Annotated in this window: 115 protein-coding genes, 5 pseudogenes and 1 riboswitch (2 of these 121 running past the window's edge); of the genes and pseudogenes, 49 read left to right on the top strand and 71 right to left on the bottom strand. The window is 66.8% G+C overall.

What is annotated here, in order from left to right; genetic code table 11:
- Positions 1–445, bottom strand: partial view of an asparagine synthase-related protein gene (locus WDM86_20675; protein MEI9992435.1) — the 5' portion only. The gene continues 1,502 nt to the left of window position 1, outside the view; only the first 445 of its 1,947 coding nucleotides appear in the window; its start codon is at positions 443–445; its stop codon lies off the left edge, out of view.
- 400 nt (positions 446–845) lie between these two features.
- On the opposite strand from WDM86_20675, the gene WDM86_20670 reads away from it, so the two are divergent.
- From WDM86_20670 to WDM86_20655, 4 genes are read left to right on the top strand one after another with little or no spacing between them, the layout of a single operon-like run.
- The gene (locus tag WDM86_20670; GenBank protein ID MEI9992434.1) at positions 846–1,379 is read left to right on the top strand and encodes a tail fiber protein; all 534 of its coding nucleotides are present in this window, start codon (positions 846–848) and stop codon (positions 1,377–1,379) included.
- Between the two features lie 37 nt (positions 1,380–1,416).
- Positions 1,417–1,968 (top strand): tail fiber protein, encoded by a 552-nt coding sequence (locus WDM86_20665; protein MEI9992433.1) that lies wholly within the window; start codon positions 1,417–1,419, stop codon positions 1,966–1,968.
- Complete coding sequence (locus tag WDM86_20660; GenBank protein MEI9992432.1) at positions 1,937–2,527, top strand: tail fiber protein; 591 nt, start codon at positions 1,937–1,939, stop codon at positions 2,525–2,527. Before WDM86_20665 ends, WDM86_20660 begins: the two co-directional genes overlap by 32 nt.
- 11 nt (positions 2,528–2,538) lie before the next feature.
- Entirely contained in the window at positions 2,539–3,081 is a 543-nt protein-coding gene (locus WDM86_20655) for a GNAT family N-acetyltransferase (GenBank protein ID MEI9992431.1), read from the top strand.
- On the opposite strand, the gene WDM86_20650 is transcribed toward WDM86_20655, so the two are convergent.
- Both WDM86_20650 and WDM86_20645 read right to left on the bottom strand, forming a co-directional pair.
- Positions 3,063–3,365 (bottom strand): hypothetical protein, encoded by a 303-nt coding sequence (locus tag WDM86_20650; GenBank protein ID MEI9992430.1) that lies wholly within the window; start codon positions 3,363–3,365, stop codon positions 3,063–3,065. The two genes, WDM86_20655 and WDM86_20650, sit on opposite strands and share 19 nt — an antisense overlap.
- A gap of 70 nt (positions 3,366–3,435) precedes the next feature.
- Complete coding sequence (locus WDM86_20645; GenBank protein ID MEI9992429.1) at positions 3,436–4,035, bottom strand: aspartyl/asparaginyl beta-hydroxylase domain-containing protein; 600 nt, start codon at positions 4,033–4,035, stop codon at positions 3,436–3,438.
- A gap of 47 nt (positions 4,036–4,082) precedes the next feature.
- On the opposite strand from WDM86_20645, the gene WDM86_20640 reads away from it, so the two are divergent.
- The gene (locus WDM86_20640) at positions 4,083–5,249 is read left to right on the top strand and encodes a hypothetical protein (protein ID MEI9992428.1); all 1,167 of its coding nucleotides are present in this window, start codon (positions 4,083–4,085) and stop codon (positions 5,247–5,249) included.
- A gap of 76 nt (positions 5,250–5,325) precedes the next feature.
- Here WDM86_20640 and WDM86_20635 read toward each other — a convergent pair whose 3' ends face one another.
- On the bottom strand, positions 5,326–6,696 hold the full coding sequence (locus WDM86_20635; GenBank protein MEI9992427.1) for an outer membrane protein transport protein: 1,371 nt from the start codon (positions 6,694–6,696) through the stop codon (positions 5,326–5,328).
- Between the two features lie 133 nt (positions 6,697–6,829).
- Here WDM86_20635 and WDM86_20630 point away from each other — a divergent pair, with 133 nt between their 5' ends.
- Entirely contained in the window at positions 6,830–8,263 is a 1,434-nt protein-coding gene (locus WDM86_20630) for an ATP-binding protein (GenBank protein ID MEI9992426.1), read from the top strand.
- A 7-nt stretch (positions 8,264–8,270) separates the two neighbouring features.
- Here the strand turns inward: WDM86_20630 and WDM86_20625 are convergent, their stop codons facing one another.
- Positions 8,271–9,716, bottom strand: a complete 1,446-nt coding sequence (locus WDM86_20625) for a class I SAM-dependent methyltransferase (GenBank protein ID MEI9992425.1) — start codon at positions 9,714–9,716, stop codon at positions 8,271–8,273.
- Between the two features lie 419 nt (positions 9,717–10,135).
- On the opposite strand from WDM86_20625, the gene WDM86_20620 reads away from it, so the two are divergent.
- Positions 10,136–10,420, top strand: a complete 285-nt coding sequence (locus WDM86_20620; protein ID MEI9992424.1) for a hypothetical protein — start codon at positions 10,136–10,138, stop codon at positions 10,418–10,420.
- Positions 10,421–10,617: 197 nt separating this feature from the next.
- Here WDM86_20620 and WDM86_20615 read toward each other — a convergent pair whose 3' ends face one another.
- The gene (locus tag WDM86_20615) at positions 10,618–10,884 is read right to left on the bottom strand and encodes a hypothetical protein (GenBank protein ID MEI9992423.1); all 267 of its coding nucleotides are present in this window, start codon (positions 10,882–10,884) and stop codon (positions 10,618–10,620) included.
- A 152-nt stretch (positions 10,885–11,036) separates the two neighbouring features.
- Between WDM86_20615 and WDM86_20610 the strand changes: the two genes are divergently transcribed.
- The 5 genes from WDM86_20610 to egtD all read left to right on the top strand — a co-directional run bounded on the left by WDM86_20610 (position 11,037) and on the right by egtD (position 15,202).
- Complete coding sequence (locus tag WDM86_20610) at positions 11,037–11,567, top strand: sigma-70 family RNA polymerase sigma factor (protein MEI9992422.1); 531 nt, start codon at positions 11,037–11,039, stop codon at positions 11,565–11,567.
- The gene (locus WDM86_20605; protein ID MEI9992421.1) at positions 11,564–12,208 is read left to right on the top strand and encodes a DUF1109 domain-containing protein; all 645 of its coding nucleotides are present in this window, start codon (positions 11,564–11,566) and stop codon (positions 12,206–12,208) included. Before WDM86_20610 ends, WDM86_20605 begins: the two co-directional genes overlap by 4 nt.
- 92 nt (positions 12,209–12,300) lie before the next feature.
- The gene (msrA, locus tag WDM86_20600) at positions 12,301–12,996 is read left to right on the top strand and encodes a peptide-methionine (S)-S-oxide reductase MsrA (protein MEI9992420.1); all 696 of its coding nucleotides are present in this window, start codon (positions 12,301–12,303) and stop codon (positions 12,994–12,996) included.
- 71 nt (positions 12,997–13,067) lie between these two features.
- A complete protein-coding gene (egtB, locus tag WDM86_20595) occupies positions 13,068–14,258 on the top strand; it encodes an ergothioneine biosynthesis protein EgtB (GenBank protein MEI9992419.1) in 1,191 nt (396 codons plus the stop codon).
- Entirely contained in the window at positions 14,255–15,202 is a 948-nt protein-coding gene (egtD, locus tag WDM86_20590; protein MEI9992418.1) for an L-histidine N(alpha)-methyltransferase, read from the top strand. Before egtB ends, egtD begins: the two co-directional genes overlap by 4 nt.
- 19 nt (positions 15,203–15,221) lie before the next feature.
- Here the strand turns inward: egtD and WDM86_20585 are convergent, their stop codons facing one another.
- On the bottom strand, positions 15,222–15,986 hold the full coding sequence (locus WDM86_20585) for an alpha/beta fold hydrolase (GenBank protein MEI9992417.1): 765 nt from the start codon (positions 15,984–15,986) through the stop codon (positions 15,222–15,224).
- 31 nt (positions 15,987–16,017) lie between these two features.
- Positions 16,018–16,491, bottom strand: coding sequence for a peptide-methionine (R)-S-oxide reductase MsrB (msrB, locus tag WDM86_20580; GenBank protein MEI9992416.1), 474 nt, complete (start codon positions 16,489–16,491; stop codon positions 16,018–16,020).
- Between the two features lie 162 nt (positions 16,492–16,653).
- Here msrB and WDM86_20575 point away from each other — a divergent pair, with 162 nt between their 5' ends.
- A complete protein-coding gene (locus WDM86_20575; GenBank protein ID MEI9992415.1) occupies positions 16,654–16,833 on the top strand; it encodes a CsbD family protein in 180 nt (59 codons plus the stop codon).
- Between the two features lie 51 nt (positions 16,834–16,884).
- Here the strand turns inward: WDM86_20575 and WDM86_20570 are convergent, their stop codons facing one another.
- Positions 16,885–18,762, bottom strand: a complete 1,878-nt coding sequence (locus WDM86_20570; protein ID MEI9992414.1) for an ABC transporter ATP-binding protein — start codon at positions 18,760–18,762, stop codon at positions 16,885–16,887.
- Positions 18,759–20,600: an ABC transporter ATP-binding protein gene (locus WDM86_20565; protein MEI9992413.1), complete on the bottom strand. Its 1,842-nt coding sequence runs from the start codon at positions 20,598–20,600 to the stop codon at positions 18,759–18,761. The genes WDM86_20570 and WDM86_20565 overlap by 4 nt, the downstream gene beginning before the upstream one ends.
- Before the next feature lie 172 nt (positions 20,601–20,772).
- Between WDM86_20565 and WDM86_20560 the strand changes: the two genes are divergently transcribed.
- Positions 20,773–22,704 (top strand): serine hydrolase domain-containing protein, encoded by a 1,932-nt coding sequence (locus WDM86_20560; protein ID MEI9992412.1) that lies wholly within the window; start codon positions 20,773–20,775, stop codon positions 22,702–22,704.
- Between the two features lie 131 nt (positions 22,705–22,835).
- Positions 22,836–24,599, top strand: coding sequence for a signal peptide peptidase SppA (gene sppA / locus WDM86_20555; GenBank protein ID MEI9992411.1), 1,764 nt, complete (start codon positions 22,836–22,838; stop codon positions 24,597–24,599).
- A gap of 12 nt (positions 24,600–24,611) precedes the next feature.
- Here the strand turns inward: sppA and WDM86_20550 are convergent, their stop codons facing one another.
- A complete protein-coding gene (locus tag WDM86_20550; protein ID MEI9992410.1) occupies positions 24,612–25,790 on the bottom strand; it encodes an aspartyl/asparaginyl beta-hydroxylase domain-containing protein in 1,179 nt (392 codons plus the stop codon).
- Positions 25,791–25,913: 123 nt separating this feature from the next.
- On the opposite strand from WDM86_20550, the gene WDM86_20545 reads away from it, so the two are divergent.
- Positions 25,914–27,179, top strand: a complete 1,266-nt coding sequence (locus WDM86_20545) for an aspartyl/asparaginyl beta-hydroxylase domain-containing protein (protein ID MEI9992409.1) — start codon at positions 25,914–25,916, stop codon at positions 27,177–27,179.
- A 7-nt stretch (positions 27,180–27,186) separates the two neighbouring features.
- On the opposite strand, the gene WDM86_20540 is transcribed toward WDM86_20545, so the two are convergent.
- Both WDM86_20540 and WDM86_20535 read right to left on the bottom strand, forming a co-directional pair.
- Positions 27,187–28,662: a sulfotransferase gene (locus tag WDM86_20540; GenBank protein MEI9992408.1), complete on the bottom strand. Its 1,476-nt coding sequence runs from the start codon at positions 28,660–28,662 to the stop codon at positions 27,187–27,189.
- A gap of 191 nt (positions 28,663–28,853) precedes the next feature.
- The gene (locus tag WDM86_20535) at positions 28,854–31,703 is read right to left on the bottom strand and encodes a TonB-dependent receptor (protein ID MEI9992407.1); all 2,850 of its coding nucleotides are present in this window, start codon (positions 31,701–31,703) and stop codon (positions 28,854–28,856) included.
- Positions 31,704–32,815: 1,112 nt separating this feature from the next.
- Between WDM86_20535 and WDM86_20530 the strand changes: the two genes are divergently transcribed.
- From WDM86_20530 to WDM86_20485, 10 genes and pseudogenes are all read left to right on the top strand, one after another.
- Entirely contained in the window at positions 32,816–33,085 is a 270-nt protein-coding gene (locus tag WDM86_20530; GenBank protein ID MEI9992406.1) for a hypothetical protein, read from the top strand.
- A gap of 27 nt (positions 33,086–33,112) precedes the next feature.
- Positions 33,113–33,277: pseudogene (locus tag WDM86_20525) on the top strand (hypothetical protein).
- A gap of 67 nt (positions 33,278–33,344) precedes the next feature.
- Positions 33,345–33,785: pseudogene (locus WDM86_20520) on the top strand (1-deoxy-D-xylulose-5-phosphate synthase N-terminal domain-containing protein).
- Between the two features lie 61 nt (positions 33,786–33,846).
- On the top strand, positions 33,847–34,278 hold the full coding sequence (locus tag WDM86_20515; protein MEI9992405.1) for a 1-deoxy-D-xylulose-5-phosphate synthase N-terminal domain-containing protein: 432 nt from the start codon (positions 33,847–33,849) through the stop codon (positions 34,276–34,278).
- Positions 34,191–34,535: pseudogene (locus WDM86_20510) on the top strand (1-deoxy-D-xylulose-5-phosphate synthase). Before WDM86_20515 ends, WDM86_20510 begins: the two are co-directional and overlap by 88 nt.
- Positions 34,536–34,629: 94 nt before the next feature.
- On the top strand, positions 34,630–34,803 hold the full coding sequence (locus WDM86_20505) for a transketolase C-terminal domain-containing protein (GenBank protein ID MEI9992404.1): 174 nt from the start codon (positions 34,630–34,632) through the stop codon (positions 34,801–34,803).
- 26 nt (positions 34,804–34,829) lie between these two features.
- A complete protein-coding gene (locus tag WDM86_20500; protein MEI9992403.1) occupies positions 34,830–35,081 on the top strand; it encodes a transketolase C-terminal domain-containing protein in 252 nt (83 codons plus the stop codon).
- Between the two features lie 410 nt (positions 35,082–35,491).
- On the top strand, positions 35,492–36,001 hold the full coding sequence (locus WDM86_20495) for a TlyA family RNA methyltransferase (protein ID MEI9992402.1): 510 nt from the start codon (positions 35,492–35,494) through the stop codon (positions 35,999–36,001).
- On the top strand, positions 35,998–37,068 hold the full coding sequence (locus WDM86_20490; protein MEI9992401.1) for a hypothetical protein: 1,071 nt from the start codon (positions 35,998–36,000) through the stop codon (positions 37,066–37,068). The genes WDM86_20495 and WDM86_20490 overlap by 4 nt, the downstream gene beginning before the upstream one ends.
- A gap of 14 nt (positions 37,069–37,082) precedes the next feature.
- The gene (locus WDM86_20485; protein ID MEI9992400.1) at positions 37,083–37,814 is read left to right on the top strand and encodes a C13 family peptidase; all 732 of its coding nucleotides are present in this window, start codon (positions 37,083–37,085) and stop codon (positions 37,812–37,814) included.
- On the opposite strand, the gene aroC is transcribed toward WDM86_20485, so the two are convergent.
- The 6 genes and pseudogenes from aroC to WDM86_20455 form a co-directional block, all read right to left on the bottom strand.
- Positions 37,811–38,911 (bottom strand): chorismate synthase, encoded by a 1,101-nt coding sequence (gene aroC / locus WDM86_20480; GenBank protein ID MEI9992399.1) that lies wholly within the window; start codon positions 38,909–38,911, stop codon positions 37,811–37,813. The genes WDM86_20485 and aroC overlap by 4 nt on opposite strands.
- A 1-nt stretch (position 38,912) precedes the next feature.
- Positions 38,913–39,482 (bottom strand): histidine phosphatase family protein, encoded by a 570-nt coding sequence (locus tag WDM86_20475; protein ID MEI9992398.1) that lies wholly within the window; start codon positions 39,480–39,482, stop codon positions 38,913–38,915.
- A 36-nt stretch (positions 39,483–39,518) separates the two neighbouring features.
- Positions 39,519–39,914, bottom strand: a pseudogene (locus WDM86_20470) (histidine phosphatase family protein).
- A 201-nt stretch (positions 39,915–40,115) separates the two neighbouring features.
- Positions 40,116–40,307, bottom strand: a complete 192-nt coding sequence (locus WDM86_20465) for a hypothetical protein (GenBank protein ID MEI9992397.1) — start codon at positions 40,305–40,307, stop codon at positions 40,116–40,118.
- 466 nt (positions 40,308–40,773) lie between these two features.
- On the bottom strand, positions 40,774–41,067 hold the full coding sequence (locus WDM86_20460) for an SDR family oxidoreductase (GenBank protein ID MEI9992396.1): 294 nt from the start codon (positions 41,065–41,067) through the stop codon (positions 40,774–40,776).
- Positions 41,068–41,146: 79 nt separating this feature from the next.
- Positions 41,147–41,413, bottom strand: a pseudogene (locus tag WDM86_20455) (SDR family oxidoreductase).
- 371 nt (positions 41,414–41,784) lie between these two features.
- Between WDM86_20455 and WDM86_20450 the strand changes: the two are divergent.
- From WDM86_20450 to WDM86_20435, 4 genes are all read left to right on the top strand, one after another.
- Entirely contained in the window at positions 41,785–43,038 is a 1,254-nt protein-coding gene (locus WDM86_20450) for a serine hydrolase domain-containing protein (GenBank protein MEI9992395.1), read from the top strand.
- An 85-nt stretch (positions 43,039–43,123) separates the two neighbouring features.
- Positions 43,124–43,723, top strand: a complete 600-nt coding sequence (locus WDM86_20445; GenBank protein ID MEI9992394.1) for a DUF2975 domain-containing protein — start codon at positions 43,124–43,126, stop codon at positions 43,721–43,723.
- A complete protein-coding gene (locus WDM86_20440) occupies positions 43,723–43,953 on the top strand; it encodes a helix-turn-helix transcriptional regulator (GenBank protein MEI9992393.1) in 231 nt (76 codons plus the stop codon). The genes WDM86_20445 and WDM86_20440 overlap by 1 nt, the downstream gene beginning before the upstream one ends.
- Before the next feature lie 10 nt (positions 43,954–43,963).
- Positions 43,964–45,268: a hypothetical protein gene (locus WDM86_20435; protein ID MEI9992392.1), complete on the top strand. Its 1,305-nt coding sequence runs from the start codon at positions 43,964–43,966 to the stop codon at positions 45,266–45,268.
- A 69-nt stretch (positions 45,269–45,337) separates the two neighbouring features.
- Here WDM86_20435 and WDM86_20430 read toward each other — a convergent pair whose 3' ends face one another.
- Positions 45,338–46,513 (bottom strand): acetyl-CoA C-acyltransferase, encoded by a 1,176-nt coding sequence (locus tag WDM86_20430; protein ID MEI9992391.1) that lies wholly within the window; start codon positions 46,511–46,513, stop codon positions 45,338–45,340.
- Positions 46,514–46,689: 176 nt separating this feature from the next.
- Between WDM86_20430 and WDM86_20425 the strand changes: the two genes are divergently transcribed.
- A complete protein-coding gene (locus tag WDM86_20425; protein MEI9992390.1) occupies positions 46,690–47,502 on the top strand; it encodes an SDR family oxidoreductase in 813 nt (270 codons plus the stop codon).
- A gap of 109 nt (positions 47,503–47,611) precedes the next feature.
- Here the strand turns inward: WDM86_20425 and glyA are convergent, their stop codons facing one another.
- Positions 47,612–48,868, bottom strand: a complete 1,257-nt coding sequence (gene glyA / locus WDM86_20420; GenBank protein ID MEI9992389.1) for a serine hydroxymethyltransferase — start codon at positions 48,866–48,868, stop codon at positions 47,612–47,614.
- A gap of 38 nt (positions 48,869–48,906) precedes the next feature.
- Positions 48,907–48,988: riboswitch (ZMP/ZTP riboswitch) on the bottom strand.
- A gap of 238 nt (positions 48,989–49,226) precedes the next feature.
- Here glyA and WDM86_20415 point away from each other — a divergent pair.
- Entirely contained in the window at positions 49,227–50,000 is a 774-nt protein-coding gene (locus WDM86_20415) for a GNAT family N-acetyltransferase (GenBank protein ID MEI9992388.1), read from the top strand.
- Positions 50,001–50,080: 80 nt separating this feature from the next.
- Here the strand turns inward: WDM86_20415 and WDM86_20410 are convergent, their stop codons facing one another.
- Positions 50,081–50,287, bottom strand: coding sequence for a hypothetical protein (locus tag WDM86_20410; GenBank protein MEI9992387.1), 207 nt, complete (start codon positions 50,285–50,287; stop codon positions 50,081–50,083).
- Between WDM86_20410 and WDM86_20405 the strand changes: the two genes are divergently transcribed.
- A complete protein-coding gene (locus tag WDM86_20405) occupies positions 50,267–50,905 on the top strand; it encodes an alpha/beta fold hydrolase (GenBank protein ID MEI9992386.1) in 639 nt (212 codons plus the stop codon). The two genes, WDM86_20410 and WDM86_20405, sit on opposite strands and share 21 nt — an antisense overlap.
- A 53-nt stretch (positions 50,906–50,958) precedes the next feature.
- On the opposite strand, the gene WDM86_20400 is transcribed toward WDM86_20405, so the two are convergent.
- The 3 genes from WDM86_20400 to WDM86_20390 form a co-directional block, all read right to left on the bottom strand.
- Entirely contained in the window at positions 50,959–51,411 is a 453-nt protein-coding gene (locus WDM86_20400) for a dual specificity protein phosphatase family protein (GenBank protein MEI9992385.1), read from the bottom strand.
- 38 nt (positions 51,412–51,449) lie between these two features.
- On the bottom strand, positions 51,450–52,406 hold the full coding sequence (locus tag WDM86_20395; GenBank protein MEI9992384.1) for a DnaJ C-terminal domain-containing protein: 957 nt from the start codon (positions 52,404–52,406) through the stop codon (positions 51,450–51,452).
- Positions 52,407–52,475: 69 nt separating this feature from the next.
- A complete protein-coding gene (locus WDM86_20390; GenBank protein MEI9992383.1) occupies positions 52,476–53,051 on the bottom strand; it encodes a tetratricopeptide repeat protein in 576 nt (191 codons plus the stop codon).
- 57 nt (positions 53,052–53,108) lie between these two features.
- Between WDM86_20390 and pdxH the strand changes: the two genes are divergently transcribed.
- The gene (gene pdxH, locus WDM86_20385; GenBank protein MEI9992382.1) at positions 53,109–53,732 is read left to right on the top strand and encodes a pyridoxamine 5'-phosphate oxidase; all 624 of its coding nucleotides are present in this window, start codon (positions 53,109–53,111) and stop codon (positions 53,730–53,732) included.
- On the top strand, positions 53,729–54,637 hold the full coding sequence (locus WDM86_20380; protein MEI9992381.1) for a cation diffusion facilitator family transporter: 909 nt from the start codon (positions 53,729–53,731) through the stop codon (positions 54,635–54,637). Before pdxH ends, WDM86_20380 begins: the two co-directional genes overlap by 4 nt.
- Before the next feature lie 147 nt (positions 54,638–54,784).
- Here WDM86_20380 and WDM86_20375 read toward each other — a convergent pair whose 3' ends face one another.
- Both WDM86_20375 and WDM86_20370 read right to left on the bottom strand, forming a co-directional pair.
- On the bottom strand, positions 54,785–55,252 hold the full coding sequence (locus WDM86_20375; GenBank protein MEI9992380.1) for a DUF2214 family protein: 468 nt from the start codon (positions 55,250–55,252) through the stop codon (positions 54,785–54,787).
- Positions 55,253–55,483: 231 nt separating this feature from the next.
- Positions 55,484–56,890, bottom strand: coding sequence for a cation:proton antiporter (locus tag WDM86_20370; protein ID MEI9992379.1), 1,407 nt, complete (start codon positions 56,888–56,890; stop codon positions 55,484–55,486).
- Positions 56,891–57,138: 248 nt separating this feature from the next.
- On the opposite strand from WDM86_20370, the gene WDM86_20365 reads away from it, so the two are divergent.
- Together WDM86_20365 and WDM86_20360 are read left to right on the top strand one after the other, a co-directional pair.
- Positions 57,139–57,894, top strand: a complete 756-nt coding sequence (locus WDM86_20365) for an SDR family oxidoreductase (protein ID MEI9992378.1) — start codon at positions 57,139–57,141, stop codon at positions 57,892–57,894.
- Positions 57,895–58,019: 125 nt separating this feature from the next.
- Positions 58,020–59,012 carry a CorA family divalent cation transporter gene (locus tag WDM86_20360; protein ID MEI9992377.1) on the top strand — a complete coding sequence of 331 codons (993 nt, stop codon included), beginning with the start codon at positions 58,020–58,022 and terminating at the stop codon, positions 59,010–59,012.
- On the opposite strand, the gene WDM86_20355 is transcribed toward WDM86_20360, so the two are convergent.
- The 5 genes from WDM86_20355 to WDM86_20335 form a co-directional block, all read right to left on the bottom strand.
- Positions 59,007–60,221, bottom strand: coding sequence for an MFS transporter (locus WDM86_20355; protein MEI9992376.1), 1,215 nt, complete (start codon positions 60,219–60,221; stop codon positions 59,007–59,009). The two genes, WDM86_20360 and WDM86_20355, sit on opposite strands and share 6 nt — an antisense overlap.
- A gap of 89 nt (positions 60,222–60,310) precedes the next feature.
- Positions 60,311–60,541 carry a hypothetical protein gene (locus WDM86_20350; protein MEI9992375.1) on the bottom strand — a complete coding sequence of 77 codons (231 nt, stop codon included), beginning with the start codon at positions 60,539–60,541 and terminating at the stop codon, positions 60,311–60,313.
- Positions 60,542–60,634: 93 nt separating this feature from the next.
- The gene (locus WDM86_20345; protein MEI9992374.1) at positions 60,635–62,134 is read right to left on the bottom strand and encodes an NAD(P)/FAD-dependent oxidoreductase; all 1,500 of its coding nucleotides are present in this window, start codon (positions 62,132–62,134) and stop codon (positions 60,635–60,637) included.
- Between the two features lie 234 nt (positions 62,135–62,368).
- Entirely contained in the window at positions 62,369–62,896 is a 528-nt protein-coding gene (locus tag WDM86_20340) for a hemerythrin domain-containing protein (protein MEI9992373.1), read from the bottom strand.
- Between the two features lie 143 nt (positions 62,897–63,039).
- A complete protein-coding gene (locus WDM86_20335; protein MEI9992372.1) occupies positions 63,040–63,849 on the bottom strand; it encodes a pseudouridine synthase in 810 nt (269 codons plus the stop codon).
- A 14-nt stretch (positions 63,850–63,863) separates the two neighbouring features.
- On the opposite strand from WDM86_20335, the gene WDM86_20330 reads away from it, so the two are divergent.
- Positions 63,864–64,316: a nucleoside deaminase gene (locus WDM86_20330; protein MEI9992371.1), complete on the top strand. Its 453-nt coding sequence runs from the start codon at positions 63,864–63,866 to the stop codon at positions 64,314–64,316.
- Positions 64,317–64,471: 155 nt separating this feature from the next.
- On the opposite strand, the gene WDM86_20325 is transcribed toward WDM86_20330, so the two are convergent.
- Together WDM86_20325 and WDM86_20320 are read right to left on the bottom strand one after the other, a co-directional pair.
- Positions 64,472–65,551, bottom strand: coding sequence for an MBL fold metallo-hydrolase (locus WDM86_20325; GenBank protein MEI9992370.1), 1,080 nt, complete (start codon positions 65,549–65,551; stop codon positions 64,472–64,474).
- A complete protein-coding gene (locus tag WDM86_20320; GenBank protein MEI9992369.1) occupies positions 65,548–66,198 on the bottom strand; it encodes a 2-hydroxychromene-2-carboxylate isomerase in 651 nt (216 codons plus the stop codon). Before WDM86_20320 ends, WDM86_20325 begins: the two co-directional genes overlap by 4 nt.
- An 87-nt stretch (positions 66,199–66,285) precedes the next feature.
- Between WDM86_20320 and WDM86_20315 the strand changes: the two genes are divergently transcribed.
- The gene (locus WDM86_20315) at positions 66,286–67,869 is read left to right on the top strand and encodes a sulfatase-like hydrolase/transferase (protein ID MEI9992368.1); all 1,584 of its coding nucleotides are present in this window, start codon (positions 66,286–66,288) and stop codon (positions 67,867–67,869) included.
- 21 nt (positions 67,870–67,890) lie between these two features.
- Here WDM86_20315 and WDM86_20310 read toward each other — a convergent pair whose 3' ends face one another.
- Genes WDM86_20310 through WDM86_20300 form a run of 3 tightly spaced genes read right to left on the bottom strand, consistent with a single transcriptional unit; the run spans position 67,891 to position 70,111 of the window.
- Positions 67,891–68,757: an FkbM family methyltransferase gene (locus WDM86_20310; GenBank protein ID MEI9992367.1), complete on the bottom strand. Its 867-nt coding sequence runs from the start codon at positions 68,755–68,757 to the stop codon at positions 67,891–67,893.
- Complete coding sequence (locus WDM86_20305; GenBank protein MEI9992366.1) at positions 68,747–69,487, bottom strand: TerC family protein; 741 nt, start codon at positions 69,485–69,487, stop codon at positions 68,747–68,749. Before WDM86_20305 ends, WDM86_20310 begins: the two co-directional genes overlap by 11 nt.
- A gap of 3 nt (positions 69,488–69,490) precedes the next feature.
- Positions 69,491–70,111 (bottom strand): phosphatase PAP2 family protein, encoded by a 621-nt coding sequence (locus WDM86_20300; GenBank protein ID MEI9992365.1) that lies wholly within the window; start codon positions 70,109–70,111, stop codon positions 69,491–69,493.
- 119 nt (positions 70,112–70,230) lie between these two features.
- Here WDM86_20300 and WDM86_20295 point away from each other — a divergent pair, with 119 nt between their 5' ends.
- Entirely contained in the window at positions 70,231–71,472 is a 1,242-nt protein-coding gene (locus WDM86_20295; protein MEI9992364.1) for an acyl-CoA dehydrogenase family protein, read from the top strand.
- A gap of 186 nt (positions 71,473–71,658) precedes the next feature.
- On the opposite strand, the gene WDM86_20290 is transcribed toward WDM86_20295, so the two are convergent.
- The 7 genes from WDM86_20290 to purD form a co-directional block, all read right to left on the bottom strand.
- A complete protein-coding gene (locus tag WDM86_20290) occupies positions 71,659–72,663 on the bottom strand; it encodes an IS5 family transposase (protein ID MEI9992363.1) in 1,005 nt (334 codons plus the stop codon).
- A gap of 97 nt (positions 72,664–72,760) precedes the next feature.
- Positions 72,761–74,674, bottom strand: coding sequence for a PAS domain S-box protein (locus tag WDM86_20285; protein ID MEI9992362.1), 1,914 nt, complete (start codon positions 74,672–74,674; stop codon positions 72,761–72,763).
- Positions 74,675–74,775: 101 nt separating this feature from the next.
- Positions 74,776–75,864, bottom strand: a complete 1,089-nt coding sequence (locus tag WDM86_20280) for a phosphotransferase family protein (GenBank protein MEI9992361.1) — start codon at positions 75,862–75,864, stop codon at positions 74,776–74,778.
- Positions 75,865–75,932: 68 nt separating this feature from the next.
- On the bottom strand, positions 75,933–76,277 hold the full coding sequence (locus WDM86_20275; protein ID MEI9992360.1) for a type II toxin-antitoxin system PemK/MazF family toxin: 345 nt from the start codon (positions 76,275–76,277) through the stop codon (positions 75,933–75,935).
- A complete protein-coding gene (locus WDM86_20270; GenBank protein MEI9992359.1) occupies positions 76,267–76,467 on the bottom strand; it encodes a hypothetical protein in 201 nt (66 codons plus the stop codon). Before WDM86_20270 ends, WDM86_20275 begins: the two co-directional genes overlap by 11 nt.
- 107 nt (positions 76,468–76,574) lie before the next feature.
- Complete coding sequence (locus WDM86_20265; protein MEI9992358.1) at positions 76,575–77,192, bottom strand: HAD family phosphatase; 618 nt, start codon at positions 77,190–77,192, stop codon at positions 76,575–76,577.
- Entirely contained in the window at positions 77,189–78,460 is a 1,272-nt protein-coding gene (gene purD, locus WDM86_20260) for a phosphoribosylamine--glycine ligase (GenBank protein ID MEI9992357.1), read from the bottom strand. Before purD ends, WDM86_20265 begins: the two co-directional genes overlap by 4 nt.
- A 245-nt stretch (positions 78,461–78,705) precedes the next feature.
- Here purD and xseA point away from each other — a divergent pair, with 245 nt between their 5' ends.
- The 3 genes from xseA to WDM86_20245 all read left to right on the top strand — a co-directional run bounded on the left by xseA (position 78,706) and on the right by WDM86_20245 (position 81,375).
- Entirely contained in the window at positions 78,706–80,121 is a 1,416-nt protein-coding gene (xseA, locus tag WDM86_20255; protein MEI9992356.1) for an exodeoxyribonuclease VII large subunit, read from the top strand.
- A gap of 193 nt (positions 80,122–80,314) precedes the next feature.
- A complete protein-coding gene (locus WDM86_20250) occupies positions 80,315–80,542 on the top strand; it encodes a DUF2093 domain-containing protein (GenBank protein ID MEI9992355.1) in 228 nt (75 codons plus the stop codon).
- Positions 80,539–81,375, top strand: coding sequence for a M23 family metallopeptidase (locus WDM86_20245; protein ID MEI9992354.1), 837 nt, complete (start codon positions 80,539–80,541; stop codon positions 81,373–81,375). Before WDM86_20250 ends, WDM86_20245 begins: the two co-directional genes overlap by 4 nt.
- Before the next feature lie 135 nt (positions 81,376–81,510).
- Here the strand turns inward: WDM86_20245 and WDM86_20240 are convergent, their stop codons facing one another.
- The 9 genes from WDM86_20240 to WDM86_20200 all read right to left on the bottom strand — a co-directional run bounded on the left by WDM86_20240 (position 81,511) and on the right by WDM86_20200 (position 90,253).
- The gene (locus tag WDM86_20240) at positions 81,511–82,479 is read right to left on the bottom strand and encodes a lysophospholipid acyltransferase family protein (protein ID MEI9992353.1); all 969 of its coding nucleotides are present in this window, start codon (positions 82,477–82,479) and stop codon (positions 81,511–81,513) included.
- Positions 82,479–83,465 (bottom strand): tetraacyldisaccharide 4'-kinase, encoded by a 987-nt coding sequence (gene lpxK / locus WDM86_20235; GenBank protein ID MEI9992352.1) that lies wholly within the window; start codon positions 83,463–83,465, stop codon positions 82,479–82,481. Before lpxK ends, WDM86_20240 begins: the two co-directional genes overlap by 1 nt.
- Positions 83,452–84,723 (bottom strand): glycosyltransferase N-terminal domain-containing protein, encoded by a 1,272-nt coding sequence (locus WDM86_20230; GenBank protein ID MEI9992351.1) that lies wholly within the window; start codon positions 84,721–84,723, stop codon positions 83,452–83,454. Before WDM86_20230 ends, lpxK begins: the two co-directional genes overlap by 14 nt.
- Before the next feature lie 2 nt (positions 84,724–84,725).
- Positions 84,726–86,531, bottom strand: coding sequence for an ABC transporter ATP-binding protein (locus tag WDM86_20225; GenBank protein MEI9992350.1), 1,806 nt, complete (start codon positions 86,529–86,531; stop codon positions 84,726–84,728).
- Between the two features lie 44 nt (positions 86,532–86,575).
- The gene (locus WDM86_20220) at positions 86,576–87,394 is read right to left on the bottom strand and encodes a methyltransferase domain-containing protein (GenBank protein ID MEI9992349.1); all 819 of its coding nucleotides are present in this window, start codon (positions 87,392–87,394) and stop codon (positions 86,576–86,578) included.
- Positions 87,395–87,455: 61 nt separating this feature from the next.
- Complete coding sequence (locus tag WDM86_20215; protein MEI9992348.1) at positions 87,456–87,689, bottom strand: DUF4170 domain-containing protein; 234 nt, start codon at positions 87,687–87,689, stop codon at positions 87,456–87,458.
- Between the two features lie 9 nt (positions 87,690–87,698).
- Entirely contained in the window at positions 87,699–88,508 is an 810-nt protein-coding gene (locus WDM86_20210; protein MEI9992347.1) for a 3'(2'),5'-bisphosphate nucleotidase CysQ, read from the bottom strand.
- Positions 88,495–89,835, bottom strand: coding sequence for a TldD/PmbA family protein (locus WDM86_20205; protein MEI9992346.1), 1,341 nt, complete (start codon positions 89,833–89,835; stop codon positions 88,495–88,497). Before WDM86_20205 ends, WDM86_20210 begins: the two co-directional genes overlap by 14 nt.
- Positions 89,836–89,839: 4 nt before the next feature.
- Entirely contained in the window at positions 89,840–90,253 is a 414-nt protein-coding gene (locus WDM86_20200) for an MAPEG family protein (GenBank protein MEI9992345.1), read from the bottom strand.
- Between the two features lie 35 nt (positions 90,254–90,288).
- Here WDM86_20200 and WDM86_20195 point away from each other — a divergent pair, with 35 nt between their 5' ends.
- Positions 90,289–90,483, top strand: coding sequence for a hypothetical protein (locus WDM86_20195; GenBank protein MEI9992344.1), 195 nt, complete (start codon positions 90,289–90,291; stop codon positions 90,481–90,483).
- Here the strand turns inward: WDM86_20195 and WDM86_20190 are convergent.
- Both WDM86_20190 and WDM86_20185 read right to left on the bottom strand, forming a co-directional pair.
- Positions 90,480–91,448 (bottom strand): hypothetical protein, encoded by a 969-nt coding sequence (locus WDM86_20190; GenBank protein ID MEI9992343.1) that lies wholly within the window; start codon positions 91,446–91,448, stop codon positions 90,480–90,482. The two genes, WDM86_20195 and WDM86_20190, sit on opposite strands and share 4 nt — an antisense overlap.
- 180 nt (positions 91,449–91,628) lie before the next feature.
- Positions 91,629–93,155 (bottom strand): UbiD family decarboxylase, encoded by a 1,527-nt coding sequence (locus WDM86_20185; protein MEI9992342.1) that lies wholly within the window; start codon positions 93,153–93,155, stop codon positions 91,629–91,631.
- A gap of 264 nt (positions 93,156–93,419) precedes the next feature.
- Between WDM86_20185 and WDM86_20180 the strand changes: the two genes are divergently transcribed.
- Positions 93,420–95,081: an amino acid permease gene (locus WDM86_20180; GenBank protein ID MEI9992341.1), complete on the top strand. Its 1,662-nt coding sequence runs from the start codon at positions 93,420–93,422 to the stop codon at positions 95,079–95,081.
- 308 nt (positions 95,082–95,389) lie between these two features.
- Here the strand turns inward: WDM86_20180 and WDM86_20175 are convergent, their stop codons facing one another.
- The 3 genes from WDM86_20175 to WDM86_20165 all read right to left on the bottom strand — a co-directional run bounded on the left by WDM86_20175 (position 95,390) and on the right by WDM86_20165 (position 98,585).
- Positions 95,390–96,511 carry an FUSC family protein gene (locus tag WDM86_20175; GenBank protein MEI9992340.1) on the bottom strand — a complete coding sequence of 374 codons (1,122 nt, stop codon included), beginning with the start codon at positions 96,509–96,511 and terminating at the stop codon, positions 95,390–95,392.
- Positions 96,512–96,722: 211 nt separating this feature from the next.
- On the bottom strand, positions 96,723–97,070 hold the full coding sequence (locus tag WDM86_20170; GenBank protein MEI9992339.1) for a GFA family protein: 348 nt from the start codon (positions 97,068–97,070) through the stop codon (positions 96,723–96,725).
- Positions 97,071–97,493: 423 nt separating this feature from the next.
- Entirely contained in the window at positions 97,494–98,585 is a 1,092-nt protein-coding gene (locus WDM86_20165; GenBank protein ID MEI9992338.1) for a citrate synthase/methylcitrate synthase, read from the bottom strand.
- A 78-nt stretch (positions 98,586–98,663) separates the two neighbouring features.
- On the opposite strand from WDM86_20165, the gene WDM86_20160 reads away from it, so the two are divergent.
- Positions 98,664–99,887: a citrate synthase family protein gene (locus WDM86_20160; GenBank protein ID MEI9992337.1), complete on the top strand. Its 1,224-nt coding sequence runs from the start codon at positions 98,664–98,666 to the stop codon at positions 99,885–99,887.
- Here WDM86_20160 and WDM86_20155 read toward each other — a convergent pair whose 3' ends face one another.
- The 5 genes from WDM86_20155 to ubiA all read right to left on the bottom strand — a co-directional run bounded on the left by WDM86_20155 (position 99,888) and on the right by ubiA (position 103,748).
- Positions 99,888–100,364 carry a hypothetical protein gene (locus WDM86_20155; GenBank protein ID MEI9992336.1) on the bottom strand — a complete coding sequence of 159 codons (477 nt, stop codon included), beginning with the start codon at positions 100,362–100,364 and terminating at the stop codon, positions 99,888–99,890.
- Positions 100,365–100,510: 146 nt separating this feature from the next.
- Positions 100,511–101,155: a methyltransferase gene (locus WDM86_20150; protein MEI9992335.1), complete on the bottom strand. Its 645-nt coding sequence runs from the start codon at positions 101,153–101,155 to the stop codon at positions 100,511–100,513.
- A 29-nt stretch (positions 101,156–101,184) separates the two neighbouring features.
- On the bottom strand, positions 101,185–101,802 hold the full coding sequence (locus tag WDM86_20145; GenBank protein ID MEI9992334.1) for a 2OG-Fe(II) oxygenase: 618 nt from the start codon (positions 101,800–101,802) through the stop codon (positions 101,185–101,187).
- Between the two features lie 13 nt (positions 101,803–101,815).
- Positions 101,816–102,772 (bottom strand): fatty acid desaturase family protein, encoded by a 957-nt coding sequence (locus WDM86_20140; GenBank protein MEI9992333.1) that lies wholly within the window; start codon positions 102,770–102,772, stop codon positions 101,816–101,818.
- Between the two features lie 16 nt (positions 102,773–102,788).
- Positions 102,789–103,748: a 4-hydroxybenzoate octaprenyltransferase gene (gene ubiA / locus WDM86_20135; GenBank protein ID MEI9992332.1), complete on the bottom strand. Its 960-nt coding sequence runs from the start codon at positions 103,746–103,748 to the stop codon at positions 102,789–102,791.
- Positions 103,749–103,811: 63 nt separating this feature from the next.
- Between ubiA and WDM86_20130 the strand changes: the two genes are divergently transcribed.
- Positions 103,812–104,558 (top strand): 16S rRNA (uracil(1498)-N(3))-methyltransferase, encoded by a 747-nt coding sequence (locus WDM86_20130; GenBank protein ID MEI9992331.1) that lies wholly within the window; start codon positions 103,812–103,814, stop codon positions 104,556–104,558.
- A gap of 210 nt (positions 104,559–104,768) precedes the next feature.
- Here WDM86_20130 and WDM86_20125 read toward each other — a convergent pair whose 3' ends face one another.
- On the bottom strand, positions 104,769–105,350 hold the full coding sequence (locus tag WDM86_20125) for a hypothetical protein (protein MEI9992330.1): 582 nt from the start codon (positions 105,348–105,350) through the stop codon (positions 104,769–104,771).
- A 197-nt stretch (positions 105,351–105,547) separates the two neighbouring features.
- Between WDM86_20125 and WDM86_20120 the strand changes: the two genes are divergently transcribed.
- Both WDM86_20120 and WDM86_20115 read left to right on the top strand, forming a co-directional pair.
- Positions 105,548–106,912 carry a glutamate--cysteine ligase gene (locus tag WDM86_20120; protein ID MEI9992329.1) on the top strand — a complete coding sequence of 455 codons (1,365 nt, stop codon included), beginning with the start codon at positions 105,548–105,550 and terminating at the stop codon, positions 106,910–106,912.
- Positions 106,913–106,946: 34 nt separating this feature from the next.
- Positions 106,947–107,381 carry a DUF1330 domain-containing protein gene (locus WDM86_20115; GenBank protein ID MEI9992328.1) on the top strand — a complete coding sequence of 145 codons (435 nt, stop codon included), beginning with the start codon at positions 106,947–106,949 and terminating at the stop codon, positions 107,379–107,381.
- A 4-nt stretch (positions 107,382–107,385) separates the two neighbouring features.
- Here the strand turns inward: WDM86_20115 and WDM86_20110 are convergent, their stop codons facing one another.
- From WDM86_20110 to WDM86_20080, 7 genes are all read right to left on the bottom strand, one after another.
- The gene (locus WDM86_20110; protein ID MEI9992327.1) at positions 107,386–107,577 is read right to left on the bottom strand and encodes a hypothetical protein; all 192 of its coding nucleotides are present in this window, start codon (positions 107,575–107,577) and stop codon (positions 107,386–107,388) included.
- Positions 107,578–107,598: 21 nt separating this feature from the next.
- Complete coding sequence (locus tag WDM86_20105) at positions 107,599–108,639, bottom strand: aldo/keto reductase (protein ID MEI9992326.1); 1,041 nt, start codon at positions 108,637–108,639, stop codon at positions 107,599–107,601.
- Positions 108,640–108,644: 5 nt separating this feature from the next.
- Positions 108,645–109,511 (bottom strand): pirin family protein, encoded by an 867-nt coding sequence (locus WDM86_20100; GenBank protein MEI9992325.1) that lies wholly within the window; start codon positions 109,509–109,511, stop codon positions 108,645–108,647.
- A 14-nt stretch (positions 109,512–109,525) separates the two neighbouring features.
- A complete protein-coding gene (locus WDM86_20095) occupies positions 109,526–110,089 on the bottom strand; it encodes a nucleotidyltransferase family protein (GenBank protein ID MEI9992324.1) in 564 nt (187 codons plus the stop codon).
- A 6-nt stretch (positions 110,090–110,095) separates the two neighbouring features.
- Positions 110,096–110,410, bottom strand: a complete 315-nt coding sequence (locus WDM86_20090) for a CcdB family protein (GenBank protein ID MEI9992323.1) — start codon at positions 110,408–110,410, stop codon at positions 110,096–110,098.
- Complete coding sequence (locus WDM86_20085; GenBank protein MEI9992322.1) at positions 110,394–110,618, bottom strand: type II toxin-antitoxin system CcdA family antitoxin; 225 nt, start codon at positions 110,616–110,618, stop codon at positions 110,394–110,396. Before WDM86_20085 ends, WDM86_20090 begins: the two co-directional genes overlap by 17 nt.
- A 142-nt stretch (positions 110,619–110,760) precedes the next feature.
- Positions 110,761–110,857 carry the final stretch of a DUF952 domain-containing protein gene (locus WDM86_20080; protein MEI9992321.1) on the bottom strand. 242 nt of this gene lie beyond the right edge of the window, so only the last 97 of its 339 coding nucleotides appear in the window; its start codon lies beyond the right edge, outside the window — the gene reads right to left on this strand; the stop codon is at positions 110,761–110,763.

The following is a 110,857-nucleotide window of genomic DNA, read 5'->3' as shown; positions in this document are numbered from 1 at the left end:
GGAAGAAGAGCGGGCGCCATCCGTAGCAATCGCGCCCCAATGTCAGGCGCTGGTTTTTCCCGTCCCATGCCGCGAATGCGAATGCCCCCACGGGGTGGGCCACGCCAGCCGCGCCAAATCGGCGGAAAAGACCATGTAACAGAGCAGCATCCGTGAACCCTCCCAACGCCGCCGGCGCGATCGAGAGGATGCCGCTCAGCTCCGCGCGGTTCTCCAGCCGAGCGTTGGCGGCGAAGAGCAATCCTGCATCGTCTCGGCTGTTCTCTGCGTTCGGGTCCGACAGGCTACCGGCGCCGCCGGAAACGAACATGGCGTTCCTGGCCCGCGCCACTTCGGTATTGGACCAGCCAATACCGCGCTCCACCGCCTTCTCAAATGAACCGGCGCACGCCGAAAAAGCCGGACCGACCAGTCCGGCAATGAGCGGCGTATCCTGACGCGGCATTCAACGCAGCGTTAGCTGGTGTGTTGGCTAGGGCTGGATCCAGGTCCGCCGTCCGCCGGAAGGAGAGCGCCATTCGCCGTCTCGCGATTGACCGAAGACATCATAAATACTGGCGCATGCCACGACTTGCGTTCGACAGGGAAATCCCCGCGTTCCGCGCCATCAACAGCATCGGCCTTGCCAGATTGCATGCCCCCACTCCGATCACTCTACACCGGTTAGATTGTGTACCCAAGATTGCCGGCAGGTGCAAGTGAACACCAAAGACTGGGGCCGTTTTTGCCGGCAACATCCCTTGCGGAAGGCAAAGTATTTGCCGGCCAGCATTGAAGACTAGCCTTTGCGCAATTGCCGACTTCCCTGTTTTGGAGTAAATCATTGCAAACTTGGGGAGGGCACAATGACACAACCCTTTGTGGGACAAATACAGGCTTTTACCTTCAATTGGCCGCCAAAGAATTGGGTGCAGTGCGACGGCCAGCTTCTGGCAATTCAGCAGAATCAGGCCCTTTTCGCGCTTCTCGGCACTTATTACGGTGGCAATGGCGTGACGACCTTCGCTTTGCCGGATTTGCGCGGCCGCGTGCCTGTCCATTGGGGCAGCCTCGCCGGCGCCGTCTATACGATCGGCGAACCGGGCGGCACGGAGACCGTGCAGCTTACGATCGGCCAACTGCCGCAGCACACGCACATGTTGACGGGCGCGAACGTTCCGGCGACCGCGTCTCAGGCGAGCGCCGGCGCGGCTTTGGCAAATGCAGCAATCGGCAGCGGGACCCCGGACAATTATTATGGTCCGCTGACCACGCCGCAGCCACTCAACGCGGGCTCCGTATCATTCTTCGGTAGCGGCCAGCCGCATGACAACATGCAACCCTATCTCGCCATCAACTGGTGCATCTGCCAGTACGGCATCTTCCCGTCGCGCAACTGACCGCCGAATTCCAACTCAAAGCTAGGGAGGCTCAGCGATGAGCAACGCCTTTATCGGCCAAATCTCGATGTTTGGCGGCAATTTCGCGCCACGCAGTTTCATGTTTTGCAACGGCCAGCTTCTGCCGATCGGCCAATATCAAGCGCTGTTTTCGCTGATCGGCACGACCTATGGCGGCAATGGCACGACGAACTTCGCCCTGCCGAACCTGCAATCGCGCTTGCCTCTGCATTACGGCGCCGGCCCCGGCCTGTCGTCCTATGTGCTCGGTCAAGCCGCGGGTGTGGAATATGTGACCATCACCACATCGACCACGCCGGCGCACTCGCACGTGCTCGTTGCCTCGAAAGGCAATGCCAATACCGGCACCGTGGGCTCGGGCGTGCTGCCGGCGGTCGCCAATGGGAACATTACGCCAACGTATTTCTACGCCGCTCAGATGCAGGGCCAGCCGGCGCTTCAGATCGTTACGCTCGATCCTCATTCGGCGTCGTTGGTCGGCGGCAACGGACCGCACGCCAATCTGATGCCGTCGCTGGCGATCAGTTTCATTATTTGTGTTCAGGGCATCTTCCCGTCGCGGAATTAAGGAGGGCATCATGTCGGATCCATATATCGGCGAAATTCGCGCCTTCGGCTTCAATTTCGCGCCGCGCGGCTGGTTCCTGTGCAACGGCCAGATTCTTCCCATCAACCAGTACGCGACGCTGTTCACCATTATCGGCACCACCTATGGCGGCAATGGCGTCAGCACCTTCGCCCTGCCGAACTTGCAGGGCGAAGTACCCATGCATTGGGGCACGGGGCCGGGTGGTTTCAATACGGTGTTGGGCGAAGTGCAGGGCACCCCGTCGGTTACGTTGCTGACCAGCGAAATCCCGGCGCACACGCACACGATTTCGGCGGCTCACCTTCCCGCCGGCAGCCTCAGCGAACGCTCCGCCGGACCAAACACAACCGGGACCAGCTATCTCTCGCAGACGGCCGGCGGGTTCAGCTATAAAGCGGCCCCGGCGAGCCCGAACACCGCATTCTCGATTTCGGCCATCCAGACCGCGGGCAGCTCGCTGCCGCATGAGAATCGCCAGCCTTTCCTGGTGGTGAATTTCTGCATCGCCTACGAAGGAATTTTCCCCGCGCGCAATTGACGCGAGGTCGCGTGACCATCTCCCATCCGCCGCCGGCATTCGACCTGCCGGCGGCGCTTCTTTCCCAAGGCTATCGCCTGCGGCCGGAAACGGATGCCGACATTCCGTTTCTGTTGGCGCTCTACGCCTCCACGCGCGAGGAGGAGCTGAGAGCCGTCCCCTGGCCCGACGAGATGAAGGCTGCGTTCTGCGCCCAGCAATTCCAGGCCCAGCGCGGCCATTACCACGCGACCATCGCGCATTGCCGGTTCGACGTCATCGAGCACCATGGCGAACCCGTCGGACGGCTCTATCTTCAGGATCGGCCGACGCGGCTGCACATCGTCGATATCGCCTTGATGCCCGCCATGCGCGGGCAGGGGATCGGCACCGCGGTGCTCGAAGCGCTGCACGCGCTCGGCCGGCAAACCGGGCGTGGCGTGGGCATCATGGTTGAGATCCATAACCCCGCGCGCAACCTCTATCGCCGCCTCGGCTATCGCGAGGTCGAAAAGCATGGGCTCCATCTGGAGATGGAGTGGCTGCCCTCAAACGATCAGTTGAACAGCGCTTGATGCAGAAAGCCGCGCTCGTCCCGCCCGATCGGGACGAGAAACAGCGTGATCGTGCCGAGCTTGTCGTTCGCAAGCCGATAGAGCCGCTGCGGCGGCATCCGCGGCGTCTGGGCCGTGAAGATCAGGGAAAATGGCGGCCTGGTTCCGGCCGGCGCATGCCGCGCCGACAACAATTCCGCTTCGACCAGCTTGAACGCGATCGGCGGCAGCCCCTCCTCGGCGATCACGAATTCATCGCCGACTTTGTCCGAGAAATCCTCGAACACGAATTCCCGTTCCGTCATCCCATTCGCCTCTGGCGGTCGCATCCCAAGCCCGAATAGATAAACGATCCGTTGCGCGTGCCAACCGGAATCATGCCTGGGCGGCGGCGGCCGACAGCGTCGCGGCGAGCCACTCGTTCACCACCGCATCGATAACCAGGTGCACGCGGTCTTCGCTCCCGCGATTGTGCACGCTGTGAATTTCGCTCAGGCGCAGATACCAGCACTCGCCGGGCGCCATCGCCACCGCGCGTCCCGCCAGCAGGAACTCCACCCGCGGGCCGGTCGCAATCGGGATGTGCAGGCGTGCCGTTCCCGAAGCCGCATCCAGATCGGGATCGCAATGCGGTTTGATCACCGAACCGGGCCCCAGGCGCATCAATCGCACCGAAAGCAGGGGACAGGAGAATGTCCGCAATATCTCGCGAAGATACGGCGTATCGGCGAGCGCCGGCTGGTCGGCATAGTCTTTCGCGCCTGGGTCGGAAAAAATCATCCGGATCGGATGGGTTTCTCCCTCCGGCGCGCGCAATGGAATTGCGCCCCATTGCCCCTCGTAATTGTGCTTCACGAAATGATCCGTCCAGCCGGATCGTTCGAGCATCCGCACTTCACGCTGCAACGGCGCCGGCTCGAATCGAAAAGGCAGCCGGATGCGATCGGGAAGAGAAATCTCGTTCGGCGCGCGCATGACGGCATGCTATGGGAACCGGGTGGTAGCCTCAAGCAGGGACCGCGATGAGTCACGCCTTGAAGGAGTTTCGCGCGCTGGTGATGGCGAGCCCGGCGTTGCAGGCCGGCCTGATGGCGGAGCGCGACCTCGATGTCTTTTGCGCGCGCGCGCTGGACTTCGCGGCGCGGGCGGGGATCGACCTTCGGCGCCGCGATATCGAGACCCCGTCCGATCCCGCGGGCGTCATGCGCTTCTCGCCCAAACCAGCCGATGGCGAGGCGTGGCCGCCGGCCGGCTGGCTTCCGGTCGGCATGGCAATGGACGCCGCCGGACCGATCGTCGCCTGGCACTGTTTCGATGGCATCGCGCTGGGCACGCCGTTTTTCGAGGACGCGGCGACCGTGTCGCGGTCGCTGCCGTTCAATCGCGCGCTCGGCTATCGCATGCCCTTGTCCGCCATGATGAAAAACGCGCCGCCGCGCCCGCATCCCCTGGGGCTGATCTTTCATCTCTCGCGCTGCGGCTCCACGCTGGTCCATCGCATGCTTGGCGCCGGCGCCATGGTGGCATCGCTCTCCGAAGTGCCGATCTTCGATGAAGCAATTCAATTCTGCCTCAATTGGCCGGGCCCGCAGGAGAGCAAGGTCAAGCTGCTGCAGACCATCGCCGCCGGACTGGGCAATGCATCGGGAGAGCTGCCGCTCGTGCTCAAGCTGGATGCCTGGCACATCCTGTCCTGGCCGTTGCTCCGCGCCGCGTTCCCCGGCACGTCCGCGATTTTTCTCTGTCGCGAACCGGCGGAGATTCTCGTCTCGCAGCAGCGCATGCGCGGCATTCAGGCGGTGCCGCAACCGTTGATCGCGGCGCTTTGCGGCATGGGCGATTACGGCGCCTTCGGCATCGACGAATATTGCGCCCATTTTCTGGCCGCGTCCTGCCGCGCCGCGGCCGAGGCGGCGCGAGCCGGCGCGCTTCGCGTGATCGGCTACAAGGGCCTTCCCCGCGCCGTCTTCACGCGCCTTCTGCCGTATTTCGGGCTCGATGCCGACGACGCGGCGCTCGAGCGCATGCGTGAAGCCGCCCGCGTTGACTCCAAGGCACCGGATAAAATCTACGCGCCGGATAGCGAGGAGAAGATGCGCGCCGCGGGCGAAACATTGCTTGCGCTTTCCGAACGGATCGTGGGGCCGGCCTATCGCGAGCTCGAAGCCTTCGCGGCGTGGACACGATAGCCGCGCGGTAACGACGTCGCGGCGGAAACCATCGCTTGCGCACGCGCAAGGCCGACTGTCCGGCGAGGGAAAGCCTTTATCGCGGCCGCCAGGTCAGTTCGAGCCCCACCACATTGACATACGACTCCGTCGTCCCGGCAAGCGTGCCGCGCAACGCCGCGCCCGGCGCCGCCGGGTTCAGCGCCACCGGCGTCGACAGATTGAACAGCCGCGACGCCGTGACGTTCAAATCCAGATCGTCGTTCAGCTTCACCCGCGCCCCCGCCGACAGCCAGATGCGGTCGGCATCGGGAATGCGCGGCTCGCGCGTCGCGTCGGTTGTCGGACTTTCGTCATAGGCCACGCCGGCGCGCAGCGCCCAGCCGGGGCTCACGCGATATTCGACCCCGAGCGATCCGAACAGCGTGTCCTTCCATTTCAGCGCGGTAACGTCTGTCGGCTGCGCCGGATTGGCCGCGATGACCACGAGCTGGCGGACCCGGCTCCAATGCGTCCAGTCGAGCTCCACCATCCCCGACCATTGGTCGGAGAAATCCTCGCGCGCGCCCGAGGTGATCATGTCGGGCATGGTGATCGGCGTCGTCTGCCGCGTATTCGCGAAGAGCCCGGTCAGGCTCTTGATCGTCGCGCCGACGCTGGCGCCGTCGAGCGTGAACGTCAAAGGTCCCTTGAGATCCTGCTGCAGCGAGGAGCGGTAGGCGATGCCGAGAGTCAGTCCCGGAACGGGACGCAGCATCGCGCCCAGCGTGTAGCCGAACGTCCAATTGCTGCCGCTGACCCGCGCCAGGCTGTCCTGTCCGCCGGGCACGGCGCCGGGAATGCCGTTCAGCGCGCCCAGCGTGCCGGTGTCGATCGTGCTGGTCAGCGTGCCCTTGGCGTATTCGATCTGCAGGCCGGCGCCCAGCGTCACTTCGGGGCTGAGCTGATAGGCGATCACCGGCGTCGCGTTGATCGTCAGAAGCGCGGTCTTTCCGGCGTAATAGCGTCCGGCCCAGCCGGCCGGATAGTCGGTGCGAAGCCCCCAGGGCGCCGAAATCGAGAGCCCCACGGTCAGCCGGTCGCTCAGCCTGTGGCGCAGGCCGAGCGCCGGCACCAGCGCGTCGCTGATGAAACCGCGCGGCGTCCTGCCACCGCCCGCGGGATTGCCGGCCGAGGTCGCCGCCGTCGGGTAGCCGGCGCTCGATCCGGGAAGGATGGCGACGAGGCTCGCCGACAGGTCCGTATCGGCCACGCCGGCCGCGGCGGCCGGGTTGTAGACCATCGTGCTGGCGTCACGGTCGCTGGCGGCGGCGCCGGCATAGGCGGCCGCCATGGCGTCGGCGCTGTGTTCCTTGAGGCCGTAGCCGGCGGCGGCGGCCGGCGCCGCGCCCGCCGCGATCCAGAAGACGGCAAGGCCGCCGAGACGGCACAGGCGCGGGAGTCCAAGCCGGAAACTGCGATGGGACATGACGGTGACGGTCCAATCCTTTCAATTGCATGAACGGCGGAGCCGCTCCGTTAACCCTGAACGCTATGCAAATCTTTACTCGCGGCGGTGAACATAGAACGGGATATCGTATTCAGGGCCGCTGGTTATCCGGATGCAGGCGCCAATCCAACACGGCACGGAAGCGGCCGCGAACGGTTATGAAGTCGACAAGCTTCGTCTCCGCTTCCGCGATGCCGCGGTCGAGGCGCGCTATCACGTCGAAAGCATCAACGAATCCCGCTCGCTGATCCGCACCTATCTCGTCGCGGCCGCGCTGCTCTATCTGACCTTCGGCGTGCTCGACTTCGAAGTGGGCGGATCGATGGTCGGCGCCCTGTGGTTCATCCGCTACGGCATCGTGTGCCCGATCCTGGTGGGCGCGGCGCTTCTGACCTATGTGCCGGCCTTCCCGAAATTCGCCCAGACCGCGGTTTCGATCGCGATGATCACGCCGGGCCTCGGCATCGTGGCGATGACCGCGATCATGCCGCCGCCGTTCAACAGCTTCTACTATGCCGGCCTCATCATGGTGGTGATCTATGGCTCCTCGCTGGTGCGCCTCCGGTTCCTGCACTCGCTCCTGATCTCGCTGTCGCTGGTCGCGCTCTACCAGATCGTCTCGACGCAGATAAATCCGATCCCCTTCAAGCAGTGGCTCAACAACAATTTCTTCCTGGTGATGGCGACCGCCGTGGGGCTGTTCTCCGGCTACATCCAGGAGCTCTATATCCGGCGCAGCTACCGCGCGCAGAAGGAGATCGAGGCCAAGAACGCGGCGGCGAACCTGTTGCTGCTGGAGGCCGACAAGGCCAACCGCGCCAAGAGCGAATTCCTCGCCAATATGAGCCACGAGCTGCGCACGCCGCTGAACGCGATCATCGGCTTCTCCGACATCCTGAAGAAGGAGCTGTTCGGCTCGATCGGCAACGAGCGCTATGCCGAATATGTCGGCGACATCAACGACAGCGGCCTGCACCTGCTCGCCATCATCAACGACATCCTGGACCTCGCCAAGGCCGAGGCCGGCAAGCTGACGCTGCAGGAAGACAATATCGATATCGTGCGCTGCCTCGACGACGCGGTGCGCATGTGCCGCGGCCGCGCCGCGACCGGGGGGGTGGAGCTCGCCTTCGCGGACGTGGACCAGACGATCTATGCCTGCGTCGACGAGCGCATCCTGCGCCAGATCGTGCTCAACCTTCTCACCAACGGGATCAAGTTCACCCGCGACGGCGGCCGCGTCGCGCTCGCCGTCGCGGCCGATCCCGAGCACGGCATCGTCATCCGTGTCACCGACACCGGTATCGGCATCTCGCCGGGCGACATCGCGCGCGTCATCCGCCCGTTCGAGCAGGTCGAGAACGTGCTTTCCCGCAGCCATGGCGGCACCGGCCTCGGCCTGCCGCTCACCGCCAAGCTGACGGAGCTGCATGGCGGCCGGCTCGACATCGAGAGCCAGGTGGGGCGCGGCACCGCCGTGACCATCACGCTGCCGGCCGAGCGCCTGCGCGCCGCGCCCCTGAAGCGGCTCCTGAAGGCCGTCTGACACGGCTTCAGCCCTTGCGTATGAACAGCATCCGCACCCGCCCGGTCCGCTCGGTCTCCGTCCAGGCGCGCGCGGCGTTGAGCCCCGCCGCCCAGTCGAGCATGTCGGCGTCATTGCGATAGTGCAGCGTCCAGTCGGTGATGTACTCCATCGGCCAGTAATTGCTCAGCGGGCATTCGTTCATGTTGCCGATGATGAGCAGGCCGCCGGGCTGCAGGAGGTCGAAGAGCTGCTTGACCAGCGCCTTGGCGCGGGTGTGAGTCAGATAGTCCAGGAGCCCCACCGAATAGACCAGATCCTGTGGCGGCAGGCCGGTGAGCGCGTCGGTGCCGCGCAGGATGTCGGTGAAGGAGAGGTTCAGCCCCTGCACCTTGATGCGGCCCTCGGAGTTCAGCACGAAGGGATAGGTCGATTCATGCGCGTAGAGCAGGGCGACCTCTTCCTGGTCGATCAGCGAGAACTCGACGCGATTGCCGCCGGCCGCGTGGCTCGACAGGAACGAGCCGACTTCGCGCGCCGGGCCGCTGCCCAGGCTGGTGATCCGCGCCGGCCGATCGGCGCCGCGCTCGCGCACCACGTCGGCGATATGCGTGCGCACCACTTCCATGCGGGTGCGAATGCACTCGGCGACTTCCAGGCCGATGCGATGCATCAGCATCTCATAGGCGTCGGCGCCCTTGCGTTCCCAGTCATAGACTTGGTTCATGATCTCGAAGTCGCCGGGATAGCCGAGCGGCTTGGCGTAGGAACGGTCCCAGATCGCGCCCTTGCGCAATTCGGGCGTCAGCACCAGTTCGGTGTATTCCTTCGTCGCCTCTCGCATGTCGCGGTCGTTGATCATCGCGTGCGTCAAATCGTTGCCGGTGCGCCACAGCGAGCGCCATTGCTGGATCAGCCGCGGCTCGCAGGTCTCGAAGGCTTCCACCTGGTCGAGCCCATGCTTGAACTCGGTCGCCACCGCCGAATTGGATTCGAGCAAGGAGCGATAGGAGCGCAGCAGGCGCAGCACGTCGGCGCAGAAGGCGCGGTAATCGTGCGGCACGAGGTTGGCGGATTCGGCGCCGAAGGCCGGCGAGCGCGCCGCGATCTGGGCCTGGGTGTTGCGCGTCAACAGCTTGTCGAACTCGACATAGCGGTCGACGAAGGTGAAGGCGAGCTTGGAGCCGAACACCGTGCTTTCCGAGCGGCAGACCCGGGCGGAGCTTTCGAAGATCGGCAGGCCCGATTGCTGGATGCTCAGCGAGACCGTCTCGCCGACTTCCGGCAGGTCGTCATGGCTCTGCTTCGACAGCGCGGAGAGGCCGCCCAGGCTGATGTCGTGCAGGCGGTAGGCGGCGGTGCGCACGCGCACGCGCGGCGCCAGCGCGGGAAACATCCGGCGCGCATCGTAGCGCGGCGGGCGAAAGCGGATTTGACGGCCCGAAGACCCTTTAAGCTCTTCATACGCAAGCATCGCGGCACCCCTGTGAGAACAACCTTGTCCCCTCCTGAAGGCACCCCATTGCGTCCGTCTTCGCGGACGCCATTCCCAGAACCCAGCGCCGGTCGTTGAGTCGCCCGGTCGACAGCAAGATCGTTAACAATGTCTTAATAGCCGAAAGAGTCAGCCAAATCAATCGGATGCCGTCCCCCCATTTGAGGGGTGCATCATGGTTAATCGTTAACCTGGGTAAATAACCTGCCAAGTGATTCAAATCCTTCTGCAATTTGAATCGGTTAGCGGTGCAACCCAGGCGCCGTTCGAAGGTGTTACCGAGACGTTAACCATGGCGCCGCCGCCGTGCCTATTCGTTAAAATGCGTAGCAACCGTCTAGCGCGGCGTTAGCGGGTTCCCGCGCAGACTTGACCGCGTCGAAGCAAGGGCGGCGGGCATGTTCCTCTATCGGGTGAAGGTCGAAGAACTCGACGCATCGCGTCTTCTGTCGCTGAGGGACGGATTGGCGCGCGGCGAGCCAGTCCTGCGCGCGCAATGTCCGATCCGCGAGATGAGCGTCGTCAGCGAAGACGGCGAAGCGGCGCTCGACATCTATCTGGCGCTCGACGATTTCATCGGCGTCGCGCAATTGAAGAAGCTGGTGTCGCAGTTGAACGCGATGCTCGACATGTGGCCGAACCGCACGAAGCCGCGCGTGAGTTCGGAACTGATCCATATCTGAATCGCCTTCCCGTTGCGGGAAGGTCGAAATTCATGAGCGAAGCGAAATGAATTTCTGGGCGAGGGCCGGCGTCGGACGCCAGGCGCCGTCCCGCTCACACTCTGTCGCGGCGCGGGCGAGCGCGTCGCGCAAAGGATGGGCGGGACGCCGGAGGGCAGGGCGTCCCGCCCACTTACGAGCGGTTATCGCGGGGGGACTTAGTGCGAGCCGCTCATGGCGTTCGACGGCGCCATCGTGTTCGTCGGGGCCATCATGCCGCCCGTCACGGGCGCGGGGTGCTTCTTGGGCTTCGGCTTGTGGTCGGCCATCATGCCGCCGCTTGCCGGCGCCATGGCATTGGCGGACGCCGGCGCCATGGTGTTGGATGGTGCCACGGTGTTGTTGGCCGACATGCCGTCGGCAAGAGCGGCGGTGGCGAAAAGCGCGGTGCCCAGGGCGAACGCCGTCATCGTGATTTTGTCCATGATTGATATCCTCTCGATTTGACCGTGTGGGTTACGAAGGCCAGTTCGGACGCGATCGCCGTCCGGTTACGCGCGACTCCGGACTTTTTGCGTGAGGCCTATCGGCGATGTAACCTTTCTCGGGGCTCGCACGAATGTGATGGAGTGAGGCGCTGGTCGAAGCGGAAGCGGAGCTGAAGGCGCTGATGGTCCGGTCGCTCGCGGGCGACGGCGCGGCCTATGCGGAGCTGTTGCGCAAGCTGCAGGGCTATCTGCGCGCCTATTACGCGCGCCGCGTCGGGCGCGCCGCCGAGGCGGAGGACCTGCTCCAGGAAACGCTGATCGCCATGCACACCCGCCGCCAGACCTACGATCCCACAAGGCCGTTCACCGCCTGGGTCCACGCCATCGCGCGCTACAAGCTGATCGATTATTACCGTCGCACCAAGCGCCGCGCCGAGGACCCGCTGGACGATGCCGACATGCTGTTCTCGTCGTCGGACGCCCAAGCCGCGGAGGCGCAGCTCGACGTCGAGCGTCTCCTGCATCGGCTGCCCGAGAAGACGCGGCGGCTGATCCGCGACGTGAAGATCGAAGGCCTGTCGACCGCCGAGGCCGCGGCGCGCCACAACATCTCGGAATCGGCGGTGAAGGTCGGCGTGCATCGCGGCCTCAAATCGCTCGGTCTCGGAGACAAGAAATGAAGACCGACGATCTGATCGCCGCCTTGTCGTCGGATCTGGAGCCGGCGCGGCCGCGCGCGGTGGGAAGCCGGCTGGCGCTCGGCCTGGGCATCGGCGTGGTGGTCTCGGCGGCCGTGATGGTGCTGTGGCTCGGCGTCCGCGCCGATCTGATGCACGCGATGATGACCGGTCCGTTCTGGATGAAATTCGTCTATGCGCTGAGCGTCGCGGTGCTGGGCTTCGGCCTGATCGACCGGCTGGCGCGGCCCGACGGCGAGGGCGGGATATTCGGCCCCCTCATCCTCGCGCCGCTGGGCGTGATGATCGCGCTGGCGATCTATCAACTGGTCCTGGCGCCCGACGACCAGCGCATGGCGATGATGATGGGCGTCTCCTACGAAGTCTGCGCCTTCAACATCGTGGTCCTGTCGATCCCGGTCTTCGCCGGCCTGTTCTGGAGCCTCAAGGCATTGGCGCCGACAAGGCTGACGCTGGCGGGCGGGGTGGCCGGCATTCTGGCGGGCGCCGCCGGAACCGTCATCTATGGTTTCCACTGCACCGAGAGCGCGGCGCCCTTCGTGGCGATCTGGTACACGATGGGCATCGCGGCGGTCGCCCTTCTGGGCGCCGTTTTCGGCCGGGTCCTGCTGCGCTGGCAATGATCCGAAGGCGCCGTGTAACCGTGGACTGTCAGCAGCGAACTACCGTCGACGCCCCTTCGGGGGAGGGTCGAAGGACGATACGGGAGAGACCTATGCTTCGCATGCTTCGCAACACGGTTCTGGCCGCCGGCATCGCCACGATCTGCGGCCTCTCCACGGCCTGCGCCGACGCCGTCGATAAGCCGATTCCGGCCGCCAAGCTCGACGAAGCGAAGACCGGCGCGCCCGCGAGCGAGACCGCGGTGCTCGCCGGCGGATGTTTCTGGGGCATGCAGGGCGTGTTCGAGCATGTCAAAGGCGTGACGAAAGTGGTGGCCGGCTATTCCGGCGGTGCCAGGGAGACGGCGATCTACGAGCTGGTCGGCACCGAGACCACCGGCCATGCCGAATCGGTCGAGGTTACCTTCGATCCGCGCGTCGTGTCCTATGGCGACCTGCTGCGCGTCTATTTCTCCGTGGCGCACGATCCGACCGAACTCAACTTCCAGGGGCCGGACAGCGGCCTCAGCTACCGCTCGGAAGTCTTCTTCGCCTCGCCGCTGCAGGAGAAGATCGCCCGCGCCTATGTCGCGCAGCTCTCGGCGGCCCAGGTCTTCGGCGCGCCGATCGTCACCAAGATCGAGTCGCTGAAAGGGTTTTACGCGGCCGAGGGCTATCATCAGGATTTCCTGATCCACAACCCGACCTATCCTTACATCGCCGTCAACGATATGCCCAAGATCGAGGCACTGAAGCGGGTCTGGCCGGCGCTCTATCGCGACAAGCCGGTGACGCTGGCGCAGCGGTGAACTGCTGACACAATCGGGGGAACTTTCCTGCTATTGTCGCCGTTGACGAGACGCAGCGAGGGCTATCCGTCATGGCGAGAGAGGCGACGATCCCCGCCGAAAGCGATTCGGCATCGTCTCTGCTGGCGGACTATGCGGCGGTGCGCCGCCATAGCGAGGCCCTTGCCGCGCCGCTGACGCCCGAGGATCAGATCGTCCAATCCATGCCGGATGCCAGTCCGGTAAAGTGGCATCTCGCGCATACGACATGGTTTTACGAGGCTGTCATCTTGGGAAGGTTCGCGCCGGACTATCGACCGTTCGATCCTGCCTACGGCTACCTGTTCAATTCCTATTACGAGGGCTTGGGTCCGCGCCATCCACGTCCGCAGCGCGGCCTTTTGAGCCGGCCGCCGCTGGACGAGATCCTCGAATATCGCATGCACGTCGATGAGGCGATGGCGCAATTGATCGAGCAGCGTCCGTCCGAGAGTTTGGATCTCGTCACGCTCGGCCTCCATCACGAGCAGCAGCATCAGGAGCTGATCCTCACCGACATCCTGCACGCCTTCTCCTGCAATCCGCTGCTCCCCGCCTATGCGGAGCGGCCGGCGGAGCCGGCGCCGCCCGCCGCGCCGCTGTTCTGGATCGGCCATCCCGGCGGCATCGTCGAGATCGGCCATGCCGGCGCGGGCTTTGCCTTCGACAACGAGACGCCGCGTCATCCGGTGCTGCTGCGGCCCTTTCGCATCGCCGCGCGCCCGGTCACGAACGGCGAATATCTCGACTTCATCGAAGACGGCGGCTATCGCCGTCCCGAATTCTGGCTGAGCGACGGCTGGACCTTCGTCCAGCGCGAGGCGCTCAACGCGCCGCTCTATTGGATGGGCGAGGGCGACGGCTGGCGCGCCTTTTCGCTGCATGGCCCCCATGCGCTTGAAGAGCACGCACCGGTCGCCCATGTCAGCTTCTACGAGGCGGCGGCTTATGCCGCCTGGGCGGGAGCGCGCTTGCCGACGGAATTCGAATGGGAAGCGGCGTTGCCGCCGGGTCGTGGCGCGGTGTGGGAATGGACGCGTTCCTCCTACGACCCCTATCCCGGCTATCGCCCGTTCGAAGGCGAGGTCGCCGAATACAACGGCAAATTTATGAGCGGGCAGGTGGTGCTGCGCGGCGGGTCGGCCGCGACCCCGCGCGGCCACATCCGCCCGACCTATCGCAATTTCTTTCCGCCGTCCGCGCGCTGGCAGCTCAGCGGCATACGCCTGGCAGGTGACGCATGAGCATGGCCGCGATCAACCCGAAGACGCGCGACAGCGCCTTCCGCGATGCGCTGCTCGAAGGGCTGTTCAAGACACCCAAGCGCATCCCGGCGAAATTCTTCTACGACGAAGCCGGCTCGGCGCTGTTCGAGCGCATCACCGCGCTCCCTGAATATTATCCGACGCGCACCGAGCTTTCGATCCTGACCGGCAATGTGCGCGAGATCGCGGCGCTGATCGGCGCCGATGCCGAGCTGGTCGAGTTCGGCGCCGGTTCGCTGCGCAAGGTGCGCATCCTGCTCGACGCCCTGAAAAGCCCGCGCGCCTATTTGCCGATCGATATCTCCGGCGATTATCTGATGGACGTCGCGGCCACGCTGCGCGACGACTATCCGGGCCTGCGCGTGCGGCCGGTGATCGCCGATTTCACCCGCGCCGTCGCGCTGGGGCCGCTGACGGCCGGCGCGCGCCATCGCGCCGGGTTTTTTCCCGGCTCGACGATCGGCAATCTCGGCCGCGCCGATGCCGTCGCCTTCCTGCGCCAGGCGCGGCAGACGCTGAACGGCGGCGGCCTCCTGATCGGCGTCGACCTGGTGAAGGACCCGGCGATCCTGCACGCCGCCTACAACGACGCCGAGGGCGTGACCGAAGCGTTCAACAAGAACCTGCTGGTGCGTGCCAATCGCGAAGCCGACGCGGATTTCGACCTTAGCCGCTTCGCGCACTACGCCTGCTACAACCCGCTCAAGCAGCGCATCGAGATGTACCTGGTCAGCCTGGCGGCCCAGCGCGTGCGCGTCGCCGGCGAGATCGCGACCTTCGCGGAGGGCGAGGCGATCCACACCGAGGATTCGCACAAATACACGGTCGACGGATTCCGCGCGCTCGCCGCCGAGGCCGGCTTCGTGCAGCGCCGCGTCTGGACCGATCCCGCGCGGCTCTTCAGCGTGCAGTGGCTGGCCTAGTTCTGAAGGACGGCGTGGATCAGATCCCGCCGTCCAGGAACTCGAACACCGTCGCCTTGAACAGCGCGTGGCCGATGATCGAGAAGTGATCCATCCCCGGGATGACCACGGCCCGGCCATCCGGAAACGCCTTGGCGAGCGGCTCGGGATCGCCGGCGAGTTCGTCGCGCGCGCCGGCCACGACCAGAACCGGCACGGGCAGCTTCTCGACATCGGCGCGGCTGAACGGCTGGTCCTTGGCGCGGGTGAGCGCGGCCAGCGCGAAGCGGTCTTCCTTCTGGTCGTCGGCGAATTGGCGGAAGCTTTTCAGCATCGGGTCCGCGATGCTTTCGACATCCTCGGCCTCCATCGCCTCGGCCATCGGGTTGCCGGCGATTTCGCGCCGCTCGAACAGTTTCTCGCCGGTGCCGCCCAGCGTCAGCGTCGCGAAGCGCTCCGGCGCCCGCAGCGCCGCCGCCAGCGCCAGCCGTGATCCCATCGAGAAGCCGAGAATGTGGGCGCGAGGCACCGCCAGATGATCCATCAGCGCCAGGATATCGCCGGCCATGGCCTCGCGGCCGTACAGCACGGGATCGTGCGGCTTGGCGCTCTCGCCATGGCCCCGGCAATCGAGCGCGATCACGCGCATGCGCCGCCGCTCGAAGGCGCCGTACCAGCCGAGCCTGCGCCAGTTCTCCGCGCGGTTGGAGGCGAAGCCGTGGACGAGGATCATCGGCCTTCCCTCGCCGGGGCCGCCGATGTCGTCATAGGCCAGCGTCAGCCCGCCGGATTCGAAAGTCGCCATGCCGCTATTGTCCGGCGAAGGCGCGCCTGACTCAAGCCGGCTTGAAGCCCAGCGCCACGCCGTCCATGCAATAGCGCAGGCCGGTCGGCTTGGGGCCATCGTCGAACACATGGCCGAGATGGCCGCCGCAGCGGCTGCAATGCACCTCGGTGCGGCTCTCGATCCAGCTGTCGTCGCTCGTGGTCTCGACGGCATGCGGCAGCGGCGCCCAGAAGCTCGGCCAGCCCGTGCCGCTGTCGAATTTGGTCGACGAGGCGAACACCGGCAGCGCGCAGCCGGCGCAGGTGAACGTGCCCTTGCGGTGCTCGTTCAGCAGCGGGCTCGAATAGGGCTGCTCGGTGCCTTGCTCGCGCAGCACGTGATAGGCTTCCTGCGACAGCAACCTGCGCCACTCCGCTTCGGTGTGCTGCACCGCATAGGTCTTGGCCAGGGCCGGCCACGCGCCCAGCGACGCGCCAGCGCTGCCGAGCAGCAGAACTTGCAAGATGTTGCGTCTCGATGTCATGGCGGTCTCCGTTCGGTCCGGTATACGACAATTCGGCCAGATTGGATTTCGGTTACGCCGCTCCGTTCCCGCGGGCGCGAAATATATAAGGGGCCGGTTCCCGGAACGACGCCGACGGGGGAACGTTTCCTCCCTGCATTTCCCCAAAAACGGAGAACGAAAATGGACAAGGATCGCATCGAGGGTTCCGCCAACCAGGCCAAGGGCGCCATCAAGGAAGCCGCTGGCAAGATCACCGGCGACTCCAAGCTCCAGGCCGAGGGCACAGCCGACAAGCTGAAGGGCAAGGTCCAGAGCGCCGTCGGCGGGGCCAAGGACGCCATTCGCGACGCTACGAAGTAGTCGTCGCCTTCGCACGAACGGAAAAGCCCGGCGCAAGCCGGGCTTTTTTCGTTACAGCGCCGCTTCCTGGAACTGCAATTCATAAAGCGTGCGATAGAGCCCGCCCTTGGCGATCAGTTCCTCATGCGTGCCGATCTCGCGCACCCGCCCCTCGGTCAGCACCACGATGCGGTGCGCGTCCTTGATCGTCTGCAGCCGGTGCGCGATGATCACCGAGGTGCGCCCCTCGGTCAGCTTCAGCAGCGCGTCCTGGATCACCAGTTCCGTCTCGGTATCGATGCTGGCGGTCGCCTCGTCGAGCACCAGAACTTCCGGATTCATCGCCAGCACGCGCGCGAAGGCGAGCAGTTGGCGCTGGCCATGGGAGAGATTCCGCCCGCGCTCGTTCAGCGGCGTGTCGTAGCCCTGGGGCAGGGCGCGGATGAACGGATCGGCGTGGACCAGCTTGGCGGCGTACTCCGCCACCTCGCGGGTGATGCGCGGGTCGTTGAGCGCGATATTGTCGTAGACCGTCCCCGAGAAGATGTGGAAATCCTGCAGCACCACGCCGATCCGCGCGCGGATATCCGACGGCCTGATCTGCATGATGTCGATATCGTCGAGGAAGATGCTGCCGTCCGGCACGTCGTAGAACCGACAGAGCAGGCGGATCAGCGAGGTCTTGCCCGAACCCGTCGGCCCGACGATGGCGATGCGCTCGCCGGGCCGGATGTCGAAGCTGACGTCCTTCAGGATCGGATGCTCGGGCATATAGCCGAAGGTCAAATGGCGGAATTCGACCTTGCCGTGCAGGTCGGGGGGCAGGGGCGTCGGATGTTCGGGCTGCTTCAGCGCCTCGTTCCAGTCGAGCGCCTGGAAGATGCGCTCGCCGCTCGCCATGGCGCGGAACACGATGTTCCACTGCTCGCCCATCGCGACGATGGGGCGGAACAGCATGTCGAGGAACTGCGTGAACAGCAGCAGCGTGCCGACCGTCATCTCCTGGTGCAGCACAAGATGCCCGCCGAACCACACGATGACCGCGATGCCGATATAGTTCATGCCGTCGATGAACGGGCCGTAGAAACTCTCGATGGTCAGCGCCCTGGTCTCGCTGCCGCGGTTCTCGTTGTTGATCGCCGAATAGCGCTGGAAGTTGATCTTCTCCCGGCCATAGAGCTGCACCACCTCGATGCCGGAGAGGTTCTCCTGCAGATTCTCGTTCAGCCGCGACACCGTCATGCGGATGATGCGGTAGAGCGGGCGCGACATGCGCCGGAACATCCAGGTGAAGAACGCGGCGACCGGCAGGACCGGCAGCAATTCGAGCGTCAGCACCGGCGACAGCGTGACCATGATGGTGATGGCGACGAAGAACGGCACGAACTGCCCGGCGAGCTGGCCGAAGCCGGCGAACAGCTCGAACAGCGTCTCCACGTCGTTGGCCACGCGCGTCATCACCCGGCCCACCGCGACGCGGTCGTAAAAGCTCGACGGCAGGTGCTCCAGATGCTCGAACAGATCGCAGCGCAGATCGCGCAGCGTGTTCAGCGTCGCGCGGCCGAACAGGATGCCGAAGCCGCGTCCCAGCGCGGCGGCGAGCAGGATCCACAGCATGTACTGGATGCAGGCCGCGATAAGCGGCGTCGTGCCCACCGTCGCCGCGATCCAGCGGTTGAACGCCTCCTGGCCGAGATCGGCCAGCTCCGGCCCCTGGTGCTTCAGCACGATGCCGTCGACCAGCACGCGGCTCATCACCGTCGGCGCCATGATCGAGGCGATAGCCGCGAGCAGCACCAGCACCAGCGATCCGGCCGCCTGGGCGCGATAGGGCTTCATCCAGTGCAGCAGGCGGCGCACCTGTCCGACGTCCAGGCTCTTGCCGTAGACGTCGTCGTCGAAGGCACCCTTCGGCCGGCGCGGCGCGGCGGAAACGGTCGCGTCCGTCATTTCGCCGCCTTCTCGCGTTCGAGTTCGTGCACCAATTCCTCGCGCCGCCCCTGGACTTGCGCGAAATGCGCGTAGATGCCGCCCTGAGCGATCAACTCGGCATGCGTTCCGGCTTCCACGACGCGCCCCGCGTCGAGCACGAAAATGCGGTCGGCATGCCGCGCGGTGGAGACGCGGTGCGATACAAGCATCGTCGTGCGCCCGGCCCGCAGCGTCTTCAGCCGCGACAGAATGTGTTCCTCGGTCTCGGTATCCACGCTGGAGAAACAGTCGTCGAGCAACAGCACCGGCGTATCGCGGATCAATCCGCGCGCCAGGCTGGTGCGCTGCTTCTGCCCGCCCGACAGCGTCACGCCGCGCTCGCCGACCAGCGTCTTCAGGTGATCGGGGAAGCGTTCGATGGTGTCTTCCAAATCGGCGGCTTCCGCCGCGCCCCAGATCTCGTCCGCCGGACGGTTCGGGTTGTCGTAGGCGATGTTGCGGCCGAGCTCGTCGGCGAACAGGAACGGGTCCTGCGGCACCAGCGCGATCTGGCCGCGCACCTGCGCAATGGGCAGCAGGCGGATGTCGCGCCCGTCGAGATAGATCGTGCCCGGCGGCGGATCGAGCAGCCGCACGATGGACCGCAGCAAGGTCGACTTGCCCGAACCGACGCGGCCCAGGATCGCGATGGTCTCGCCCGCCTTCACATGCAGCGACACATCGTTCAGCGCCGCCGTCCCGGTCGCCGCCGCCTTGGCATCCGTCGCGCGCGCGTCCTTGGCCGAGGCGCGCCGCGGATAGGTATAGGACAGATGCTGCAGCCTTATGTCGCCGCCGATCTTGTCAAGCGGCTCGGCGTCCGGCGCGTCGCGGATCTCGGGCTCATAGTCCAGGATCTCGAACAGCCGCGCGGCGCCGGACGAACCGCGCTGGAACATCGACACGATCTGGCCCGATTGCTGGATCGGCGCCACCGCCATAGCGAGATAGAGCGTGAAGGCGGTGAAGGTGCCGACGCTCATCTCGCCGTGCAGCACCTGCCAGCCGCCGAAGCCCATGATGATCATCACCGCGAGGCCGGTGAACACCACCATCCAGGCGTTCAGCGCCGCGTTCAGCACCATCAGCCGGAAGTAATTGTCGGCATAGGCGCCCGACACCGTCTTGAAGCGCGCGACCTCGCGGTCCTCCTGCGCATGCGTCTGGATGGTGCGGATGCCGTTGAGGTTCTCCTGCACCGACTCCGACAGCGAGGAAAAGCCCTCCTGCACCAGCGTCGACTGCTCGTAGATCCGCCGCGACAGGAAATAGCCCATGACGGCGATGAACGGCATGATCGGCAAAAGCCATAGCGTCAGCTTGAGCGACAGCACCATCATGAAGGCGAAGGCGATAAGGCCGGAGAAGCCGAGCACGATCAGCGTGCGGCTGCCGACGCCGATCAACTGCCGCACGAGGTTCAGATCGTTGATGGCGCGCGCCATCAGGTCGCCGGTCGGAAAGCGCGCGAAGAAGCGCGGCCCCTGCAATTCGAAATGCCAATAGAGCCGCTCGCGCATGTCATAGGTCACGGTGACGCCGACCAGCCGCACGAGCTGGCGCCCATAGGCGACCGTCGCATAGCGCGCCACCGCGAGCCCCAGGATGCCCAGCACCGGCGCCAGCAGGCGCGTGTCGCCGACCGTCACCCGGTTGACGCCCAGCCGGACGAACAACGGCATGCCGGCCTCGAACACGCGGCCCAGGCAGATGAAGAACATCCCGCTCCAGAACGCCCAGCCGTGCCGGTTGACCAGCGGAATCAGCCGCCAAAGCGGCCCCCTTCGCGGCTGCGTCTGTGTTTCGGCGGCGGTCAAATGCGCATCCGGCGCCTGGCGGCACCGTTTCCCTGGAGCCGCGGGGCGGCTCGTTTTTCGTCTGAGTCGATGGATTTTAGGGAAGCTGTTGCCCGCGTGCCACTGGTTTCGCCGCTTTGAAGGCCCATCTCGACTGTTGCGACAACGGGGCCGCGCGGCGAGGGGACAGGCGATGAGATCGATACCGTGGGTGGCGCTGGCGTTCGGCCTCGCCGTGGCGCCGGCTTTCGCGCAAGACGACACCGCCCCGGCCGGCGCGGCGCTGACCCGGACCGATGTCGAAGCCTTCTCGGACGGCCTCGTCCCGCTCGGCATCGCCCAGGGCAATATCGCCGGCGCGGTCGTGGTGGTGGTCAAGGACGGCCAGGTGCTGTTCGAGAAGGGCTATGGCGTCGCCGACACCGCGACGCGTGCGCCGGTCGATCCGGAGCGCACGCTGTTCCGCCCCGGCTCGATCTCAAAGCTCTTCATCTGGACGGCGGTGATGCAGCTCGCCGATGCCGGCAAGCTCGACCTCGACGCGGACGTCAACACCTATCTCGATTTCAAGATCCCGCCCGCTTTCGGCAAGCCCGTCACGATGCGCGAACTGATGACGCACACGGCGGGCTTCGAGGAAACCTTCCGCCCGCTGCTGATCGGCAATCCCAAATCCGTCGAGGCGCTCGACCGCGTGGTGAAGGAGGCGCTGCCGCGGCGCATCTTCGCGCCCGGCGAGGTGCCGGCCTATTCCAATTACGGCGCCACGCTCGCCGGCTATATCGTCCAGCGCGTCTCGGGCGAAAAGTTCGAGGACTATGTCCAGCGCCACATCTTCGCGCCGCTCGGCATGACGCATGCGAGCTTCGTGCAGCCGCTGCCGCCGGTGCTCGCGGCCGACATGTCCAAGGGCTACACGCTGGCCTCGGGGCCCGCGACGCCGTTCGAGATGATCTCCATGACGCCGGCCGGCGGCCTGTCCGCCAGCGGCGGCGATATCGCGCGCTTTATGATCGCGCATCTGCATGACGGCGCCTATGGCGCCGGTCGCATCCTGTCGCCGCGGATGGCGGTCAAGATGCACGGCATCGCCTTCCGCCCGTTCCCGGCGCTGTCGCCGATGGCCTATGGCTTCTATCACGACGACATCAACGGCCACCGCATCGTCGCGCATGGCGGCGACACCGGCGTCTTCCACTCCGACCTGGAACTGATCCTCGACGCCGACACCGGCGTGTTCATCTCGCTGAACAGCGCGGGCGAGGGCCGCGCCGTGTCGATCATCCGCCGCGGCTTCATGCGCGAATTCATGAACCGCTATTTCCCGGCGCCGAAAACCAAGCCGGCCGCGACGCTCGCCACCGCCAGGGCCGACGGCGCCAGGCTCGTCGGCGACTATATCGTCAGCCGCCGCGGCGACGCGACCTTCGGGCGCGTCCTCAACATCTTCCAGCCGATGACGATTTCGCTCAACGCCGACAACACGCTGACGGTTCCCCTCCTGGTGAATCCCGCGGGCACGCCCAAGCGCTGGCGCGAGGTGCGGCCCTTCGTCTGGCAGGAGGTGAACGGCAAGAGCCTGATCCAGGCGAAGCTGAAGGACGGCGCGGTCGACCAGATCGGCATGGAGGATACCGGCCCGATCATGGTGCTGCAGCCCGCCGGGCTTACCGCCGCGGCGTGGAATTTCTATCTGCTGGTCTTCACGGTCGTCATGCTGGCGCTGACCGTCGTCTTCTGGCCGGTGAAGGCGGTGCTGCGCTGGCGCTATGACCGTCCGCTGGCGCTGGCCGGCCGGGCGCGGCTGCTCTACCGCCTCACCCGCGTCGTGGCGCTGATCGATCTGATATTCCTGGCGGGCTTTCCGGTCGCCTTCACGGTGCTGTCCGGCAGTCTCGCGAGCTGGCCCCCCGCCATCGACTGGCTGTTCCGCGGGCTTCAGGTCCTGGGCGTGGCCGGCGTCGTCGGCACGGTGGTTCCGCTGGCCGAGTTCGCGACCGCCATCGGCGACCGCGCCCGGCCCTGGTGGACCAAGGCCACGGACCTCCTGATCGCGCTGGCGGCGCTCGCCGCCGTCTGGTTCGCCTTCAGCCAGAACCTGCTGACGATCGGCCTGCGGTACTAGGCAAACCCCGTTTCCGGAGGGATTCCAGGCAATTAATCGCGTCGCGGCCGTATTTTCCGCACCGTCATTGGCCTTCCTTAATCCCGCGCCCATATATAGTGCCCTAAAGCAGGACACGGGAAGGTTTGCTCATGGTCGCATTCTTGCGCTGGATCGGGTCCATCGGGCTCGGCGTGCTCAACGGCGTCGCGAAATTCGCGGTGTTCGTCGTGCTCCTGTTCGTCGTGCTCATCGTCGTCGGGCTGGTCCGGGGCGACGGCTTGCCGGGAAACATGGTGCTGGCGCTCGACCTGCGCGCGCCGCTGGCTGATTCGGTGAACTCCACTTTCGATTTCGAGACCCATCCGGTGACGGTGATGGACACCGTCCTGGCGCTCGACGCCGCCGAGCGGGATCCGCGCGTCAAGGGCGTCGTGCTGCGCATCGGCACCGCCAATCTTCCCATCGCCCAGGCCGAGGAGATCGGCACGGCGCTGAAGAAGTTCCGCGCCAGCGGCAAGTTCGTGATCGCCCATGCCCAGGGCTTCGACGCCGCCGGCCTCGGCGACTACCTGACCGCCGCCAATGCCGACCAGATCTGGATGCAGCCGCGCGCGCCGTTCACCGCCGCGGGCGAGGGCGGCACCCAGCTCTTCCTGCGCGGCCTGCTCGACAAGATCAACGCCGAGCCGCAGATCGTCAAACGCTCCGACTACAAGAGCGCCGCCGACGAGTTCATGGAAAAGAACATGACGCCGGCCGACCGCGTGCAGACCACGCGGCTGATGCAATCCTGGTACGACACCGCCGTCGCCGGCGCCGCGCAGGCGCGCCGCCTGACACCGGTCAGGATGGTCGCCGCGCTCGAAGCCAGCCCGCAATTCAGCGAGGACGCGCGCGCCCGCGGCCTGATCGACCAGATCGGCTTCGACGACGACGCGCAGAACGCGGCGCTGGCGCGTGCCGGCGACGGCGCCAAGGTCGTGCCGCTCGCCAAATTCGTCCGTGCCCAGCACGACGATGCCGGTTTCGGCTCGGGCCCGCGCATCGCCCTGATCGAAGCCTCGGGCGAGATCCTCGACGGCGGCGCCGGCGGCAACAGCGACGTCATCGCCGGCGACGACATGGCCAAGGCGATCCGCGCCGCGGCCCAGGACAAGGACGTGCGCGCCATCATCCTGCGCGTCGACTCGCCCGGCGGCTCGGTCACGGCGTCGGACCAGATCCTCGACGCGGTCAAGAAGGCGCAGAAGGCCGGCAAGCCGGTCGTCGTCAGCATGGGCGGCGTCGCGGCCTCGGGCGGCTATTACATCTCGGCCTCGGCCAACCGCATCGTGGCGGAGCCGGGCACGATCACCGGCTCGATCGGCGTGCTGACGGGCAAGATCTCGTTCCAGCGCAGCCTGGCGCTGGCCGGCGTCGGCGCCGACACGATCGGCATCGGCCACAACGCGCTGTACAATTCGATGTTCCAGCCCTACACCGACGACCAGCTCGCCGCGCTCAACCGCGAGGCCGACGCGATCTATGCCGACTTCACGCAGAAGGTCGCCGCCGGGCGCAAGCTGCCGCTGGCCAAGGTGCAGGACATCGCCAAGGGCCGCGTCTGGTCGGGCGCCGACGCGCGCGGCAACGGGCTGGTCGACGATCTCGGCGGCTTCTGGACCGCGACCGACAGCGCCAAGAAGCTGGCCGGCATCGCGCCGGGCGACCGGGTCGCGTTCCGCCTCTATCCGCGCAAGAAGGGCCTGTTCGAGGCGATCGATGCGCTCCTCGGCGGCACGCCCACGGCGGTCCGGGCGGTGGAGAATTTCGTCTCGCTGATGGACGCGGCGCCGGTGCGCGCGGTGGTCGGCACGGTCAACGAATTGCCGCGCGGCGGGGTGGAACTGCGCGCGACCAACCTGCCGCGCTGACCGCCGGCGCGGTCAGTCGCGCCAGGGCCGCTTGGTGCCATAGCTGTCGACGGCTTCGATCGCGGCCACCACCAAAGCGCGTTCTTCCTCGGTCAGTTCCGGCTTCCACACGTCGAATAGCAGGACGACGCGGAGCTTGTCGCTGTTGTTCCAGGCCTCGTGCTCGATCGTGTCGTCGAGCAGGAGCGCCTTTCCCTCGGTCCAGGTCCGGGTTTCGTTGCCGACCCGGATGCCGCAATTTTCCGGCACGATCAGCGGGATATGGCAGATCAGCCTGGTGTTGATCATGCCCAGATGGGGCGGAATCCGCGCGCCGGGCCGCAGCAGCGAAAACAGCACCGAGGGCGACCGCCCCGCGATGCGGCAGAACGGCAGGTCCTGGAGCGCCCGCACGGTCTTGGGACAGCGCGCCGCGTTTTCCGGAACGATCTCGCCCGCCTTCCACAGAAAGAACGCGGACCAGTTGGGATTGCCCATGGTGCCCGTCGTGTCGGCCTTCGGCCGGTTGCGATAGCTTTCGACATAGGGCGCGAACGCCTCCGGCCCGCCCAGCACCTCCAGCAACTCCGAACGTATGTCGGGCACCGCCGCCTCGACGGCCGGCAGCCACGGAAATTGGCTCGGATCGCCGAACTGAATCTGCGGCAGTTCGGGGAAGTAATAGTGATGCGGCTGCTGGTAGTAGATCCGCCGCTTTCCCGTCATCAGATCGACGGACCGGGCGAACCGGCCGCTGGAGCGCTCCGGGTCGAAGCCGTGTTCGGCCAATCGGTGCTGCAGATAGGCCTCGTATTTTCGCGCATGCTCCTCGCAGGCCTGCTGGGCGCGGCGCAGTTCGCCCTGCAGCGCGGCCGGAAGCCGCGCCGCCGGCGGCGCCGAACGCAGCGCCATCCGGTAGAACGCGATGCCGGCCTGGCTGTCGCCCTCTTCGAGGAAATGATCCCCCTTCATCAGCAGCGCCTGAAGACTGGCCGGTTCGAGCGCCAGGACCTTGTCGAGGGCCGCCAGCGTCTCGTCCCGCGCCTTGAGCTGGCGGCAGGCGAGGGCGAGCCCGAGCAGGACGGAGGCATCCGGCTGCCCGGTGGCGACGGCGCGCTGGAACAGCTCCCGCGCCGCCGCGGCATCGCCGCGCTGCAGGGCCTGCGTCGCGGACATCGCCAGCGCGCGCGGATCGGTCGAAGAAGACAGCATGGGAATGTCGCTTTGCTTGGACGGCACCATCAACCATCGAACCTATGCTAAAACTATTTGTCGCCTGGATACATGTTTTGTCCCATATTTCGCGCGGGGTCGCGCGGGAGCGGAAATCACGGCATGGCGGACGGACGGATTACCGGGCTGGCCGGCGCGGCCTATGACGCGATGGCGCGCGGCGCGTTCGACAATGCCGAGCGGCTGTGGCGCCAGGTTCTCGATCTGGCGCCGGACGATCCGCGGGCGCTGCTTTTTCTCGGTCAGCGGCGGCTGCAATTGCGCGATCCGCGCGGCGCCGCGGAGCTGCTGAAGCGCGCCGCGGCGGCGGCGGCGCCGAAAGATCCGATCCCATGGCTGAACCTGTCCTTCGCCTATCGCGCGCTCGGCGATGCGCCGGCGGAGATGGCGGCGCTCCAGCGCTCGCTGGCGGCCGATCCCTATTGCTTCCTGGCCCTTTTGGCGCAGGGCGACCTGCAGGAACGGTCCGGAAATCCGCGCCAGGCGGCGCGCATCTATGCCAACGTCCTGAAGATCGCGCCGCCCGAGGACAAGCTGGTCGCCGACGTGCGGGCGCGGCTGGATCACGCGCGGACGGTGGTGGCGCAGACCTCGAAAGCCCTGGACGAATTTTTGGAAGCAAGGCTCAAGGACGTCGGCGCCGTCGCCGCGTCGCGGCGCATGGACGAAGCCCGGGCCGCGCTGGTCGGCGCTGGCAAGATCTACAAATCCGAAGCCAGCCTGTTCCACATCCCGCGCCTGCCGGCGATCCCCTATTTCGACCGCGCGCTTTTTCCCTGGCTCGCGACGGTCGAGGCGGCGACCGACGCCATCCGGGAGGAATTGCTGGGGCTTTTGCGCGCCAAGCGGGAAGGCTTCGCTCCTTATGTGCAATACGGCGCCGGCGCGCCGCTGCACCAGTGGGCCGAACTCAACAATTCGCCGCGCTGGAGCGCGCTGTTCCTGTGGAAGGACGGAGCGCGGGTGGAAGAGAACTGCGCCCTGTGCCCGCGCACCGTGGCGGCGATGGAGGCGGTGCCGCTGGCGCGGATCCCGGGCGGCGAACCCTGCGTGCTGTTCTCCGCGCTCGATCCGCATACGCGCATTCCGCCCCATGCCGGAATCTCCAATGCGCGGGCGGTGGTGCATCTGCCGCTGATCATCCCGCCCGGCTGCCACTTCCGGGTCGGCGGCGAGACGCGCGCGTGGAAGGAGGGCGAAGCCTGGGTGTTCGACGACACCATCGAGCACGAGGCCTGGAACGACAGCGACCAGCTGCGGGTCATCATGATCTTCAATGTGTGGAATCCGTTCCTCGACGAGGCCGAGCATGCCGCCGCGGCCGCCCTGGTCTCGGGCTTCTATCGATTCTACGACGGCGCGGCCTGACGTCTTTTCAGATATTCCGGGCCGCCAGATAGTCCCGCAGCGGCGCAAGCTGCCTCTCGTAGTTGCGCCAGCGCCCCGACGAGCGGGCATAGAGCGGCTCGCGCACCTGCCAGACGCTCGCGGTCTTCACCGCGTTGCGCAGGCGATGGAAGGACAGGCAGTTCTCGTCCCAGTCCAGGCCGCAGAATGCCAGCAGGCTTTCGACCGACGGCCTGGGATCGCGCACCAGGGCGTCGTAATCGAAATCCAGGATGTCCGCGCCGAACAGCGAGCGCCAATGCGCCATCAGGCGCCGGTATTGGGCGTAGTAATGCCCGATATCCATCAGGTCGAGCGCGTAGCTCATGCCGTGATCGAGATGGAGGAAGAAGACCGACAGGCAATTGTCCAGCGGCTCGCGCACCGTGTGGACGATCCTGGCGCCGGGGAACAGGCACTTGATGAGGCCGATATAGAGGAAATTGTCCGGCCGCTTGTCGGTGACGCGGTCCGCGCCCGGGAAAAGGGCCGCAAGATGCGCGCGGTAGCGCTCCGCCAGCGCCGCGATCGCCGCCGCGTCGGTCGCCTTCAGCGCCGCCGGAAACGGCGCCAGTTCGGTGCGCGCCAGTGCCGGCAGCAGGTTGAGCTCGCCGCCGGCGGTGACGCCGCGATGGGCTGCCAGCACCTGCTCGGTCAGGGTCGAGCCCGAGCGGAACATGCCGCAGATGAAGATCGGCGCTGCGCCGGCGCTGTCGCGCGCCAGCCGGCGCACCCGCTCGGCGCTGAAGGTCGCGATGATGTCGCCGATGAACTCCTCGTGCCGGCGCCGGTCGTAGACGGGCGCGCCGCCGGCGGCGCCGGCGCGGCTGTCGCGGTTGGCCGCGGCATAGGCTTCGAACGCTGCGTCATACGCGCCGCAATCGTCCAGCACCTTGCCGAGCGCGAAGCCGAGGCTGGCCCGGTCGGCCGGCGCGATCCCCGGCTGCTCCAGCGTCCGCTTCAGGGTCGCGATCAGGGGATCGCCGGCGTCCGTGACCGTTTTGAGGCCGGCATAACGCGCCAGCGCGGTCGCATGGCCGGGCTCGCGCGCCAGGATCCGCGTGTAGAGCGCCTGCGCGGCCTCCCGCTCGCCGCGATCCTCGTGGAGATTGGCGAGATTGAGCAGCGCGGGAACGTAGCCGGGATTGAGCGCGAGGGCGGTGTTCAACTCGCGCATCGCGGCGTCCTCGCGCCGCAGATGGTCCGAATAGATCACGCCGCGATTGAGATGGACCTCCTCGGGCCGCGCGACGCGATGGTCGAGGGCGCGCTGATAGGAGGCCAGGGCCGCGTCGAAGCGGCCCGCCCGGCGCTGCAGGACGGCGAGGTTGAACCAGCTATCCGGCAAGGCTGGCCATTGGGCCAGCAGCCTTTCATAGGCGGCAAGGGCTTCACCGGCGCGGCCGGCCTTCTGCAGCGCTTGCGCTTCGTGCAGCAGGCGCCGCACCGCGGCGGGCGGCGTCACGGCCAGGGCGCCGCGCCGGGAAGAGGCGGCCGTCCTCCGCGCGGACGAAAACTGCTTCGAGACACGGTGTTGCGGGACATGCCCGAGTTTCGCACAAATCGCCCGCCCGCCCAACGCCGGGAGTTTCGCCGCCGGGCAAAAAAAAGGCGGCGGACCGAAGTCCGCCGCCGATTTTTTCAACCCTGCGTCTACTACAGGTCGACCGTCAGGTCCGCGAAGAGATAACGACCGAACGAGTCGTAGCTCTGCGGGAACGTGTTGCCGTTGCCGGTCGTGCCGATGGCATTGGTCAGCGGCGGATCGGTGTCGAACAGATTGTTGACACCGAGCCGGATGGTCGCGCCGGTCATCACCGGAGCCGCGACCTGGAGGTCGAAGTAGTTCTGTGCCCCCAGGCGCGTTCCGAGCACCGACAGATCCGCCACGCCGAACTCCTTCACGCCGCCGAAGAAACGCCACGTGCCGGTGAGCACGATGTCGTCCCAAGGCGTCGTCCAGCCCACGCGGAAGATGTGACGCCATGCCGGGTTCGGCGTGCCGCAATTGCTGGAGAAGCGGGCGACGCAGCTATAGATCGCCGAGGAACCTCCCAAGCCGGTGTCGGTCGTCAGCGTGTTCAGGTAGGTCCCGTTCAGGCTGAACGACAGCGAGCCGACCTTGTCCCAGCCCACATCGGTGAGGTCGAGGGCATAGGCGGCCGAGAAGTCGATGCCCGACGTCCTCACGCCACCGATATTGGTGTTGCGAGAGTCGACGAAGCCGCTGCCGATCCACAGCGATCCGTTACCCGGATTGCGGTGAATCAACGCGCAGCTCGCCGCGACGTTGTCGGTGTAGCAGGAATCCTCGATCGCGGTCGGATCGAGAGCGGAGATCGCGTTACGCAGCTTGATGTCGAAATAGTCGATCGAGGCCGTGAACCCGGGGAGGAAGGTCGGGGTGGCGACGAAGCCGACGGTGAACGTGTCGGCCTTTTCGGCGCCGAGGTTCAGATTGCCGCCCTGCTGGAAGTTGTACTGATTGGCCGGGCTGTTCAGCAGCGCGGTGTTGTACCACGGCGCGGAGCCCGCACCCGGCGTCCTCTGACAGGCTGCCAGCGACGCCGTCGGCGCGTTGAAGCCGCCATGACCATTCGGCGTCGGACCGCAGGGATCGGAGCCTTGATCGAACAGGTTGAAACCCTGCCCGAGGAACAGATCGATGACGTTCGGCGCGCGAACGGCACGGTCGAAGCTGCCGCGGAACCGGATGTCGTCCGTCGGGGCCCAGTCGGCGCCGATCTTGTAGGTCGTGGCGTCGATCGAGTCATAGGACGAATAACGCATGGCGAGCTCGAGAGAGATCGACTGCGCCAGGAACGCATCCTGCACGAGCGGGATGCTGGCTTCGCCGTAACCTTCCGCCACATGCGTCGCGCCGGAGATGCCGATCGCCGCGCCGCCCGAACCGGCGATGTCGCCGGTCTGGTTTTCAAGGTCGGTGATGAAGGACAGGCGGTCGATGCGGTATTCGGCACCGAACGCGACCTGGATGCCGTCCTTCGCCCAGGGGCTCTGCAAGCCGTAATGGCCGAGATCGCCGTTGAACTGGGCGGTCAAGGACTGCTGCAGCGTCGAACCGAAGCGAAGCGCCGGGATCTGGAGGTAATTCAAGGCAGCCGGCGTCACGCCCCCGATCGAGAAGACATTGTAGGGAACGCAGGACGGGTCGCTTCCGTTCACCACCGATTCGCAGGTGGGAACGCCGCCGACATCGACGACGTTGAGCGCATTCTGCAGCCGCGCGGACGAGAATTCGTTCAGCGAGGACTGCGTGTAATTGACCAGCGAATAGCTGGCCGTGAGGTCGTAGGACCACACATCGTCGATCTCGCCCTTGACGCCGGCGACGGCGCGGAAGGACGTATCGCGGATGTCTTCCTGACGACCACCGCCTTCGACGTTGCGGCGCAGGACATAGAGGTCGGCGGGGTTGTTCGCCGCGATGTCGGCCGGCGAGCAGCCGAGCGTGGTGGCTTCCTGACCGGAGAGCAGCGGATTGCCGCAATTCACCGAAGCGGTGTTGCCGAAGTCGCCGCCCGGGGCGATCTGCGAAACCGTGTGGTAGTCGGAATACGAGATCTGCGTATAGGCGTCGGCATGCGGGGACAGCTCATAATGTCCCATGACGCCGGCCGAATAGCGCTCGTCGGGACGCTCGTAGTAGTTCAGCGGGCCGTAATTGTACGCGTCCGTGGCGCTGCTGTAGGGACGGAACGTATTGCCGGTCGTCTTGTCGACCGTGTAGACTCCGCTGTCCGCGATGAACTCGCCCGGATAGCTGGTGCCCGATCCGCCGCAGGTGTAGCTCGCCCCGACCGGCGCGCCGAAGGTGCAAGCCGAATAGTCGCGATTGGCTTCCGTGATCTGGCTGTCCTGGCGCCACGTGAAGAAGGCCGTCAGGTTGCCTTTGCCGTTGTCGCTGTTGACGCCAAGCAGGGCGGAAATCTGCTTGCCGCCGCCGTCCCAGACCGAATCCGGGGGAAGGGCGAACTGCGTCGGGTTCGTCGCGGCCTTGGCCGCGATGACCGAGCGCACATTGCCCGGGCCGTCATAGTCGTTGTCGTGCTGGAAGGTCCCGTATTGGACGTCGACTTGGACGCCCTCGAAGTCCTTCTTCATGATGAAGTTCACGACGCCCGAGACGGCATCCGAACCGTAAACGGCCGACGCGCCGCCGGTGAGCACTTCAACGCGGTCGACAAGAATGGTCGGAACCTGATTCAAGTCGGCGCAGCTGTCGAGCGGCGAACCGTAGGGCAGGCGGCGACCGTCGACCAGCACCAGGGTGCGATCGCAACCGAGGCCGCGCAAATCGACTTCCGACGTTCCCGTCGCGCCGTTCGACACCGTGGCGTTCTGGCCGGCGAAAACCTGCGGCATCTGGTTGAGCAGGTCTTCGATCTTCGTGACGCCTTGGATCTTGATGTCGTTGGCGGTCGCTTCGATGATCGGGCTGGTCGATTGAAGATTGGGCGACGCGATGTGCGAGCCCGTCACCACCACCGTCTCCACTTCCTCCGCGTTCGCGGGTGACCAGAGACATAGTGCAGATGCGGTCGCCGCGCCGATCATCAACGCTGCGCGCAAGTTCGAGTTTGATATTTGAAACACTGGTGGAACCCCCTTGGTTCTGTCGTAACGACGTTGCCTGAAGCTAAAATGCTCGGCTGAAGGCCAGCCCCGCGCCCGCGTTCCGTACGTATCGGATGACGCGGTTTTGCCTCAATTGAAGAAAAGCTACGTCCCAACCGCTTGACGGTCAAAACGGAATTGCGGAATCGCGTAATTCGCGCGCCGGATGTTGCATTTAGGTGTCAATTCATAGAGCTATTCTTGAAGCTGTTTGGACGCTTCGAAGGCACCTTGGAATAAAAGTACAGCAGGCTGGTTTCACGCGGGTTTTTGTTGCCCTGCAATAAACCATAACCCCGGCAAGATTACGGTGGCATCTTGGCCGCTTCGACTCGAACGTCCGTCTGGCGCCCATTTCTGCGCTCCGGGCGTCTTGGTCCGGAATGGCTTTCGATGCATCCGATCGACCGGGCGTTGGCGTGCCGCCTCCGGACGAGGCAGTCGCAACATCGGCTCAAATCGATCGGAAGCGGCAGGCAGAACGGCTTGCCGTTGTGGAAATGCCCAGCCGCAATCAGGTCAGGATGAAGTGAAATTCTTATATTGTAATCAATATGTTACAATAAAATCCTGCCAAACGTGACCAGATCTGGATCGCAGCGCCGGTGCCGAATGAGCGTCGCGCGAACCGGCCCCGTGCAGCGATCCCGGAACTGTGCAACTCGGCCCTGCGATCTCGCCGGCATCGAGAAGCTCTCCGGCAAAGCCATTGATCCAAAGGCGGACGATCCGATGCTTGATAGAATCCAGGCCCCGGCCGTCGCGAGCGGAGCCGCGCGGACGATGTTTTGGCAGCCCGGGTCGCGCGACCTTGCTGCATCGCACCCATATATAAACGTCGGTGTATCGGGCGTGCTGCCACGTTAAACGCATGCTGCTCATCGAAGCCGCCGACGCACGGTCCGCACGCGTCACGCGCCCTGTTGAAGCGGTTCGGGTTTTCGGGCAAAGCCGGGCGCCCGCTGGGAGCAAAACAAAACATGGTCGGCAAAGCCAAGACAGAAGCCGTCGCGGTCGACGAATTGAGTTTCGAGACCGCGCTCAAGGAACTCGAACAGATCGTCGCCCGGCTGGAGCAGGGGCGAAGTCGATCTGGAGGATTCCATCGCGCTTTACGAGCGCGGCCAGGTGCTGAAAGCGCATTGCGAGAAAAAGCTGAAGGCCGCCGAAAGCCGCCTGGAGAAGATCGTCCATGGTGGCGGAACTGCAACGGGCGCGGAACCATTAGACCTCGGATCGGCTTGATTTGAGTTCCAAAAAGGCCGACCTTTTTCGCAATGCAAAACAGCGCGCTTTCGCGCGGAGAACAGTTTGCCATGGCTTTGCCTACCAAAACGCCGCTTCTTGACCGTGTTGGCGACCCGGCCGCGTTGCGCGCCCTCGACAAGACCGAGCTGCGCCAGTTCGCCGACGAGCTGCGCAAGGAGACCATCGACGTCGTCTCGGTGACCGGCGGTCATCTCGGCGCCGGCCTCGGCGTGGTGGAGCTGACGACGGCCGCTGCACTATGTGTTCGACACGCCCAAGGACAAGATCATCTGGGACGTCGGCCACCAGGCCTATCCGCACAAGATCGTCACCGGCCGCCGCGACCGCATGCGCACGCTGCGCCAGGGCGGCGGGCTTTCCGGATTCACCAAGCGCAGCGAGAGCGAATACGATCCGTTCGGCGCGGCGCATTCCTCGACCTCGATCTCCGCCGGCCTCGGCTTCGCGGTGGCGCGCGACCTCAAGGGCGAGCGCAACAATGTCGTGGCGGTGATCGGCGACGGCGCGATGAGCGCCGGCATGGCCTATGAGGCGATGAACAATGCCGGCGCGATGGACGCGCGGCTGATCGTGATCCTCAACGACAACGACATGTCGATCGCCCCGCCGGTCGGCGCGATGAGCGCCTATCTCGCGCGCCTGGTGTCGAGCCGGCCCTATCGGGGCCTGCGCAATCTCGGCAAGAAGATCGCGAGCGTGCTGCCGCGGCCGATGAAGGTCGCCGCCGGCCGCGCCGAGGAATATGCCCCGCGGCATGGTCACCGGCGGCACGCTGTTCGAGGAACTCGGCTTCTACTATGTCGGCCCGATCGACGGGCACAATCTGGATCACCTGATCCCGGTGCTCGAAAACGTCCGCGACATGAAGAATGGGCCGGTGCTCGTCCATGTCGTGACCAAGAAGGGCAAGGGCTACGCGCCCGCCGAGGCCAGCGCCGACAAATATCATGGCGTGACCAAGTTCGACGTCATCACCGGCGAGCAGAAGAAGTCCAACTCCAAGGCGCCGGCCTATCAGAAGGTGTTCGGCGAGAGCCTCATCATGGAGGCCAAGAGGACAGCCGCATCGTCGCCATCACCGCCGCGATGCCGTCCGGCACGGGCATCGATCTGTTCCAGCAGGTCTTTCCGACACGCACCTTCGATGTCGGCATCGCCGAGCAACACGCCGTGACCTTCGCCGCCGGCCTCGCCGCCGACGGCATGAAGCCCTATTGCGCGATCTATTCGACCTTCCTGCAGCGCGCCTATGACCAGGTGGTGCACGACGTGGCGATCCAGTCGCTGCCGGTGCGTTTCGCGATGGACCGCGCCGGCCTGGTCGGCGCCGACGGCGCCACCCATGCCGGCTCGTTCGACATCGCCTATCTCGGCACCTTGCCGAACTTCGTGCTGATGGCCGCCGCCAACGAAGCGGAACTCGTCCACATGGTCGCGACCACGGCCCAGATCGACGACCGGCCGTCGGCGCTGCGCTACCCGCGCGGCGAGGGCTGGGGCACCATCGAGCGGCCCGCTCGAAGGCGTGCCGCTCCAAATCGGCAAGGGCAAGATCTGGAAGGAAGGCACTTCCATCGCGATTCTGTCCTACGGCACACGCCTCGCCGAGGCGCTGCTGGCGGCCGAGAAATTGTCCGGCTACGGATTATCGGCGACGGTGGCGGATGCCGCTTCGCCAAGCCGCTCGACACCGACCTGATCCGCCGCCTGGCGCGCGAGCACGAAGTGCTGATCACGGTGGAGGAGGGCGCCATCGGTGGCTTCGGCTCGCACGTCATGCAGTTCCTCGCCTGGGAAGGCCTGCTCGACCGCGGCCTCAAGGTGCGCCCGATGGTGCTGCCCGACCGGTTCCAGGACCACGACACGCCGGACCGGATGTACGAAGCCGCCGGCCTCGACGCCAAGGCGATCGTCGCGACGGCCCTGAACGCGCTCGGCCGCGAACGCGAAGCCGAAGCCGCGGGCAAGATCGCCTGACAACCTCTCCCACGAGCGGGAGAGGTCATCGGCGCGAATAATCTGGACGTCCGACGTCGTTATGTTGCATTGTCCCGCTCGCGCGACGTGGCCTTTGCGCCGGCGCAAATCGACAACAGAATCGGACGCGGCCGTGGGGATGGCGGCTTCTTCCGTTTAACCGAGTGAGCCCATGAGCACGCCATCCACAGACGATCTCCGCGCCGACATGTTCCTGGTGAAGAACGGCTACGCCAAGAGCCGTACCGAAGCGCAATCCGCGATCCGCTCCGGCCGCTTGAAGGTCAATGGCGAGATCGTGAGCAAGCCGTCGCGCACCCTCGATCCCGACGCGCAGATCGAATACGTCAAGCCGCATCCTTACGTCTCGCGCGGCGCGCTGAAGCTCGTCGCCGCCTGGACCAGTTCGAATTGTCGCCCAAGGATCTGTCTGCCTCGATGTCGGCGCCTCGACCGGCGGCTTCACCGAGGTGCTGCTCGAACGCGGCGCCAGGAAGGTCTACGCCGTCGATGTCGGCCACGCCCAGATGCATCCCAAGGTGCGCCGCGATGAGCGCGTCGTCGCCTGCGACGGCGTCAACGCGCGTGCGCTGACGCGCGAGCAGGTGAAGGAAACGCCGATGGCGGTCGTGATCGATGTGAGTTTCATCGGCCTCAAGCTCGCTTTGCCGCCGGCGCTGTCGCTGGCCGGCTCCGGCGCCTGGCTGGTGGCGCTGGTCAAGCCGCAATTCGAGGTCGGCCGCTTTGCCGTCGGCAAGGGCGGCATCGTCAAGGACGCCGAGGCGCGGGACGCCGCGGTCAAGGACGTCGCCGACTGGATCGCCGACCAAGCCGGCTGGACCATCTGCGGCCACATGGAAAGCCCGATCGAAGGCGGCGACGGCAACCGCGAATACCTGATCGCCGCGAAGAAAATGTGAGCGCACTCTGCCGCCATTTCGGGGTTTGCGGCGGCTGCACGCTCCAGGATGTGCCGCAGGCGGAATACCGCGCCGCCAAGCGCGACGCGGTCGTCCGCGCCCTGGCGAAGCAGGGCGTCGAAGCCGAGGTCGGCGAGATCGTCGAAGTCCCGCCGCAAAGCCGCCGCCGCGCCGTGCTCAACGTCGCGCGGCGGGGCGGCAGGGTCGAGATCGGCTTTCATCCGCTGCGCTCCCACGACATCGTCGACATGCGCGAATGCCTGGTGCTGACGCCGGCGCTGTTCGCCCTCGCGGCGGCGCTGCGGACGGCCATGCCGACCTTGCTCGCCGACGGCCAGGACGCCGAAGCGCGGGTTACCGAGGCCGACAACGGCCTCGACATCGCCTTCCGCGCCCAGCCCAAGCTCACGCCGGACCGCATCGCAGCCCTGGCCAGGGCGGCGCCGGGGCTCAAGGCCGTCCGCATCACCTGGAACGCCGTGATGGCCTTCGAAAGCGCCGCGCCCGTCGTGACGCTCGGCAAGGCGTCAGTGAAGCTGCCGCCCGACACCTTCCTCCAGCCGACGCATGAAGGCGAAGCGGCGCTCGTCGTCCGCGTGCGCGAGGCGGTGAGGGGCGCCAAGACGATCGCCGATTTCTTCTCCGGCTGCGGCACCTTTTCGCTGCCGCTGGCCGAGGGCGCGCGGGTGCATGCGGTGGAGCGCGAGCAGGGGATGCTGGACGCGCTGGCCGCCGCCGCCCGGGCGACGCCGGGCCTCAAGCCCGTGACGACGGCGCGCCGCGATCTGTTCAAGATTCCGCTGGGCCCGGCGGAGCTGGCGCCCTTCGACGCTGTGGTGCTCGATCCGCCGCGTGCCGGCGCCGAGGCCCAGGCGCGCCAGCTTGCCGCCGCCAGGGTGCCGCGCCTCGCCTATGTCTCCTGCGATGCCGCGAGCTTCGCGCGCGACGCCCGCATCCTGGTTGACGGCGGCTACCGGATCGGCGCCGTCACCCCCGTGGACCAATTCCTGTGGTCGTCGCATATTGAGCTGGTGGCTGCTTTCGCGCGAGAACGCGCGAGGCGGTGAGCGTGGGGACGCTGATGAAGATATTCGCGTTTGTCCTGGGGGTTCTGGGCGCGGCCCTGGCGGTGTCGGCCGCCTCGGCCGCCGGGTTTTCGGACTGGGCGGCGATCGTCGTCGCCGGCGACTGGCACTCCCATTCCGGCGCGCCGTCCGAGGTGTTCGACAACGGCCGGCGCGACATCGCCGCCGACCTCGCCCGGCTCGGCTTTTCGCCGGGCAACACGATCCAGTTCTCCGTCCGCCCGGACATCCATCCGGGCACCGAGCCTTCCGACAAGCAGGATATCGCGAACCAACTTTGGGACCTGTCGAACCGCACCACGGGCGGCTGCTTCGTCTATTTCACCAGCCATGGTTCGCCCGACGGCATCGTGCTGGGCGATACGACCTTCGCGCCGGAGCCGATGGCGACCATGATCGACAATGCCTGCGGCAGCCGCCCGACCGTGGTGTTCGTCGCCGCCTGTTTTTCCGGCGTGTTCGTTCCCGCGCTCGCGGCGCCCAACCGCTTCGTGATGACGGCGGCGCGCCCCGACCGGCCGTCCTTCGGCTGCGGCGACAACGACCACTACACCTTCTTCGACAATTGCTGGCTCGATTCCGTCGGCGGGGTCGGCGATTTCGGCGGCCTGGCCGACGCGATCCGCGCCTGCGTCAGCCGCAAGGAGGCCGAGATCAAGGCCTATCCGTCCGAGCCGCAACTTTCCATCGGCACACAAATCGCCGCCGCGATGCCGCGCTGGCGTTAGCCGACCTGCGCCCGCTGGCGCAGCGCATGGTCCGCCAGCACGCAGGCCATCATCGCCTCGCCCACCGGCACGGCGCGGATGCCGACGCAGGGGTCGTGGCGGCCCTTGGTCTGGATGTCGGTCTCGGCATTGTGCACGTCCACCGTCAGGCGCGGCGACAGGATCGACGAGGTCGGCTTGACCGCGAAGCGGCAGACGATGGGCTGGCCGGTCGAGATGCCGCCGAGGATGCCGCCGGCATGGTTCGCCAGGAACCGCGGCTTGCCGTCATTGCCGGCGCGCATCTCGTCGGCATTCTCCTCGCCGGTCAGCGCGGCGGCGCCGAAGCCGTCGCCGATCTCCACGCCCTTGACCGCGTTGATGCTCATCATCGCGGCGGCGAGATCGCCGTCGAGCTTGGCATAGACCGGCGCGCCGAGACCGGCGGGAATGCCCGCCGCCACCACCTCGATCACCGCGCCGACGGAAGAGCCCGCCTTGCGCACGCCTTCGAGATACTCCGTCCACGGAGCGACCGCGCCCGCGTCGGGGCAGAAGAACGGGTTGTTCGCCACTTCCGTCCAATCCCATTTCGCGCAGTCGATGGTCTTCGTACCCATCTGCACCAGCGCGCCGCGCACCCGCGCCTCGGGATAGAGCGATGCCAGCACCTTGCGCGCCACCGCGCCGGCCGCGACCCGGCTGGCGGTCTCGCGCGCGCTTTGCCGACCGCCGCCGCGATAGTCGCGCACGCCGTATTTGGCGAAATAGGTGTAGTCGGCATGGCCGGGCCGGAACTTGTCGCGGATCTCGCCATAGTCTTTCGACCGCTGATCGACATTCTCAATCAGAAGCGCGATGGGCGTCCCCGTCGTCACCTGCGCCGCCATCCGCTCGTCCTGGAACACGCCGGACAGGATCTTCACCGTGTCCGGCTCCTGCCGCTGCGTGACGAATTTCGATTGCCCCGGCCGGCGCCGGTCGAGATCGGCCTGGATGTCGGCTTCGCTGAGCGCGATACCCGGCGGGCAGCCGTCGATCACGCAGCCGATCGCCGGCCCGTGGCTCTCGCCGAAGGTCGTGACGCGGAACAGATGGCCGAAGGTGTTGAACGACATCCTAATCGCCGAAGATGGCTTCCGTACCCTGCGACAATCGCATGATTCCGGCGTGCGGTGGTTTGTAGCGTTTCGTCTCTTCCGGCGTAAGGCCGAGATAATGCGCGCGGATCGCCCGCGCCGGGCCGTAATGGGTCACGATCACCGCGTCGCGCGTGAGCGTCGGCAGGAAGCGGGCGACGCGCTCGTGCAGTCCCGCCCAGCTTTCGCCGCGCGGGCGCACATAGTCCCAGTCGTCCTTGTCGTCGAGGCCGGGCAGCAGCGGATCGACGTTCGCGATCTCTTCGCGCGTCATCCAGGTGTGATCGCCGAAATGGATCTCCATGAGGCGGTGGTCGGCGCGATAGCCCGTGGGCGGCAGGCCGGCCGCCTCGCGCACCAGCTCCATCGTCGTGCAGGTCCGGTGCAGCGGGCTCGCGAAGAAATCGAAACCGGAGAGATCGCCGGCGATCTCGCCGAGCAGGGCGCCGTTGCCGCGCGCCTGGCCGCGTCCCCGGGCCGTGAGCGGCGAGTCGTCCCACGACGCCGCGCGGCCGGCGACGTTGTGCTCGCACTCGCCATGGCGGATCACATAGAGGGTGAGGTCGCGGAAATCGGCCCATGGGGGTCACCGCGCCGGAAGTTGCGCGATCAGTTTATCACGCACGCGGAACACCACGCCCTGCGTTTCCGGCAAGGCGATAATGCGCGCCGGGTCCATGCCCACCGGCAATCCCCGCAGCATCTGCGATGTCGCGCCGTGCGAGACCGTCACCATGTCGGATTGGACCTCGGCGAGGAAGCTGCGCACCCGCGCCGCCAGATCGCCATAGCTCTCGCCGCCCTGCATCGCGACGTCCCACATGCCGCCGGTGTGCTCGGCGAAATTCTCCGGAAACCGCGCGCGCACTTCTTCGGGCGTCAGGCCCGTCCAATCGCCGTGATCGATATCGATGAGCCTGGCATCGGTCGCGAAGCCGTCCGGCGCCAGGCCCAGTTCGCCGCGGATCAGCCGCATCGTCGCCTGCGCCCGGCCCGAGCGGGCTGGCGGCGAATTTGAGCGTCGGGCGCGGGTCCAGCTCGGCCAGCAGGGCGCGGCCCATGGCGCGCGCCTGCTCCTGCCCGAACGCGGTCAGCGGCGTCTCGCGATGGCCGGGGTATCGCCCGGCGACGTTCGCGTCGGTCTGGCCGTGGCGCGCGACATAGAGCGTGAGGCGCGCGCGCATCACGCGGGCTTGTCCAGCCGCACGACATCGCTCGCCGCCGCGCGGAAGACGCAGCCCTGCGGCTCGTCCAGCGCCGACATCTGCCGCCAGTCCATGCCGGCGAACAGGCCGCGCAGGATGCGCGTCGCGGCGCCATGGCTGACCGCGAAGGTGTCGCGCTCCAGCCCGCCGACGAAGGCGGCGATGCGCACCGCAACCGCGGCATAGTTCTCGCCGCCCCCCCGGCACCTTCACGTTCCATTTGTCGGCGGCCCGGGCGGCGTATTCCTCGGGGTAGCGATGCTCGGCCTCCTGCGCCGTCAGCCCGTCCCACGCCCCGAGATTGATCTCGATGAGCCGTTCGTCGATGCGGAAGCCGTCGAGCGGAAGCCCCAATTCGCAGCGGATGAGCTCCATCGTCGCCTGGGCGCGTTCGAGCGGGCTGGACACGTAATCGAGCGCCGTGAAATCCGTCACGTCGGCCCGCACGATCTCGGCGATGTCGCGCGCCTGCCGCAGGCCGGTCTCGGTCAGCGGCGTATCGATCGTGTGGCCCTGGAAGCGCTTGTCGACATTCGCCTCGGTCTGGCCGTGGCGGCAGAAATAGAGCGTGACCCCTTGCGGAACCTCAAGCGCCATCGGACTTCGCGACGGCGATGTCGGGCGCGTCCTCCGCCTTCATGCCGACGACGTGATAGCCGCATCGACATGCAGGCACTCGCCGGTGACCGCCTGGCCGAGATCCGACAGAAGGAACAGCGCCGTGTTGCCGACCTCGTCGATCGTCACCGTGCGGCGCAAGGGCGAGTTCAGCTCGTTCCATTTCAGGATATAGCGCGAATCGGCGATGCCGGCGAAGGCCAGCGTCTTGATCGGCCCGGCCGAGATCGCGTTGACGCGGATGTTCTTCTTGCCGAGGTCCTCGGCCATGTAGCGCACGCTCGCCTCCAGCGCCGCTTTCGCCACGCCCATCCACGTTGTAATGCGGCATGACCTTCTCGGCGCCGTAATAGGTCAGCGTCACCATCGCGCCGCCCTTGGTCATCATCTTCTCGGCGCGCTGCGCCACGGCGGTGAAGGAATAACAGGAGATGTCCATCGTCATGCGGAAATTCTCCGGCGTCGTGTCGACATAGCGGCCCTTGAGCTGCTCCTTGTCGGAGAAGGCGATGGCATGCACCACGAAATCGAGGCTGTCCCACTTCGTCGCGAGTTCGGCGAAGGCGGCGTCGATCGAGCCCTGGTTGCTCACGTCGCAGTCGATCAGCGCGGCGGGCTGGAGCGGCGCGACCAGCGGAACCACCCGCTTGCGGAACAGATCGCCCTGGTAGGAGAACGCCAGTTCCGCGCCCGCGTCGTGCAGCGCCTGGGCAATGCCCAGGCGATGGAATGGCTATTGGCGACGCCCATGATGAGGCCACGCTTGCCTTTCATGAGTCCTTCAAAGGCCATGTCTGTTCCGCTCCTCGCACACCCCCTTCTGTGGCGGGAAATACCAGAGAATTCAAGGATAATTGCTGACCCGGAGTCAGCCAATCCCGCGTCCCCCGCCGCCGCTCGCATCATGTGCGAACCAAAGCCGCGAGCGACGGAAACTTTCGGACGCGGGACCGGCCCGGGCGGGTTGGATGACTCGGGCGGCATTCTTTGCCAGCATGCGCGCCGCGCAACTGAAGGGAAGCCGATGCCATGGACAAAGTCGTGACCGATCCGAAGGGCTTTTCGGCCGAGGGCCTCGCCAAGATCGCGCCGACGCTTCAGCCGGTGGTGGACGCCGGCGATCTGTCGGGCTTCGTCACGCTGCTTTGGCGTCACGGCGAGATCGCGCAGCTCAACACCATCGGCCATCGCGACATCGAAAAGAAGCTGCCGATGGCGCGCGACACGCTGTTCCGCATCGCCTCGATGACCAAGCCAGTCACCTCCCTCGCGGCGCTGATGCTGATGGAGGAGGGCAAATTCGCGCTGTCCGACCCGATCACCAAATGGGTGCCGGAATTCAAGACCATGCGCGTGCTCGAAGACGCGCAGGGCCCGCTCGACAAGACCGTGCCGGCGGCGCGCGAGATCACCTTCGACGATCTCTTCACCCACCGCGGCGGGCCTGGCCTACGGATTTTCTTCGCTCGGTCCATCGCGCACGAATATCAGCGCGTGCTGGGCGACGTGCTGAACCATGACGGTGCGCCCGACAAATGGATGCAGGCGCTGTCGACCCTGCCGCTGCTCTATCAGCCGGGCGAGCGCTTCCACTACAGCCATTCGACGGACGTGCTCGGCTTTCTGGTCGGGCGCATCGCCGGCATGCCGTTCCGCGATTTCCTGTTTCAGCGCATCTTCAAGCCGCTCGGCATGAACGACACGGATTTCTACGTGCCGCCGCAAAAGCGCGACCGCGCCGCGGTGGTCTATCGCATGAACAACGAGAAGAACGTGCTCGAGCCGCTGCCGTTCAAGCAATATGACACGCCGCCCGCCTTCTGCGGCGGCGGCGGCGGACTGATCTCCACGGCCGACGACTATCTGCAATTCGCGCGGCTGATGCTGAACAAGGGCGAGTTGAACGGCACGCGCCTCGTGCAATCCGCGACCATCGAGCTGATGTGCACCAACCGGCTGACGCCGGCGCAGCGCGCCATTCCCTTCCTCGGCATGATCCCGATGTGGGACGGCATGGGCTTCGGCCTCGGCGTCAGCGTGATCGACGCGCCGGAGAAGCTCGGCTTCCTCGGCATGGGCGGCGTCGGCTCGTTCGGCTGGCCGGGCGCCTTCGGCACCTGGTGGCAGGCCGATCCGGCCAGCGACCTGATCATGATCTACCTGATCCAGAATTCGATGCCGCTGGAGCCCGGCGCGATGGCCAACCTCGCCGCCGGCCAGCGCATGGGCGGCCGCCTCGCTTTGCCGATGTTCCAGCGCCTGACCTACGACGCGTTGGCGTAGCCGTCCTCCGGAAACCGCAAATAATTTCTGTTTGACAGAAATTATTTGCCGTAATACTGAATCCGTGTCTCGCGGAGGATGCGCCATGTCCAACGTCGTCGAGCTGCCTGTCGCCGGGCCGGACGCGCCCGTCCTCACCTATCGCAGCCTGCGCCCGCTGAGCAGCGTGCTGTCGCTGCTGTTCGCGGCGCTGGCGGGATTGTCGGTCCTCTCGGTGGTCGCCGCCTGCGTCGTGACGCTCTTCTATGCCGATCACCTGCTGGTCGGCGCGAGCGGCGCCGATCTGGTTTTCGGCCATCCACCTCTGCCCAGGCCCGGTTGGGTTGTCTTGGCGTCGCAGCCGCCGCTGACGCGCCTCGCCGGCGTGGTCGATGTCGCGGTGGCGAGCGTGCCGCTGATCCTGATCTTTTGGAATCTGCGCGGCCTGTTCCGTCTCTACCGACAAGGCATCGTCTTCGCGCGCGCGAATGCGGGCCATTTGCGCCGCGTCGGTATTTGGCTTGTCGCCTATCCCTTTGCGAAGTTCGCCGCGAACCTCTTGTTCCGCGCCGCCGGCGGCACCGACAAGGCTTGGTTCTCGATGACGCTGGTGGATTCGCTGGTGCTCGGCCTCACCGTCTTCGTCATCGCGCAGGTGATGGCCTATGGCCGCGAGATCGAGGAAGAAAAGGACTCGTTCGTCTGATGCCCATCCTCGTCCGCCTCGACGTCATGCTCGCCAGGCGCCAGGTGCGCTCCAACGAGCTTGCCCGCGCCATCGGCATCACCGAGTCCAATTTGTCCCTGCTGAAGTCGGGAAAGGTCCGGGGCTTTCGCTTCTCGACGCTGGAGGCGATCTGCCGCCATCTCGATTGCCAGCCGGGCGACCTGCTCGAATACGTGCCCGACGAGCGACGGCTGAAGAAGAGCGCCTAGGAGTTTCGACATGCGACGCCTGAAAAACGCGCTGGGCGCGATGCTGCTCTGCGCCCTGACGGGATGCATCCACCTGCCGCCGGTGGCGGACATGTCGGCGGGCGTGTCGCTGGACGAGGCGTTGCCCCGCGCGGCGACCGTGCCGTTCACCTTCGACGACAACCGCGTCTTCGTCGAAGTCTCGTTCGTCCGGCCCGACGGCAGCGAACGCAAGGTGCTCGCCTTCGTGAACCAGGGGCAGGGCGGCCTGACGCTGTCCAACGCGCTGTTCCGCGAGATGGGTCCGCGTCCCGGCCGGCTGTTGCATATGAAATTCGGCGCGATGGATATCGCGATCGACGGCGCCGCGGTGATGCCGGAATCGCTGTCGAACAACACGACGATCGGCCTCGATCCGTTCGGCCACGCGCCGACACCGGACGAGGCGGCGCAAGGTCCCGGCGGCGAGATGGCGGATTTCGCCGCGCCGCTGCCGGTCGAGGCAGTGATCCCGCCCGGCCTGCTCCAGCATTTCGAGGTCGTGTTCGATTACGGCGCCAGGACGATGACGCTCGCGGCGCCCGGCACGCTGACGCCCGACGGCATCGCCGTGCCCATACGCGTCAATCCCAAGACCGGCTTTGCCGTGCTGGACGCGACCGTCGACGGCGCCGCGCATGTCTTCGTCCTCGACAATGGCGGCAGCTATAGCGGGCTGCGCGATGCCGCGCCGCTGATCGCGGCGCATCCGGGCTGGCTGCGCGCCACGGGTGGCGTCGGCGAGGCCAATCTCACCATGCAGGGCCTGGAGACCGGCATGGCGGTGGTGAAGGCGCGCAATGTCGCGTTCGGCTCCCTCAAACTGGACGAGCTCGGCGTCCTCCAGATGGGCGGCGGCGGCCCGCTGGGCGCGCTCGTCGCGCATCTGTTCTGGGACGGCATCTATTCCGCCAAGGCGGGCGAAGAGGTCGACGGCATGCTCGGCGGCAATGTGCTCAAGAGCTTCCGCCTGACGATCGATTATCCGGGCCGCAGGAGCTACTGGCTGCAACAGGCGCCGCTCGACACCCACGACCTCGACCAGGTCGGCCTGACGCTCGCGCGCGCGAGGGGCGTGACGACGATCGCCGGCATCGTTCAGAAGAACGGCGCCGACACCGTTTCGGGCGCTGTGCCCGGCGACAAGCTCATGAAGATCGACGGCCGCGACACCGGCCCGATGACCCGCGGCGAGCTCCTCGCCGCGCTGCATGGCGGGCCGGGTGAAACCAAACATCTCATCATGGAACGCGAAGGAAGACAGTTCGCAGTCGACGCGACAGTGACGGCGTTCTGACGTGGGCAAGCAAAAAGGCCGGAAGCTTTCGCTCCCGGCCTTTCGCGTTTCACGCGGTCGGAACCGTCCTCAGCTATACACCTCGAACAGGCCCGCGCCGCCCTGGCCGCCGCCGATGCACATCGTCACGACCGCGTATTTCGCGCCGCGGCGCTTGCCTTCCATCAGCACGTGGCCCGTCAGCCGCGCGCCCGTCATGCCGAAGGGATGGCCGATGGCGATCGAGCCGCCGTTCACGTTGTACTTCGCCGGATCGATGCCGAGCTTGTCGCGGCTGTAGAGGCACTGCGACGCGAACGCCTCGTTCAGCTCCCACAGGTCGATGTCGTCAACCTTCAGGCCGAACCGCTCCAGAAGGCGCGGCACGGCGAAGACCGGGCCGATGCCCATCTCGTCGGGCTCGCAGCCGGCGGCGGTCCAGCCCATGAAGCGGCCCATCGCCTGAAGCCCGCGTTTCTCGGCTTCCTTGGCTTCCATCAGCACGACCGCGGCGGCGCCGTCGGAGAGCTGGCTGGCATTGCCGGCGGTGACGAAATTGCCCGCGCCGCGCACCGGCTCGAGCTTGGCGAGGCCGGCGAGCGTCGTGTCGGGACGGTTGCACTCGTCCTTCTCCACGACATAGTCGACGATCTTCTCCTCCTTCGTCGCCTTGTCGACCGTCTTCATCTTGGTCTTCATCGGGACGATCTCGTCCTTGTACTTGCCGGATTGCTGCGCCGCAGCCATGCGGCGCTGGCTCTCCAGCGAGTATTCGTCCTGGTAATCGCGCGAAAGATTGTAGCGCTTGGCGACGATGTCGGCGGTGTCGATCATCGGCATGTAGATCGCCGGATAGGCGTCGGTCAGCGAGGGGTCGGAATTGTTCGGGCCCATGCCGGGATTGGGAATGGAGATCGACTCGACGCCGCCCGCCACCATGCATTGCGCGTTGTCGCCCCGGATCGAATTCGCGGCCAGCGCGATCGCGTTCAGGCCCGAGGAGCAGAAGCGGTTGATCGTGGCGCCCGCCGTGGTGATCGGCAGGCCGGCCAGGAGCGCCGCCAGGCGCCCGAGATTGCCCGCGCCATGGGAGACGTTGCCGATGTAGCAGTCCTCGACGAGATCCTTGTCCACGCCGGCGCGCTCGACGGCGTGCTTCACGGCATGGGCGGCCATCGACATGGTGGGCGTGATGTTGAACCCGCCGCGGCCCGATTTGGCGAGGCCCGTGCGGGCGTAGGAAACGATGACGGCTTCTCTGCTCATGAGGTACTTCCTTCCCGGTGGATATTGTGGCGGCGGACATTAGAAGGCACGGTACGGCGGGTCTAGGGGTAGTGTCCGCCTGCCGCACCGTGGAAATTTCCCCAGCGGCATGGGCCCGCCCCGGCCGGGCGGACGCATTGGGTTGGTGGGCGGCAATGCGTCCGCCCGGAGGAAAAATGAGCGTTCGCAAGGCTGTTTTCATCACCGGCGCGGCCTCGGGCATCGGCCTGGGAACAGCCCGGCGTTTCGCGCGCGAGGGCTGGTTCGTCGGCCTCGCCGACATCGACGCCGCCGGCCTGAGGGCCGCGCTCGACGCCATCGGGCGCCAGAACGGCGCGAGCTATCTGCTGGACGTGCGCGACGCGCCCGCCTGGGCCGACGCGCTCTCCATCTTCGCCGCCGCCAGCGGCGGGCGGCTTGACGTACTGGTCAACAATGCCGGCGTCGCCTCCTACGGCTATATCGAGGAGCAGAGCGACGAGGAGATCGCGCGCCAGCTCGACGTCAACATCAAGGGCGTGATCTCCGGCGCCCGCGCCGCGCTTCCCTATCTGCGCAAGACGCCGGGTTCGCAGCTCATCAACGTCTCGTCCTGCGCCTCGCTCTACGGTGCGCCGAAGCTCTCGATCTATGCCGCGACCAAGTTCGCGGTGCGCGGCCTGTCGGAGGCGCTCGACATCGAGTTCTCGCGCTTCGGCATCGGCGTGAAATGCATCATGCCGTGGTTCGTCGACACGCCGATCCTCGACGCCGGAAGCAAGAACTCCAACGAGAAGATGTCGGATTCGCTGAAGCAGGGCGGCGTGCCGGTCTATACGGTGGAGGAATGCGCCGGCGTGATCTGGGATTCGCTCGGCTCGAAGGAGCTCAAGCACATCGTCGGCGCGCGCGGCCGCCAGCTTGCGTTCCTCACGCGCCTCTTTCCCGCCATGGTCCGCCGCCAGTTGGCCAAGGCCCAGCGCGAAAGCAACGCCCTGGGGTCGCCGTAGTCGCCGGCGTGCGTTGCGACCTGTCGGTATCACCAAACCAAAATCGTCATGGCCCACGAACGCGGGCCATGACACTGGTGTGTGTGCGTCAGCCTCAAAACAACGGACCCTATGCGATCCCCGGTACCGGAAACCGCCGGCAGAAGTCGCGCACCGCGGTGTGCGTCTTCGCCGTCGCCTCCGCCTCGTTCGGCGCCCGCAGCGCCGAGACCATCCATTTCGCGATTTGCCGCATGTCGTCCTCGTCCATGCCGCGCGTCGTGCAGGCCGGCGTACCCAGGCGGATGCCGCTGGGGCGCAGCGGCGGGCGCGGATCGTCCGGGATCACCTGCTTGTTGGTCGTGATGCCGATGCGGTCGAGCGCTTCCTCCGCCGCGCGCCCGTCGATCCCGAAGCTCGCCACGGTGTCGACGACCAGCATGTGATTGTCGGTGCCGCCGGTCACCAGCACGGCGCCTTCCGTGCCCAGCGCCGCCGCCAGCGCCTTGGCATTGGCGAGGATTTGGCGCGCATAGTCCTTGAACGCCGGCTCGGCCGCTTTCTTGAAGGTGATCGCGGCGCCCGCGACATTGTTCATGTGCGGGCCGCCCTGCAGCCCCGGGAATACCGCGGCATCGATCTTCCGCGCGTGCTCGGCCTTGCACAGGATCATGCCGCCGCGCGGACCGCGCAGCGATTTGTGCGTCGTGGTCGTCACCACGTCGAAGCCGGCGTCGAACGGATTGCGCATCGCATCCGCCGCGACAAGGCCGCCGATATGGGAGATGTCGGCCATGGTCAGCGCGCCGACCTCGTCCGCCACGCGCTTGAACAGCGCGTAGTCGTAGTCGCGCGGATAGGAGGAATAGCCGCACAGCACCAGCTTCGGCCGCGTCTCCTTGGCCCGCGTCATCAGCGCGTCGAAATCGATCGCGCCGCCGGGGCCGGTCTTGTAGCGCTCGAACTTGAAGACCTTGCCCATATGGCTGACCGGCGCGCCATGGGTGAGATGCCCGCCATGGCTGAGGTCCATCGCCAGCACCGTGTCGCCCGGCTCCAGGAAGGCGAAGTAAACCGCCTGGTTCATCGGCGAGCCGGACAGCGGCTGCACATTGGCGTGCTCGGCGCGGAACAGGGCGCAGGCCCGGTCGCGCGCGAGGGTCTCGATGCGGTCGGTGAATTCCTGCCCGCCGTAATAGCGCCGCCCCGGATAGCCTTCCGAATATTTGTTGGTCAGCACCGAGCCGAGCGCCGCGAGCACTTCGGGATAGGTGTAGTTCTCCGACGGAATCATCTCCACGCCGTCGGCCTGGCGGATTTCCTCGCCGGCGATGGCCGCGTCGATGTCGGGGTCGAAGGAATGAAGTTGCTGGCGGTATGCGTCCACGGGCGCCCTCCTGAAGAAAAGGATGGACCGATGTTGCCATCGGCTGCCCAGGCGATCGGCGTACGGACGGCCGCGCTCCCCGATGGTGACCCATCTTTCTCGCCAGTCGCGCGGCCCGGGATATTTAGCAGCGGTCGGGTGCCGCGTCCATGGCACGGACAAATCGAATGTGTCGTGACCGGCGAGCCCAAGGGGCGTAAAATGGGGCCGTTGTTCGTTCGATGGAGGCGCCATGTTCACCGCTGCGAGTCGCGCAACCGCGCGATGGGCGGGCGAGCGCGCCGCCGGCTGATCTCCCATCGCTGATCCCAACCGACGAACCCCGCTCGCGCCCCGGCGCGGGCGCGATGGAGAATCCATGTCCGTTTCGCTGAATGAAGACCAATTGCCCGCGCTGAACCGCAAGCTGCTCGCCTATCTGCGGACCGCGGCGGAGCGGCGGCCGCTCAAGCGGCGCTCCGGCCCGTTCCTCGCTACCTTCGACGCCGATCCGAACGTCTATCTGAACTACGCCATGCCGGACGACGATGCCGATCCGTCGCCGGCCGATATCGCGGCCCTGATCGGATTGTTCGCGGCGCAGGGGCGCAAGCCGCGTCTCGAATACATCCCCGCCGCGGCGCCGCAGGTCGAGCCGGCGCTCCTCGCGGCGGGCTTCACCGTGGAGGCGCGCCTGCCGGTCATGCTCTGCATGCCGGGCAGCACCGTCCGCACGCCGGCGACGCGGGACATCGCGGTCTTTCTCGCGACCGAGGAGCGGGACTTGATCGCCATCGACCAAGCACAGGCCGAGGCCTATGGCGCGCCGCCGCGCGGTCCGGGTAGTCACAAGCGTACCTTGCGCGCCGGCGGCCTCGTCGCCGCGGCGCGCGACATGGCGAGCGGCGCCATTATCGGCGGCGGCGTCGCCATGCCGCCGCAGGGCGGCATCGGCGAGATCGCCGGCATCGGCGTGCGCAGTGATTTCCGCCGCCGTGGCGCCGCCGGCGCGCTGACGGCGCTGCTCGCCCGCGAGGTCTTCGCGCGCGGCTTCGACCTTCTCTGGCTGACGCCCGGCGGCGAACAGGCCGAACGCATCTATGCGCGCGCGGGATTCGCGGCGGTGTCGGAGGCGCTGCACATATCAAGGTAAGTGCGGCTCTTTTCCTCCCCCGCGTTTGCGGGGGAGGTGCCGAGCGAAGCGAGGCGGAGGGGGCCTCGCAGCGAAAGCTGCTATGGTTCGCGATCCAAGAAGAGGGCTAACGCCTGGGTGCCGCATTCGACCGCTTCTGCACGCCCGTCCAACTGGAGCGGCGCAAGGCGCCATCGGCGAAGTTCGAGCGCGTCGCGCTCGAACTTCCCTTCGGCCGTCTCGTCGGCCTTGCCGCCGGCGCGGCGGACGGCCCACCGGTCCTCGCGGTGCACGGCTGGAATGCGCAAGCCGAGTTCTTCCTGCCGCTCGTTTCCGCCTGCGTCCGCCAGGGCCTGCGCGTCTATGCCTTCGACATGCCGGCGCACGGCCAGACCCGCGAGGCCAACCCGAACAAGCCGACCTCGACTCTCGTCGAATGGGTGGAGACGCTGATCGCCGCGACCGGAGCGCTCGGCGTGTCGCAATGGCGTTCGGTGATCGCGCATTCCTTCGGCGCGCTGGCGGTCTCTTTCGCCATGGGACCGCGGCCCTGGAGCGGCGCGCCGCCGTTGACGGCCGCTTCGCTGGTAACCATCGCCGGTGCCTCGGGCATGCCGGCGGTTATCGAATCCTACGCCGCCGCCACCGCGTCGAGCGATGCGGAAATCGCCGACATTGTTGCGGGTGTCGAAGCCGTGGCCGGCGCGAAGCTGTCCACGCTATCGATCCGCGCCGTCGCCGCGCATCTGCCGAAGCGCCTGTTGCTGATCCACGACCCCGCCGACGAGATCGCGAAATTATCCGACCTCAGAGCCGAGCTCGCGGGCCTGCCGAGCGAAGAGCTTCTGCGCCCCGGCGCCGGTCACGACGCCATCCTTTTCCAGCTCGAAGTCGGCCGCGCGGCGGCGAAATTCGCGGCGGGTTGAAACGGCCCGTCAGGGGAATTGCGCTGTGGCTTGGGGCGGAAAGGTCCGCACGCTCACCTGCGCTGTCTCAGGATCCAAGCGCGTTGTGCCTCGGTATCGGGAACCGTGACGCCACGCGCTTTGGTCAGCAATTCGAGCGCTTGCGCGGCCGGCATGCCGGCCAGGACCAGAATGCTCGCCGCCGCCAAGGACGACCGGCCGATGCCGGCGCGGCAGTGGACGACGACTGTTTCGCCCTTGGCGATCTCGTCAGCGAGAGCTTTCGTCGTTGCCGCGAAGGCGGCATCGTCCGCCGGCAAGCCGCGATCCGGGATGGGAAACGAGACGAACGCGATGCCGTTCGCCGCGCAAATCTCCGCTTCGTTTGTCAGATGCAGTTCCGCCGCTTCGTCGGTTTCCAGCAGGCTGAGAACCTTGCCGACGCCCTCGGCCCTCAGTGCTTCGATGTCCTCGGTAAGGCGTTTGCCGCCGAGGGGGCGGGCCATCATTGCCAGCCGCCCCGCCATCGGCGCTTCTATCCAGAAGAGCCGAACGGACACTGCGGCTACTTCCCCTTCGCCCTGGGATCGTATTCCGCCTTCCAGCCTTCGGCGAATTTCTGCAGCTCCGCGTCCGGCCGGTCCGGCAGGGTCACGACCAGCTTGACGTAGAAATCGCCCGCCGCCGCGCCGCCCGCCGGCGCCACGCCCTTGCCCTTGAGCCTGAGCACCGTGCCCGAATTGGAGTTCGCCGGCACCGTGATCGCCACCGTCCCGCCGGGCGTCGCCACCGGCACCTTGGCGCCCAGGACCGCCTCCTTCAGCGTCACGGCCAGGTCCATGCGGATGTCGTTGCCGTCGCGCGTCATGCCCGGATGCGGCGCGACCGTGATGTCGATCAGGATGTCGCCCGGCGGCCCGCCATTGCGGCCCGCGCCGCCGCGGCCCTTCACCCGCACCTGCTGGCCGTCCTTGACGCCGACCGGGATCTTCACGTCGATCTGCTCGCCGTTCGGCATCATCACGCGCCTTGTGCCGCCCTTGATCGCCTCGTCGAAGCTGATCGTGGTCGCGACGCTGAAATCCTCGCCCTTGGCCGGCTGGCGCGGCCCGCCGCCGCGCCGTCCGCGCGCCCCGCCCAGCCCCCCGAACAGGTCGGAGAATAGATCCTCGGCGCGGAAGCCCTCCTGGGTCTCGGCCCCGCCATTGTCCCAGGTGAAGTGGAAATCGCCCGGCCCCTGCCGGCCGCCACCGCCGAACGGGCCGCCCTGGGCGCCCTGGCGCGGATCGAAACCGCGCGGATTGCCGCCCGCGTCGATCTCGCCGGCGTCGAACTTGGCCCGCTTCTCCTTGTCGCCGACGATGTCGTAGGCGCCCGAGATTTCCTGGAATTTCTTCTGCGCGTCCTTGTCCCCGGCATGCTTGTCGGGGTGATGCTTCTTGGCGAGCGAGCGGAAGGCCTTCTTGATCTCGGCCTCGCTGGCACTCTTGGATACGCCCAAAACTTCGTACGGATCGCGCATAATATCTCCCGCCCGCCGCACGGAATCGGCCGGCGGGCCGTCCCCAATATAGAGCGTGGCGCCCGAAGTTTAAGGGTTGGGCGCGATGGCCGGCTGGGGTGCCGGGCCGCCGAGGTTTTTCAGCTCTTCCTTCGCCTCCGGCACGCCGCGCGCCGCCGCATCGGTGTAGAGGGTGCGGGCGAAGCCGATATTCTTCTCCACCAGCGTGCCCTCCTCATAGAACACGCCCAGCCGGTACTCGGCGAGCGGGTGGTGCGCCGCCGCCGCCTGGGTCAGGAGCGGCAGCGCCGCCTTCGGGTCCGGCGCCCCGGCCTCGCCATTCAGCAGCATCTCCGCCAGGTCGTATTGCGCCGTCGGCAGCCCCGCCTCGGCGGCGCGGCCCAGCATGTCCTCGGCGGCCTTGGGGTCCTTCGCCGTGCCCAGGCCCTTGCGCAGCATCAGGCCTTCGTTGCGCATCGCCGCCACGTCTTCGGAATCGATGGACTGGAAGAGCTGGAACGCCTCCTCATAGCGGCCCGCGTCATAGGCGGCCACGCCCTTGTCGAAGATCGTTTTCATCTCGTCGCCGTCATGCATCATGGCGCAGCCGCCTGCAAACGCGACGCAAAGACAGGCGGCGAAAAACGTCGGCAACCGTGAACGCATGGCACCTCCGGAGCGTTGAGGCTACCGTGACGGCGGCCCGGATGCTATCTCCCCCTCATGAGCGACATCGGCGGACCCATCGACGACGGCGGCATCGCGGCGAAGGACGATCCCTTCGCCCAGTTCGACGCCTGGCTGGCGGAGGCGAAGGACAAGGAACCGAACAACCACGACGCCATGTCGATCGCCTCGGTCGACGGCCAGGGCCGCCCGAACGTCCGCATGGTGCTGCTGAAGGAGGCCAGGAACGGCGCCTTCGTCTTCTACACCAATTACGAGAGCGCCAAGGGCGTGGAGCTGGTCGGCCAGCCCTTCGCCGCGCTGTGCTTCCATTGGAAAAGCCTGGGCAAGCAGGTGCGTATCCGCGGCGGCGTCGAGAAGACCAGCGCCGCCGAGTCGGACGCCTATTTCGCCAGCCGCCCGAAGGACAGCCAGATCGGCTGCTGGGCCTCGTCGCAGTCGCGTCCGATGCAGGGCCGCTGGGCCTTCGAGAAGGAGATCGCCAAGTTCGCCGCGCAATACGCGCTCTCCAAGGTGCCGCGCCCGCCGCATTGGGGCGGCTTCCGCGTGACGCCGTTCGAGATCGAGTTCTGGCGCGACCGTCCGTTCCGCCTGCACGACCGCCTGGTCTATCGTCGCGAGGCGTCCGGCCCCTGGCGCACGGAGCGCCTGTTCCCGTGAGCGGCGCGCCGGCCGGCCACGGCAGGATGATGATGCGCGTCGCCTTCGCCGCGGTCGGCGTCGCCACGCTGCTCGTGGTGATGAAGGCGGTCGCCTATATCGTGACGGATTCGATCGCGATGATGGCCTCGCTGGCCGACAGCGCGCTCGACGTCGCGACCTCTTCGGTCAATCTCCTCGCCATCCGCCACGCGCTGCAGCCCGCCGACCGCGAGCACCGCTTCGGCCACGGCAAGGCGGAGCCGCTGGCCGGACTGGGGCAGGGCGCCTTCATCGCCGGCTCGGCGGCCTTCCTGGTGATCGAATCCGTCAGCCGCCTCGTCGCGCCGCATCCGATCGAGCATCCCTGGATCGGCCTTGCCGTGATGGGCCTCTCCATCGCCACCACCATCGTCCTCGTCATCGCCCAGCGCATCGTGGTGGCGAAGACCGGCTCGCTCGCCGTGGGCGCCGACCGCATGCACTATCTGGGCGACATCGCGACCAATCTCGGCGTTATCGTCGGCATCGTCGCGGCGACCCAGTTCCACTTTCTGCTCGCCGACCCGATCATCGGCATCGCCGTCGCCGCGATCCTGTCCTGGAGCGCCTGGCACGTCTTCCGCCAGAGCTACGACCAGCTCATGGACCGCGAACTGCCCGACGCCGACCGCGAGAAGATCAAGGCCATCGTGCGCGGCCATGCCGAGGTGATGAGCCTGCACGACCTGCGCACCCGCGCCGCCGGCCTGCAGCAATTCATCCAGTTCCACATCGAGCTCGACCCGGCGATCCGCCTTCTCCGCGCCCATGAGATCAGCGACGAGGTCGAGCGCGACGTCTGCCGGGCCTTCCCGAACGCCGAAGTCATCATCCACCAGGATCCCGCCGGCGTGGAGATGCTGCCGGAGCTCGCGGCGACGTAGCGCCCGAAAAGTAAAAGCCCGTTGAATTCAAAAAAATGCTTGTCATGGCCCGCGAATGCGGGCCACCCAGGTGACACGCGCCCAGGCGGTGTTTCACCTGGGTCCGCCGCATTCGCGGCGGATGACATTTGTGGTTTGAAACCGCGGCTACGCCGGCGTCCCATAGCCCCGCGCCATCGCCGCGGCGAAGATCGGGATCAGCGCGAAGAAGAACACCTCCAGCCACAGGAAGCGGCGCGCGGTGGCGACGGCGCTCTCGCCCGGCGCGAAGGACGGGTCCCTGGCATGGGCGCCGCGCCAGCGGATCAGCAGCACCGTCGGCGGGATCGACAAAAGGCCGACGACCACGAAGGCCGCCATCTTCGCCCAGAAGAAATGGTTGTGCTCATAGTAGTCCCACCCCTTCGCCGCGCAGACCGCGCGGGTGAAGCCGACGATGATGATGAGCCCGGCGATGATGCCGTACCACAGATCGATCCGGCCGACCCGCACGGCGTCCGCGCCCGACATGCCCTTCTTGATCGCGCCGATCTCGAAGGCGAGCACCGCCGCCAGCGCGAAGATCAGCAGATGATGCCCGATCGCCAGGGCCAGGTCGGTCGTTGCGAAGTCCATGATGGTCTCCCCTTAAATACTTAACCCTCCCGCTTGCGGGAGGGTCGAAATTTGGGCCGCGTAGCGGCACGAATTTCGGGGAGGGGACAGCCTCTCCACGGGGCACGAATCTCGCCGCCGTCCCCTCCCCGAAAAATCCGTCGCTGCGCGCCGTATTTTTCGACTCTCCCGCAAGCGGGAGGGTTATCTGGAATGAATGATAGCGAACTCCATCGGCGAAAATTTCGAATTCTACCGTTTCTCGTCCCGCTTCGTCGGCAATATCCCCGGCCCCGCGATATCGCCGAACGGCTCGTGATAGGCATCGCCGTCCGGCTCGGTCCGCCTTGTCTCGGGCGACCGCACCACCTCGCTGCCCGCCGCCACCGCGGCCGCCGCCGCGCGGGCGCCCGCCTTCGCCGCGCGCCCGCCCCAATGGCGCAGGAAGAACAGCTCGCGCGCATAGGATTCCTGGAACAGCGAATCCGCCTCGGTGATGCCGCGCAGCGCCAAGGCATGCGCCCGCCGGGCGCCGACGAACCACAGCGGACTGACCAGGAGCGACAGCGCGATCACCGCGATGGCGAGCTTGTGGCCCTCCGGCGTCAGGGTGCCGGCGCTGGCGCCCGCCGTCGCCAGCACGAAGGAGAACTCGCCGACCGGCGACAGGAACAGGGCGGCGGGAAACGCCACCTCGCCCGGCTGGCCGACGACGGTGAGCAGGCCGAGGTTCAGCGCCGTCTTGCCCACCGTCACCACCGCCAGCACGACCGCGATCAGCCAGATGTGATGCAGCACATAGTCGAGATCGATCAGAAGCCCGATCGACAGGAAGAAGATGAACAGCAGGATGCTCTGCACCGGCTGCGCCAGGCCGAGCGCGGTGCGCCGCAGCGTCGAATGGCCGACCGCCAGCCCCGCGAGGAACGCGCCCAGCGCCGGCGACAGGCCGAGCAATCCCGACGCCGCCGCCGCCACGAAGCACACCGCGAGCACGCCCAGCGTGCCGACATCGACATCCTTCATCAGGAAGGACGAGGCGGGAAAGCGGAACGACTTGATCCGCGCCAGCAACACGATGAAGCCGACGAGCAGCGCCACCGCCAGCGCCAGCTTTACGCCCGCGAAGGCGAGCGCGTCGGACGGCGCATGCGGCGCCAGCGCGCCGGTGAGCAGCAAGAGCGGCACCACCGCCAAATCCTGCGCCACCAGGATCGCGACCGTCAGCCGCCCGGCCGGCGTCGCCGCCTCCTCGGCGTCCTGCATCATCCGCATCGCGAGCGCCGTGGAGGAGATCGCCAGCATGAAGCCGATCACCACCGCGCTCGTCGTCTCGCCCGTCGTGAGCTGGGCGAGCGCCGTGGTGAAGCCGGTGAACAGCACGATCTCCGCCAGCGCGATGGCGATGGCGAGCGGCAGGAGCTTGCGGAACGCGGCGAGCCGCAGCTCCATGCCGATGATGAAGAGCAGCATCAGGACGCCGAGATCGGCCAGCGTCTGGATCGAGGCCGAATGGGCGATCATCCCGAACCCGGTCGGCCCCAGCACCAGCCCGACCAGGATGAAGCCGGCGGCGGCGGGCAGGCGCGCGCGGTTCATCGCGAGCCCCGCCACCACCGCGGCCGCCAGCACCAGAGCCAAGGCTGTCAGATCGTCCATGGTCCTTTCCCGGTTGCGGCAAGCACTCTACCAAACCAACTGTGTCATGGCCCGCGAATGCGGGCCACCCAGTTGACGCCTGCGCGATGCCTGCAAGACCGGCGGGATTCACGCGGAGGCGCGGAGACCGCGGAGGATACATCGCTCCGCGTCTCCGCGCCTCCGCGTGCCAATCTTTCACCTGCGGCAGCCGGGGCGCCGGCAATTCAGGCGATCCAAACCGTCCCCATTCCTGCTAATCTCCCGCCATGACCGCTCCCAAACCCAGCAACGAAGAGCCGCGCACGCTGATCCTGACCGGCGCCTCGCGCGGTATCGGCCATGCCACCGTCAAGCGCTTCTCCAGCGCCGGCTGGCGGGTGATCACCTGCTCGCGCCACGCCTTCCCGGAAAGCTGCCCCTGGGCCGCCGGCCCGGAGGACCACATCCAGGTCGACCTCTCCAACCCGGACGACACCGACCGCGCCATCGCCGAGATGCGCGAGCGCCTGCCCGGCGGCAAGCTCCACGCTTTGGTCAACAACGCCGGCATCAGCCCGAAGGGCGAGGGCGGCTCGCGGCTCGGCGTGATGAACTCGACCAAGCAGGTCTGGCGCCAGGTATTCGAGGTGAATCTGTTCGCCACGTTATGGCTCGCCCGCGGCCTGATCGACGAGCTCGCCGCCGCGCATGGCGCGATCGTCAACGTGACCTCGATCGCGGGCAGCCGGGTGCATCCCTTCGCCGGCGCCGCCTATTCGGTATCGAAAGCGGCCCTGGCCGCGATGACGCGCGAGATGGCGGCGGATTTCGGCCCGTTGGGCGTGCGCGTCAACGCCATCGCCCCCGGCGAGATCGACACCGCGATCCTGAGCCCCGGCACCGACAAGCTGGTCGAAACGATCCCGCTACGGCGATTGGGCCTGCCCGAGGAAGTCGCCAAGGCGATCTATTATCTGTGCACGGAGCAATCCAGCTACGTGACCGGGGCGGAGCTGCATATTAACGGCGGGCAGCATGTGTAGTTGGACCCTCGCCGCCGCGGAGACGGCAGAGTCGAGTTGACGGTCATCTGAGTGTCATCCGTAAAATAGGCCGGTCTGCCGCCCGCCATCTTGACCCCGCCGCCGCGCCTGCCACTTTGCGCCCCATGAACGCTCCGCTCGTCTCCACGCCCGGTCTCCTCTGGGGCTTCGCCGTCCAGGGCGGGCGCGGGGCGCACGTCACCAACGAGACCGCGGCCGAGGCGTTCGCCCTGCCGCACGACTGGTCCTGGATGCATTTCGCGCTCGCCGATCATCGCGCCCGGCGCTTCCTCCAGTCCTTCGCCCCGGTGCCCGAGCCGGCGCGCGAACTCCTGCTCTCGCAGGAGACGCGCCTGCAGATACATCTCGCGCCCGACTGCGCCTATGGCGTGCTGCCCGACATCGAGAAGGATTTCGAGGGCCAGACGCTCGGTGCCGGTCGGCTCGCCTTCTTCCTCGACGCGCGCCACCTCGTGACCGTGCGCCATCACCCCCTGCGTGCCGTCGATGAACTGCGCGAGGCGGTCGAAACCGGCCTGGTGCTCGCCGCGCCCAGCGACGCCTTCGTCCGCCTGGTCGAACATTTCATCGCGATCGTCGAGGACCGGCTCCTGCGCCTGACCCAGCAGCTCGATCACATCGAGGACGTCGTGCTCTCCGACCGCGACGACATCGATCCCGCCGGCCTCGGCCCCATCCGCCGCGAGCTGTCGCGCTATCGCCGCGAGTTCCTGGGCCTGCGCGGCGCGCTCGCCCGCGCCGTCCAGGGGCGCGGCGGCCAGCCGGCGCCCGATTGCCCCATCGCGCCGCATCTGCCGGGCCTCGCCCAGGCGGCGGAGGATTTCGAGCGCGACGCCGCCGCCCTCGCCGACCGCGCCCGGCTGCTCTACGAGGAGATGGACACCCGCATCGCGGCGCGCACCAACCGTTCGCTCAGTACACTGACGGTCCTCTCGACGCTCCTCCTGCCGCCGACCTTCGTCGCCGGCGCCTTCGGCATGAACCTCAACGGCATCCCCTGGGCGCAGGATGCGAACGGCTTCTGGTGGGCGATCGGGCTGTGCGGCGCCGTCGTCGCCGCGGCCTATGTCCTGCTTCGCCGCTTCCGCATCCTATGACGCGGCCGGGCGCGGCTTGAGGTCGGGCAGGAACGCGGCCAGCAAGCCGATCAGCGGCAGGAAGGCGCAGACGCGGTAGACGAATTCGATACCCTTCGCGTCGGCCAGCACGCCCAATGCCGCCGCGCCGAGGCCGCCCATGCCGAAGGACAAGCCGAAGAACAGGCCGCTCACCATCCCGACGCGCCCGGGCAGAAGCTCCTGCCCGTAGACCACGATGGCCGGAAAGGCGCTCGACAGAACCAGGCCGGCGCCGACGCTGAACACGCCGGTCCAGAACAGGTTGGCGAAAGGCAGAGCGAGGGCGAAGGGCAGGGCGCCCAGGATGGAAAACCAGATCAGGTGCTTGCGCCCGAAGCGGTCGCCGAGCGGGCCGCCAGCGATCGTCCCCACCGCCACCGCCGCCTGGAACAGGAAGAGCTGAAGCTGCGCCGCCGGCACGCTCAGATGGAAGCGCTGGATCAGGTAGAAGGTGAAATAGCTGCCGATGCTCGCCATGTAGACGAATTTCGAGAAGATCAGCACGACCAGGATCGCGAGCGCGCCCTTCACCCGGCCCGGCGTCAGCGCCTCGGTCAGGTGCAGGTGACCGTGCGATGGCGCGCGCGTCGTGCGGTTGCGCGTATACCATTGGCCCACGCGCCACAGGATGACGATGGCGACCAGCGCCGCGATGGAGAAGAACGCCACGCCGTCGCGCTGCCCGGGCCTTATCGCGAGCGCCGCCAAGAGCGGCCCCAGCGCGCCGCCGATCGAGCCGCCGACCTGGAACATCGATTGCGCCAGGCCGCGCCGCGGCCCGGCGGCGAGATAGGCCACGCGCGAGCTTTCCGGATGGAAGGTCGACGATCCGACGCCCACCAGCGCCGCGGCGGCGAGCAAGAGGGGATAGCTCGGCGCCAGCGCCAGCCCGATCAGCCCGAAAAAGGTGAACACCATGCCGGCGGGCAGGGCATAGGGCACGGCGCGGCGGTCGGTATAGATCCCGACCAGCGGCTGCAGCAGCGACGCCGTCACCTGGAACACGAAGGTCACCAGGCCGATATGGGCGAAATCGAGGTCGAAGGTCGCCTGCAGGTTGGGATAGATCGCCTGCAGCAGCGACTGCATCATGTCGTTCAGCGCATGGCAGAACCCGACCGCGAACAGGATCGCGAACACGGTGGAATGCACCTGGATCGGCGCGCGCGCGGCGGTGGTATCGGTCATGGGCGGCGGAAAATGCCCGCGCGGCGGCGGCGGGGCAACAGGCAATTGTGCATGGCTCTCATCACCTCCCCTTGCAGGGAGGTGATGGGTTACTTCGACCGGACCTTCGCCTCTTCTTCCATCAGCTCGGCGATCGAGTCCTTGCCGTCGGGGCTGTGCAGCCAGGCTTCGGCGGCCTGCAGCGTGTCGAACTGGCGTGGCGCGCGCAGCGGCTTGTTGCGGCCCTCGACCGGGATCAGCACCTCGAAGGTGCCGGCGAACCGCGCATCCTTGGTTTCGGCGGCATAGGGCTTGGGCGTCTCGTATTTCTTCTTTTTCATGGGGGCATTCTCGGTGAATGGCGCGCGCGGCTTCTAACAGCCCATCGGGAAAATGCCAAACCACATCGAGTTCTAGGGTTCCGGGCGGACCGGCTACCCGTAGACGAACGCCCGATCATCCAGGTCGATCGCCGGGAACTGGTCCTTCTCCGTCCAGTAATCCTGGCTGTGCTGCCATTCCGGCTTGTCGCCGCGCTGCGGCAGCAGATGCATCCCGCGCATCAGATAGCCCGGATTGAAATTCTCCGGATCGATCCACGGCCCCAGCGTCATGTCCTTGTCCTCGGGCCTGAGCGCCGGCACGACGCGGCGCACGCCCTTCGCCTTCATGTGGTTGAGCAGCCGGCACACGAAATCGCCGATCAGATCGGCCCGCAGCGTCCAGCTCGCGCGGAAATAGCCGAACACCCACACCAGATTGGGCACGCCGGTGAACATCATGCCGCGATAGGTCACGGTCTTGGAGAAATCGAGCGGCACGCCGTCGACCGCGAAGTCGATGTCGCCCAGCACGTTCAGATTGAACCCCGTCGCGGTGATCACGATGTCGGCTTTGATCTCGATGCCGCCCTGCGTCAGGATTCCGTCCTCGGTGAAGGTCTCGATCTCGTCGGTAACCATCGAGGCCTTGCCGGCCTTGATCCCCTTGAAGAGATCGCCCTCCGGCACGAAGGCGATGCGCTGGCGCCACGGCAGATAGTTGGGCGTGAAATGCTTCATGTCGTAGTCGGGTCCGAGATGGGCGCGAACGCCATTGAGCAGCTCGGTCTTCACCGCGTCCGGATATTCGAACGCCATCTTGGTGAACGCCGCCATGTCGTAATTGATCTTGCGGCGCACGATCTCGTGGATCCAGGTCTCGTCGACCTCGAGCTGGCGGAGCTGGTCGGCGAGGTCGTTGGCGTTGCGCCCCGGAATGAAATAGGTCGGCGAGCGCTGCAGCACCGTGACGTGCTCGCAATCGCCGGCGATCGCCGGCACCAGCGTCGCCGCCGTCGCGCCCGAGCCGATCACCACCACGCGCTTGCCCTTGTAGTCGAGGTCTTCGGGCCAGCTCTGCGGATGCACGATGCGGCCCTTGAAGCGCTCCATTCCCTTCCAGCGCGGGGTATAGCCTTCGGAGTGACGGTAATAGCCCTGGCACATCCACAGGAAGTTCGCCGTGTAGGTCTTGCGCGAACCGTCGCCGAGCTCCGCCTCGATGGTCCAACGGCTGTCCTTGCTAGACCACTCAGCCGACAGGATCTTGTGGCGATAGCGGATATGCTTGGCGAGTTCGTTCTCCGCGATCACCTCGCCCATGTATTTCAGGATCTCGCCGGCGCTCGCGATCGGATGGCCGGTCCACGGCTTGAAGCGGTAGCCGAAAGTGTAGAGATCGCTGTCGGAGCGGACGCCAGGATATTTGTGCGTCAGCCAGGTGCCGCCGAAGCTCTCCAGGCTCTCCAGCACCACGAAGCTGCGATCCGGACATTGCTTGGAGAGGTGGTAGGCCCCGCCGACGCCGGAAATGCCGGCACCCACGATCAGCACGTCGAAATGTTCGGCCTTCTGCCCGGCCGCCGGCCGCTCAAGCACATCCGTTGCGGTCACGATCCCATCTCCCTGTTTTTTAAACTCTAGCGCATTCCGCTGACATATTGTCAGTTGAAATGGCCATGGGGAAGATTGATCGGGATCAAAATCCAGGGCTGGGCCGGGCGCTTACGCAACGTTAGCTCGGCCGCGAAGCGGGGGAGGAGGCAGCCGCGCGCTCAACCGCCGGCATGGCCCCCTCCGCCTCGCTACGCTCGGCACCTCCCCCATGACAAGGGGGGAGGAAACCGGTCACGCCACCTTCACCTTCTTCTTCGCCGCCTCGAATTTGCGGTTCATCTCGACGCGCGCGTCGCCGTCGAACGCCTTGCGCACGTCGCGCCACACATTGCTCTCTTCTTCCTCGATGTGGTGTTCGACGAGCTCCTTCAGCACCTTCGCCGCCGCGGTGAACTCGGGCGACGAGGCGGGGCGAATCGTGTCCAGCCGCTTGAGCGCGATGTCGGCATGCTTGTGCTCGATATAGCCTTCGTTGCCGTCAACCTTCGAATCCTTGTCGCGCTGGGCGATGATCGCGTCGTAGACGACCTTCTCCTCGGCGCGGACATGCGGGATCAGCGCCGCCTTGATCTGCTTGACCAGCGACGTGCGCTCCGCCGCCTTTTCGGTATCGACCAGCTTGCCGAGCAGTTCCTTCACCTCGTCATGCTCCTCCTTGAGCGTGTCGAGGATGTCCGTGTCGCCGGCTTCGGCGCGTGCGCCGTTGGCGCGCTTCGCGCGCTTGGCGTCGGAAGACGAGAAGACGTCCAGAATGGCCATGGTGGAATTCCTTGCGGGGTTGCCACAGGCCAACGCGAGCCGACGCGCTTCGGTTCCGTTGCGAGGTCGTCCTCCCCCGCGCGCGGAGCGCTGGCGGGGGAGGTGCCCGTAGCGCCGTTAGGCGCGAAGGGCGGAGGGGGAACTTAAGAGCGCTTCTTGCGTCCGATGCCGAGTTGTTCGCGCCACAGCTTCGCCGGCACTTCCTCGACCGCGCCCTCGGCGAGATGGCCGAGATGGAACGGGCCGTACTGCACCCGGATCAGCCGCGCCACTTTCAGCCCCAGCCGTTCCATCAGCCGCTTCACTTCGCGGTTCTTGCCTTCCTTGAGCTGCACGCTCGCCCAGGAGTACATCCCCTTGGAGCGTTCCAGATCGGCGACCACCGGCCCGTATTTCACCCCGTCTATGGTGATCCCGGTCGCCAGCTTGTCGAGATCGGCCTGGGTCACCTTGCCGAACAGCCGCGCGCGATAGGTCCGCGTCCAGCCGCTCGCCGGCAGTTCGAGCCGCCGCGCCATGTCGCCGTCATTGGTCAGCAGCAGGAGGCCTTCGGAATTGAAATCGAGCCGCCCGACCGACACGACGCGCGGCAATTGCTTGGGCAGGCTCATGAACACGGTCGGCCGGCCATGCGGGTCCTTGTGCGTGGTCACCAGGCCCGACGGCTTGTGATAGCGCCATAGCCGCGTCTGCTCCTTGGCCGCGATCGGCTTGCCGTCCAGCGTGATGACGTTGAGCGCGGTCACGTTCAGGGCCGGGGAGGTCAGCGTCTCGCCGTCCACCGCCACGCGGCCCTCGGCGATCATCTTCTCGGCGTCGCGGCGCGAGCAGATGCCGGCCCGGGCGATCGCCTTGGCGATGCGCTCGCCGGTCTTACCCGTGTCCTCCGCGATCTGCTCGATCGGCTCGGCATCGGTCTTGGGCGACCATCTGGGCGTGCTAGTCTTGGCCAAATCGGATCTCGGCGATGGATGACGACGAAGCCATAGCACTCGCGATAGCAGAAGCCCAAGCCGCCGCCGCCCGCGGCGAGGTGCCGGTTGGCGCCGTGTTGCTGTCGGCGGAAGGGCAGGTTCTGGCGAAAGACGGCAACCGCATCGTGGAACGCCACGATCCGACGGCCCATGCCGAGATTCTCGTCCTGCGGGCCGGCGCCGCCGCGCTCGGCAATGAGCGCCTCCTCGGCACCACGCTTTACGTGTCGCTGGAACCCTGCGCCATGTGCGCCGGGGCGATCAGCCTGGCCCGCGTGGCGCGGCTGGTGTTCGCGGCGGAGGATTCCAAGGGCGGGGCGGTCCTGCACGGGCCGAAATTCTTCGAACAGCCCACCTGCCACCACCGCCCGCTCGTGGCGAGAGCGGGCGACGCCGACGCGGCGGGGGCGTTGCTGAAGGATTTCTTCCGTACACGGAGAAAATAAGCTATGGAAAGTGGAAAATAAAAAAAGCTGTCATGGCCCGCGAATGCGGGCCACCCAGTTGAAGTCTGCATCGATTTTGCAGGACCAAGGGCTCCAAAAAAACGGCACCGAGGCGTCGTCACCTGGGTGGCCCGCATTCGCGGGCCATGACACCTTTATTGAATATCCTCCACCTCGATATCGGTCGAATGTCCGGGCAGCCGCACGATCAGCCCGTCATGCCCGACCGTCACGCCATCCGGCCGCACCGCGTCCACACCTTTCAAAAACGCGCGCACCGCGATCTCGTTGGGCAGGATCGGCAATAGATGCGTGAACAGCAAAAGCTTGGCATGCGCCATGTTGGCGATCCTCGCCGCATCGACCGGCGACGTATGGTAGCCCGGGATGTCGTGCATGATCTTGGCCGGGCGCGGCCGGCCCGCCGCCAGCATCTCGCTCTCCATGATCCCGACCAGCTCCGGCGCCAGTCCCTCATGCACCAGCACGTCGGTATTGTTCGCCGCGTGCGCCAGGTCCTCGTCGTAGATCGTGTCGCCGCTCACCGTCACGCTGCGCCCGTCGAAGTCGAAGCGATAGCCATAGGCCGGATTGGCCGGCTCGTGCTTCACGCGGATCGCCGTCACTTTCAGCCCCAGCGCGTCGAACACCGGCGCGGTCTTGGCATCGGGGGGAATGATCACCGGCACCGCGACCAGCAGCGCGCCCTCGGGCGGCAGCATCGCCGCGCCGTGATGCTTGGTGCGATAGCCATCGTCGAGCGCATAGGCCTCGTTGAAGCCCGCCACCACGCGCTCGATCCCCGGCGGTCCATAGACCTTGAGCGGCGCCTTGCGGCCGGCGACCCAGGTCTGCAGGCGGATCTCCGCCAGCCCGCCGATATGGTCGGAATGCAGATGGGTGATCAGCACGCCGTCGATCCTGTCCAGCGGCACTTTCCAAAGCAGCAGGTTGCGCGCCGAATCGACTCCCGCATCGACCAGATAGAGATGCGAGCCCGCCGCGATCAGCGTGCTCGGCCCGGCGCGGGCGACGTCGGGCAAGGGCGTGCCGGTGCCGACCAGCAGCACCGAAAGCTCGCCGTCCGCGGCCAGCTTGGCGTCGCCGCTGCTGAGCGAGGCGTGCACGAAATGCCGGAACAGCCAGGTGTCGACCGCGACCGAGCGCAGCGCCAGCCAGCCGGCGGCCCCGACAACGACGATAACCGCGACGGCGACGATCAGGATCCGTCTCATCGTTTCTGGAGTCCCTTCTGTTGCAGCCGCCACAGCAGGACGTCGAGTCGGTCCTGTCCGAAGAAGGGTTCGCCCTCGAACACCATGGTCGGCACGCCCCAATGGCCGGCCGCCTTGTGCGCGTCCTGGTTGGCGATGATGATCGCCTCGTACTTGTCCGGATTGGCCTCGATCTTCGCATCCAGCTTCGCGAGATCGCATCCCGCGCGCTTCGCCGCGTCGGCAAGATGCGCGCCCTCATTCCAGCCATTGTGCTGACCGGACCAGATCGTGTGGCTGACCTCTTTGAGGAACGGCATGCCGCGCCCGATCTCGGCGGCGGCGCATCCCAGCCGCGTCAGGCGGTGGATATAGGGCTGGTTCGGCGTCGCGGCGCGCGTCTGCATGTCCACGACCACCGGATCGGGCCTCGGCCACTGATAGGGCAGGCCGAGCATCTCCGCGATCCGCATCGTGTCGCGCATCAGATACGGCACCCACATCGGATTGACCTGGGAGAAGAACTCGCCCGAGCGCACCGCGAGCGGATAGACCGGCCGCGCGTTGACGATCAGGTCGTACTCTTCCGCCATCTCGCACAGGCGCGGCGTCGCGAGATAGGAATAGGGACTGCGGAACGACCAGAACACGTCGATGGACAGCGTCACGCGAACCCCTCATTGACGGCGGGTGCGGACACTGCCTAAGTTCAAACCGGAATACAAGTTCGCATTCCATGCGAAGGGCTGACACGGATGGGCCGCAAGCTTCTTTTCATCACCACCGACCAGCAGCGCTGGGATTCGCTCGGCTGCAACGGCAACAAGTTTTGCCGCACGCCGAACATCGACGCGCTGGCGGCGAGCGGCATCAACTATGCCCGCGCCTACAACCAGAACACGGTCTGCATGCCGGCGCGCTCCTCGATGCTGACCGGCCAGTATGTCCGCACCCATGGCGTGTTCTCCAACGGCGTGCCGCTGCCGGAGGAGGCGCCGAGCTTCGCGCAGTATCTGAAGGACAAGGCCGGCTACAAGACCGCGCTGATCGGCAAGGCGCATTTCGAGCCCGGCTTCGATCCGCAGTTCAAATTCCGCGAGAACCTCCGCCAGCGGGACGGCGATCTCGGCCCCTGGCGCGGCTTCGACTATGCGATCCATGCGATGCATATCGCCAGCTTCGCCGGCCGCCCGGTCGGCCATTACGGCCGCTGGCTGCGCGAGAAGAACAAGGAGGCGTTCGACAATTGGCCGCCGCTGCTCAACGCCTCGCCCGGCGGCGACACCGGCGCGCCGGAGACCACCAACCATCATATCGCGCGCGGCCTCTATCACACCGATTGGCTGCGCGACCTGGCGCTCGGCTGGCTCGACACGCTGGACGCCGAGGACGATTGGATGCTGTGGCTGAGCTTCCCCGATCCGCATCATCCCTGGGATCCGCCGGCCGACGAGAACCGCCGCTGCGACTGGCGCGAACTGCCGCTGCCGGACGGCCATCCCGGCTCGCCCGAGGAAATCCGCAAGGTGCTGGCGATGAAGCCGGCGCATTGGCTCGAATATTACGAAGGCCGCTTCGTCAACGCCGAAGGCGGGCCGCAGAATTTCCGCCCGCAGCAACTTACGCCGGACAACATCCGCGAGATCAACGCCAAGGTTCACGTTATGAACGAGCTGATCGACGAAGCGGTCGGCCGGGTCATGGCCAAGATCGCGGCCAAGGGCTGGAACGACGACACCGACGTGATCTTCACCACCGACCATGGCGAGATGCAGGGCGATTTCGGCCTGATGTACAAGGGCCCGTTCCATGTCGACGCGCTGATGCGGCTGCCCTTCATCTGGCGCCCGGCGCCGAACGCGAGGATCGCGCCCGCGACCGTCACCCAGCCGGTCGAGCAGATCGACATCGCCGCCACCGCCTGCGCCATCGCCGGCATCGAACAGCCCGCCTGGATGCAGGGAAGGGCGCTCCCCGCCACCGACGACGGCACGCGCCAGCGCGCCTTCTGCGAATGGGACAGCCAGTTCCCCGGCTACGGCATGCATTTCCGCTCGCTCTATCGCGACGGGCTGATGCTGACGCGCTACGAGAAATCGACCGTCGGCCAACCGAACGGATTGGAGACGCATTTCCCCGCCTATAACGGCTTCAAGACCCATATCGAATATGACGGCACCGAAGGCGAGCTTTACGACCTCAAGAACGATCCGCACCAATTCGTCAATCTGTGGAACGATCCGGCCTGGAAGGGCGTCAAGAGCGACCTGATCGCCGATCTCCTCGACAACCTGCCGGAAGAACATTCGCCCAGGCTGGAAGTGATGGCGCCGGCGTGATGGCGCGCGGCTCGTAGAGCGTCAGCCCGAAACGGCGTCGAAGAACCGGTCGAGAAAACCGCGATGCACGCAGAGCAGATCGGTCTGCAGCCCGGTGCGGAAGATCCGGGTCAGGACGAACCACGCGCAGTACAGGCGGAAGCCGCGGAACGGCACGGGCGGCCACACGAAAGCCGATTGCCCGCCGATCGTGTTGCGGATGTGCCGCAGGCCCTGCCAGCGCGGCATCCGCGTCGCCCGGCGGCGGAACCAGTTGCGGACATAGCGCCGCGTCGGCCATGCCAGATAGAGGCTGTCGAACAGGACGAAGCCCTCCGCCTCCAGAAGACGCAGCACGCGCGGCGATCCGTTGAACTCGACGAAGGCGAGATCGATCCCATGGCGCGCCAGAAGGCCGGCCGATCCTTCCAGCACGCGCCGCTCGCCGCCCTGGACGTCGATCTTCAGGAAGCGGACATGCTCGGCGATCTCGTCGTCGAGCCGCACGACGTCGACCGCGACGCGGACGCCGCCGGCCCCCCGTCCGAGGCGCCCGACCGGCGAGAAGCCGGGCAGCGGCAGCCCCGGGCCGGAATCGCCTGCCACTTTCGCGACATGGAGCGTTTCGCGTCCGGGCCGGTCCGCCACCGCGACCGGGCGCACGGTCAGGCGCGGCTCGCCGGCGGCGTAGCGTTCGAGATAGGACAGGTTGCCGGGGAACGGCTCGAAGGCGACGACCCGCGACCTTGGGCTGTGCTCGAGCATCTGGCGGGTCTTTATCCCGACCGCCGCGCCGACATCGACCATCAGCCCCGGTTCCAGCCGCGCCAGCAGCGTGTAGACGACGTCGTGATCCTCGCCGAACCGGCGGCCGCTGTTCACCCGTCCCGGCGACCAGCTACGATCCACCGACCGGCGCTTTCTTCTTCCGCCGCCCGCGCCGGTGCGCCACGAACTGGTTGAGCGCCTCGACCATGCCGGAGAACGCCACCGCGAAGTACAGATAGCCGCGCGGGATGTGGAAGTGCAGCGCGTCGGCGATCAGCGCCGTGCCGATCAGGAGCAGGAAGCTCAGCGCCAGCATTTTGACCGTCGGATGCCGCTCGACGAATTCGCCGACCTTGGCCGAGGCGATCAGCATGATGAACATGGCGAACACCACCGCGGCGATCATCACCGACAGGTGCTCGGCGAGGCCCACCGCCGTCACCACCGAATCGATCGAGAACACGATGTCGAACAGCGCGATCTGGATCACCGCCACGGCCAGCGAGCCGACCGGCTTGCGGGCGTGTTCCTCGTAATCCTCGGTCATCTCGTGGATCTCGCGGGTGCTCTTGGTGAGCAGGAACAGGCCGCCGGAGGCGAAGATGATGTCGCGCCAGGAAAAACCCTCGCCCCACAGCCAGAACACCGGCTGGGACAGATGGATGATCCAGGCGATGGAGGACAGGAACGCGATGCGCAGCACCAGCGCCAGCGCCAGCCCGATCTGCCGCGCCAGCTTGCGCTTCTCCGGCGTCACGCGGTTGGCGATCAGCGCCAGGAAGATGATGTTGTCGATGCCGAGCACGATCTCGAGCACGGCGAGCGTCAGCAGCGCGATCCAGCCGTCGAGCGTGAAGAAGGGCGCGAACATGTCTCAGAACCAGGGCGGCGGGAGTTGGGGAAAGACGTATAGCAAGGTCTCGCGGCTGGCGAGAAGCCCGATCCCGGCGCCGATGAACACGTCGCTGAGGAAATGCGCGGTCAAAAGGGCGCGGGTCACGCCCAGCCACAGCGCGATGGCGAACCACAGGACCGCGAGTTGCGGCCACACGCAGCTCGCGATCACCGCGACCGTCATAATCGTGAGCGCGTGCCCCGAGGGAAAGGAATTGTAGTCCAGCCGGAACTCGAACCAGACAAATTCGTATTTTCCCATTTCCATGTCGTCGCGCGGCCGCCGCCGCCCCACCACCAGCTTCATGCTGTGCAGGATCGCGCTGCCCACGCCCAGGCAGACGATGAAGGCCCAGGCGTCGGTCGACGCCTCGCGCAGGCTCTCGTTCTCGCCCCAGATCACCAGCCCCGCCTGCGCGACGGCCAGCGCGATCAGCGCCGCGACCAGCCAGTGCGCCGCCTTGGCCCAATGCGTGGTGGCTTCCAGGAAATTCTCGAATCTCGCGCTCTCCTTGTCATAGAGCGCGCGCGCCGCCCGCCGGTCGAAGGGCAGGCAGCCGAAGCCCAGGACAATGAGGAAAACGCCCGCCCAAAGCAGCATGGACGCTGCTTGCCGTGGCGGGAGGCGGCTGTCAAATCGGTCCCGCTTGTCGTCTGGCAGGGCGGGGGCGAGCGGGCTACAGTCCCGCCCATTCGATATCGACCTAACGGAGGACTGCAATGGATTTCGACTATTCGCCGCGGCAACGCGAATGGATGAAGAAGGTGGGCGACTTCCTGCACGCCCATATCTACCCCGCCGAACCCGTCTATGCGGCGCAGATGGACGAGGCGCGCGCCAAGGGCGATCCCTGGATCGTCGTGCCGGTGGTGGAAGACCTCAAGAAGAAGGCCAAGGCCCAGGGCCTGTGGAACTTCTTCCTCAACGAGAGCGAACACGGCGCCGGTCTCACCAATCTCGAATACGCCCCGCTGGCCGAGATCATGGGCCGCGTCGGCTTCGCCTCGGAGGTGTTCAACTGCTCCGCCCCCGACACGGGCAACATGGAAGTGCTGGAGCGCTACGGCAGCAAGTACCAGCAGGACAAATGGTTGAAGCCGCTCCTGGCGGGCGAGATTCGCTCGGCCTTCCTGATGACCGAGCCGGCGGTGGCCTCGTCGGACGCGACCAACATCGCGACCCATATCGAGCGCCGCGGCGATCACTACGTGGTCAACGGCACCAAATGGTGGTCCTCCGGCGTGGGCGATCCGCGCTGCAAGATCATGATCGTGATGGGCAAGACCAACCCGGACGGCGGCCGCCACAGCGCCCAGTCGCAGATCCTGGTCGAGCGCGACGCGCCCGGCGTCACCGTCAAGCGCATGCTGCCGGTGTTCGGCTATGACGACGCGCCGCACGGCCATGGCGAGGTCGAGCTCAAGAACGTGAAGGTGCCGGTCGAGAACATGATCCTCGGCGAAGGCCGCGGCTTCGAGATCGCGCAGGGGCGCCTGGGGCCGGGCCGCATCCATCACTGCATGCGCACCATCGGCGTCGCCGAGCGGGCGCTGGAGATCATGTGCAAGCGGCTGCTGACCCGCGAGGCGTTCGGCAAGAAGATCGCCGAGCATTCGGTGTGGGAGCAGCGCGTGGCGGAAGCCCGCATCAACATCGACATGTGCCGGCTGTTGACGCTGAAGGCGGCCGACATGATGGACAAGGTCGGCAACAAGGTCGCCCGCACCGAGATCGCGGAGATCAAGGTGGCGGCGCCGCGCATGGCGCTGAAGATCATCGACGACGCGATCCAGGCCTGGGGCGGCGGCGGGGTGACGACCGATCCGGGTCTGGCGAAGATGTACGCCGGCCAGCGCACGCTGCGCCTGGCCGACGGCCCGGACGAAGTGCACTGCCGCACCCTCGCCAGGCTGGAATTCGGCAAGCACGCCGAGATGCCGAAGCGGCAGGCGGCGGAGTAGGGCTGGTTTTGATCGAACGGAAAGGGCGGCAGCGATGCCGCCCTTTTCATGTCTGCCCAAACAAAAACGGTGTCATGGCCCGCGAATGCGAGGGCTTTGCATAAGTTAGGCGCTTTGAGTGGATTTTGGCATTGGTCGGCCGTCGGGTCTTGGCCGGTTGGCATGTTGGAACCCGCCTTGGGCGGCTCAGGCCTGGACGGTTTGGCTTTGTGCCCATCGCTTGAGGTTGATGACGACGGCGGCGAGGGCGAAGGCCGTGGCGTTGCGCGCCAGGCTTCGGTATCGGGCGCGGGCCAGGCCATGGACATTCTTGAAGAGGTTGAAGATCGGCTCGATGGCGCCGCGCTGCTTGGCCAGCTGCTTGTTGCGGGCGATCTCGGCGCGGGTCAGCGGCTTCTTGGGATGGCCGCGTCGCATGATGGCGTTCTCGATGCCCAAGCCGGCCAGCATCTCGCTGCGCGCCTTGCTGTCATAGGCCTTGTCGGCATGGACGGCGGCCTCGTCGCCGCAGATCAGGCCATCGGCGACGGCACTCTCGTTGATGTTGGCGGGCGTGAACAGAAAGCGGCGCAGGATGCGCCCGCCCTTGTCCATCGCCACATGCAGCTTGTAGCCGAAGTGGCGCACGCCGTTCTTCTTGGTCCAGGCCGCGTCGCCGTCGAGCGCGCTTTTGACGAGCTTGCTCGCCGGGCGGCCATCCGCGTCGGGCGCCAAGGGCTCGCGCGGCTTGGGCGGCGGATTGACCGCCGCCGCGATCAGCGAGGCGTCGATCAGCGTGCCTTGCTTCAGGACAAAACCGGCCCCCTCGATCTGCCGGACGATCTCGCCGAACACCCGTTGCGCCAGTTCGCGGCCCAGAGCCTCGCGGAACCGCCACAGGCTCGAATGATCGGGCAGCGTCTCCCCCAGTCCAACGCCCAGGAAGCCGCGGAACGACAGCCGGTCCTTCAGCGCCTCTTCCAGCGCCAGGTCCGACAGCGCATACCACCGCTGCAGCAGCAACGCCTTGAACATCATCAGCGAGGGATAGGCCGGCGCGCCCATCGTGCCGCCATGGATCGGCTGCAAAAGGGCCTCGACCGCAGACCAGTCGACAAGCGAGACGACCCGTTCGAGCATCGCATTGCTCCCGGCCGCCTCGAACACCTCACGGTCGGCAAAACCCAGCTGCCCAACCACGCGTTCCGACATCCGATTCTCCCACGATCAACGCCGCAAAAGAGAATCAGAACCCACGACTTATGCAAAGCCCTCGCATTCGCGGGCCATGACAGTGGGAGGGAGTGGCCTAAGTCGCCGCCCGCTGCGCCGGCTTCAGGGCGAACGTCACCGTCACCTCGGTGCCGATGCCCTCGGCGCTCTGGATGCTCATCCCGCCGCCATGCCGCTCGGTCAAAGCGCGCACCAGCGCCAGCCCCAGCCCCGTGCCGTTCTTGGCGAGGTTGGGATCGGCGCATACCTGCTCGAATGGCCGTCCGAGCCGGCCCAGCTCGCTCTCGGGAATGCCGATGCCGGTGTCGCGGACGCTCACCCGCACCAGCTCGCCGTCCTGCGCGGCGTGCACGGTCACCGTGCCGCCCTTGGGCGTGAATTTGAGCGCGTTGCTGAGAAGGTTGATCAACACCTGCTTGACGGCGCGCCGGTCGGCGACGAGCGACATCTTCGTCCCGGTCTCGACCTGCAGCGCCACGCCGGCCAGATGGGCGCGGTCGTCGAGCAGGCGCACCACGTCGGCGATGGTCTCGCCGAGATCGACCCGCTCGAAATTGAGCTCCAGCTTGCCCGCCTCGATCTTCGCCATGTCGAGCATGTCGGTGATCAGGTCGAGCAGGAGCTGGCCGGAATCGTAGATCAGCGTCGCATAGCTCTCATAGCGCGCATTGCCCAGCGGCCCGAAGGCTTTGGCCTTCATCAGGTCGGCGAAGCCGATGATCGCGTTCAGCGGCGTGCGCAGCTCGTGGCTCATATTGGCGAGGAATTGCGACTTCGCCCGGTTCGCGGTCTCGGCCCGCTCCTGCGCCGCCTTGGCCTCCATCTCGCGTTCCTTGCGCGCGGTCACGTCGCGCGCCACGCTGATATAGCCGAGATAGGTCCCGTCCGGCGCGTAGCGCGCCCGCGTCTTGACCTCCAGCCAGACATAGATCCCGTCGCGGCGCCGCAGGCGATAGGCGACGGTGAACTCCTCCGTCCGCCGCGGCGGCAGTTGCAGCTTGCGCAGCGGCTCCAGGTCGTCGGGATGGACGAAATTCGTCCAGCCGCCGTTCTCGATCTCTTGGGTCGTGCGGCCCATCAGGCGGTCGAGCGCTTCGGAGGCGAACAGGATCTTGCGGTCCGGGCCGAACAGCAGGATGACGTCGGAGGATTCCGCCGTCATGACGCGGTACATCTCGTCCGCCTTGCGCCGCGCCTCCTCGGCATCGACGCGCGCGCTGACGTCGCGCGACACGCTGATCACGTTCCTGGGCTCGCCCGTCGCCGGATCGAACACGGTGCGGACCGTGGTCTCCAGCCACACATAATGGCCGTCGCGGTGCAGGATGCGCCAGGTCGCCATCGTGGTCTCGGCGTCCGCCGGCCGCTCGACCATCTTGGCGGCCTCGTCCTGGTCGTCCGGATGGATAAAGCGCTTGTAGCCGCCGTCGCGGATCTCGTCGGCGGTGTGCCCCGTGATGCGTTCGAGCGCGCTCGACACGAAGACCAGCTTGCCGTCCGTCGTGTACAGGATGACGATGTCGCCCGACTCCTCGGTCATCAGGCGATACATCGCCTGCGCCTTCTCGTGCTCCTCCTGGGCGCGGACCTGGGCGGTCACGTCGTGGCTGACGCCGAGCACCGCGGCGACGCGGCCGTCCTCGCCGATCTCCACCTCGCCATGGGTATCGACGACCTGCACCGTGCGCTTGGGATCGCGCGAATAGGTGCGATAGGTGAAGGGCGAGCGCGTGCGGATCGCCTCGGTCAGCGCCGCTTCGATCACGACACGCGATTGCGGCGTGATCTGCTCGAACAGCCATTCGGCGTCGGGCTTGCGCGTGTCGGGGGTCTCGCCCAGCAGCCGGTACATGCCCGGCGACCACGAATAGGCGCCGTCGGCGAGGTCGAACCGCCAATGGCCGATCTGCGCCGCGCGCTCGGCGAGATCGAGATGCGTGCGGAAGCGCTTGAGGCGCATCGCCTGCAGCCGTTTTTCCTCTTCGCTCATGCCTTCCCCGGAACCGGCTTTTGCCGTTGAGGGGACAATCTAGGCCGGGCGGAGTTAAGCAACGCTTGCCGCGCGCCCGCAGGTTGCACTTTAGCGAAGTCTTAACCCTGCGCGCCGGCGCGCTGGGCATAGTGCCAGGCGCGCTCCGCCAGCGGCCGGACCGCGCCGGCGTTCTGCGCCGCGTTGGCGTTCGCCGCCGTGCCGTCGCGCACCCGGCCGACGATGCCTTGCAGAATGCCGGCCAGGCGGAAGAAATTATACGCCGCGTAATAATCCATGTTCGGCGTCTCGCGACGTCCGGTGCGCTCGCAATACATTTTCACATATTGCTCCATGGTCGGGATTCCGAGCGCGTCCAGGTCGGCCGAGATCAGCGACTGGGTTCCGGCCGACGTTCCGCCCGGCAGCATCTGCCACTGCATCAGGTGATAGGTGAAATCCGCCAAGGGATCGCCGATCGTCGCGAGTTCCCAGTCGATCACGGCCAGCACTTTCGGCTCGGTCGGATGCAGGATCATATTGTCCAGCCGGTAGTCGCCGTGCACGACGGAGGGACGCCCCTCGGCCGGCAGGTGCTTGGGCAGCCAGTCGATCAGCTTGTCCATCTCCGCGATCTTCTCGGTCTCGGAGAGCTGGTACTGCTTGGTCCAGCGCGCGATCTGCCGCGCCACATAGGCGGTCGGCTTGCCGAAATCCTCCAGCCCGATCTTCACGTAATCGAGGTTGTGCAGCCGCGCGAGCGTCTCGTTCGTCGCGTCGTAGATCGCCCAGCGCTCCTTCTTCTCCATGCCGGGCAGCAGCGCCTCCCACAGCACGCGCCCCTCGACGCAGTCCATGACGTAGAACATCGTCCCCGCGATGCTCTCGTCCTCGCAGAGCAGATAGGGCCTGGCGACTGGAAAGTCGTTGGGATAGAGCGCCGAGATCACCTTGAACTCGCGGTCCACCGCATGGGCGCTCGGCAACAGCTTGCCCGGCGGCTTCCGGCGCATCACATATTTGCGGTTGGGCGTGACGAGCTGATAGGTCGGGTTGGACTGTCCGCCCTTGAACTGGCGCACCTCGAGCGGCGTCTGGAAGCCCTCGATGCGGTCGGCGAGATAGGCTTCGAGCTTCTTGACGTCGAAGGCATGAGCGCCGGCAACATCCTTGGTCCCGGAAAAAGTCTCCTGCCGGCTGGCCTCGCTCATCGCCGCACTCCCCGTTCGAATTTCTGGTTGCCGGCATTTTTGACCGGATGGTGGGAGCGCACAAGGCTTCAGCCGAGGGGGCCCAATATCTCGCCGATGGCTTTCTTGACCGCGCTCGCGTCGGCTCCGCCGAGCCTGCCGAGGGTTTTGAGGACGAGCTTCTTCTCGACCGTCGCGAAAATCGGTTTCACGACCGACTCCTTCAAAAGGCCGGCCGCGCGCCAATCGGCCAGGCCGACTTCATAGCCGCCGGGGGAGGGTCGAAGCTGGGAGGTGATGGCCATCAGGACGACGTCCAGTTTCGCCTGACCGTATGGATTGCTGCTCACGATGACGGCGGGACGCTTTTTCGATGTCGTCTGGTCGGTGAACGGAAACGGCACCAGAACGACATCGCCGAATTCAAATGGCATCGTAGACGTCGTCTTCCGGATTGTTCCAGGCGCGCGAGAAGCTCGTCTCGCTCATCCGCGCCGCGGCTTTCATGAGCACGCGGTCGCGCGCGCGGATGGCGACGAAGTCCACGAAGTCCTCGACCTCCGAAATCGTTTCGGCGGGAAGAGCCTCGATCTTCTCTATCAATGTACGTGTGGCGGGGGCCATCGGCTCCACTCTGGCAAACGCGGACCAAAGTATTGTCGTGCTTCGGCGGCAAGGCGTCAACCGCTCGCCCGCCGGGCGACGCCGTGGCGGCGCGCGGCGTTGTTGTCCTAGGTCCCCGCCAGGATCGGCTCCAGCGCCGCCGCGACATCGGCATTGGATCGCACGAGGACGGCCTGAAGCCCGGCCGCCCGCGCGCCTTCGACATTGGCGAGGCTGTCGTCGAAGAACAGGATGCGCGCGGGCGGCACGCCGATTTCCCGCGTCACGTGATCGAACGCCGCCTTCTCCGGCTTGCGCAGCCCGATGGTGGACGACACGAATATCTTGCGGAACGGCTTCAGATCGTCGGCAAACCGAACCGACCAGCACGCCTCGTGCGCCCGATTGGTGTTGGTGAAGGCGTAGACCGGCAGGCGGGCGGCGGCGCGCGCCAGCAGGTCCGGGAAACCGGGAACGATGCCGGCGAAGATCGCGTTCCAGCCGTCCAGGAATTGCGCGTCCGTCAGGTCGATGCCGAGGGAATTCCGCAGCGATGCGAAATATTCGCCGGCACTGATCTCGTTGCGTTCGTGGCGCTCATACGCTTCGTCGTGCGTGAAGCGCGCGTGGATCGCGCGATGCGGCTCGCCGGCATGCATGGCCCACCTGGCGGTGATGCGCACGAAATCGATTTCGGTCATCACGCCGCCGAGGTCGAACAACAACGCCTCGACCGGTCTGCTCATCTGCGCGCCAGCGCCCGCCAGCCGATGTCGCGCCGCGCGAAACAGCCGTCCCAATGGATCAGATCGACCGCCGCATAGGCCCGCGCCCGCGCCTCCGCCACCGTCTTGCCCGTCGCGGTGACGCTCAGAACGCGGCCGCCCACCGCCACGATGCGGCCGTCGCGCCGTTCGGTTCCGGCATGGAAGATCTGCACGCCCGGCAGCCGCGCGGCCTCTTCAAGGCCCGTGATGACTTGTCCCTTCTCATAGGCGCCGGGATAGCCCTTCGACGCCATCGCCACGGTCAGCGCCACCTCGTCGCTCCAGCGCAGGTCGATGTCCTTGAGCATTCCATCGCGCATCGCAAGCAACGCGGTCAGCAGGTCGCTCTTCAGCCGCGGCATCAGCACCTGGCATTCCGGATCGCCGAAGCGGCAATTGTATTCGACCAGCTTCGGTCCGTCCTTGGTGAACATCAGTCCCAGATACATCACGCCGACATAGGCAATACCCTTGGCGCGCATCGCCGCCGCGGTCGGCTTGATGAAACGCTCCATCGCCAGCGCCTCCATCGCCGGCGACAGCACCGGCGCGGGCGAATAGGCCCCCATGCCGCCGGTGTTCGGCCCCTTGTCGCCGTCGAAGGCGCGCTTGTGGTCCTGCGCCCCGGCCAGGGGGATGACGGTCTCGCCGTCGCTGAGCGCGAAGAAGCTCGCCTCCTCGCCCGCCATGAATTCCTCGACCACGACCGCATGGCCGCCGTCGCCGAAGCCGCCCTCGAACATGAAGTCGATAGCCTTGTGCGCGTCGCCGCGGCTCTCCGCGACGATCACGCCCTTGCCCGCCGCCCAGCCGTCCGCCTTGACCACCACCGGCAGGCCGAGCGTATCGGCGAACGCCTTGGCGCCCGCCGCCTCGGTGAAGCGCCGGTAGGCCGCCGTGGGGATGCCGTATTCGGCGCAGAGGTCCTTGACGAAGCCCTTGGAGCCCTCCAGCACCGCCGCTGCCTTGCTCGGCCCGGTGGCGCGGATGCCCGCCGCCTCGAACGCATCCCACAGCCCGCCGACCAGCGGCTGGTCGGAGGCGATCACCGCGAAGTCGATTCCCGTCTCTTTGGCGAAGCCCACCAGCGCGGCGAAATCCATCGCCGGTATCGGCACGCACTCCGCGACCTCAGCAATCCCGGCATTGCCGGGCGCGCAATAGAGCTTGGTGAGCAGCGGGCTGGCCGAGATCGCCCAGGCCATCGCATGCTCCCGGCCTCCGGAGCCGACAAGAAGGACTTTCATGCTTCGCGTCTAAGGGCGGCGAGAGCCAAAAACAAGTCACGTGTGATTGTCATTTCTGTTAAACTCAGCGGCCGATGAAAAAACGACCAGCCGATTCTGTCCGCTTGCAGCGCGCCAAGAAGAATCCCGCGAAACTGACGCGCGCGCAAATTGCGGCGCGCCAGAGACCCATACTCGACCTCTTTGGCAAGTTGGATTGGGATCCAACATACGACTATAAGGCCGAGCGCGGTCGCCGCTAAGTCATGTCCGAACCCGCCGCCAACCTGCTTCCCAACCTGCCGGAATATTCCGTCAGCGAGATCTCCTCGGCGCTCAAGCGCACCGTGGAGGACGCCTTCGCCTTCGTCCGCGTGCGCGGCGAGATTTCGGGCCTGAAATTTCACTCCTCCGGCCATGTCTATTTCGACCTCAAGGACGACAAGGCCGTGCTCAACGCCGTCATCTGGCGCGGCACGGCGCAGCGGCTCAAGGTCAAGCCGCAGGCCGGCCTGGAAGTCGTCTGCACCGGCCGCCTCACCACCTATGCCGGCTCCTCGCGCTACCAGATCGTGGTCGAGCAGGTCGAACTCGCCGGCCTCGGCGCCCTCATGGCGATGCTGGAGGAGCGCAAGAAGAAGCTCACCGCCGAGGGCCTGTTCGACGCCGGCCACAAGAAGAAGCTCCCCTTCCTTCCCGAGGTCATCGGTGTCATCACCTCGCCGACCGGCGCGGTGATCCGCGACATCATGCACCGGCTGGACGCGCGCTTCCCGCGCCGCGTCCTGCTCTGGCCGGTTCCCGTGCAGGGCGAGCGCGCCGCGGCCGAGGTCGCCGCCGCCATCCGCGGCTTCAACGCGCTGACGCCGGGCGGCAAGCTGCCGCGGCCCGACCTTCTGATCGTCGCGCGCGGCGGCGGCGGGGTCGAGGACCTGATGGCCTTCAACGAGGAAGCCGTCGTCCGCGCCGTGTTCGAGAGCACGATCCCGCTGATCTCCGCCGTCGGCCACGAGACCGACACCACGCTGATCGATTTCGTCGCCGATGTCCGTGCCCCGACGCCGACCGCCGCCGCCGAGCTTGCCGTCCCGGTGCGCACCGAACTGCTCGGCCAGACGCTGGATTTCACCCGCCGCCTGCTGCGCAGCTTCACCAAGAGCATGGACGACCGCCGCCGCCATCTGGCGCAGCTTGCCCGCGTGTTGCCGCGCGCCGAGGCGCTCTTTGCCCAGCCGCGCCAACGCTTGGACTATGCCGGGGAGAATCTCGGCAAGGCGCTGCGCACCAACCTGCAGGAGCACCGCCGCGCCCTGACCGAGGCCGCCGCCGTGCTGCGCCCCAACCGGATCGCCCGCCAGATCGGCCTCGGCGGCGAGCGCACCGCCGCGCTCGGCCAGCGGCTCGCCCGCGTGCAGCGTCTCCACCTCGCGGAGCGCCGCAAACATCTTCAATCCCTCGGCCGGGTTCTGGAAAGCTCGTCCTACCGCTCCGCGCTGGAGCGCGGCTTCGCGCTGGTGCGCGGCGAGGACGGCCATGTCCGCCGCCGCGCCGCCTCGGTCGCGCCGGGCGAGCGCCTGACGCTGACCTTCGCCGACGGCGAACAGGGCGCCACTTCCGACGGCGCCGCGCCGCCGAAACCGAAAACAAAACCCAAGCCGGGCGGGCAGGGGAGTTTGTTCTAAACACCCCCTAGCTGTCATGGCCTGCGAATGCGGGCCACCCAGTTGAAATCTGCACGATGTCGTAAGTTTTGGGAGTTGCTCTCTCGGAAATCCACGCGGTTTGAGCTCGTATCACCTGGGTGGCCCGCATTCGCGGGCCATGACACCGAATTTGTGATTTCGTCCATCGTGAAACGGCTCTAATGTGACACCCATGAACAAGATGGACCGCGATCTCCGCCCCGAAGGCCAGGCCGTGCTCGAATATCTCGACGGCGAATTTCGCGTCGTGAAGGCCGGCTCCTTCGTGCCCTGCGCCGTCACCGGCGTGCACATTCCGATCGAGGCGCTGCGCTATTGGAGCGTCGACCTCCAGGAGCCCTACGCCAATCCCGTCGTGGCCCTGAAGCGCATGCAGGAAGCCGGGAAGACTCCCAAGTGATTTCGCGACGCCGGGTGCTGGCGACCGGTCTTGCCGTGGCCTTTGCGCCGTCGCTCGTCCGCGCCGCGCCGGCGCGGCTGTCGCTGACCGGCTCGATGGAGCAGGGCGGTCTCGTCGTCGGCCGCGCCGAAGCCGGCGCCCGCGTCACGCTGGACGGCAATCCGCTGCACGTCTCGCCCGACGGGCTCTTCGCCTTCGGCCTCGACTGGGACCAGACCAGGCCGGCCCATCTCGCGGCAATCTTCGCGGACGGCACGACCGAGACGCGCGACGTGACGCCGCTGGTGCGCCAATACAACGTCCAGCACGTCAACGGCCTGCCGCAGAACACCGTCACGCCGCCGGCCGAGGTCGTCGAGCGCATCAAGCGCGAGCATGCCCGCCTCGCCGAGGCGCGCCGCACCGACAGCGAGCACATCTGGTTCGCCGAGCCGTTCGATTGGCCGGCGCCCGGCATCATGAGCGGGGTGTTCGGCAGCCAGCGCATCGACAACGGCACGCCGATGTCGCCGCATTTCGGCGTCGACATGGCCAATGTCGAAGGCACCCCGATCCACGCGCCCACCGACGCGGTGGTGCTGCTCACCGACGATTTCTATCTCGAAGGCGGCTTCACGCTGCTCGACCACGGTCATGGCGTGTTCACGCATTACATGCACCAGAGCAGGCGCCTCGCGGCTGTCGGCGATGCGGTGAAGCGCGGCGATGTGATCGGTCATATCGGCAAGACCGGCCGCGCCACGGGTCCTCATCTGCATTGGGGGATGAACTGGTTCCAGGTGAAGCTCGACCCGTCGCTCTCGACGCGAACGCCAGCGCCGCCGAGGGCGTGAGACACAGATTGTGCAAATATCAAACGGTGTCATCCGCCGCGAATGCGGCGGACCCAGTTGACGTCCGTACGCAAGGTGTCACCTGGGTTCGCCGCATTCGCGGCGAATGACAATGGGTATTTGGTGGGCGGTGCCTTAGGCGGGCTCGTCGCGCAGCACCTGAACGCTGCGTTTCCCGCCGATCTGGTCCTGCGCCCGCGCGGTCGGCCAGCGGCGGTGGATCCACAGCCATTGCGACGGCCGTGCCCGCACCATCGTCTCCACCGCGTCGTTGATCAGGCAGGTCAGCGCCTGCACGTCGCGGTCCTGGTCGCCGGTCGGCGTGAACCGGAGCGGCGGATGGATCGTCATGCGGAAGCGCGCGCCCGGCAGCCGCTCGTTCGAGGCCGGCAGCAGGATCGAGCCCAGCTTCAGCGCCAGCACCGCGGGCGCCGGCGTCGTCATCGCCTCGCGGCCGAAGAACGGCGCCGCGATGCCCTCATTGGTCTTCTGGTCGGTCAGAAGGAAGATCGCCTTGCCGCGTCTGAGCAGCGTGAAGATCTTGCGCGTGCCCCGGGGGCCCTTGGCGATCTGGTCGGCGGGGCCGTTCTTGATCCGCTGCGCCACCAGCCAGCGGTCGATGATCGGATTGTTCGGCGGCCGGTAGACCTCGCCGCCCTCGAAGCCGAGCTGGCGGGCGATGAACGGCATCATCTCCCAATTGGCGAAATGGCCGGAGAAGAACATCACGCCCTTGCCGCTCGCCATCGCGTCGCGCCCGGTGTCGGGATTGACGATCTCCAGTCGCGGGTTCTCCCCGTGCATGGAGAATTTGTCGAGATGGGCGTATTCGGCGACCGTGCGGCCCAGGTTGTCGCACATCTCCAGTACAATCGCTTCGATCTCGGCCGCGCTCTTCTCCGGGAAGGCCGCGCGCAAATTCTCTCGCGCCCGGTTCATGATGCCGCGCACGCGATAGAAGACGTTTCGCCCGATGAAACCGCCCAGCGCGGATGCGGCGCCAAGGCCGAGCATCCGGCAGAATCCGATATACGAAAAGAACGCCGCCGCTTCCGCGCCATAGCGCAGCTTCATCGCGAGCGGCAGGGTTGGCCCGTCGGTCATCAGGCCTTGGGCGGTAGCCCACGCCCGCCAAGCCTGTCAAGCAAGGCGCCCAGCGCGGCCGGGTCGCCGAACTGCGAATGTACCGGAACCGCGACAATTCCCTCGCGCTCCGCGGGCGTCAGCCGGACATAGTCCTTCTCGGTGGTGACCAGAAGCGCGTTCTCGGCGCGGGCCCGCGCCCGCATCCGGGCGATCTCCGACTGCGTGTAGACATGGTGGTCGCCATAGGGCCGCTGCTCCACGATGTCGGCGCCGAGCGCCGCCAGCGACGCGAAGAATTTCGCCGGCCGGCCGATGCCGGCGAAGGCCACCACGCGGGTTCCGGCGCCGACCACGCTCTTGTCCTGTACCAAAGTGGCGCGGATCACAGGCCTGACGAAACCGCCCAGCGGCGGATTGCCGAGCCCGCTCACGATCACCGCGTCGGCGCGCGCCAGGCCCTGGGCCACCGGCTCGCGCAGGGGACCGGCCGGCAGCACGCGATGGTTTCCGAAGCCGGCCTCGGCATCGACGACGATCAGCGACAAATCCTTCGCCAGCGAAAAATTCTGGTGGCCGTCGTCCATGATGATGACGTCGAAGCCGTGCTCCTCGGCGAGCTTCGCCCCGGCGGCGCGGTCGGCGGAGACGATCACCGGCGCGACCGACGCCAGCAGCAGCGGCTCGTCGCCGACATGGGTGGCGCGGTCGTCGGCCGCGACGAAGGCCGGCCCCTTCACCTTGCCGCCATAGCCGCGGGTGAGAAACACCGGCCGCGCGCCGCGCGCGATCAGCGCGCGCGCGATCGCCAGCGCGATCGGCGTCTTGCCCGTGCCGCCCGCGGTGAGATTGCCGACGCACACCACCCGCGCCGCCGACTGGTAGGGCGTGGCATGGCTCGCGCGATAGCGCACGCTCAAGCCATAGAGCCAGCCGAACGGCGTCAGCAGCCGCACTGCGAGCTGCGAGACGAGATCCTTGCGGGTCCAGAAATCAGGCGGTCGCATGGCCGCCCAGCAGGATGTCGACGACGTCGATGGTTTTGGCGACGGCGCCGCCCAGCGCCGCCGCGCCGCGCGCCGCCGCGTCGCCCAGGGCTTTCGCCTCGTCCGGATGCTCAATCAGCCGCGCCGCCAGCGCCACGATCTCGGCGCTGGAACGCACCAGGCCCAGCCCTTGCGCCGCGAAGATCGCGGCATAGGCGCTCGCCGAATTGTGCGTGTGCGGCCCCGCCATCACGGCGCAGTGCAGCCGCGCCGGCTCCAGCGGATTGTGGCCGCCGGCCGGGATCAGCGTGCCGCCGACGAAGCAGAACGGCGTCAGCCGGTAGAACAGCCCGAGCTCGCCCAGCGTATCGGCGATATAGACCTCGGTGTCCGGCGCGATGGCGTCGCCCAGCGCCCGCCGCGCCGCCTTGCGCGTGTCGCACAGCATCGCGATGTCGGCGCCGCGCGACGGATGGCGCGGCACGATGATGGTCAGCAGGTCGGGATGGGTGCGCCTCAGCGCGTCCTGCGCCGGCAGGATCGTCTCGTCCTCGCCCGGATGGGTCTGCGCCGCCAACAGGATCGGCCGCGTCCCGATCGCGGTCTTCAGGTCCGCGAGCTTCGCCGCGTCGAAGGGCAAAGGCGGCGCGTCCTCCTTCAGGCTTCCGGCCACGCGCACGTCCGGCGCGCCCAGCTTGCGGAAGCGTTCGGCGATCTCTTCGTCCTGCGCCAGGCAGACGTCGAAGGCCGACAGGATCGTGGCGACGGTCTTCTTGGCCCAGCGCCAGCCCTCGAAGGAGCGCCGCGACATCCGCGCATTGACCAGCGCGAGTTTCACGCCGCGCGCATGGGCGCCCAGGATCAGGTTCGGCCACAGATCGGAATCGACGAACAATCCCGCGTCCGGCCGCCAGTGATCGAGGAAGCGCCGCGTCGCGCCTGGCGTGTCGATCGGCACGAATTGATGGATCGCGCCCGGCGGCAATCGCTCCTGCATCAGCTCGGCGGAGGTGACGGTGCCGCTGGTCATCAGCACCGCGATGCCCTTGGCCGTCAGCGCCTCGATCAGCGGCAGCGCCGCCAGGCATTCGCCGTTGCTCGCGCCATGCACCCAGACGAGCTTTCCCGCCGGCCGCGGCGCCCCGGCATGGCCCAGCCGCTCCGCCGCGCGGTCGCGATGCTCCTTGCCGCGCCGCCCGCGCCGTCGCAGCAGCATCGGCGCCGCCGGCGCCAGAAGCCGCGTCACTGCCCGATAGAGAAGGATACCCGCCGGCGCCATGCTCAAACCGCCACGGCGTCTTCGGCGAAATCGTGCTGGTAGAGCCGGGCATAGAGCCCGCCCCGCGCGATCAGCTCACCGTGCTTGCCGGCCTCGACCACGCGGCCCTTGTCCAGCACATAGATGCAGTCGGCATCGAGCACGGTCGACAGCCGGTGCGCGATGACGATGGTGGTGCGGTCCTTCATCAGCCGCGTGAGCGCCTCCTGCACCTGCCGCTCGCTCTCGGTGTCGAGCGCGCTCGTCGCCTCGTCGAGCAGCAGGATCGGCGCGTCGCGCAGCATGGCGCGCGCGATGGCGATGCGCTGGCGCTGCCCGCCGGACAGCTTGAGGCCGCCCTCGCCGACCCGCGTGTCATAGCCCTCCGGCAGCGCCGTGATGAAGTCGTGCGCCGCCGCGTTGCGCGCCGCCCGCTCGATCTCGTCCCGCGTGGCGCCGAGCCGGCCGAGCGCGATGTTCTCCGCCACCGTCTCGTCGAACAGGATCGCCTCCTGCGTGACCAGCGCGATGGCGCCGCGCAGCGAGGCCAGCGTGACGTCGTCGATATCCTGCCCGTCGATCGCGATGCGCCCCGCCTCGATGTCGTAGAAGCGCAGCAGGAGGTTGAAGATCGTGCTCTTGCCCGCGCCGGACGGCCCGACCAGCGCGACCTTCTTGCCCGGCGCGACCGAAAAGGACACGCCGCGGATCGACGGCGCCCGCGCATCGTAGGAGAAGTACACGTCGTCGAACGCGATCCCTCCGCCATGCGGTGGCGGCTGGATCGCGAGGGCCTTCGCGCCGGCGCGGTCGGCGATGCCGGGCTTCTTGTCGATCACGGCGAAGATGCGGTCGGCCGCCGAGATGCCCGACGAGGCGGTCGCCCACAATTGCGTCAGGTTGCGCACCGGCTGCAGCGCCAGCAGCAGCGCGGTCAGGAACGAGCCGAACTGGTTGATGCCGAGCTGGCCGTGGATCGCCTGGTAGCCGGCATAGCCGATGGTCGCCGCGATCACCGCGCCGCCGAACAGGTCGGTCGAGGGCACCGCGGCGGCGCGCGTGCGCACCACGCGCAGCAGGAAGCGCAGGCGCTGCGCCAGCCTTTCGTTCGCCTTGCCGGAGATATGGCCCTCCAGCCCATAGGCCTTGATGATGCGCCGCCCGTCCAGCGCCTCGGACAGCGCGATGGACAGCTCCGCCGTCTTCTCCATGCCCCGCGAGGCGGAGCGGCGCAGCGAGGCGCCGATGATCTGCGTCACCCAGGCGACGAAGGGCATGACCACCACGGCGATCCCGGCCAGCCGCCAATCCTCGTAGATCATCACGCCGGCCAGCGCGATCAGGGAAATCAGTTCGAGCCCGAGACCCGCCACGCCGCGCACGATCGCATCGCGCATCAGCGTCGCGTCGTAGATGAAGTTCGACACGAACTGCGCCGAATGCACGGTGGCGAGCGAGGCGATGTCCTGGTGCACGATGCTCCACAGCATGTCGCGCTGCGCGCCGGCGACGGCGCGTTCGCCGACGCTGTCCATCAGCCATTGCTGGATGAACTGGGTTATCGCGCGCACCATCACGACGCCCATGATCTCCAGCGGCAGCGCGATCAGCATGTCGCTGCGCCTGAGCAGGAAGATGTCGTTGATCACGGGGTCGACCAGATGCGCCATTTCGGCCGTCGCCCCGGCCGTCACGATCATGCAGAGCACGGCGACGATTAGCGTGCGCCATTGCTGGCGCATGTAGTCGCGCGCCAGCCGGGTCATGATCGTGGTGCTGTCCGTGGCCGGCGGACGCGCCGGTACGCCGGACATTGTGGAAACTGTCATGGGGCAAGCTCTAGCATGGCTGCCGCGATCCGGGCGAGGCGGGCTCAGGCCGGCGTCAAAATGGCATACATGTAGTCATTGAGCGGGATGCGGCCATAAAGCCGGAATTTGGCGCGGAAGCCGCACGCCTTAGCCAGGCGCGCCATGGTTGCGGGCGTGAAATACTGCGTGTGGTCGGGATGCCAGAAGCCGGTCCATTTCTCGCCCAGGATGCTGCGATTCCAGCAATCGTAGTTCGGCACCTTAACCACGACCACGGCGTCTTTCTTGACGACGCGGCGCAGGGCCGACAGCGCTTCCTTCGGCTGGGATTCGTGTTCGAGATAGCCCCACATCGCGGCACCGGTGAAATAGTCCGCCGGCAATTGCGCCAGTCCGCTGACGCCGTCCGCAAGGATGACCTTGCCGCCGCGCTTCTCGAAGATCGCCTGCGCCTCGGCCGCCGCGCGCTTCTCGATCTCGATGCCGAAGGGGATGTAGCCTTCCGGCAGCTTGGCGAATTCGTCGCCGGTGCCGCAGCCGACGTCGAGCACCGGCCCCGGCTTGGCCCAGGACCGCATGCCGCTGGCCGGCGTCGGATCGCCGAACATGCCCAGCCGCCACATCGTCCATTTGTCGAGCCGCGCCAGGATCGGCTGTTCCTTCAGCCGGCGCTCCCACTGCTTCTCGTATTGCTGGGTGAAGCCCAGTTCCTCCTCCAGCCGCACATAGGCGGGGGCGTATTCGAGATAGACGAGGCCGCATTCGGGGCACTGCTTCAGCGGCCAGTCGGGATGCGAATAGCGCACCGGCGCGCCGCCGGGCGGCGGCGTGCCGCATAGCGGGCAGTTCCTGTGGATGCGCTCCGCGCTCGTCGTCTGCATGCGTCTCTCTGATCGGGATGGCGCTGTCTATCATCCCGAACCGGGCGGAACAAATCGGGCGTCAGGGCGCGTCCGGTTCCATCAGGCGATGGATGTGCACGACAAAATAGCGCATCTGGGCATTGTCCACCGTGGCCTGCGCCTTGCCGCGCCAGGCTTTGTAGGCCTCGGCATAGTTCGGATACATGCCGACGAGATCGAGCTTGGAGAGGTCCTTGAACTCCATGCTGTGCGGCGCGGTCAGTTCGCCGCCGAACACAAGGTGCAGCAATTGCGTGGGGGCATGATCGGTCACAGGCATCTCCTATCCGCGCGGCAGCTCCAGATGCGCCACCCGCGCCAGCAGTTCGGCATGCAGTCTCGGCCCCGCGACCACCAGCGAGGGGTGAATCGTGCTGGAACGATTATAGTCCAGCTTGGCGCCGGTGTGGGTGGTCACGACGCCGCCGGCCTCGGTAACCACGATCTGCGCCGCCGCCAGGTCCCAGTCGCGCTTGCTGGAGAGGGCCAGGGCGGCGTCGAACTGGCCCGCGGCCACCAGCGCCATGCGATAGGCGATGGAATTGCGGGTCTCGACATGCATCGGCGGCCAGGGCCGGCTGGGCGGCTTGTCCCAGGCCGGATGGGCGAGCATCGCCTTGTCGGTCAGCATGCGGCAGCCTTCGAGTTCGGCGCGGTCGCTGACATGGATCGCCGCCCCGTTCAGGAAGGCGCCGGCGCCGCTGCGCGCGGTGAAGCACTCCTCCAGGATCGGATTGTAGACCGCCCCGGCGACGGGCGCGCCGCCGGTCACGATCCCGGCGCAGATGGTGAAATGGGGCCGGCCCTTCATGAAGGCGATGGTGCCGTCGATCGGATCGACCACGAATTGCGATGTCGTGGCCAGCCGGGCCGAATCGTCCTCGGTCTCCTCCGACAGCCAGCCGAACGACGGTCGCGCCGCGCGCAGGGTCTTCTTCAGGAAGGTATCGATCTCGATATCGGCCTCGGTGACGGGATTGCCCTTGCTCTTGTCCCAGCGCTTGAATTCGCCGCCGAAAAAGCGCCGCGCGATTATGCCCGCGTCCCGCACGCTCGCTTCCAGCAGCGCCAGGAGGTCGTCAGGCTCCGGCAAGTGTCATGCCCTCGATGCGCACGGTCGGCGCGTTGGTGCCGTGCTTGAATTCCAGGTCGTCGGCCGGCGTCATCTCGCGGAACATGTCCTTCAGGTTTCCGGCGATGGTGATCTCCGACACCGGAAACGCCAGTTCGCCGTTCTCGATCCAGAACCCCGCCGCGCCGCGGCTGTAGTCGCCGGTGACGCCGTTGACGCCCATGCCGATCAGCTCGGTGACGTAGAAGCCCTGCTTGATGTCGCTTATCAGCGCCGCGGGCGTCAGCGTTCCGGCCTCCATGTAGAGATTGGTCGGCGCGGGGGAGGGCGGCCCGCCGGTGCCGCGCGCCGCGTGTCCCGTCGTCTGCAGGCCGAGCTGGCGCGCGCTCGCGCTTTCCAGCAGCCAGGTCTGCAGCACGCCATCCTCGATCAGCGCCCAGCGCCGGTTCGCCACGCCTTCGCCGTCGAACGGCTTGGAGCGCAAGCCGCGCGGCCGGTGCGGATCGTCGATGATGTTGATATAGGGCGCGAAGATCTGCTTGCCCATCATCTCTTTGAGGAAGCTCACGCCGCGCGCGATGGAGCTGCCCGAGATCGCGCCCACGAAATGGCCGACCAAGCCACCGGAAACGCGCGGATCATAAACGATCGGCACGGTTTGCGATTTCACCTTGCGCGGGCTGAGCCGCTTGACGGCGCGCTCGCCGGCGCTGCGGCCGATTTCCTGCGCGCCCGTCAGGTCGGCGGCATGGCGCGCGCTGGCGTGATCGTAGTCGCGCTCCATGGCGGTGCCTTCGCCGGCCACGACGGAAACCCCGACACCGGACGACGTGCCGGCATAGCGGCCGAAGAACCCGTCGCTGGTCGCCAGCGCGATGCCGGTGCGGCTGAAGCTGGCGCCGCCGCCTTCCGAATTGGTGACGCCTTTGACCGCCATCGCGGCGCCCTCGGCCGAGCGGGCCCATTCCACCAGCGTCTCCGCCGGCGGCTCGTTTTTGTCCTCGAGGTCGAGATCGGGAAATTCCGTCGCCAGCCGGTCCTTCGGCGCCAGCCCCGCGAACTTGTCCTCCGGCGCGAGCTTGGCCATCGCCACCGCGCGGCCGGGAAGCTGCGCCAGCGAATCCTTCGTGAAATCGGTCGACGAGACGAACGCGACCTTCTGGCCGACGAAGACGCGCAGGCCCATGTCCTGGCTCTCGGCGCGTTCCACGTCCTCCAGCTTGCCGAGGCGATAGGACACGCTGGCCGCGACGTTCTCCACGATCATCGCGTCGGCGGCGTCGGCGCCGGCCGCCTTCGCGCCGCGGATCAGGGTTTCGAGGATGTCCTTGGGGTCGATCTTCGCCATGGTGTCAGTTTCCGATCAGCGCGAGCCAGAGCGTGACCGCGATGGCAACAATATAGGAGATCCAGGTCAGGATCATGCCGAGAAGACGCGGCGCGGAAGCGCCGACATTGCGCGAGATGCCGAAGGCATGCAGCAGCCGGCCCAGCGTCAGCGTGCCGCCGACCGCGTGGATGATCCAGACATTCGCCTGCAGGCCGAGCAGCAGGATCAGGAGGATGATCGCCATCGGCACGGTTTCGGTGTTGTTGGCGTGGGCCCGCAGCGGCCCCAGCAGTCTCGGATCGTCGCTGTCACCGATCTCGGTGCGGGTCTTCATCCGCGCCCGCGACACCAGCAGGCCGAGCACCAGCATGATGAGGGCGTTGATCGCGGCGTAGAACGCGACCATCGCGACGGGCGAGGAAAAGGGGTCGTCCATGGGCAATCCTGCTTGTCCGCGCCATAAGTAGAGAAGTGGCCGACACGGTCAAGCGCGGGGCGGGGGAACCCGAGCCGGATATCTATCAGGCAGAAGTTGCATTTATAAAAGTCGTCATTGCCCGGCTCGTCCGGGCAACCCATTTTTTTCTCGCCGCCAAATTGGATCGCCCGCATGAAGCGGGCGATGACGGATTTGCTTGCTGGATCCGCTTAAATCAAACAGCTTAATTCGACGCCACGCTGAAATAGACCCGCCGCGCCTTGTACGCCATGTACAGATGCGTCGCCTTCAGGTCGAGCATACCCACCTGCATGTCGCCGTCGCTGTGGCAGGTCCGGTAGGCCGTCATGCCCTGCACGGGTCCGCTGCGGCCGCGGCGCTTGCCGTCGCAGGGCTCGCCTTGCGGCAGGCCGTGCAGCACGACGACGGGCCGGGCGATCGACACGCCGTCGCTGCTGAGCGCGCCGAAGGCATAGCGATAGCGCGCATGGCCGTCCTCCCCCGTTCCGGCCTCCTCGATGCCCGGCGATTTCTCGTCCAGCCCGAACAATTGATTGGCGACGTCGAAGCGCATGGCCGAGTGCGGCACCAGCGGATCGATGGCGACCGCGACCGTCTTGCCGTCCAGCGACATCGGAACCGCGAAGCCCGTGTCGCCCTCGAAGGCGAGGTCGGTATAGGTCTTCGACCAGTAGACCGGCTTTCCGTCGCAGGGATTGTTGGCGTAGAGGCTGAGCCTGCCCGCCGTGAAATCGATGTCCACGTCGAAATTCGACAACAGGTCGGCGCCGAGCGTTCCCACCACCGCGCCGTCCGGACGGTATCCGCTCTTGATCACCAGCGCCTGCACCGCATTGGCGGTGTTGCCCGCGATGGAGACCGTGTCCGCCACCGTGTAGCCGACGGCCTTGCCGCCGAACCCGTAGAAGAATTTGCGCTCCGGCAACTCGTGCTGGCGCATCCCGGCGTTCTCGGTGAAATCCTGGAAGAACATGGTGTGGATGTCGGTGGTCGCGAGCAGGATGCGGTGCGGCGCGCCGTTGACGGCGACCTCGATGGCATAGCGGCCGTCCGGCTCGGCGATCAGCGGCAGCGAACTCAGCAGCTTGGGCGTGCAGTCGTCGGCGAGTGCGCCCGTCGCCTGAAGGATGAGCGCGAACACGCCAGCGGCCAATATTGACGCTTTGCTCATCTTCGTGTCCCCCGAAGAGTCTCGTGCAAATTTAGCGCAAGACCGGTCGGCTCGCCAGCGTTTCGCGGGTTCGTCGCGCCGGCCGAAGATAAAGTTTTGCACGCGCGACAGGCGGCATTGACGTGCAACTGTCGCAATTCCCGAGGACAGGTCGGGCTCGCATGCGATTGCAAGACAAGACTACCGCCAGACCGGCTTGCCCGCGCCGGGCAGCCCGAGGCGCGGCCATTTCTCGGTCACCGTGCGCACGACGTCCGCGTCCATCGCGATCTTGCGGCCCCATTCGCGCTTGGTCTCGGGCGGCAGCTTGTTGGTCGCATCCAGCCCGATCTTGGAGCCCAGCCCGCTCTGGGGCGAGGCGAAGTCGAGATAGTCGATCGGCGTATGCTCGATCAGCGTGACGTCGCGCGCCGGATCCATCCGCGTCGAGATCGCCCACATCACGTCCTTCCAGTCGCGCGCGTCGATGTCGTCGTCCACCACGATGACCCATTTCGTGTACATGAACTGGCGCAGATAGGACCACACCGCCATCATCACGCGCTTGGCGTGTCCCGGATAAGCCTTCTTCATCGCGACGACGGCGATGCGATAGGAACAGCCTTCGGGCGGCAGCCAGAAATCCACGATCTCCGGAAACTGCTGTTTCAGCAGCGGCACGAAAACTTCGTTCAGCGCCTCGCCCAGGACGCTCGGCTCGTCCGGCGGCCGCCCGGTATAGGTCGACAGATAGATCGGATCGCGCCGCATCGTGATCGCGGTGACGGTGAAGACCGGAAACTGCTCCACCGAATTGTAGTAGCCGGTGTGATCGCCATAGGGCCCTTCGTCGCGATAGTCGGTCAGCGACACCTCGCCTTCGAGCACGATCTCCGCCTCCGCCGGCACTTTCAGCGGCTGGCTCACGCAATCGACCAGCTCGACGCGCTGGCCGCGCAACAGGCCCGCGAACTGGTATTCCGACAGCGTCTCGGGGATCGGCGTCACCGCCGCCAGGATCGTGCCCGGATCGGCGCCCAGCACCACGGCGGCTGGCAGGGGCCGCGTCTTCTCCTTGGCCCAGCGCTGATGATGCTGCGCCCCGCCGCGATGCTTCAGCCAGCGCATGATCGTCTGGCTCTTGTTCAGCACCTGCATGCGATAGATGCCGAGATTGTAATTGTCCTCGCGCGCCTCGCCCGGCCCCTTGGTCACCACCAGCGGCCAGGTGATCAGCGGCGCCGGCTCGCCCGGCCAGCAGGTCTGCACCGGCAGCCGGCCGAGATCGATCTGATCGCCGCGCAGCACCACCTCCTGCACCGGCGCGCGCGACACGCTCTTGGGCTTCATCGCCAGGATCGTCTTGGCAAGAGGCAGAAGCTCGAACGCCTCGCCGAACGAGCGCGGCGGCTGCGGCTGGCGCAAGGTGGCGAGCACCTCGCCGACCTCGCGCAGCGCCAGCGCGTCGGTGCGCTCCTTGCCGTCCATCGTCACGCCCATCGCGACGCGCCGGACCGTGCCGAACAGGTTGACCAGCACCGGCATCTCGCTCGGCGTGCCGTCCGCCTTCACCGGCTTCTCGAAGATCACCGCCGGCCCGCTTTGCGCGATCAGCCGCGTTTGGATCTCGGTCATCTCCAGCACGGTCGAGACCTTCTCGCGCACGCGCACCAATTCGCCCCGAGCTTCGAGCTTGGCGATGAAGTCGCGCAGGGAACGATAGGTCATGGCCGCTCCGTTTCGTGGCCTCCTTTTGCACGCCAAATGCCCGTTCCGCCATCATTTTCGCCATGTGCGCCGCTTGCCGGGTGGGGATGTGCCCTCTACTGTCTCGATTCAGAAGTTCACCCCAATCGGTGTCATCCGCCGCGAATGCGGCGGACCCAGGTGAAACCCTGCACCGACGGAGCGAGCATCAACTGGGTGCCCCGCAGTCGCGGGGCATGACATCTTTTGTTTTGGTGGGGGACCAGCGCAATGGCGGGCATTTTCATGCGAAAGCCTGTTTCGCATGTCGTGAGCGAGTTTTCCTCCGGCGAGCTCCGCCGCACCCTGGGCCCGTTCAACCTCGTCACGCTCGGCATCGGCTGCATCATCGGCGCCGGTATCTTCGTGCTCACCGGCCACGCCGCCGCGACCATGGCGGGGCCGAGCGTCATCTACGCCTTCGTCATCTCCGGCCTCGCCTGCGCCTTCGCGGGCCTGTGCTATGCCGAGCTGGCCTCGACCATGCCGGTCTCCGGCTCCGCCTACACCTATTCCTACGTCACGCTGGGCGAGGTTTTCGCGTGGACGATGGGCTGGCTCCTGCTGCTGGAATACGGCATCTCGGCCTCGACCGTCGCCGCCGGCTGGACGGGTTACGTCGTCAGCCTCGCGCACGATTTCGGCATCCATATCGGCGACAGCGTTTCGCATTCGACGATGCAGTATCTCGTCCCCGACCCGAAGAACCCCGCCGCGCATGGCGCCCTTCAAGTCACCGGCGCGATCAACATCGTCGGCGCCATCGGCATCCTGGCCGTCACCGCGCTGCTCTGCATCGGCATCCGCGAATCCGCCCGCATCAACAACGTCATCGTGGTGATCAAGGTCACCGTGCTGATCGCCTTCATCCTGATCGGCATCCAGTATTTCGATCCCGCCAACTGGCATCCCTTCATCCCGAAGAACGAGGGCAGCTTCCACTACGGCTGGGCCGGCATATTGCGCGCCGCCTCCTATGTGTTCTTCGCCTATGTCGGCTTCGAGGCGGTCTCGACCGCGGCCGGCGAGGCGAAGAACCCGCAGCGCGACCTGCCCGTCGGCATCCTGGGCTCGCTGGTGATCTGCACGATCATCTACATGGCGGTCGCCGCGGTGTTGACCGGCGTGGTGCCGTTCCGCACCCTGAACGTTCCCGATCCCATCGCGGTGGCGGTGGACAAGATGAACCCGTCCTGGGCGATCATCGCTTGGCCGCTGACGGACAACCATCAGCTCAACCTGTTCTCCTTCATCATCAAGATCGGCGCCTTCACCGGCCTGTCCTCGGTGATGCTGGTGCTGTGCTACGCGCAGACCCGCGTCTTCTACCAGATGGCGAAGGACGGGTTGTTGATGCGGCTGTTCGGCCACGTCAATCCGCGCTTCAAGACGCCGGCGGCGGGCACGATCCTGCTCGGCGGCGTGATCGCGGTGGCGGCCGCCGTTCTGCCGCTGGACGTGATGGGCAATCTCGTCAGCCTCGGCACCGCGCTGGCCTTCGCCATCGTCTGCGCCACCGTGATCTATCTGCGCAAGGCCGAGCCCAACATCCCGCGCCCCTTCAAGGTGCCGTTCTATCCCTGGACGCCGATCCTGGGCGTGTTCTTCTGCATCGTGTTCATGATGGGCCCGATCCTGCTCGACATCACCGGCGCCGCGGTGGGCAAGGACCTGATCGGCGAATTGTTCGGCCTGCTGAGTCCCCTGCCGCCCGGCGCGCCTACGCCGAGCTACGACGCGCCGCACGATCCGATCGCGCTCTACATCCTGGTCGGCTACGCCATTGTCGGTGCGCTGATCTACATCTTCTACGGCTATCGCCATTCGTTGTTGCGCCACGGCGGAGGCATCACCGGCCACGAACCCCCGCCGCTCGAGCCGCCATTGGACTCGCGGGTGGTGGAGTAGGGATAGCATCTACGCTGTGATCCCCGGCGAGCGCGAGCGTTGCAACAAAACGAGCTGTCATGGCCCGCGAATGCGGGCCACCCAGTTGAATTCTGCACGATGTTGAAAGTGTGGGCTCGCGCAAATTCCGCGCTGGCGGATATTGGATCACCTGGGTCCGCCGTTCGCACGCTGTCGCTACGAACTCGCGGCGGATGACAGTTTTTTTCGCGCGAAGCGCAAAAAACGTTTTCACGCGGAGCCGCGGAGAACGCGGAGGCAAATCACCGCTCCGCGTTCTCCGCGGCTCCGCGTGCACCGAAACTTCTCTACCCTTCCGCCACCACCGTCGCCGCCGCTTCCGCGCCGCGCGCCTTCGGCGGCCCGCTGATCGCGCCGGCCGTCGCCGCCAGGTCGTTCAAATCGTCGCGCAGCGTCTGCATCAGGAAGGGCAGGGCCTCCAGATGCGCTGCCGGATCGATCGTCGCCTGCTCGATCCGCGCCACCGCCGCGTCGATGCTCGCCGCCAGCTCGGCGCCCGCGCCAGCCGGCGCGCCCTCCGCCAGGAGGTGATGGATCGCGCCCAGTCGCGCCCGCGCATCACGCAGGAACGGGCGCAACGCCGCCGTCACGCCCTCGGGCAGCGGCGCGCCGGCGAGCGCGCGTCCGATGAACACGATGGTGCCGTGCGAGCGCGTCAGCGCGCCGGTGAACTGGTTGGGCAGCGTCTCGGCGAGGTCGCGCCCAGAGTCTGGACCACCGCGTTTTGGCTTGATCTGCCGCGCCGCGATGACGAGCTCGCGCATCTCGCGCCGCGTTTTGGCGTTCAGCCGCTTGAACTTGTCCTGCGCGTCCGCGTCCTCCGGCCGCATCCCGAGCGCGAGTAGATTGGCCAGCGGCATCATCAGCGCGGCGGCGTTCTTGCGCAGGCTTTTCATCGCGTTGGACGGCAGCACGACATAGGAGACGAACAGCGCCGCCAGCGTCCCCATCCCGACATCCAGCACGCGCAGCGCCGCGACGCCGAGCCCGAACGCGCCGGTCTTGCCGCTCGCCGTGGCCGACAGCACGATCATCGCCGCCATGGGGGCGGCGCGGAACGCCGAATTGTCCGCCGACAGGAACGCCATCGGCGCCATGGCGACGAACAGCAGCGCCCATTCCGGCAATCCGAAGCGGTGCAGGAACGACGCGGCCAGTCCGACGGCGGCGCCGGCGAGCGTGCCGACCAGCCGGTCCGTCGCCGACCCGCCCGCGCCCTTGGCCCCGCCGCGCGCGACGATGACGGCGGACATCACCGGCCAATAGGTCTCCGGCACGTGCTGCAGCGACGCGATGAGATAAGCCAGCACCGCCGAAACCCCGACCCGCCCCGCGACGAGCAGGGCGTCCTGGTGCTGGTGAAACAGCGCGCGCGACCAGTGCGCGACGGCGAGGAAGCGGGTTTTCATTCCGCGGTTATCGCGCTGCGTTCTTGTTTTGTCTACTTGTGGTTTGGGTTGTGTCTCAGATTGAAAATTCTCAGCCTGCGGCTACGGAGCTAAGAATATCGCTACAAGCAACAAGAAGCACACGCCACAGGCCGCAAGCGCAATGAGCGCGAAAAGTGTCCGCGTTCCTGGTCGCGGGCCATGACAGCTTGTTGCGTTGATAGTGGGTGCACTACGACAGCTTGCTCCCATGCACCCGCTTCACCGGGATCGCATCGAGATCGACGCCGTCCAGGCATCGCACATTGACGCTCCATTCGCCGGGCGCCGTGCGCGGGCGGCGGAACGGCAGGATCCCGCAGGTCGGGCAGAAATAGTCCCGCGCCGTGTGCGTGTTGAACGTATAGGTCGCAAGCGCGTCCAGCGGCGTCAGGAACCGTATCCGCTCCGGCGCCACGCGATGCAGCAGCGCCCCGCGCCGCCGGCAGATCGAGCAGTCGCAGACCCGCACATGGTCGAGCTCCGCCTCGACCTCGAACCGCACCCGCCCGCAATGACAGGAGCCTTGATGGGTCTGCATCGTCGTCCTCTTCTTTCCTCCCCCGCGTTTGCGGGGGAGGTGGCTCGCCCACTTCGGGCGAGACGGAGGGGGCGCCACGCGCTCCGCTGTCGCAGCTGGCCCCCTCCGCCTCGCTCGCGAAGTGCTCGCTCGGCACCTCCCCCGCAAACGCGGGGGAGGAAACGTCTTATTCAACACCCCGCGCGCCGGCGGTAGAATCATCGCATGAAAGGAAAACAGCTTCCGCCGCGCCCGCAAAACCGGGCACTTCACGCCATCATGCGCCGGCCGTTAGGCGGCTGCGCAAGCGCATGCGCGCGCCCTGCCGCGTGGACAAGTCCCGTGCGCGTCCATGATCTGGAAAGGTCGGCGGCGCGCGCGACCTCGAAAACAATTATCTTGCCGAAAGTGCTCCAACCCTTTGGGCCGCCTGCGAAAATCGCGCTACGCCGGCATCTCCCCAATATAGGCCGAACTCGGCCGCAGCAGCCGCCCACGCCGCTGCTGTTCGCGGGCATGCGCGGTCCAGCCCGCCGCCCGCGCGACCGCGAAGATCGGCGTGAACGCCTGGCGCGGGATCGCCAGCGCGTCGAGCAGGATCGCGGTGAAGAACTCGACATTGGTGTCGAGCGGATGATCCGGCTTCTTCCGCCTGAGCGCCTCGCGCGCATAGGCCTCGACCTCGGCCGCGAAGGGCAGATCGACGGAATTGTTCGCCAGCTTCGCCATCGCCGTCTTCAGCACGTCGGCGCGCGGATCGCGCACCTTGTAGACGCGGTGGCCGAAGCCCATCAGCCGCTCGCCGCGCGCCAGTGCCTCGTCGATCCACGGCTTGATCCGCTCGCGCGTGCCGATGGCGTCGAGCATCTCCAGCACCGGCTCGGGCGCGCCGCCATGCAAAGGCCCGGTCAGCGCGCAATAGCCGCCGGTGACGGCGCAGAACAAATCAGCCTGGGTCGAGGCGATCACCCGCGCCGTGAAGGTCGAGGCGTTCATCCCGTGATCGCTCACGGTCACGAAATAGGCGTCGAGCGCCGCCGCCTCCGCCGCGTTGGGCGCGCGGCCGTGCAGCATGGAGAGCGTGTCGGCCGCATGGCTCAGCGTGGCGTTCGGAATGAACGGCGCTTGGCCCTTGGCGCGCTGCACCAGCGCGCCGACGATGACGGGCAGGGCGCCGACGATGGTCGCGTCATGGGTCAGCCCGTGCTCGGCGCGCAGCGTCGCGATCGCGGCCCGCATGCCGTCGACGATGGACAGCCCCTCGCTCGCGCTGAGGAACTGCCCGACATGCCCGAACGCGCGCACCCGCGCCTCGCCGAGCGCCGCGCGCACTTCGGCCTCGCTGATCGGCGTGGCGGTCGCCGCCGTCCACAGCCGCGCCGTGACGCCCTCGAAGCTCGACTTGGCCGCGAGGTCGGCGACCCGCTCGCCGGCGATGATCAGCTCGCCCTTCTGCCCGTCGACATGGCTGAGCGCGGTCTCCGCCGCCGCCACGCCATCCAGCCCGATGGGGGATTTGCTGCTTTGCAGGGTCATGTCCGTCCCTTCCTTGTTGCGTTGCACACAAGATCGGTCGGCTGGACGTATTGATCAATCTTGATTAGCATGATCAACATGAATAATAATTCGAATGGCTCGGGCGACACGCTCTATCTGTCCGCCCGCGACGCCGCGACCGAACTCGCGGTCTCGCCGGCCACGCTCTACGCCTATGTCAGCCGCGGCCTGATCCGCTCCGAGCCCGGCGAGACCCCGCGCAGCCGCCGCTACCGGGCCGAGGACGTGCGCGGCCTCAAGAACCGCCGCGCGCCCCTGGTGGAGACCCAGGGCCTCAAAGCCGCCGACCTGCCGGTGATGGACAGCGCCGTCTCGACCATCACGGTGGAGGGCCCGATCTATCGCGGCGTGCGCGCCACCGCGCTGGCCGAGACCGCGACCTTCGAGCAATGCGCCACGCTGCTGTGGGACTCCAAATCCGCCGATCCCTTCGCCAAGACGAACCTGCCGGTGGTGTCGCCCGCGATGCGCGCCATCCTGGCGGCGACGCGCGGCGCGCCGCCGATCGACCGCGCCGTCGCCGTGCTGTCCCAGGCCGCCGAGGCCGATCCGCGCGCCTACAACTCGGTCGCAGAGGGCCGCGCCGCCACCGGCGCCCGCATCCTGCGCCTCGCCGTCGCCGCGATGATCGAGGCCGAGCCGTCCGCCGAGCCGCTGCACAAGCAGATCGCCCGCGCCTGGGCGCCGAAGCATAAGCACGCGGAGGATCTCATCCGCCGCGCGCTGGTGCTTCTGGCGGATCATGAGCTGAACGCCTCGACATTCACGGTGCGCTGCGCCGCCTCGACCGGCATCAGCCTTTACGACGCGATCATCGCCGGCCTGGTCGCGCTGAAGGGGCCGCGCCATGGCGGCGTCGGCCCGCTCGCGGCCAAGCTGCTCGACACGCTGCTCGAAGGCGACATCGCCGCCATCGTGCGCGAGCGCGTGGCGCTGGGCGAGCGCTTCCCCGGCTTCGGCCACATGGTCTATCAGGGCGGCGATCCGCGCGCCGTCTCGCTGCTCGGCGCGCTGATCAAGACCGGCATCGACAAGCGCCTCGCGGTCGAGATCCCCGAGCGCATCAGGGAGGCCACCGGCGGCTTCGCCAATTGCGATTACGCGCTCGCCGTGATGCGCCGCGCCCTCGGCATGCCGCAAGGCAGCGAGACCACGCTGTTCGCGATGGCGCGCCTCGCCGGCTGGGTGGCGCATGCGAGCGAGCAGCTCGAAAGCCGCAAGCTCATCCGCCCGCGCGCCCGCTACACCGGCCCGGCGCCCACGCCCTTGCGCAAACGCTAGCTACGCGTTGTGCTCGGGATGCGACGGCTCCGCGCCGTTGCCGTGCCACGCATCCTCGGCTTCGTCTTCGGCGTCCTTCGCATCGGCCTGCACCGCCTCGGCGGCGTGCGCGCCGGCATCGGCCGCCGCCTGCGCCCCGTTGCGCATGCTCTGCCCGACGCTCTCGATGCTCTCCGCCAGGATATGCCGCGTCGTTTCCTGCAGGCGCCGCGAGGCCGCCAACATGTCGCGGCTGAAATCGGCGAACCACTTCTCCTGCGCCGAGGCGAGGGCCGCCAGATCGGTCCGGTTCGCGCACTGCTCCAGAATCTCGCCGTTGCGGTCGTGCAGCTTGGTGAGCAATTCCATGGTCTCGCCGCGCATCGCGCTGAGGCTCTTCTCGAAATACACGCGCGACTGGTTCATCATTTCGTTCCACGGCGCGAACATCGCGATCGTGTCGCGTTCGAGCGTGCGGACAGTGTTTCGGGCGTCCATTGCGGATATCCTTTGCTAGAGTGACGCGTGCGCGCCGTCGAGCGCAGAGCGCTTCGGCGCGCCTCTGAATAATTGCTGCGCCGCAATATCGTTCCGAGGCGCTCCGGCGAATTTGCCGTGACGAAAGCGTTACAGTGCCATGACGCTCAGGCGAGCAGCCGGTAGACGCTGGTCTCGCGGATTTCGCGGTCTTCGAGGTCGCGCGTCGTCTGCACGCGATAGGTCGCCAGCTTCTCGACGCCGCCCTTGGGAAAATAGCTGCGCCCTGGATCGCCCAACAGCACGCTCGCGCCATGCGCCGCGCGGTCGGTCAGCCAGGCCAGCAGCCGCTCCGCCAGCGGCCGCTCGTAACACATGTCGCCGACCAGGATGATGCGCCAATTGCCGTCGGAGTCGATCAAATCGCTGGTCGTGGCGCCCAGGATGGCGCTGTTGGCGATGGCGTTGAGCTTGATCGCGGCATAGGCGAAGGGATCGACGTCCGCCGCCATGATGCGCTCCGCGCCGGCCTTCGCCGCGGCGATGGCGACGAGGCCCGAGCCCGACCCGAAATCGAGCACGTCCATGCCGCGCACGACCTTGGGATGATCGAGCACATAGCGCGCCAGCGCCTGGCCGCCCGCCCAGGCGAACGCCCAATAGGGCGGCGGCACGCCCTGCGCCTGCAACTCCTCTTCCGTCAACCGCCACAGCGGCACGACCTCGGTCGCGAGGTGCAGCTTGATCTCCGGCACCAGCGGGGGCGCCATCAGCACGGTGTTGGCGCGGATGAAGTCTTTGGGATCTGTCACGCCTGTTCCTATCGCGTTTGGCCCAAGGATCAAACCGGTGGCCGCGCGACCGGCTCGGACAGGAACCAGCCGCCAAACACGGTGCGTGGGCCGCCCGCCGTCACCGGCGTGACGCGGTGCATCAGCGTCTTGTCGATGGCGAAGATGAGGGCGGCGAAGGGCTGCACATGCGCGTGCGCGAAGAACGGCGCGTCGGCGCCGCGCCGCTTCATCTCGAACCGGCCGCCTTCATAGGGCTCGCTCCCGAGATTGACCGTCACCGCCAGCATCCGCGTGTGGCCAGGCACCAGGTCGTTGTGCCAATCCAGATGCTGGCCGCCGCCGGCCTCGAAGCGCGCCGTCGCGCCGCCCACCGCGGCCAGCGGCGCGGTCGCGGTGATCGTCTCGACCCAGCGGCGCAGCTCCGGCCGGCCGAGCAGCCAGCATAGCAGCGGTCCGGTGCGCGGCGGCGCCTCGCGCAGCCGGCTTCCGGGGACATGGATGTCGTCCGGCACGAAGGTGCTGCCGGCCAGCGACTGCGCGAGCACCGCCTGGGCATCGGGCGCGAACAGGTCGGGCAGTTCGAGCACGCGATGCTCGGCGAATTGCGCCATGGCCCGCGCGTCGGCCGCGGCGTCGTTTCCGACGCCGGCCCCGTGTCCCGTCATGGAAAGATGCACGTCAGGCCGCCAGCACGGCGGGCGCGTCCGGCTTGCTGGTCGCCATCTTCAGCACGGCGAGGTAGCCGGGCTGGATTTCCATCTTCGGTCCCAGCCCCTTGGCCAGCAGCAGCGCGTGCAGCTTGGGCAGGTTGTAGCAGGGGACATAGAACAGCAGGTGATGATCGACGTGATAGTTCACCCAATAGGGCGCCACCAGCGCGCGGACGAACCAGTTGGCATAGGTCGTGCGGGCATTGCGGAACACGTCGTTGTTGTCGGGCACCACCGCGTGCTCGGCGATGTTGCGCACCCGCGTGATCGCCATCTGCCAGGTGAGATTGGGCAGCACCCAGAACATCAGGAAATAATGCGGCTTGCCGAACGCCGTCATCAGCGCCAAGAGAATGCACTGCATGAGATATTGCCGCCCGATCCGCTTCCAGAAGAATTTCGCGCGCGCCGCGAAGGGCTGGTCCGGCGCGCCGAGCGAGCGCAGGAACTGCGCCTTGCGCTGCTTGAATCCGGTCTGACCGGTCAGGTCGCGGATCATCTTGCGGCGAAAGCTGGTCGGCGTGATCGGGAATTTCGCCGACAGGCCGAGATCGGGATCGTCCTTCTGCTGGGTGCGGCGGTGATGCATCAGGTGATAGTGGCGATAGGGAACGAGGTCGCCCATCGTCGGATAGGCGCAGAGCCAGTCGCCGACCCATTCGTTCAGCCAATGCGTCTTCATCAAGACGCCGTGCGCCGCGTCGTGCATCAGGATGGCGAGGCCGAGCTGGCGGCTGCCGATCACGATCACCGCGAACAGGAAGGTCAGCGGATTGGGCATAAGCGCATAGACCGCCATCGCCGCGCCGATCACGACCCAGGCATGGATCACGCACAGCATGCCGGTGACATCGGAGCGTGCCCGCACGCTCGTCATTTCTTCGGGCGTGAAGACGGAGGTCGGATCGAAGCGCTGCACGTTCATGGCGACAACTATACGCTCACCAAATCCAGCTCGAAAGCACGAAGGCCGCCGCGATGATTGCCCCTGCGTCACGATTGGCGCGGAACAGCGTCAGGCAGCGCGCCGGATCGTCGATCTTCAACGTGTGGAACTGCCAGAGCAAATGCCCGCCGGCGGCGAGCATGACGAAGGCGAAGGGCCAGCCGGCATGCTCGGCGAATCCGGCGGCGAGGATCAGCGCGAAGGCCGCGGCGTAGAATCCCAGCACCCACTCCCGCGCCCGGGCGCCGAACAGGAGCGCGGTCGATTTCACGCCGATCAGCGCATCGTCTTCCTTGTCCTGCAGCGCATAGATCGTGTCGTAGCCCAGCGTCCAGAAGAAGAGGCCGGCATAGAGCATCGCGTCCGCCGCATCGATCGTCCCGGTCTGCGCCGCGAAGCCGAGCAGGGCGCCCCAGTTGAAGGTCAGCCCCAGCCAGGCCTGCGGCCACCAGGTGATCCGTTTCATAAAGGGATAGACGGCAACCAGCAGCAGCGACGCCGCGCCGATCTCGATCGCGAAGAGATTGAGCTGGACGAGGATCGCGAGCCCCGCCGCCAATTGCGCAGCCAGGAACAGCCAGGCCTGCCGCACCGTCACCGCGCCGGAGGGAATCGGCCGCGCCCGCGTCCGCGCCACCTTGGCGTCGATGTCGCGGTCGACGATGTCGTTATAGGTGCAGCCCGCCCCGCGCATCACCAGCGCCCCCACGCCGAACAGCACCAGCAGATAGAGGTCGTGCCACGACGCGAAAGGCCGTTCGCTGGCGATGGCGCCGAGCACCAGCCCGAACGCGCAGGGCCAGAACAGCAGCCAGCCCGGATGCGGCCGGTCCAGCCGCATCAATTGCAGGAACGGCCGCAGCCCGGCCGGCGCGCGATCGACCCAGCTCGCGGCAACGGCGTCGGCGGGTTTGAGGGTCTGTTGCTCGACAGTCATCACAAGCCATACTGTCATGGCCCGCGAATGCGGGCCACCCAGTTGACGCCCCGTTTCCAATTTCGGAACGCTGCTCCGAGCATGTCCGACGAACTCACTTATCCTGGCGGCAAGCTGCGTCTCTTTGTCGAGGCGCCGTTGGCGCAGGGCGCGCGGGTCGAGCCGGACGATTCGCAGGCGCATTACCTCCTGCACGTCATGCGGGCCAGGGCAGGAGATCGCGTCAGCCTGTTCAACGGAAGCGACGGCGAATGGCTGGCGCGCATCGCGGAGGTCTCCAAGCGCGCCTGCGCGCTGGACTGCGAGCGCCTTGTCGAACCGCAAACGGATGTCCCCGATCTCTGGCTCTGCTTCGCGCCGATCAAGAAGACGCCGGCCGACTATGTCGTGCAGAAGGCGACCGAGCTCGGCGTCCGCGTCCTGCAACCCGTCTTCACCCGCCGCACCATCGTCGCCCGCGTCAACCTCGAACGCATGCATGCCAACGCGGTGGAAGCCGCCGAGCAATCCGGCCGGCTCTCCGTACCCGAAACGCGCGAACCGCTCGCCTTCGACAAGCTGCTCGGCGCCTGGCCGCAGGACCGGCGCCTGATCTTCTGCGACGAGGGCGGCGCGCCCCCGATGGCCGAGGCGTTGCGCGAGTTGTCCGACGGCCCCGCCGCGATCTTCACCGGCCCCGAAGGCGGCTTCGATCCCGCCGAGCGCGACGCGTTGCGCGCGCTGTCTTTCGTCACGCCCGTTTCTCTCGGCCCCCGCATCCTGCGCGCCGACACCGCCGCGCTGGCTGCGCTGGCGGTGTGGCAATCGGTGAAGGGTGATTGGCGATGATCTACCCTCCCGTTCACGGGAGGGTCGAAAAATTCCGAGCGCAGCGAAGAATTTTTCGGGGAGGGGACGGTCTCTCCGGTGGAGTGCCATCCGCGGCGCTGTCCCCTCCCCGAAAAAGTCGGTGCTGCGCGCCATCTTTTTCGACCCTCCCGTTCACGGGAGGGTTAAGTCTCGGCGCACCAGATCGCCCAAATCCACGCCGCCGCGAACCTAGGGAGACGCGGTGCTTGCCTTGGCCGCCGGCGCCATGCCCGCGAGCCGCCCGCTGCCGCTCCGGGCCAGAAAGGCCGTGTTGCGGCTCTTGAGATCGGCCATGAACTTCGCCGGATCGCGCACGAACGGGTCGTCGGCGCTGGTGGCAAGGCCGACCGCGGCCGCGACGTCCTTCACGAAGATCACGCAATTATGCGTGTCGAGATCGTAGGAAGGCTGCGGCGCGCTGCGCCAGCGCTCGACCACCGCCAGCACCGCCGCGTATTGCGTGTCCGTCAGCAGGAACGAGAAATAAGGCCGGTCCTTGGCGATGTAATCGTCGTCGACGGCCACGACCTCGCCATCGACCCGTCCGAACAGGATGGAGGGGCCCACCACCGGCGGCGTGAAGCCGAAATTCGTCCTCACCGGCGCGCCGCCCGCATCGGGCGCCCCGACCAGCGTGACATAGGCATGGGGGAACTCGACCCACATGCCCTTGCTGCCCAGTTGGTGGGCATAGAACGCGATGGTGACGGCGGCCTGGGCCGGCACGGCGAGCAGGACAAGGGCGATAACCGCCCAAAGCGTGGTTCTCAATCGCACGAATCCTCCCACCCGCCGGAAACGCCGCAGAAGATAGAACAGCCTAACGATTCCCCGCGAAATTTCGATAACGCCGCCCCTCGCTTGCACTTGTCCCAAGGCCTATCTAGATAGCGGATCGCTGAACGGCCAATTCAACATTCAACCAACGATGTGGGGGCATTGCATCCCCGCACAGGGGAAAGAGGCGCATGTCCATTCCACAATCCGCCGGCGGCCTGATCGAGTCGCGCGACGACCTCATCCGCCACCTGGCCGAGGGCTGCAAGCCGCGGTCGGAATGGCGCATCGGCACCGAGCACGAAAAGTTCGTCTATGACCTGAAGACCCACAAGCCGCTCGCCTATGAGAGCAAGCCCGGCATCCGCCAGCTTCTGGACGGCATGAAGCGCTTCGGCTGGGAGCCGGTCTTGGAGGGCGACAACATCATCGGGCTGATCCAGGACAAGGCCTCGCTGAGCCTGGAGCCCGGCGGCCAGTTCGAGCTTTCCGGCGCCCCCCTCAAGACCGTGCACGAGACCTGCGCCGAGACCAACCTGCATCTTGAACAGACCCGCGAAGTCGCGGACGAGATCGGCGCCGGCGTCATCGGCATCGGCTTCGCGCCGACCTGGTCGATGGACGAGACGCACATGATGCCCAAGGGCCGCTACCAGATCATGCGGCGCTATATGCCGAAGGTCGGCGGCTACGGGCTCGAAATGATGTTCCGCACCTGCACGGTGCAGGTGAATCTCGACTTCTCCTCCGAAGCCGACATGGTCAAGAAATTCCGCGTCGGCCTGGCGCTCCAGCCCGTCGCCAGCGCGCTTCTGGCGAACTCACCGTTCCGCGAGGGCCGGCCCAACGGCTTTCTGTCGTACCGCAGCCAGGTGTGGACCGATGTCGACAACGCCCGCGCCGGCATGCTGCCCTGGGTGTTCGACGACGGCATGTCGTTCGAGCGCTATGTCGATTACGCGCTCGACGTGCCGATGTACTTCGTCTACCGCGACGGCAAGTATATCGACGTCGCCGGCAAGAGCTTCCGCGATTTCCTCGCGCGCAAGATTCCCGAGGTGAAGGACGTCCAGCCGATGATGTCGGACTGGGCCGATCACCTGACCACGATCTTCCCCGAAGTGCGCCTCAAGAAATTCCTCGAAATGCGCGGCGCCGATGGCGGGCAGTGGCGGCGGATCTGCGGCATGCCGGCGCTGTGGGTCGGCCTCTATTACGACCAGGTCGCGCTCGACGCTGCCTGGGATCTCGTGAAGGACTGGACCGCGGAGGAGCGCCAGGCGATGCGCGATGCGGTACCGAAACAGGCCTTCAAGACGCCGTTCCGCAACACGACGGTCCACGCCATCGCGCACCGCATGCTGGAGATTTCCTCGGCCGGCCTGCGCCGCCGCGCCGAGCTCGACTCCGGCGGCATGAGCGAGGACGGCTTCCTCAACCCGCTGCGCGAGCTCGTCTCGCGCGGCCACACCCGCGCCGAGGAATTGCTGAAGAACTATTACGGTCCCTGGGCGCGCGATCTGACGCCGCTGTTCAAGGAGTACAATTTTCTTTGAGCGCCGGCCGTCATGGCCGGAAGGGAGACCCGAAATGACCGGTTCGATCGATCCGATGCGTGAGCAATTCGATCTCTTCAAATCGCTGCCGCGCGACGAGCCCATCCATATGCTCAATCTGGTCCGCCTGCGCGATGTCGCGGCCTATCCGGAAGGGCATCCCGATCGCGGCAGGGGCCTTAGCGGCCGCGACGCCTATCGCGCCTATGGCCGTACCACCGCCGCGATCTTCAAGCGCGTCGGCGGTCGCCAGGTGTGGGTCGGGCGGCCCGACGCCGTGGTCACGGGTCCCGCCGCCGAAACCTGGGACCTCGCATTCATCGCCGAATATCCGAGCGCCGGCGCCTTCCTCGAAATGGTCACCGATCCCGGCTACCGCGAGCATGTGAAGCACCGCCAGGCGGCGGTCCTCGACTCGCGGCTGATCCGCATGAAGCCGCTCGAGCCGGGCGAGGGCTTCGGCGAATAGCGGCTCAGATGCGGCGCGCGACGACCGCGAGCACGACACCCACCGCCGCCAGCACCGCGCCGCGCCACGCCCATTGCATGTGGTTGGCCATGAAGCCGATCGGCACCAGACCGGTGCCCTGGCAAATCCACCACACGCCGAGCACCAGCGACAGAACGCCGACGACCAGCACCAGCGTGCGCAAGAAACCTCTCATGTCACCCCTCCGTGTCGGCCGCTATTTCGCCTGCGGCATGCGCTCGGCGCCCTGGCGCGACATCATCCAGCCCGGATATTCCTGCGGCAGCGCGCTGACCTCGTCGAGCGTTTTCACCTCATCCGCGCTCAGCGTCAGCTTCGCGGCTTCCAGATTGTCCTCGAGCTGCTCCATCGTCTTGGCGCCGATGATCACGCTCATCACGAAGGACTTGGACAGCACATAGGCCAGCGCCACCCGCGCCACCGACGCGCCATGCGCCGCGCCGATCCCGCGCATCGCGTCGACGCAGGCCCAGGCGCGATCCCGGTTCACCGGCGGGAAGTCGAAGGCGACGCGGCGCGCCCCTTCCGGCCCGTTGCTGCCCGGCCCGAACTTGCCCGAGAGCAGCCCGCCGGCCAGCGGGCTCCACACCATCAATCCCATCTTCTGGTCTTCCAGCATCGGCACGATCTCGCGTTCGAGGTCGCGCCCGGCGATGGAGTAATAGGCCTGGAGCGTCTGGAACTTCGTAAAGCCGTGCTGCGCCGCCAGCCCATTGGCCTTCGCCACCCGCCAGGCCTGCCAGTTGGAGCAGCCGACATAGCGCACCATGCCCTGGCGCACGAGGTCGTCGAGCGCGCGCATCGTCTCCTCGACCGGCGTGACCGTATCGGTGGCGTGGATCTGGTAGAGGTCGATGTGATCGGTCTGCAGCCGTTCCAGGCTGCGCGCGACGGAGTCCAGGATATGGCCCCGCGAAGCGCCGATGTCGTTCGGCCCCGGCCCGACGCGGCCATAGCACTTGGTCGCCAGAACCACGTCGGAGCGCTTCACGCCGATGTCCTTGAGGGCTTGTCCGGTCAGCTTCTCCGAATTGCCCATCGAATAGACGTCGGCGGTGTCAAGGAAGTTCACGCCGGCCTCCAGGCTCTTGGAGACGAGCGCGGTGGCTTCCTTCTGGCCGACATCGCCGATCGCGGCCCAGATGCCGGCATTCTTGGCGTCGCCGGAGAAGGTCATCGTGCCGAGGCAGATTTCCGAAACGAACAGGCCGCTATGGCCGAGCGGGTTGTATTTCATGGGTGTCACCTTTGATCGGGGAGGGGGATGAATTCGATGTCGTCGCCGGGGATCTTGCCGAAGGCGCCGGAGGCCCAGTCCTGCTTGGCGCGCTCGATCCGCTCCTTCGAGCTGGAGACGAAATTCCACCAGACATGGCGCTGGCCGTCCAAGGGCGCGCCCCCCAGCAGCATGACGCGGGCGTCGCTGACGGCCTTGATCGCCGCGCGTTCGTCCTTGTCGAAGACGATCATGTCGCCGTCGCCATGGCTGGCGCCGCCGGCCTCGACCGTTCCGCCGACAACCATGGCGCCGCGCTCGTCATATTCGTCCGGCAGGGTGACGGTGGCGCCGGCCTTGATCTGGGCGTCGACGTAGAAGATCTCCATCGGCACGCGCACCGGCGCGGTCAGGCCATAGGCCTTGCCGGTCACCACGCGCAGCGTCGCGCCCTCCCGCTCGCGCACCGGCAGGTCGGCCTTGGCGATATGCTGGAAGCTCGGCCGGTCTTCCTCGTTCGCCGCCGGCAGTCCGACCCAACTCTGGATGCCGTGCATGCGATGGCCGGCGGCGCGGACCGCCGGCCCGGTCCGCTCGGAATGGGCGATGCCGCACCCCGCCGTCATCCAGTTCACGTCGCCGGGCAGGATTTCCTGGAAGCTTCCCAGCGTGTCGCGATGGACCTGCGAGCCGTCGAACAGATAGGTGATGGTGGCGAGGCCGATATGCGGATGCGGCCTGACGTCGAGCCCCTTGCCGGGCGGAAATTCGACCGGCCCGAAATAGTCGAAGAACACGAAGGGCCCGACGGTGTGCTGCCCGATTTGCGGCAGCACGCGCGCCACGCGGAAGCCGTCGCCGAGTTCGCGTGCCTTGCCTTTGATATCGCGCATGCCGGTCCCCGTATTCAGGCTGGCAGGATGGTAATCTCCGGCCACACGTCGCGCCAGCGCGCAGCCTTCTCTGCGTAACGGTCGGGATGGAAATTCGGCGCGCGGTTGGGGCGAATTGTCATAGTCTCGATATCCGCGAAGCCCCTGGGGGCATAGACCTCGAAAGCCTCGCCCGCCGGCCTGATCCCGACCATGGCGCAGTCGCACAGGAAGCGGTCGATCCCGTCCGTGGCGCGCGTCAAAGGCGGGTAGGGCGACCCGAACCTCTCCTGGTACCAGACGTGGACGCGGCCCTGGTTGCGCACCTCGACCGCGACGCCCAGGTCGGCGAACAGCGCACCGGCCCGCCTTATGACCGCGTCCTCCGCCGCCCAGGACGGATCGGGATCGAAATAGAAGATGTCGTAGTCCTTGATGCCATGGGTCGGCGGCCGGCCGGTGCGGACGTTCCAGACGGTCTGGAACAGCGCCCCCGACACCAGCCAGCAATCGGGCGCATGCAACGCCGGCAGGCGAGAGAGGATCGCGCGATTGACGGGATTGGCGAGGGCGGCGGCGACGAAAGCGTCGTTGTCCATGGCCGGTCAAATGCCGGTGAGCAGAACGTCGAGAGCGGCAACAATCCGGTCGCGCTCGCTCTCCAGATTGTCGACATGATCCCGCAAATGCCGGATTGGCAGCGTTATGATTTCAGTCGGCGAGAGGTAGAACGGCTTGCCCAATACCCTCAGGCTCGGATTGAGCCGCCGTTCCGGCCGGATTGCAGCCGCGACGACGAGCGGAACCACGACGCGCGTCGGCCTGTCCGCGAAAAGCCCATGCTGCACGACGAGAAGATAGGGTCTCTGTTCGCGCCCGCCGCGCAGCGGATTGCGGTAGACGTCAAACTGGCGGGTCATCTTCGAAATCGAGAAGTTCTTCGCCGAACACGCCGTTGCGCTCGATATAGGCGTTGTACGATTCGATGACGTCTTTGTTTTCTTCCTGCCAACGCCGAATGCGTTCGGGTTCAGTCAGCTTGCGCAACGCATCCTCCGTCGCCTTGGAGAGGTTGATCCCCATCTCCTTCGCGATCTTCAGGATATCGGCATCGACCGACACGTTCACCGCGCGCTTCGTGCCGGGTGCCGACGGCGGCCCGGCGGGCTTCTTGGACCGCGCCGGCGCGTCCTCGCGGCGAAAGCGCCGGGGCGGATCCTGGAGCTGTTTTCGAGCCATGCGCATAGCCTATGCGCATGGTCCTGCGCATTCAAGCAAGGCTGGGAAGGACGGCCGTTCCCTGCGCGTCCCGCCCGATGGGCCGCGCCCAGCGCACCGCCGACAGCGGCAGCGGCCCGAAAAGATGC

Origin of the sequence: Rhizomicrobium sp. (genome assembly GCA_037200045.1) — a bacterium.
Lineage (GTDB): Bacteria > Pseudomonadota > Alphaproteobacteria > Micropepsales > Micropepsaceae > Rhizomicrobium.
The sequence above is the reverse complement of the archived record's forward strand: the minus strand, read 5'-3'. Positions and strand labels throughout refer to the sequence as shown.

Bases quoted from the DNA above. Each gene is read 5' to 3' on its own strand.
- WDM86_20140 (MEI9992333.1), bottom strand. From the start codon at position 102,772: ATGAACGTGCAGCGCTTCGATCCGACCTCCGTCTTCACGCCCGAAGAA.
- WDM86_20620 (MEI9992424.1), top strand. From the start codon at position 10,136: ATGTTCCTCTATCGGGTGAAGGTCGAAGAACTCGACGCATCGCGTCTT.
- WDM86_20395 (MEI9992384.1), bottom strand. From the start codon at position 52,406: ATGCGCGATCCGTACGAAGTTTTGGGCGTATCCAAGAGTGCCAGCGAG.
- msrB (MEI9992416.1), bottom strand. From the start codon at position 16,491: ATGACATCGAGACGCAACATCTTGCAAGTTCTGCTGCTCGGCAGCGCT.
- WDM86_20645 (MEI9992429.1), bottom strand. From the start codon at position 4,035: ATGCGCGCGCCGAACGAGATTTCTCTTCCCGATCGCATCCGGCTGCCT.
- egtD (MEI9992418.1), top strand. From the start codon at position 14,255: ATGAGCATGGCCGCGATCAACCCGAAGACGCGCGACAGCGCCTTCCGC.
- WDM86_20315 (MEI9992368.1), top strand. From the start codon at position 66,286: ATGGGCCGCAAGCTTCTTTTCATCACCACCGACCAGCAGCGCTGGGAT.
- WDM86_20300 (MEI9992365.1), bottom strand. From the start codon at position 70,111: ATGCTGCTTTGGGCGGGCGTTTTCCTCATTGTCCTGGGCTTCGGCTGC.
- WDM86_20200 (MEI9992345.1), bottom strand. From the start codon at position 90,253: ATGGACGACCCCTTTTCCTCGCCCGTCGCGATGGTCGCGTTCTACGCC.
- WDM86_20145 (MEI9992334.1), bottom strand. From the start codon at position 101,802: ATGACGGGACACGGGGCCGGCGTCGGAAACGACGCCGCGGCCGACGCG.
- WDM86_20340 (MEI9992373.1), bottom strand. From the start codon at position 62,896: ATGGCCATTCTGGACGTCTTCTCGTCTTCCGACGCCAAGCGCGCGAAG.
- WDM86_20550 (MEI9992410.1), bottom strand. From the start codon at position 25,790: ATGCTGTCTTCTTCGACCGATCCGCGCGCGCTGGCGATGTCCGCGACG.
- WDM86_20615 (MEI9992423.1), bottom strand. From the start codon at position 10,884: ATGGACAAAATCACGATGACGGCGTTCGCCCTGGGCACCGCGCTTTTC.
- WDM86_20665 (MEI9992433.1), top strand. From the start codon at position 1,417: ATGAGCAACGCCTTTATCGGCCAAATCTCGATGTTTGGCGGCAATTTC.
- WDM86_20435 (MEI9992392.1), top strand. From the start codon at position 43,964: ATGCGACGCCTGAAAAACGCGCTGGGCGCGATGCTGCTCTGCGCCCTG.
- msrA (MEI9992420.1), top strand. From the start codon at position 12,301: ATGCTTCGCATGCTTCGCAACACGGTTCTGGCCGCCGGCATCGCCACG.
- WDM86_20110 (MEI9992327.1), bottom strand. From the start codon at position 107,577: ATGAGAGGTTTCTTGCGCACGCTGGTGCTGGTCGTCGGCGTTCTGTCG.
- WDM86_20375 (MEI9992380.1), bottom strand. From the start codon at position 55,252: ATGGACTTCGCAACGACCGACCTGGCCCTGGCGATCGGGCATCATCTG.
- WDM86_20575 (MEI9992415.1), top strand. From the start codon at position 16,654: ATGGACAAGGATCGCATCGAGGGTTCCGCCAACCAGGCCAAGGGCGCC.
- WDM86_20095 (MEI9992324.1), bottom strand. From the start codon at position 110,089: ATGGACAACGACGCTTTCGTCGCCGCCGCCCTCGCCAATCCCGTCAAT.
- WDM86_20225 (MEI9992350.1), bottom strand. From the start codon at position 86,531: ATGACAGTTTCCACAATGTCCGGCGTACCGGCGCGTCCGCCGGCCACG.
- WDM86_20585 (MEI9992417.1), bottom strand. From the start codon at position 15,986: ATGGCGACTTTCGAATCCGGCGGGCTGACGCTGGCCTATGACGACATC.
- WDM86_20530 (MEI9992406.1), top strand. From the start codon at position 32,816: ATGGTCGGCAAAGCCAAGACAGAAGCCGTCGCGGTCGACGAATTGAGT.
- WDM86_20670 (MEI9992434.1), top strand. From the start codon at position 846: ATGACACAACCCTTTGTGGGACAAATACAGGCTTTTACCTTCAATTGG.
- WDM86_20635 (MEI9992427.1), bottom strand. From the start codon at position 6,696: ATGTCCCATCGCAGTTTCCGGCTTGGACTCCCGCGCCTGTGCCGTCTC.
- WDM86_20165 (MEI9992338.1), bottom strand. From the start codon at position 98,585: ATGACCCTGCAAAGCAGCAAATCCCCCATCGGGCTGGATGGCGTGGCG.
- WDM86_20100 (MEI9992325.1), bottom strand. From the start codon at position 109,511: ATGCGCGATATCAAAGGCAAGGCACGCGAACTCGGCGACGGCTTCCGC.
- pdxH (MEI9992382.1), top strand. From the start codon at position 53,109: ATGAGCGACATCGGCGGACCCATCGACGACGGCGGCATCGCGGCGAAG.
- WDM86_20290 (MEI9992363.1), bottom strand. From the start codon at position 72,663: ATGTCGGAACGCGTGGTTGGGCAGCTGGGTTTTGCCGACCGTGAGGTG.
- WDM86_20155 (MEI9992336.1), bottom strand. From the start codon at position 100,364: ATGGACGCCCGAAACACTGTCCGCACGCTCGAACGCGACACGATCGCG.
- WDM86_20360 (MEI9992377.1), top strand. From the start codon at position 58,020: ATGAACGCTCCGCTCGTCTCCACGCCCGGTCTCCTCTGGGGCTTCGCC.
- WDM86_20445 (MEI9992394.1), top strand. From the start codon at position 43,124: ATGTCCAACGTCGTCGAGCTGCCTGTCGCCGGGCCGGACGCGCCCGTC.
- WDM86_20355 (MEI9992376.1), bottom strand. From the start codon at position 60,221: ATGACCGATACCACCGCCGCGCGCGCGCCGATCCAGGTGCATTCCACC.
- WDM86_20185 (MEI9992342.1), bottom strand. From the start codon at position 93,155: ATGACCTATCGTTCCCTGCGCGACTTCATCGCCAAGCTCGAAGCTCGG.
- WDM86_20415 (MEI9992388.1), top strand. From the start codon at position 49,227: ATGTCCGTTTCGCTGAATGAAGACCAATTGCCCGCGCTGAACCGCAAG.
- purD (MEI9992357.1), bottom strand. From the start codon at position 78,460: ATGAAAGTCCTTCTTGTCGGCTCCGGAGGCCGGGAGCATGCGATGGCC.
- WDM86_20625 (MEI9992425.1), bottom strand. From the start codon at position 9,716: ATGCTTGCGTATGAAGAGCTTAAAGGGTCTTCGGGCCGTCAAATCCGC.
- WDM86_20105 (MEI9992326.1), bottom strand. From the start codon at position 108,639: ATGAAATACAACCCGCTCGGCCATAGCGGCCTGTTCGTTTCGGAAATC.
- WDM86_20270 (MEI9992359.1), bottom strand. From the start codon at position 76,467: ATGGCCCCCGCCACACGTACATTGATAGAGAAGATCGAGGCTCTTCCC.
- WDM86_20350 (MEI9992375.1), bottom strand. From the start codon at position 60,541: ATGAAAAAGAAGAAATACGAGACGCCCAAGCCCTATGCCGCCGAAACC.
- WDM86_20180 (MEI9992341.1), top strand. From the start codon at position 93,420: ATGCGAAAGCCTGTTTCGCATGTCGTGAGCGAGTTTTCCTCCGGCGAG.
- WDM86_20440 (MEI9992393.1), top strand. From the start codon at position 43,723: ATGCCCATCCTCGTCCGCCTCGACGTCATGCTCGCCAGGCGCCAGGTG.
- WDM86_20275 (MEI9992360.1), bottom strand. From the start codon at position 76,277: ATGCCATTTGAATTCGGCGATGTCGTTCTGGTGCCGTTTCCGTTCACC.
- WDM86_20190 (MEI9992343.1), bottom strand. From the start codon at position 91,448: ATGAGCAAAGCGTCAATATTGGCCGCTGGCGTGTTCGCGCTCATCCTT.
- ubiA (MEI9992332.1), bottom strand. From the start codon at position 103,748: ATGACAGTATGGCTTGTGATGACTGTCGAGCAACAGACCCTCAAACCC.
- WDM86_20305 (MEI9992366.1), bottom strand. From the start codon at position 69,487: ATGTTCGCGCCCTTCTTCACGCTCGACGGCTGGATCGCGCTGCTGACG.
- WDM86_20515 (MEI9992405.1), top strand. From the start codon at position 33,847: ATGCCCCGCGGCATGGTCACCGGCGGCACGCTGTTCGAGGAACTCGGC.
- WDM86_20205 (MEI9992346.1), bottom strand. From the start codon at position 89,835: ATGGCGAAGATCGACCCCAAGGACATCCTCGAAACCCTGATCCGCGGC.
- WDM86_20560 (MEI9992412.1), top strand. From the start codon at position 20,773: ATGAGATCGATACCGTGGGTGGCGCTGGCGTTCGGCCTCGCCGTGGCG.
- xseA (MEI9992356.1), top strand. From the start codon at position 78,706: ATGTCCGAACCCGCCGCCAACCTGCTTCCCAACCTGCCGGAATATTCC.
- aroC (MEI9992399.1), bottom strand. From the start codon at position 38,911: ATGTCGTTCAACACCTTCGGCCATCTGTTCCGCGTCACGACCTTCGGC.
- egtB (MEI9992419.1), top strand. From the start codon at position 13,068: ATGGCGAGAGAGGCGACGATCCCCGCCGAAAGCGATTCGGCATCGTCT.
- WDM86_20330 (MEI9992371.1), top strand. From the start codon at position 63,864: ATGGATGACGACGAAGCCATAGCACTCGCGATAGCAGAAGCCCAAGCC.
- WDM86_20370 (MEI9992379.1), bottom strand. From the start codon at position 56,890: ATGGACGATCTGACAGCCTTGGCTCTGGTGCTGGCGGCCGCGGTGGTG.
- WDM86_20450 (MEI9992395.1), top strand. From the start codon at position 41,785: ATGGACAAAGTCGTGACCGATCCGAAGGGCTTTTCGGCCGAGGGCCTC.
- WDM86_20280 (MEI9992361.1), bottom strand. From the start codon at position 75,864: ATGAGCGAGGCCAGCCGGCAGGAGACTTTTTCCGGGACCAAGGATGTT.
- WDM86_20640 (MEI9992428.1), top strand. From the start codon at position 4,083: ATGAGTCACGCCTTGAAGGAGTTTCGCGCGCTGGTGATGGCGAGCCCG.
- sppA (MEI9992411.1), top strand. From the start codon at position 22,836: ATGGTCGCATTCTTGCGCTGGATCGGGTCCATCGGGCTCGGCGTGCTC.
- lpxK (MEI9992352.1), bottom strand. From the start codon at position 83,465: ATGCGACCGCCTGATTTCTGGACCCGCAAGGATCTCGTCTCGCAGCTC.
- WDM86_20650 (MEI9992430.1), bottom strand. From the start codon at position 3,365: ATGACGGAACGGGAATTCGTGTTCGAGGATTTCTCGGACAAAGTCGGC.
- WDM86_20240 (MEI9992353.1), bottom strand. From the start codon at position 82,479: ATGACCGACGGGCCAACCCTGCCGCTCGCGATGAAGCTGCGCTATGGC.
- WDM86_20325 (MEI9992370.1), bottom strand. From the start codon at position 65,551: ATGAGACGGATCCTGATCGTCGCCGTCGCGGTTATCGTCGTTGTCGGG.
- WDM86_20175 (MEI9992340.1), bottom strand. From the start codon at position 96,511: ATGAAAACCCGCTTCCTCGCCGTCGCGCACTGGTCGCGCGCGCTGTTT.
- WDM86_20545 (MEI9992409.1), top strand. From the start codon at position 25,914: ATGGCGGACGGACGGATTACCGGGCTGGCCGGCGCGGCCTATGACGCG.
- WDM86_20115 (MEI9992328.1), top strand. From the start codon at position 106,947: ATGACCGGTTCGATCGATCCGATGCGTGAGCAATTCGATCTCTTCAAA.
- WDM86_20295 (MEI9992364.1), top strand. From the start codon at position 70,231: ATGGATTTCGACTATTCGCCGCGGCAACGCGAATGGATGAAGAAGGTG.
- WDM86_20485 (MEI9992400.1), top strand. From the start codon at position 37,083: ATGAAGATATTCGCGTTTGTCCTGGGGGTTCTGGGCGCGGCCCTGGCG.
- WDM86_20570 (MEI9992414.1), bottom strand. From the start codon at position 18,762: ATGACGGACGCGACCGTTTCCGCCGCGCCGCGCCGGCCGAAGGGTGCC.
- WDM86_20265 (MEI9992358.1), bottom strand. From the start codon at position 77,192: ATGAGCAGACCGGTCGAGGCGTTGTTGTTCGACCTCGGCGGCGTGATG.
- WDM86_20170 (MEI9992339.1), bottom strand. From the start codon at position 97,070: ATGCAGACCCATCAAGGCTCCTGTCATTGCGGGCGGGTGCGGTTCGAG.
- WDM86_20430 (MEI9992391.1), bottom strand. From the start codon at position 46,513: ATGAGCAGAGAAGCCGTCATCGTTTCCTACGCCCGCACGGGCCTCGCC.
- WDM86_20220 (MEI9992349.1), bottom strand. From the start codon at position 87,394: ATGCAGACGACGAGCGCGGAGCGCATCCACAGGAACTGCCCGCTATGC.
- WDM86_20250 (MEI9992355.1), top strand. From the start codon at position 80,315: ATGAACAAGATGGACCGCGATCTCCGCCCCGAAGGCCAGGCCGTGCTC.
- WDM86_20630 (MEI9992426.1), top strand. From the start codon at position 6,830: ATGCAGGCGCCAATCCAACACGGCACGGAAGCGGCCGCGAACGGTTAT.
- WDM86_20285 (MEI9992362.1), bottom strand. From the start codon at position 74,674: ATGAGCGAAGAGGAAAAACGGCTGCAGGCGATGCGCCTCAAGCGCTTC.
- WDM86_20230 (MEI9992351.1), bottom strand. From the start codon at position 84,723: ATGGCGCCGGCGGGTATCCTTCTCTATCGGGCAGTGACGCGGCTTCTG.
- WDM86_20130 (MEI9992331.1), top strand. From the start codon at position 103,812: ATGTCCGACGAACTCACTTATCCTGGCGGCAAGCTGCGTCTCTTTGTC.
- WDM86_20425 (MEI9992390.1), top strand. From the start codon at position 46,690: ATGAGCGTTCGCAAGGCTGTTTTCATCACCGGCGCGGCCTCGGGCATC.
- WDM86_20090 (MEI9992323.1), bottom strand. From the start codon at position 110,410: ATGACCCGCCAGTTTGACGTCTACCGCAATCCGCTGCGCGGCGGGCGC.
- WDM86_20120 (MEI9992329.1), top strand. From the start codon at position 105,548: ATGTCCATTCCACAATCCGCCGGCGGCCTGATCGAGTCGCGCGACGAC.
- WDM86_20605 (MEI9992421.1), top strand. From the start codon at position 11,564: ATGAAGACCGACGATCTGATCGCCGCCTTGTCGTCGGATCTGGAGCCG.
- WDM86_20460 (MEI9992396.1), bottom strand. From the start codon at position 41,067: ATGGGCGTGGCGAAAGCGGCGCTGGAGGCGAGCGTGCGCTACATGGCC.
- WDM86_20390 (MEI9992383.1), bottom strand. From the start codon at position 53,051: ATGCGTTCACGGTTGCCGACGTTTTTCGCCGCCTGTCTTTGCGTCGCG.
- WDM86_20400 (MEI9992385.1), bottom strand. From the start codon at position 51,411: ATGGCGGGGCGGCTGGCAATGATGGCCCGCCCCCTCGGCGGCAAACGC.
- WDM86_20160 (MEI9992337.1), top strand. From the start codon at position 98,664: ATGAATAATAATTCGAATGGCTCGGGCGACACGCTCTATCTGTCCGCC.
- WDM86_20365 (MEI9992378.1), top strand. From the start codon at position 57,139: ATGACCGCTCCCAAACCCAGCAACGAAGAGCCGCGCACGCTGATCCTG.